We start from the raw sequence: 115343 nt of genomic DNA on the forward strand, positions 1-115343 counted from the left end.
CCTTAATGGTTTTATTATAAATAAATGTTTATTTACTAAGTTACTCTGAATATGTCTTTACTATAACACCGCTATGAAATTTTGTAAAATACAATTTGAACTTATGTTCAAGGATAATTTTTCCTATTAAATTAAAAAAGGGGCTGTCTCATAAGTCAGGTTAACTGACACATAAGACGCCTCTTTTTCAATTGTAAAAATATCTGATTTCGAAGGTTAACGTTACCTCTTTCTTATCCCTGCTCTAGCAATCTTTTTGCAGTAAATTGATCAGTTATTAATACGTTTGCATATTTACCCATTAAAGCACCGTGAATAGCGTTTATTTTTCTTTCTCCACCTGCGACTAAAATAGACTTTTCTTTACTTCTAAGCTCATCTAACTCAATTCCAATCGTTCGTCGATTTAGAAGTTCAGAATAAATATTTCCTTCTTTATCAAAAAAGCGTGAGCAAATGTCTCCTACAGCAAATGTTTGTAAATCCGTCTCTTCCTTCTCATTTAAGTAGCCAACTTTAAATAACAGGGCATCTTTTTTAACAGTTCCCACAGTAAAAATTGCGACATTTGATTGTTTTCCCAAATCGATTAATCGACCAATATGGCGATCTTCCTCGACCATTTGTTTTACTTGTGGATTATCAAATATAACTGGTAGAGGTAAATATCTTGGAACGGTGTTAAATGCTTCAGCAAATAAATTTACCGTTTCTGATGCATAAGTATTCGTTTTAGAATAACTTACTCCACCATTTAGCTGAATTACTTCTACACCCTTTACTTGTTTATTACTTAACTTCGTTGCAATATGATACATTGTTGTTCCCCAAGTTACTCCTACAACATCACCATCATGGACTAAATCTACTAACACATCCGCAGCTTTTTTAGTGATTGTTTGCAAAACTTCATTGTAGTCATCAATTGGTGAATAGCAAACCTCAACAGATTGTAAATTATATTTCTTTTTTAATTCTCGAGCTAAATCATGATTGCCTTCTAGGGGGTCAATAATTTCAATGCGTACATATCCCAATTCCTTTGCTTGTTGAAGTAATCTAGATACAGTTGGACGAGAGATTCCTAATTGTGTCGCGATCTCTTGCTGACTAAAGTCAGAATCATAGTATAGTCTTGCTGCGTCTATTATTAACCTTTGTTTTTCGAGTGACATTCCCTAATCCCCTTTAACTTACCAATCCTTATTTCACGTTCAATTTTTTAATTATTATACCCCTTTTAATTTAAAGAAAACTCGTCGAAGGCAGAGGCGTAGTTGCACTTATACTTAATTCCTAAAATTGGCGACTACGTCGAGTTAGCTACCTAGCTGCCAATTTATACTTTCTTAATGTGAAAAAAAGCCCTCCTATACTAGGAAAGCTTTAAAAATGTAATTACTTTGTACCAAATAAACGATCTCCAGCGTCGCCAAGACCTGGAACAATATAACCGTGATCGTTTAATTTTTCATCAAGGGCAGCTATGTAAATATCCACATCTGGGTGTGCTTTTTGTAAAACTTCAACACCTTCTGGAGCTGCAATTAAGCACATAAACTTAATATTTTTAGCACCTCGTGTTTTTAAAGAGTTGATTGCTTCAACTGCTGATCCACCTGTCGCAAGCATTGGATCAATCACAATGAAGTCACGCTCTTCTACATCCGTAGGAAGTTTAACATAATATTCAACCGGTTTTAAAGTCTCAGGATCGCGGTATAATCCAACATGTCCAACTTTAGCTGCAGGAACTAATTGAAGGAAGCCATCAACCATTCCTAAACCTGCACGTAAAATTGGTACAATCCCTAATTTTTTACCAGCTATAACTTTCGCCTTTGCAGTTGCTACTGGTGTTTGGATTTCCACTTCCTGTAATGGTAGATCGCGTGTGATTTCAAATGCCATTAAGCCCGCAACCTCATCAACTAGTGCACGGAATTCTTTTGTTCCAGTGTCTTTTCTACGAATTAAAGAAACTTTATGCTGAATTAACGGATGATCAAAAACGTATACTTTACTCACTTTTATCGCTCCTTGCAAATACTTAGTAATTTATTATTCTTAAAAAGAATACCGAAAGCGGTTAAATAATTCAAGCCACATCGCACAATCGCTTAGAATTAATTTAGATCTTTTTACAACCAAACTTCAATATTTCCTTTTTTTACTAATCAAATTGCTATTTTGACCCATTTTGATTAAAAAACTCCTCTTCCTCATTATTAAAAGTCAGAGAAGTTTTTATCTTATACACAAAAAGAGAACCAATTGGTTCCCTCTTTGATGTGTATAGTTAAGATGCTTTACTTAAATTATGATCTGGTACTTTTGGAGTGAAAGATGTTTTTCTATTAATAAACTTGCTAATATAATGATCTAATCCGATACGTCCTGCATTTGAACCAGCAATTATAATAAAGATTCCTAATAATACCATTTGTGGATTTGTGCTAGTTGTACCACTAAACATAAATGCGAAGTTCATCATTAAACCAAAGAACATTGCTGTTTTTGTAAAACATCCAAGAATAAGTCCAAGTCCGATTGCGAATTCTCCAATAGGTACTAAAAAGTTAAATAAATCGATGTTTGGTATTGCAAAGTTTGTAAGGAAGTCTGCCCACCAGCCTTGAACTGCTGGATGTTCACCTGAGGCACTTTTAACCGCAAATCCTAAAAATCCTGAAGCATCGAATCCGCCAGCTGATAACTTACCCCAACCTGCATGGATCCACTCATAACCTATATAAAGACGAATAATAGTTAAGAAACCAGATGCAATTTTATTAGTTCTTAAAAAATTAATAAACATAATTTTTTGCCTCCGTTTGGATAATTTTTAATTGCTGTTTACATGAGTTATTGTACTCTATTTCAAATAAATATTGTGAAGTTTTTCACAAGTTTAATTGAACTTTTTGTGAATTTCATCACAAACATTTAAAAAAATAAAGCTATCTTTAGTATTACTGCACCTTCAATGTTGAAAATACAGTTCTAAAGATAGCTTAATTTAAACTTTATTTATTAAAATGTAGGATATAATTCGTATTTGCTAGATAAAGCATTAACTCGATTACGAGATGCTTCTAGTACTTCTTGATTTTCGTGGTTTTTTAATGTTTCAGCAATGATTGATGCAATTTCATCCATATCTTCTAAAGTAAATCCTCTTGAAGTTACAGCAGCAGTACCAATACGGATACCACTTGTTACAAATGGACTTGCTGGATCAAACGGAATTGTATTTTTGTTACATGTAATACCAACCTCATCTAATACGTGCTCAGCAACTTTACCAGTTAACTCTAATGAACGAACGTCAATTAAAATTAAGTGATTATCTGTGCCACCAGATACTAAGTTTAAGCCGTTAGATTTTAAGCCTTCTGCTAAACGCGCAGCGTTATCAATAATCGCTTGTGCATACTTTTTAAAATCTTCTTGTAACGCTTCACCAAATGCTACAGCTTTTGCTGCAATTACGTGCATTAATGGTCCACCTTGAATTCCAGGGAAGATTGATTTATCAATCGCTTTTGCGAACTCTTCTTTACATAAAATCATACCACCACGTGGTCCACGTAATGTTTTATGTGTAGTTGTTGTAACAAAATCAGCAAATGGAACTGGATTTTGATGAAGACCTGTTGCTACTAAACCAGCGATATGTGCCATATCAACCATTAAGTAAGCTCCAACTTCATCTGCAATTTCTCTGAATTTTTTAAAGTCAATTGCTCTTGGATAAGCACTTGCACCAGCTACAATTAATTTAGGCTTATGTGCTTTAGCTTTTTCTAATACATCTTCATAGTTAATTACTTGAGTTTCTGGATCTACTCCATACTCAACGAAGTTATATTGTACTCCACTGAAGTTTACTGGACTTCCGTGAGTTAAATGACCACCATGTGATAAATTCATACCTAATACTGTATCACCATGTTTTAAAATAGTGAAATAAACTGCCATATTCGCTTGAGCACCTGAATGAGGTTGAACATTTACGTGTTCTGCTCCGAAAATTTCTTTTGCACGGTCTCTTGCAATGTTTTCAGTGATATCTACATATTCACAACCGCCATAGTATCGTTTGCTTGGATATCCTTCAGCATATTTATTTGTTAATACTGAACCTTGGGCTTCCATTACTGCTTCGCTTACAAAGTTTTCGGAAGCAATTAACTCGATTTTAGTACGTTGTCTACCTAACTCTAACTGTATTGCCTCATACAATGATGGATCTTGCTTTTTTAAATTTTCCACAGTTATATCCCCCTTTTTATAAAACACGAACATTACTAGTATAAAATTACTATATTATTCGATAAAACGACCGAATTCCTTTCTATTTTACCATGTTTTGCATTAAAAATGAAAGATATATCTTTCAAATAACTAACATTTAACTATTCTATTATAATAAAAAACGCTTTATTTCAAGTCTTCATCTATTGAGTAAACTGCACGTGCTCCACCAATTAGCTTTGGACGAGTTTTTGCCGCCGTTATATGAGCTTGTCCAACTTGTTTAATACTTGTTCTTAAAGGAACTGCCACGTGCTTTAAATGCATACCGATTAAAGTATCGCCAATATCAATCCCTGCATCCGCTTTAATGTGTTCAACAATTACAGCATGATCTAAATGTCTAAATGCGAATGAAGCAAGAGCTCCTCCTGCAGTACCAACTGGTATCACAGTTACCTCGTCAAGTTGTAAACTTTTTGCCGTCTTTCTTTGAACAACTATTGCTCTGTTCAAATGTTCACAGCATTGAAATGCTAATTGTACTCCTGTTTCATCTTGAAAAGCCTTAATCTCATTAAATAAAACTTCCGCTACTTCGATTGTTCCTGAAGTTCCAATTCTTTGTCCACTTACCTCACTAGTGCTACATCCAATGACTAAAACATGGTCACTTGTAAAATTCACATGATCATTTAGCTCGTTTAATAATGATTTTATTTGCTCGGCTACTAATCTTAATTCTTCATTCATTTATTTTGCTCCTTTCGTAAAATTCCTTTAAATTCTATTACTCATTATTAAAAAAGCCGATAATCTTCACATTATGTTTTGGATTAACGGCTTCTCGTTTAGGTTTTATAATTGATGATTTTTTTCGTAGTCTTTAATTTTGTTTACTCGATTTTCATGTCGACCGCCTTCAAACTCAGTCGTTAACCATATTTTTGCAATGTCTCTTGCCAAACCAGGTCCGATTACACGTTCCCCCATTGCTAGAATATTCGTATCATTATGTTCACGAGTTGCTTTTGCACTGAAAGTATCATGTACTAATGCACAGCGAATTCCTTCAACTTTATTTGCGGCAATTGACATACCAATTCCTGTCCCACAAATTAATATTCCACGGTCTACTTCTCCATTTGCAACTTTTTGTGCAACTGGGAATGCATAATCTGGGTAGTCTACAGATGTACCGCACTCACAACCATAATCTTCGTATTCAATACCCATTTCATCCATTAAATTCATGATTTCTTGACGAATATTTAACCCACCATGATCAGATGCTATTGCTACTTTCATTAGATAACCCCCGTATTGATCTCTTTGATTCGATTTTCTTTTGTATTGAATTAACTTCAATTTCTATCTTACACTATTATGTTCAGATTTAGGGCATCTAATTAACATCCAATCACTGATTAAATTAATATTCGTTTGGTTTCTGTACAATCTGTTTTACCAACACTTCTAATTCACTCAATGTATTTTCATAAGTTGTTAATGACCCTCCATAAGGGTCAGAAATATCTTTAGCTTGACCGTTTATATATTCATAAAATGTAAAGATTCGATCCTTATATTGAGGAAACTTAGAAACTAACATTTGTTTATGGCTCAATGTCATTGATAAGACTTTCGAAGACCATTCCAAAAGATCTTCATTTATTTGCTGCGAGGAATGATTTGTTTCGATTCCTTTATTTTTTAGTGCCAATATTGCATTTTGAGAAGCAGGGTCGCCTGACATAGCAAATACTCCAGCAGATTTGACCTGATATAGTTCATTCCCATGATGTCTTAATAGTGCTTCTGCCATTGGGCTTCTACATGTATTTCCGGTACAAACAAATAATATATTTTCCATCTTAATACCTCACCCTCATTTATCTGAACGTTTTATTTAATCTATTTTACTAAAAAATAAAAGGATGGGGCAATTGTCTCCAATTTTCTCCATCCTTAGCTCTTATTCACCATATGTATCTTTTAAGAAAAAAATAATAGTTTTATTCCGAAAATCAATAAGAACGAACCGCCTAATAATTCTCCAAATTTACCGAGTTCCTGTTCTACTCTTCTTCCTAAAAGTAATCCAGCCCAAGTTAAAATTGTACTGATAATACCAAATAGTAAAATGGTTAGCCATGTTTTAGCACCGAATGTCCCTAAGCTAATTCCAACCGAAAAGCTGTCCACGCTTACACTAAATGCAAAAAGAAGTAAACCTACTCCTGTCGGTGAATATTTATTTTCTTCTTTACCAAATAAAGTTGAATAAATCATGTGAAAGCCTATTCCCATTAATAAAAATCCGCCGAGTAATACAGCAAATCGTCCCAGATTCTCGGATAACTCATATCCAATGATCATTCCTAATAATGGCATTATTACATGAAAGAGTCCGATTACAATGCCGATATTAATGATCTGTTTAAATTTTAGTTGTATAACTCCCATTCCTAACCCAACTGAGAATGCATCTAAACCTAGCGCAGATCCCATAATAGTTAATGTAATTAGTTCATTGATTAATGAGCTACTCATGCTTTCCCCCCTAGGACTTGCTATTAAAAGATATGCGCGTCCTATAAATGATATGAGGGAAATTAATAAAATTTTTTGGGCTTGGTTTAACCCAAAAACAATAGAAGCCCGTTCTATTATTTTTCCTGTATCACCGAATGTCCACAAGCTTTCCACAGACGATTCATAATGGCAATTCCAATTCCTTCGTAAGGGAAAGTTTCGCAATATATGATATCAACATGTTCTTCATTAAATTGACGAATACAATCATATAATGCTGCAGCTACGGTTGATAGATCACTACGTTTTCCACATGTAAGAACAACATCTGCATCATATTTCGTTGCATTTTCTTCCGTTGTTAATATCCCTACTCTTTTTCCCTCTGTTTTGGAATTGTGTATAAGTTTGTGCATAAACTCAATACTTCCATTTACAAGATGCATTTGAGCATCTGGTGCATAGTGTTTATATTTCATCCCCGGTGATTTTGGTGCTTCATTTTCCTTCATTGTTGATGGATCTACTTCAACCGTAGGAATTATTTTTTTTATCATTTCTGGCGTAATACTACCAGGTCTTAATATTGTAAAAATATCTTGGGAACAATCAATAACTGTTGATTCAACTCCGACTCCTGTACTACCACCATCTACAATTCCTACAATTCGTCCATTTAAATCTTCAAATACATGCTTAGCAGACGTTGGACTAGGCTTGCCTGAAGTATTTGCACTTGGCGCTGCGATTGGCAAATTACAAGCTTCAATTAGTGCTAGAGCAACTGGATGATCAGGCATTCTTATTCCAACAGTGGATAACCCTGCCGTTACATATTTTGAAACATGTTTTTTACTTTTTAAAATTAACGTTAATGGTCCTGGCCAAAAAGCATCCATTAGTTTTTTTGCATCTAATGGAATTTCTTCAACTAGATTATCTAACTGTTCTTTGTTGGCAATATGTACAATAAGGGGATTATCACTTGGTCTACCTTTTGCTTGGAAGATTCGTTGAACCGCTTCATCTGAAAGAGCATTTGCCCCTAATCCATAAACAGTTTCTGTTGGAAAAGCGACAACTTGTCCTAACTGTAAATTTTTTGCTGCATCCACAATCTGTGGGTAAACTTCTTCTTTATTCACAGGATTATCCACATACCATATTTTCGTTTCCATACGTAGCACCTCTCTCTAGAGTGAATAATAGTGTATATTTTACAAATTTAGACATTATCCAAAGAATGAAAAGCAAGTTTTATCCACAAATTGTGGACAAAACTTGCTAATTTGTGGATAACTTTGTGTATAGTTCTTTTTGATAAACTAATACTTCTTCATTCGTAATAGTAGTTTGGTAATGCTTCATTTCTTTAATACTGTTCGAAACATTTTCCTTTTCGACTTGCCCAAATCCTAATAAAAGGAATAAGTCTTGAACTACATGCTGTCTTGTTAATAAATATACTTTACTAATCATTTCTTCTTTTAGTTTTTCAAGAACACTTTGTAAAAAGAGTACCATATGCTGTGAGTAAATGGTAGGTGCAACTACTAGTGATCTTAATAACGCTTCTTCTCCATCTTGTTCATATCCTATTACAGCTTGTGATTTCCCAAACTCATCTTCCAATATGAAAAAAGATTCTTGTTGCTCCTCAAGTCCGTTTGTAGATAATCCTGCTTGTCCAAGAAATGAAAAAATTGTTTCAAAATCTTCCTGAATCGCTGATCGTATTTTCATAAAAAAACCTCCCTAGTATGCTTGTAATACTTTATGCACATAGGGAGATTGCTAGAACTAAAATAATTGCTTTAACATTTGTACAAAGAAGCTCTCTACCTTAATATCTTCTTTTGGTTCATCACCAGGTAGAGCGGAAGCCACAACCGCATCTTCACTACTCTTTACTTCAGTATCATCCTGTAAAGATTCATTGTTTTGTTTTGTTGCACTATTAGAATCATCATCGCTTAAACGTAATGCTTCTTGTTTATTAAACTCTCTTTTTGGTTCATTTTCGATTTTTGTTTCATGATCAACCTTTTGTTGCGATTGAAGTGACTCTTTACTTAAAGTTGCATCACCGTTTGAAAAATCTAAGAAACATAATGGTGGGAACAATACGCACCACCAGTTTGCCCCTTGACCTGCTCCAAGTTTAATTAAAACCGCTTCGTAATCACCAGCAGGATATAAGAAACTACCATATAATTTTGTAGGGAACTTAACTTTTTTAGAGTAAGTAATTGTAAATGATTGATTTGAGCCTTCTTCTTTGATAACACGTGCAACCGTTTTTTGTAAGTCTGGAATATGACTTTTAATAACTTTTTGTCCCTCTTCAAAAGTTGTTAGATCTTTTACCCAAGTATTAATTTGAGCATTAACTTCATCTCTAACTTTACGTTTAAGAGCTTGATCTTCACTAGAATCGCTATTTGCTAGAATTCGTAGTCGTACAGCTTTCTTAGGAATTACGACCATTTCATTACCTTTTGCATTTGTATCTCGAAGTGGCATTAACACTGATGAACTAATCAATAATATGATAAATAAAGAAATAATTTTATATGTTATTTTTGTTTTATTTTTAGTTTTCATTCTCTCCACCATCCCTCTAGGAACAGTGTAGACAATTTGATTATTTCTTAAACACTAGTATTCTATTTTTTTTAATAGATTCTTTATTAGATTAGGTAGTAAACGGTGCTTTCCAGTTCAGGTTTTCCTATAAATCTTTCAAATCTTTTTTCTCTAGCTGTTTATCTGCTTTTTAATATGATCCATATACAACGAAACAATATCTATATTTGATACAGTATATAATGTTCTACTTCCTACTACGTCCTCAATTTCATTTAGGATCAGTTGGTTGTTTGCATCAAACATGAAGTCAATTCCTACGAAGTCAAAGTCAAAGCGATCTACTATTTTTTGAATAAGTTCTTTTTCACTTTTGGAAAGCTCGTAAAGCATTGCGCCTCCACCTAGAGAAAAATTCGCTCGAAAGTCTTTTTCTGAATATCTTAAAACAGCTGCAACAATTTCTTTACCGATAATGAATACTCTCAAGTCCTTACCTAATTGCTCTGCAACGTTTTGAATTAATAGTTCATCGAAATTTGAGTTCTGTACAATCTCCAGCAACTCTTCTTGATTATTTATAAAATATACTTCACTTCCGCCTCTTCCTGTGCAATTCTTAAGCACACAAGGGAAATGGACTGTATCTAAGGATTTTGTAATTGTACTTTTTTTATAATAAAATGTGTCTAGCATTGGAATACCTAGACTAGAAAGCTTCTGGTGTGTTAGAAACTTGTGGTTGGCCATTGTTGATATCGCCTGGTTATTAAATGTTCTGATTCCCATTTCTTCAAAGTGGGAAGATAATATTTGTGATATAGTCCTCATGATTACAAAGGCCGGTTTGCTTATTTCTTTACCTTGATTGTAAAGTATATTAACACCGTTTCGAATACCTATTCCAATATCTTCTGTATAGAGTAACTTTAACTCAAATCCATTTTCCAATGCTGCGCTTACTAACCAGTCGATATACGTTCTGTTTCTTTCTGCATCCGCTTCAGAATAGATTAACCAACCAATCATACGTTTTTCTCCAAGTCCCAGATAATATAATCAATAATATATTTCGTTGTATCCACGTCTGTACATAGATAAATATTTTTAAAATGTGCGTTTGAGTTAACTTCACATATATATGTTTTTCCATCTTCCCCAAATAATAAGTCAATCCCTGCAAAATCTGCTCCTAATATTTCAGAGCATTTAAGTGCTAGATTAATCTGCTCTTCAGTCGGCTCATACTTATACATTTTTCCACCATTTGTAACATTTGCACGAAAATCTGATTCTGATTTTCTTAACACTGCTGTTACTACTTGTTTACCTACTACTTGGATGCGAATATCAGTCCCTCTACTTGATTCTATAAACTCTTGATAAATATGAGGTTTGTGCTTTAGTTCGTCTACCTTCTTAAAAAAATCTTCTCTATTCTCAACTAAATAAACTTGTCTACCGAATGAACCGAATGACTCTTTTATAATTAAAGGAAAACCTAATTCCTGTATAACTTCATCGTAAAAATCATAGTTTGTTAAATCACAATTAGGGAACAAAAGCGGAGCCGTAATTGTTTTTGGCATAGGTATATTAAAGTTAGATAATGCTTGAAAAGTTAAAGCCTTATCATCACAGACTTCGATCGTTCTAGCAGAATTATATAATTTTAGCCCCATATTTTCTAAATGCCTTGCTAAATGAACATCCTTATCCCAAAAAATTACAAAATCAGGTTTCTCATTCGCGAATTTTCCTTTTAAAATTGCTTTACCTTTTTCGATCACTGGGATTAGTTCATAATGTTTAACTAATGAAACATCTATTCCTTTTGCGATTGCTGTATCTTGTAACCATTCGAAAAGTTCAGTAAATTTTGTAGCTGTAATATGACCATTAAATACAATCCAACCTTTAAACTTTTTCATTCTAACTATCTTCTTTCGTAATGTTTTTGTTTTTTCTTGATTGAAATTTTCCTCATCTTTTACAACTTTAACACAAAAAAAAGAATCGCAATACATGGACTTTTTCTAGTCAATATCATTACGATTCATTATTTAAATTAGCCATTTACCATGTAAACCATACGGTCTTTGCCATTAATATCGAAAACAACTTCAACATTTGAATTCGGATAAGCTTTCCTTAAAATGTCTGCAACCTGTTCACCTTGATTGACACCTACTTCAAATGCAACCAGTGATTTTCCTTTTAATACTTTAGGTAAGTCATTTGCAAAACGACGGTAAAAATCTAGACCATCCTCACCACCTACTAAAGCACGGTATGGTTCGTGATCCTTAACTACTTCATCTAAACTCAACCAATCCTCATGCGGAATATACGGTGGATTTGATACAACAATATCAACTTTCTTGTTTTCTTCAATAAAGTAATTCAGTAAATCATTGTGTATAAAGTGGACATTTGCCTGTAACTCTTGTGCATTTCGTTTAGCAACTTGGATAGATTCCGCTGCAATATCAATTGTATGAACTGTTAATTGTTTATTTTCAAGCGCAAGTGAGATTGCAATCGCCCCACTACCTGTACCAACATCTACTAGTTCAAGTTGTTCTGTATCCTTCCAATGCTTTTGAATACGATGCAGTACACCTTCCACTAACTCCTCTGTTTCTGGTCTTGGAATTAGTACTTCATCATTAACAATGAACTTTCGGCCATAAAAGTATTCATATCCTATTAAATATTGGATTGGTTGGCCATCTATGTGCTTATGAACCAATTCTTTAAACTGTATCCAATGATTCTCTTCTAAATCTTCTCTCATATTTAGCAATAATTCTGTTCGATTGTAGTCCAAAATATGTTTTAATACAATTTCACCCACATTTTCATCACGACCGTGTTCTTGTAAAAAAGAAGAAGCCCATTTTAGGGCTTCATATATCTTTGTTGTCATTATTGACTTTGTTCCATGCGTTTTGCTTGATCATCCATAATTAACGCATTAATAATTTCGTCGATTTTACCTTCAACGATTTGATCAAGCTTTTGAATTGTTAATCCAATTCGGTGGTCAGTTACACGGTTTTGTGGGTAGTTATAAGTACGGATACGTTCAGAACGGTCACCTGTACCTACAGCTTGCTTACGATTTTGATCGTATTCTGCTTGTACTTCTCTTTGGAATTTATCATAAACCCTAGCGCGAAGAACCTTCATCGCTTTTTCTTTATTCTTAATTTGTGATTTTTCATCCTGACATGATACAACAGTATTTGTTGGAATATGAGTTAAACGTACTGCAGACATCGTTGTATTTACTGATTGACCACCAGGACCACTTGAAGCAAATGTGTCTACACGAATATCTTTTTCATGAATTTCAATTTCAACTTCTTCAGCTTCTGGTAAAACTGCTACAGTTGCAGTTGAAGTATGAATTCGACCACCTGATTCTGTTTCAGGAACACGTTGAACACGGTGTGCACCATTTTCAAATTTTAGTTTTGAGTATGCACCTTTACCATTTATCATAAAGATAACCTCTTTAAAGCCACCTAGCTCTGTATAGTTACCTTCAATGATTTCTGTTTTCCATCCGTTAACCTCAGCAAAACGGCTGTACATACGATATAAAGTAGCAGCAAATAATGCAGCTTCGTCTCCGCCCGCAGCACCACGAATCTCCACGATAACGTTTTTATCATCGTTAGGATCTTTTGGAATTAAAAGGATTTTTAAACGTTCTTCTAGGTCCTTTGATTCGTTTTCCAAATCATTTAATTCTTCTTTAACCATTTCGCGCATATCAGCATCAAGCTTTTCCTCAAGCATAGCTTTTGCATCTTTAATTTGCTCTTTAACTGATTTGTATTGACGGTATACATCAACTGTTTCTTGTATGTCTGATTGTTCTTTTGAGTATTCACGTAACTTTTTTGAATCGTTTATAATTTCCGGGTCACTAAGTAAATCGTTTAATCTATCATAGCGATCCTCTACAGCTTGTAATCGATCAAACATAATTTTCACCTCGACATTTTCGTCTTAAATATATATCGAAAAAAGCGATTCTAAATCGCTTCTTTAATTCTAAATTCTAAGGTAAATGCGCCTATAACACTTTATCCACAATTATTATTGTCCAGTTCCGAAAGCTAGCTAGGCGAGCTTTCTCCACATTTCTTAGTATATGGTCTTAATAGCTAATTTTCAACCTACTGTAAAATTAATCGTTCTGACTTTGAAGTGCAGGTTGAACTGTTTTCGTTGGTACTTCGTGACAGTGACGACATCTTGGTTCGTACGATTCAGATGCACCTACTAAAATAATAGGGTCTTCAAATAAAGCTGGTTTACCATTTATTAATCTTTGCGTTCTACTTGCAGGTGATCCGCATGAAGCACAAACTGCGTTTAATTTCGTTACATGTTCTGCAATTGATAATATTTCAGGTACTTTACCAAATGGTAATCCTCTAAAATCCTGATCTAAACCTGCACATATCACACGTTTTCCAGTGTTTGCAAGTTGTTGAACTACCATAACTATTTCATCGTCAAAGAATTGAATCTCGTCAATTGCAACTACTTCAACTTCTTCTGTAACGTATTTAAGAATATGTGATGAGTGTGTTACTGCATAAGCAGGTACTTTCATACCTGTGTGAGACACCACTTCTACTTCACTGTATCGATTATCAATTGATGGCTTGAATGTAACACAGCTTTGCCTAGCAAACTGCGTACGACGAACACGGCGAATTAGTTCCTCTGATTTTCCAGAAAACATACTTCCGCAAATCATTTCAATCCAACCATTTTTTTTCATCATAAAGAACATTATGTGTCTCACCTTTCTATATCAGTACAAAGACTATTTTATTTATTTTAAACGACGGTTAATTCATCAGTATTTATAATTCGTGTAAGTATCTTGACTATTTATATTAAAATTCACTAAATTGAATTAAACTTATATGTTATTTGACTATAAATGCGTAAAAAAAGCAGGCAAAGTAGCAATAACTCGCCTGCTTTTCATCAATATTACTTAAGGCCGTATTTTTTGTTGAAACGTTCAACACGTCCTGCAGCGTTAGCAAATTTCTGACGTCCAGTGTAGAATGGGTGAGAATCAGAAGAAACCTCAACTTTGATTAAAGGGTAAGTTTCGCCATCTTCCCATTCGATTGTTTCGTTAGAATATTTTGTTGATCCGCTTAAAAATTTGAAACCAGTGTTGATATCCATAAACACTACTTTCTTGTAATTAGGATGAATATTCGCTTTCATGTTTTTCATCTCCTTCCGCCCTGAAATCCTTGAAATCAGAGTTATAAGAAACCATGTGTATACCACATAATTTACATTTCACATACAAATGAAATTATAGCAACTAACCCGGGAGAATGCAACCCACTATTTCTCTTTCAGATTGCTTATATCTTCCAACTATTTATTAGATACTGGCGTTTTTCTACTTTCTTCAGTCATCGTATTGAAGAAATCTTCATTTGTTTTCGTTTGACGAAGCATTCTGAAATAACGTTCAACAAAGTCTGGAATATCTGACATTGTTTTTCGCATTAACCATAACTTGTCCAGATGATCTTTTGGTATTAATAGATCTTCTTTACGTGTTCCAGAACGACGAATGTCAATTGCTGGGAAGATACGGCGTTCAGCTAATGAACGATCTAAGTGAAGTTCCATATTACCGGTACCTTTGAATTCCTCATAAATAACATCATCCATACGTGAGCCAGTGTCGATTAGAGCTGTTGCTAAAATTGTTAAACTTCCACCTTCTTCGATATTACGTGCAGCACCGAAGAATCGTTTTGGTCTATGGAATGCAGCAGGATCAATACCACCTGATAACGTACGACCACTTGGTGGAATAACTAAATTATACGCACGAGCAAGCCTAGTAATACTATCCATTAAAATAATTACATCTTTCTTGTGCTCTACTAGTCTCATTGCGCGCTCTAATACTAATTCAGCAACCTTTATATGACTATCCGGAGTTTCATCGAAAGTTGAACTTACAACATCTCCTTTTACAGAACGTTCAATGTCGGTTACCTCTTCTGGTCGCTCATCAATTAGCAATACAATTAGTTCAGCTTCTGGGTGATTTGTTGTGATGCTATTTGCAATTTCTTTTAATAACTCTGTCTTACCGGCTTTTGGAGGGGCAACAATTAAACCACGTTGACCAAATCCTACTGGGGAGATCATATCAATAATTCTTGTAGAAAACTTAGCAGGAGAAGTTTCAAGCTTCATTTGTCTATTAGGATATAATGCAGTTAATCCCGGGAAGTGAACTCGTTCTTTAGCATTCTCCGGATCATCTCCATTGACTGCTTCTACTTGAAGTAGACCAAAGTATCTTTCATTTTCCTTCGGTGGACGTACTTTTCCAGAAACCTTATCACCATTTCGCATATCAAAACGACGAATTTGAGATGCAGAAATATAAATATCTTCTGAACTAGGTGAATAATTAATTGGACGTAAGAATCCATATCCTTCTGAAGGGATAATTTCTAGTACACCTTCCATGAACATTAATCCATCTTTTTCTGCTTGTGCTTTAAGGATTGCAAAAATAAGTTCCTTTTTCGTTAATTTGCTGTAATACGAAATTTTCATTACCTTCGCGTGTTCATACAAATCTTTTAATTTCATGTTTTCTAATGCAGAGATTGTTAAACTCATATAACACCACTCTTTACTTTTATTCGTTCAAATTAGGGTTTTCTTAATTCGGAAGGTTATTTAGAAGGTTTTTTGAAGGAAACTTACATAAAGTATTACTCTTTAGTGTAACCTTTTCCCCTAAAAATATTCTAAGTAATTAGAATTAATAGGTTTACTATCTATTGAGATTATAATTCGAAAGAGTTTTTTATGCCAACTATTTTTCGACTAAACTATTTAATGACTCTTCCCCTTGGCAAATAAAGGAAAGAGTCATTATTCTACTAAATTAATATCTAGATTCCGATTTCGTTAACAAAGAATTTTGATTCATTATTAACCCTCATCAAAACCAAGCATTTAAGCTGTTTGATTATTTAATAACTAGGTTTGGTTTTTTGTTTAGGCTGTGACGTCCATCTACAAAACGAACAGTTCCTGATTTAGCACGCATAACTAATGATTGCGTAGAACCTACATTCCCTTTGTATTGTACACCTTTTAGTAATTCTCCATCAGTTACACCAGTAGCAGCAAAAATTGCGTCGTCACCCTTAACTAAATCGTCCATATATAATATACGGTTTGGATCTTCTATACCCATGCGTTTGCAACGTTCGATCTCTTCTTCATTTTGAGGTAATAACTTCCCTTGAAGTTCTCCACCTAAGCATTTTAAAGCAACTGCAGCGATAACTCCTTCTGGCGCTCCACCGCTTCCAAATAAAATATCAACACCTGTGTGATCAAAAGCTGTGTTAATTGCACCCGCAACATCACCATCGTTAATTAGTTTAATTCGAGCACCTGCTGAGCGAATTTCTTCAATTAACTTCGCATGACGTTCTCTATTTAATACTGTTGCAACGACTTCATTAATATTTTTTCCTTTTGCTTTTGCTACAGCTGTTAAGTTCTCAAGAACAGATGCATTGATATCAACTTTACCAACTGCTTCAGGTCCTACTGCAAGTTTCTCCATGTACATATCAGGAGCATGCAATAAATTGCCATGGTCAGCAATTGCAATAACTGCTAAAGCATTCCATCCACCAGATGCCACGATATTTGTACCTTCAAGTGGGTCAACTGCTACGTCCACTCTTGGACCATATCCATTGCCAAGTTTCTCACCGATATAAAGCATTGGAGCCTCGTCCATTTCGCCTTCTCCAATTACAACTGTTCCCTTCATAGGAATCGTATCAAATACATCACGCATTGCTGTTGTAGCAGCATCATCTGCTTCATCCTTTTTACCTAAACCCATCCATTTTGCAGATGCAAGTGCTGCTGCCTCTGTAACACGTACTAACTCCATTGATAAACTTCTTTCCATTCAAAACTCCCCCTTTGATGTAAATGAAAACTATCTAAATTATGTTATGAGTATGTAAACACCCAATTTTACGCATTTTTTAATTGTTCAACTTCTTGCTTGGTTAGCTGAACACGCCAAACATTAGCTCCTAATCCTAAAAGCTTTTCAACTAAATCCTCATATCCTCTATCAACATGCTCTAATCCAGTTAGTTCTGTTTTACCTTCTGCAATCAAGCCAGCTATAACTAAAGCTGCTCCAGCACGTAAATCACTTGCTTTTACACGGCCGCCTTGTAACTGTGAAGGACCAGAAATAATTGCCGTACTACCTTCGACTTTAATTGTTGCACTCATTCTTCCAAGCTCATCAATATGCTTAAATCTTGCACCATAAATTGTATCAGTAATAACGGCTGTCCCATTTGCCTTCGTTAACAGCACAGAAAACGGCTGCTGTAAGTCAGTTGGAAATCCAGGATAAACTAATGTTTTGATATCTACTGATTTTAGTTCTTTATTTGATCCTGAAACGATAATTTGATCGTCATTCGTATCAATATCTATATTCATTTCTCTCATTTTCGCTATAAGTGATTCCAAATGGTGTGGAATAACATTATCAACAATAACCTTGTCCCCTTCTTGCACAGTTGCAGCAGCTAATATTGCATAAGTTCCTGCTTCAATGCGATCAGGGATAATTGTATGTGTACAGCCAGATAGTGATTCTACTCCATCAATTCGAATTACATCAGTACCAGCACCTTTAATTTTAGCACCCATACTTGTTAATAAAGTAGCTACATCGACAATCTCAGGCTCTTTTGCAGCGTTTTCAATAACAGTTCTACCATTTGCTAAAACCGCTGCTAACATGATATTAATCGTTGCACCAACACTCACAACATCTAAGTATATACGTGCACCCTTTAGTTCTTCTGCCCTCAAATAGATTGCACCTTGCTCATTTGTTACTTTTGCACCTAATGCTTCAAAACCTTTTATATGTTGATCAATAGGTCTTGGTCCAAGATAACATCCCCCTGGTAAGCCTATAACCGCTTGCTTAAATCTACCTAACATTGCACCCATTAAATAATAAGACGCACGCAATTTTTTTACTTTCCCACTTGGAAGTGGCATTGCAACCATATTTGATGGATCTATCATTATTTTTTCATCAGATACTGCTACTTGACCACCTATTTCCTCTAAAAGGTCACATAGTGTTTGAACATCTGAAATAGAAGGAACTCCTTCAAGTGTTACAGGTGAGCTTGCTAAAATAGTTGCTGGGATTAAAGCCACTGCACTATTTTTGGCACCGCTAACACGAATTGTCCCTTTTAAAGGTATACCGCCTTCTAATACAAGCTTTTCCATAGTATACTCCCTTCTAAATGAGCAGAAGAAAATAGTAGAGAAGTAAAGTTTTTAAACTTCTCAACTGTCGAATAGTTTTTACCTATTTTCTCCAAAATTCTACTTCTCTAATCTTAGTTTATACGAGAGCTACAGTCTAATGTAAAGACTTTTGCTTCGGTTTTGTTATTTACAATATCTTGAATTTCAATAAAAATTCAGTAAAACCTTTAAATAAATTTTGATTAGTTAACAAAGTAGAAATAGATATTTGGTAATTTCTTAACTAGACCTAAACTAATTCTAATCATTATTATCTTATATCTTCAAGTCTAAATGAAAAAACATATAAATTTATTGCTAAAAACGGCTTTGTTAAACAAGAAAACCGTCTAAACATAATTTAGACGGCTTAATTTATTATAATATAACATATTTCAAGCTAAAAAACTTAAAATATTATGCTTTGTTACTAGTACCGAACTCACGGATCTTGCCAGCTACTGTTGCGATAATTGCTTCGCGACCTGGTCCAAGAACTTTACGTGGGTCGTATTGTTTTTGATCATTTGCAACAAATTCACGAACAGCTTTATTGAATGCAATTTGGTTCTCAGTGTTTACGTTAATTTTTGCAGTTCCACGAGCGATTGCTTTTTGAATTTGTTCAGTTGGGATTCCAGTTCCACCGTGTAAAACTAATGGTACATTAGTCTCGTTACCGATTTGTTCCATTTCGTCGAAACCTAATTTAGGTTCACCTTTGTATGGTCCATGAACAGAACCTAAAGCTGGAGCTAAGCAATCAATGCCAGTACGCTCAACTAGTTCTTTACACTCTGCTGGGTTAGCATAAATAATGTCTCCAACAACGTGATCTTCTTGTCCACCAACAGTTCCTAATTCAGCTTCAACAGATACACCATGAGAATGAGCGTAGTCTACAACTTTTTTAGTTGTTTCAACATTTTGTTCAAATGGATCGTGAGAAGCATCAATCATAACTGAAGTAAATCCAGCGTCAATCGCAGCTTTACATGCTTCATAGCTTGAACCATGATCAAGATGAATTGCTACAGGTACAGTAATTTTTAAATCAATTAATAAACCTTCTACCATCTTTACAACAGTATTAAATCCACCCATGTATTTAGCTGCACCTTCAGAAACACCAAGAATTACAGGTGATTGTTCTTTTTCAGCTGCAGTAAGAATAGCAAAAGTCCACTCTAAGTTATTAATATTGTATTGACCAACAGCGTATTTACCTTCTTTTGCTTTATTAAGCATTTCAGTCATAGATACTAAAGGCATTTTAAGCCCTCCTTATATACTCTTTTATGAAAATTAATCTGCACCCATAATTTTACTAACAAGAATAGAATGCTACAAACTGTTCTTTATTATGTAAATTATTAGGTATTTATATCACAACATAAGAATACAAAAAATGAAATGAAAACACAACAAATATCATCAAATGTTCGTATTATCGTAACATTTTGGATAATTAAACGCTATTTCAACCGGCTTTATTCGGTATTTCCGAAAACGCTTTCAATTTATAGATAAAATTAAAAGCAGATGGTCCGCTACCCATCTGCTATTTTACTGCTGAGATTGTGGTTGTGAAGTATGCTCCCTAACAACCTTTTTAATTTCATCAATATCAAATGGTTTTGGAAAATATTGTAGTGCTCCTAACTTTTTAGCTTCTTCAATAATATCGAGTTCACCATAAGCCGTCATCAATATAACTTTAATATCTTTATTAATTTCTTTGATTCGCTTTAGAATCTCCACTCCGTCCATACCTGGTATTTTCATATCAAGAATAACTAAGTCGGGACAATCCTTCACTACAATATCAATTGCTTGAAAACCATTAGCTGCCTGAAATACCTCATAGCCTTCTTTTTTGAAAATTTCGTGTAAAAGCAAACGAATTCCGTACTGATCGTCTACTATAAGTAATTTACTTCCCAAAAATAGTACCACCTTTCTTGTCCAGATAACGTTCTTAAAAAAACACAAATTCCCCTAAATTTTTACATTCTACTTAAAAACCTTTTTTCCTGCATTTGTTTGGAAATTTTTCAAAAAAATTACTTTTTTAAATTTTTTTGTATCTATCTAAATTACAGTATAATGGTTAGACCATACTTTTATAAGAGGGAGTATTACTTAATGTTAAAAATTTTTTCGACACAATTGAATGGAGTTTTTCAAAAAATAGTTAAACAAGAGGAAGTATTTGAAGAAGCTTCACGCTTCCTAGCACAGGCAGTTATAGGCGAAGGATGCGTTTATGTTCATGGTACAAAAGAATTTGCCGGTATTGTTTCAGAAATAACTGATGGTGCAGAACAAAACGACTCAATTAAACCTTTATTGATTAACGGGGAGATCCAGTCATTATCTCCAGTAGATCGAGTACTTTTATTTACAAGACAGACGGATGATCAAGAAGCTATTCTTCTTGCTAATAAACTATCAGAATCAAACATTGGTTTAGTGATCGTCTCTACCACGATTAACGGAGAAGACCATTTATCAGAGCTAGCTGATGTATTTATTAACTATGAATTAACAAGAAAGCTTGTTCCAACTGACGAGGGAGACCGTATCTGTTTACCTACCCTACTTACAGGATTATTTATTTATCACTGCCTACTACTTACAATGAGTGAAATCCTATCAGATTTCGACTGAAAAATAATTCTAAAATAACAAAAACACCCAACATAATTTTAATAAAATCTGTTGGGTGTTTTTTATTTCATTACCCTCTGTTTTGTAATGATGCTCCTACAAAATCTCTGAATAATGGTTGTGGTCTATTTGGACGAGAAATAAACTCTGGGTGGAATTGAGAAGCTACAAACCATGGGTGATTTGGTAACTCAATAATTTCTACTAAACGACCATCTGGGCTAGTACCTGAGAAGATAAATCCTTCTTGTTCCATTTGTTGACGGTATTCATTATTGAACTCATAACGATGACGGTGACGTTCGTAAACAACTTCTTCTCCGTATGCTTCGTATGCTTTTGAACCTTCAACTAATTTACATGGGTATAAACCTAATCGTAATGTACCACCTAAATCTTCTACATCTTTTTGTTCTGGTAATAAATCGATAATTGGATAGTTAGTAGTAGGATCGATTTCAGCTGAGTGAGCACCTTTTAATCCTAAAACATTTCTAGCAAATTCAATTGACGCAATTTGCATACCTAGACAAATTCCTAAGAATGGTACGTTATTTTCACGAGCAAATTGTGCAGTTAAGATTTTGCCTTCTACACCACGGTCTCCGAATCCACCTGGTACAAGAATTCCATCTACACCGCTTAAAAGTTCATTTACATTAGCTGATGTAACTTCTTCTGCATTAATCCATTTAATTTCAATTTCGCTATCAAAAGCATATCCTGCGTGCTTTAATGCCTCTGCTACTGAAATATATGCATCTTGTAACTCTACATATTTACCAACAAGAGCGATTTTTGTTGATTTAGTTAAGTTTTTAACTTTGTCTACTAAAGAAATCCACTCTGTCATATCTGCTTCATTTGTTTGTAGTTTTAAATGATTACATGCGATACTGTCTAATCCTTGTGCTTGTAATGCTAATGGGATTTCGTAAAGAGTATCTGCATCTACACATTCGATTACATCTTTAGCATCTACATCACAGAATTGAGCAATTTTATCTTTCATTTCTTGTGGTACAGATGTTTCTGAACGTAATACGATGACATTTGGTTGAATACCAATGCTACGAAGTTCTTTTACACTGTGTTGAGTTGGTTTTGTTTTTAACTCACCAGCAGCTTTAATATAAGGTAGAAGTGTACAGTGAACATACATTACGTTGTCACGACCTACATCGCCTTTAATTTGACGAATAGCTTCGATAAAAGGTAATGACTCGATATCACCAACTGTTCCACCGATCTCAGTGATAACAACATCAGCATTCGTTTCGCGACCCGCACGGAAAACTTTATCCTTAATCTCATTTGTAATATGTGGGATAACTTGTACAGTTCCTCCTAGGTAATCTCCACGACGTTCTTTTTGTAATACCGTAGAATAAACTTTACCACATGTTACATTGTTGAATTTAGTAACGTTAATATCAACAAATCTTTCATAATGACCTAAGTCTAAGTCTGTTTCTGCACCGTCATCTGTTACGAAAACTTCACCATGTTGGTATGGACTCATTGTTCCTGGATCTAAGTTAATGTACGGATCGAACTTTTGAATTGTTACATTTAATCCTCTGTTTTTTAGAAGTCGTCCTAAAGATGCTGCAACAATCCCTTTACCAAGAGAAGAAACTACGCCACCTGTTACAAAAATATACTTTGTCATAATTGAGCCCCTTTCATTTTTAGCATTCGTATTTTATTTTTCCTTACAAGAAATTACAAAGCTAAACCTTTATAAAAAATTATTTAATAACATTTTATATGCATGCTTTATTGTCATCCAAAACTGGGTTTTTTCATGCAAATTTTTAACATTTGAATCTAAAGCAAACATTTCATTTATTGTTTTATTACAAAGTATTTGTAAAAAAACAAAGACGCCCCCTATTTAAAATAGGGAGCGTCAAAATATATTTCGTTCTTTTTAAAGAGCCCAATAAGAATTCTACTCATTCAGTACTTAAAAGTCAAGAACTTATCGTTCTTCTTCCTCTTCAAATTCATCTAATTCTTCATCTTCTTCATCTTCTAGCTCTAAATCTTCATCATCTATTTCAAGGTCTTCATCATCTTCATCGATTTCTTCGTCATCAAACTCATCAGTTTCATCATCTTCAACTAGATCTTCATCTAACTCGTCTAATTCAAGTTCTTCCTCTTCAAAATCATCTTCTTCAGATGCGTCATAATCTTCGAACTCATCTTCTTCTTCCACTTGTTTACGTTTCTTCTTAGGTTTTGCAACAGGTAATACTTCTTCTTCAGCTTGATCATATGGATACCAAGCACGTAATCCCCAACGAGTTTCACCTAAACATACGAAACGGCCATCAATATTTAATTCTGTATAAAATTGAGGAAGTTTTTCTAATAGTGCCTCTCTAGTTACACCTAAAACTGTTGCCATTTTGTCAACTAAATCATAAAAAGAAATAGGTTCCTTTGTTTCAGAAAATAGTTCATACGCCATTTCAATAAGCGATAATTCTTTTAATTGCTCTTCCGAGTATTGCTTTAAACTCAAGGTAAGCACTCCTTTAAAAATAATATTTTCACCATAATTTAATAACATTATGTATAAATTTTACTAGTTAGCTATAAAATACATATCTTTCATTATAAACAAAACTAAGTTAAATATGCTAGCACCTTGTCTATATTTTTCAATATTAGATTAATTTTTCGCGAAAATAGTAAAATGAGCGTCTAAAAAGACGCCCATTCTACCTAGATCCAGTCACTTGCCCCTTTTTCTGTCTTAAAGTAGGACAAACGGTTTTTTGCATTCCTTTTTTACATATTTCTACGGTATTGTCCGCCTACTTCATATAATGCTTGAGTGATTTGTCCTAAACTAGCAACGCGAACAGTATTCATTAGCTCTTCGAATAAATTGCCATTTTGACGAGCAACTTGTTTTAATTGTTCTAGAGCGACTTGTGCATCTGATTTATGTTTCACTTGGAATTGCTCCACATGATCAATTTGCGATTGTTTTTCTTCGTAGCTTGATCTAGCGATTTCCATTGAATTGATTGATTCCATTTGTTCGTTAGGATTAATGTAAGAGTTTACACCTATGATTGGAAGTTCACCATTATGTTTAAGTGTTTCATAATAAAGTGACTCTTCTTGAATTTTGCCACGTTGATATTGAAGCTCCATCGCACCTAATACGCCACCACGGTCACTGATTCTTTCAAACTCTTTTAAGACTGCTTCTTCTACTAAGTCTGTTAGCTGCTCAATGATAAATGATCCTTGGATTGGATTTTCATTTTTCGATAGGCCATTTTCTTTTTGAATAATAAGCTGAATCGCCATTGCTCGACGTACAGATTCCTCAGTAGGAGTTGTAACAGCTTCATCATATGCATTTGTATGAAGTGAGTTACAGTTATCATATAAAGCCAGTAATGCTTGTAAAGTTGTACGAATATCATTAAATGCCATCTCTTGAGCATGTAATGAGCGACCTGATGTTTGAACATGGTATTTAAGTTTTTGGCTACGTTCAGATGCACCATATTTTTCTTTCATCGTAACAGCCCAAATTCTTCTCGCTACACGTCCTATTACAGAGTACTCAGCATCAAGTCCATTACTAAAGAAGAACGATAAATTATGTGCAAAATCATCGATTTTCATGCCTCGACTTAAATAATATTCAACGTAAGTGAATCCATTTGATAAAGTGAATGCAAGTTGTGAAATCGGATTTGCTCCAGCTTCAGCAATATGGTATCCAGAAATTGAAACTGAATAATAATTACGAACACTGTTATCAATAAAATACTGTTGTATATCGCCCATCATTTTTAAAGCGAATTCTGTTGAGAAAATACATGTATTTTGCCCTTGATCCTCTTTTAAAATATCAGCTTGAACAGTACCACGAACTTTTTGTAAAGTTACTCTCTTTATTTCTGTAAATTCTTCAACTGTTAAAATACGGCCTAATTCTTTTTCTTTTATTTCAACTTGTTGATGGATAGCAGTATTTAAGAACATAGCTAAAATAATTGGTGCTGGACCATTAATTGTCATAGAAACAGATGTTGAAGGACTACATAAATCAAAACCATTGTAAAGCTCAATCATATTATCTAAAGTACATACATTTACTCCACTCTCACCAATTTTCCCAAAAATATCAGGACGGATTGCTGGGTCTTCTCCGTATAGAGTTACTGAATCAAATGCTGTACTTAAACGTTTAGCTGGGTCATTCTCACATAGATAGTGGAATCGTTTATTTGTTCTGCTTGGAGGTCCCTCACCAGCAAATTGTCTCTTCGGATCTTCATCTTGACGCTTGAATGGGAATACTCCTGCTGTAAATGGGAAATATCCAGGTACGTTTTCTTTCGCTACCCATCTTAATAAATCTCCATAATCTCGATAAGTAGGTACAGATACTTTCGGTATTTTTGTGCCCGATAAAGTTGTAGTTGTTAATTCAACTTTAATTTCTTTATCTCTAATTTTTTGAATTAGTAGATCTTGTGAATATGCTTCTTTAATCAATTTAAAATGATTTAGAGCCTGTTTTGTAGATGGAGCAAGAGATTCTTCAAATTTATTTTTCAAATCTATTAATGTATGTTTTGCATCTTCAATATTTTGTGACTCTATTTCAGATAGCGTTCCTTCAATTTGATAAAGCTTTGAAGCTTTTGCTGCCTCAACTTCAGTGTTTTCGTGATAGTTTCTTACAGTTTCTGCAATTTCTCTTAAATAAAAACGACGATTACTTGGAATAATGACATGTTGTTTCTCAACATTACCCGGCTTAATATATGTCGTACTCCACTCATTTGTAGTGTGTTTTTCAATTGATTTTGTTAAAGCTAAAAATAAATTATTAGTTCCTGCATCGTTGAACTGGCTAGCGATTGTTCCGTATACAGGCATTGTAGCGATATCATCATGGAAAAGATGGCGGCTACGTTGATATTGTTTTTGAACAAGACGTAGTGCATCTTCTGAGCCTTGACGTTCAAATTTATTAATTGCAATCAAATCAGCAAAGTCAATCATATCAATTTTTTCTAATTGAGAAGGTGCTCCAAATTCACTTGTCATAACATATAGATGAATATCACTGTACTCAGTAATTGCAGCATCACCTTGACCAATACCACTTGTCTCAACAAAAATAACGTCAAAATCAGCTGATTTTAAGATTGAAATAGTATCCTCTAATGCATTTGAAATTTCAGATTGACTATCTCGAGTAGCTAAACTTCTCATATACACATTTGGATGGTGAATTGAATTCATACGAATACGATCACCTAATAGTGCCCCACCTGTTTTACGTTTTGTTGGATCAATTGAAACAATACCGATTGTTTTTTCTGGAAACTCTTGAATAAAACGGCGTACTAGCTCATCTGTTAATGAACTCTTACCCGCTCCACCAGTACCAGTCATACCAATTACTACACTTTTACTAGTTTCTGATTTTTCTAATGTTGCGGCCATCTCTAAGCTTGAATCTAGAGAGCCTTTATTTTCAGCTAAAGTAATAAATCTAGCAATTTCTTTATGATTTGTAGCAGATAGTTTTTGAACCTTTTCTATGTCCTTTAAAGGCGGAAGAAAATCTGTGCTTTGTAACATATGATTAATCATTCCTTGAAGTCCCATTATACGGCCATCTTCAGGTGAATAGATTTTAGTGATTCCGTATTCTTCTAGCTCCTCTTGCTCTTTAGGCAGAATTACTCCACCGCCGCCACCAAATAACTTGATGTGAGAAGCGCCTCTTTCTTGAAGCAAGTCGTACATATATTTAAAGTACTCCATATGTCCACCTTGGTAGGATGAAATTGAAATACCTTGTACATCCTCTTGAATTGCTGCGTTAATAATTTCTTCAACTGAACGGTTATGGCCTAAATGAACAACTTCAACGCCATTTTCTTGCAATAATCTTCTAATCATATTGATTGACACGTCATGGCCATCAAATAAGCTTGATGCAGTAACGAAACGAATCTTGTGCTTAGCTTGATACTTTTCTACCATACTAATCATCCCCCAGAATTATAATTGCCTTTTTTGTAAAAGAAAACTTGGTAAAGGGCTATCCATATTCCTTGTACCAAGCGATCCTAATCATTCGTAATGCGAAAAGAAGAATAAATATTATTTTTTATAGCATTCTTGAGATTACTAGTCTTTGAATTTCTTGTGTTCCTTCATAGATTTGAGTGATTTTAGCATCTCTCATAAAGCGTTCCACCGGATAATCCTTCGTATATCCATAGCCACCGAAAACTTGTACTGCCTCTGTTGTAACCTTCATCGCAGTATCTCCTGCAAGTAATTTAGACATAGCAGATTCCTTACCATATGGAAGTCCATTAGATTCTAACCATGCTGCTTGATAAGTTAATAGACGAGAAGCTTCGATACTTGTAGCCATATCAGCAAGTTTAAATGAGACACCTTGTTGAGCAATAATTGGTTTACCAAATTGAACACGCTCTTTAGCATAATCAACTGACGCATCTAAAGCACCTTGTGCAATTCCAACAGCTTGAGCAGCGATTCCATTTCTACCACCATCAAGAGTTTGCATCGCAACTTTAAATCCTTTACCCTCTTCACCTAATAGATTTTCAGCTGGGATACGGCATTCTTCAAAGATAATTTCAGTTGTTGGCGATGAACGAATACCTAATTTACTTTCTTTCTTACCAACTGAAAAACCTGGTGTATCACTTTCAACGATAAATGCAGAAACTCCGTGTTTATTTGTAGGATCAGTCACAGCAAATACTACGTAAATTTCCGCTTCTCCACCGTTAGTAATAAATATTTTTGAACCATTTAATATATATTCGTTTCCTTCTTTTCTAGCAGTCGTTCTCATACCACCAGCATCTGACCCAGATCCAGGTTCGGTTAATCCATAAGCACCGATTTTTGTTCCTTGTGCTAACGGTTTTAAGAATTTTTGTTTTTGTTCTTCAGTACCAAATTTATATATCGGCCAACTAGCTAATGAAGTGTGAGCTGATAAAGTTACACCTGTTGAAGCACAAACTCTAGAAAGCTCTTCAACCGCGATAACGTAAGCTAAATAATCACTACCGATTCCACCATATTCCTCTGGGAATGGAATACCTGTTAATCCCAACTCAGCCATTTGATCAAAAATTGAGCGATCAAATTTTTCATGCTCATCACGCTCAGCAGCTGACGGAGCAACCTCATTTCTAGCAAAATCTCTTACCATTTTACGAATCATTTCATGTTCTTCACTTAAACGAAATTGCATAGATCATTTCCCCCAATTTTTGCTAGGACAAGAATCACAATTAAATGAGAGGTTTTTATTGAAGATAATTATTTTATATCCTATTCCCCTTAACTTAATTGCTCCCTTATCACTGCCTTGTTGTTTTTGTCGATTTTTGTAAGCGTTAACAAAATATTTTATACTTTAACTAAAAAGATAGTCTACTTCGTATAATATTAGACAAAAATCTGAAAATTCCTGTTATTTTTTGTAGAAAAATTTTTAAGTCTAGAAGGAAGGAAAAACAGGATCAAGTTAATAGGCAAAAATAGAAATGCAAAAAAAATAACAGCTTAAGGGAGGTAGTACTTAGGTAGAGGGAAATAATTCCCTCCATACCTTTCCTGCTCTTCCCATACCCTGCTATTCTTGCTTTTCCCTCTTATCGTACCTCTACTAAGACTGCGTCTCCTTGACCACCACCGCTGCAGATTGCAGCAATTCCTAGGCCTCCGCCTCTTGCTTTAAGAGCATTAATTAATGTTACGATGATTCTTGCACCACTTGCTCCAATTGGATGCCCTAGAGCAATAGCTCCACCATTTACATTTATTTTTTCTAAAGGTATATCCGCAATTTTCGCACTTGCTAAAACGACTGCTGCGAATGCTTCGTTAATTTCAATTAAGTCTATATCTGACATCTTTTTATTTGTTTTTTGTAATAATTTTTGAATGACATATCCTGGAGTTCTAGGGAAGTCCTTTGCTTCTACAGCCATTGATTCTGTTGCAACGATTGTAGCTAGAGGTAAGTAGCCATTTAGTTTTGCTTCTTCCTCACTCATTAATAAAAGTGCTGCACCTGCGTCATTTAATCCAGGTGCATTTCCAGCTGTTATTGTACCGTCGCGATCAAATGCTGGTGATAGCTTAGCTAGTTTTTCAATAGTAGTATCTTCCCTTGGACACTCGTCTACTTCTATTTTGGTTACGACTCCTTTTTTGCCAACTGACTCAATCGTTACAATCTCTTCTTCAAATTTACCTGTTTTAATCGATTCAACCGCAAGTTGTTGACTTCGAAGTGCCCACTCATCTTGTTGCTCACGAGATATATCTTCAATTTTGGCAACTTCACTTCCGTATGTGCCCATATGAACACCAGTAAATGAACAAGTTAAGCCATCCACTAGAAGGCCGTCCTTTAATTCTGTGTTCCCCATTTTATTCCCCCATCTTATAGAGGTTTGATAAAAGGGTGTATTACTCATGGATTCCATTCCACCTGCAACAATACGTTTACTTTCACCAGATCGTATCAATAAATCAGAAAGCATAACACTACGCATACCAGAAGCACATACTTTATTTATTGTTTCTGATCTCGTTTCCCAAGGTAATCCTGCATTACGAAGTGCTTGTCTTGAAGGTAATTGTCCTTGTCCACCTTGTAAAACTGTTCCCATTATTACATCATCAATTAATTCTAATGGATGGTTAACACGGTTCAATGTCTCTTTAATTGCGATACCACCTAACTGGGCGGCACTAAAGCCCTTTAATGCGCCTCCAAAACGTCCGATTGGTGTACGAACTGCACTTACTATAACTGTTTTACTCATCCCAATTTCCCCCTTAAAGTTTTATCTATTTCTCCTCTATAATAAAATCCTATAATCTATCAATTCACTAAATAAAAAGGCGGTTTAAAACGCTGCCTGGCAGTCTGAAAGGTGTACAAGTTGCACACCTTCCACTGCTATTTTATGAAGATTGAAAAGTTATAGAACTTTTATGAAGCCTGGTTTTGTTTGTCACCAAAAATCGATAACTCTAAAAGCTCTGCTATATCTAGTGTTTTTACATTTTCTTCGACTTCTTTTGCTTTTGTTCCATCAGATAGCATTGTTAAGCAATAAGGACAACCTGTTCCAATTACATTTGGACTAACTGCAAGTGCTTGTTCAGTACGTGTTACATTAATACGATTACCAACATGCTCTTCCATCCACATTAATCCTCCACCCGCTCCACAGCACATACCTGTTTCACGATTACGCTCCATTTCGACTAGTTTGACGCCAGGAATTGCACGAAGAATATCCCTAGGAGCTTCATAAACTTCATTGTATCGACCTAAATAGCATGAATCATGGTAAGTAATCACTTCATTTACTTGATGAACTGGCTTCAACTTACCTTCTTTAACCAATTGAGATAATAATTCTGTATGATGATAAACTTCTATTGATAAACCAAAATCAGGATATTCATTTTTAAATGTGTTATAAGCATGCGGGTCAATTGTTACTAATTTGCTTACTCCCGCTTTTTCAATTTCTGCGATATTATTACTTGCTAACTCTTGGAATAAGAATTCTTGACCTAATCGTCTAGGTGTATCACCAGAATTTTTCTCTTTATTACCTAAAATTGCAAACTTAATTCCAGCTTCATTCATTAGTTTCGCAAATGCTAATGCGATTTTTTGGCTACGGTTATCATATGAACCCATTGCACCAACCCAGAATAAGTACTCAATTTCTTCTCCAGCTTTCTGAGCTTCTTTTACTGTTGGGATATGGATACTTTCATCAAGTTCTCTCCAGTTTTCACGGTCTTTACGATTTAACCCCCATGGGTTTCCTTGACGTTCGATATTTGTCATTGCACGTTGAGCATCTGGTTGCATCTTACCTTCTGTTAAAACTAAATAACGACGTAAATCAATTACCTTTTCAACATGCTCATTCATTACTGGACATTGATCTTCACAGTTACGGCAAGTTGTACATGCCCAAATCTCTTCCTCAGTAATTACGTCACCAATTAAACTTGGACTATATTCCAATGTTGCTGCTGATTCTTGTTTTCCTTGTGAAGCAAATGCTAATTGATTTCCTTTTGTTTTAGAAAATGCAACTGTTGGAACCCAAGGTGCGCGAGACGTTACAACAGCCCCTGTTTCAGTTAAATGATCACGAAGTTTTAAAATTAAATCCATCGGTGATAGCATTTTTCCAGTTGCAGTAGCTGGACATACATTAGTACAACGACCACATTCAACACAAGCATATAAGTCAATTAACTGTGATTGACGGAAGTCGCTGATTTTTCCAACACCGAATGTCTCTTGTGTTTCATCTTCAAAATCTATTTTTTCTAATTTTCCTGCTTTCGTTAAACGATTAAAATACACGTTCGCTGGACCAGCAAGTAAATGTGCGTGTTTTGATTGAGGTACATATACTAAGAACGTTAAAAGTGAAATTAAGTGAGTCCACCAAGCAACATAAAATAATGAAATTGATAAAGGCTTACTAATACCGTTAAAAATTGTTGCAATTAATGATGCGATTGGTTCGTGAAAGCTCGTTGCTTCACCATGCCAAATGATTCCCATGCCATTACCAAATAGTGTTGATAACATTAATAAACCAATAAAAATAAGAACTAAACCGCTTTTCCAACCTCTTTTTAGTCGAACTAACTTTTCAATATATCGTCTATGGAAGGCCCAAACAACTGCCACCAATATTAGTAACGCAATGATTTCTTCAAAAAATGTAAATGCACCATACAAAGGTCCAAGAGGTAAATGTGCGCTAGGAACAAGACCTCTTATAATAAAGTCTAAAGCCCCTGCTTGAACTAAAATGAATCCATAAAAGAATAACAAATGAATAAATCCACTTTTCTTATCCTTCAAAAGCTTTTTTTGTCCAAAAACATTGACCCAAATTTTTTGAAAACGTTCTTTCAAATTTCTTTCAAATTCTTCTTTTTTACCTAATTTGATGTAGGCAAGTCTTGTTTGAATCAGGTAAATGAATAAATAAATTGCATAAACTGTAATTGCCACAAACCCTAGTGCGTTCAAATACAAAAGTGCATGATTCATGTTGTATTCCTCCCCCAATTTTCCCGGTTATAAAGAAAACGCTTACTGTTTAAAAATTTATAACCATAATAATATTCAGAAAATATATAATTTAATTATATTATGAATGACTATTCAGTCAAATACTTTTTCATTTTAAATTGGCTCTTTTTCATATTCTTCAATGTAAATGGTCATACTATCATCACGTAAAAGGTAAAGGAGTTTAATTATATGATTCTTTGCATTTGCTTAATTGCTCTACTCTTTCTTATACTCCTTGCTAGCTTAGATCTTTATTTTGGTTATAAAGCTTTTCATAAATATGATAAAACTTGTCCATTTAAAAAAAGATATAGTGAAACAATGTTAATAACAGATGGTAATGATTTGTACAAGCATCTTCTAGACGATATAAAAGAAGCAAGTAGTAGCATTTCTATGCTTTTTTATATTGTTCGAAATGATGATACATCCGAAAAATTTTTATCATTACTTGAAAGAAAAGCCCAGGAAGGATTACAAGTACGCTTGCTTGTTGATTGGATCGGAAGTTTTAGACTAAAGCATAAAAGAATAAAAAAACTAAAAGAAAATGGTGTGGAAGTACTTTTTAATCGGAGAACTGGATTTCCTTATACTCTCTATCGGTTTCAACATCGTAACCATCGTAAGATTACAGTAATAGATCAAAAAACCGGCTATTTTGGTGGTTTTAATATTGGCAAAGAATATATTGGTTTTGATGAAGACTTAGGTTATTGGAGAGATTATCATATTCGAATGACAGGAGAAGGTGTAAAAGATTTACACACTCAATTTTTAATTGACTGGGTTAGAAGTGGAGGAGAATCCTTTACGTTAATTAATGATGATGAATTAGCAAAAGGAGAAATCGAGCACCACTTCTATTCGTCGGACTTTGTACGCATTGAGAACCTATATAAAGATTTAATAGATCAGGCAAAAAAACATATTTACATCGGTACACCTTATTTTATTCCAACAAAAAAATTGATGAACGCACTTCTTGCAGCTCTTAATCGAGGCGTCCATATATGCGTAATGGTGCCTGAAAAAGAAGACCATAGACTTGTTAAAGAGGCAAGTTTTCCACATCTCCTTTTAATTTTAGAAGGTGGTGGGGAAGTTTTTCATTATCAGAAAGGGTTCTTTCATGCCAAAGTACTACTCATCGATGACCGTTGCTGTGATGTAGGGTCCGTTAACTTTGATCGTAGAAGTCTTTGCATAAATGATGAATGGAGCTGTATTTTTTCAAGTGAGTCTTTCATAATGAAGATTAAAGAAATATTTACAAAGGACTTAGAACGCTCAAAATCTTATCCTACCCAGCATTATAAAAACACAACATTCTTATGGAAGTGTCGCAAGCTTTTATCTAAGCTTCTTTCTCCATTAATGTAATCCTTTTTACACGCACAAAAACCAAGGTAGAGGTGAACAAATTATGATTATTCGATTTGGATATGTATCACATGCATTATCATTATATAATTGTTCACCTGCAAAAACTCTTACATTTACTCGTTATAAAGCCCTTAATCAGGAAGAACGTTTAGAGAAATTAATTTATGTTACATCACAAAATATCGAAAATACGTCTAGAGCACTTCATTACAATGTGGGACAACAAATTCCTTTATATAGAATGTCCTCTTCAATGGTCCCTTTGGCGACTCATCCAGATGTAGAATTTGATTATATAAATATTTTTCACAAACAATTTAAAGAAATAGGTGATTTTATCAAGAAGCATGAATTAAGAGTTAGTTTTCATCCTAACCAATTCACGCTTTTTACAAGTGATAAACCTCATATTACTGATAATGCTGTGATTGATATGGAATACCATTATAAAGTTCTTGAAGCAATGGGTATTTCAGACCAAAGCGTCATTAATATACATATTGGAGGAGCGTATGGAAATAAAGAGCTTGCGATTCAACGCTTTTATGAAAATATAAAAAAGCTCCCTACTCACATTAAAAAACAAATGACGTTAGAAAATGACGATAAAACGTATAATACAACTGAAACACTAATGGTTTGTAAAGACGAAGGTATTCCGCTCATATTTGACTATCATCATCATATGGCAAACTTATGTGAAGAACCTTTAGAGAAATTATTACCCCTTATATTTTCTACTTGGGAGCATACATATTTGAAGCCTAAAATTCATATTTCATCTCCGAAATCCGATAAAGAGTTTAGATCACATTCAGATTTAATTGATCTTGATTTTATTAAGCCCTTTTTTGACATCGTCAGATCAATTGGAAGTGATATCGATATAATGATTGAATCGAAAAAAAAGGATTTAGCTCTATTACAATTAATGGAAGATATAGCGAAATGGAGAGGTTATAAGCGAATAAGTGGTGGTATGATCGAAGTTACTTAAAGTTGAGTACCAAAGACATAACAGATGGAAATAAAGAGGTCATGATAGCATTTAAAAAGTTCATTTATACTTACGTAGCCCTTTAGGAAGTTTAACTTACCTTGAGGGTTTTTTTTGGCTTTAAAGTCGGTCATGGTAGAGCTACCAATGTATTCATAAAGATTGATCATGGTGTATTGAAGGTTATTCATGAGCATTTGAGCAGTATTTCCTAAGCCTTTATTCTTTCATGGGGTTAGTATTGTTATTTATATAAAAAACACTCAGATTATTAATCTGAGTGTTTTTCATTACCATTTTGCCAACCATTATTGTACTTGTTCTCGTTTTGATTGTTTTTATAACGATTATTGCATCCATGGCAGCTTTCTTTATTTCCATTTCTTCCTTGATCATTATTACTTCTTCTTAATTCGCGGTCATCATTATAGTCATTTTTTTTTTTGTCTTGATGCTTTTCATAGTTGTTGTATTGTTTCTTTTGATTTTGATTCGATGATTCATGGTGTTCATTTTGATTTTTATGATTCCATTGACCCTGTTTATTTCCCCAGTGCTCATCTTGATGTCTATTGTTCTGAACTTCTTTAGAATGACCATTATCATTATTTTTTTCTTGTTCGATTGTAGGTGACTTTAAACTAGATTTATCTTTGTTATTGGTTTCGCCTTTTGTCACTTTCGTTGTTGTATTAGAATTAAAACTTTTTTCTTGTTTATTTTGATTTTGGCTATGATTTTGAGTTTTAACCTTTGGCTGATCTAGTTCCTTAGAATTTGGGACATTAATATGATTATTACTATCTTGAATATCCTTCAATTCATGATTTAGTTCACTTTGTTTATTTTCAAATTCTTTTTTCATCTCACCAGTTAATTTGATTGTCTCATCTGGTTCAATTACTTTAGATTTCTCCATTTCATCAACTAAATCATCCATAACTAAATGTAGGGGCTCATTTTTCCAGTTATCCATTTTGTCGATCAATTGTTTACCTTGTTCATTGTGACCCTTTAATGCAATGACCTTTAACTGTTTGTCCAATATTAAAGATACCTTTGCCTCTGAGTTAATCGTAACCTTCCCTGCTGCCAATGCTTCATTGTTGTTCAAATTTACAAATATAAAAGAAAAAAGAATTAATCCACTCGCAATTACGACAGGTATCAATTTAGGGATGCTCAATTTCATTTTTTTATTTAAAATGATTGCATTATTAGGGAACTGAATTTCTTCACCGATTGAATAGGATGACAATAATTTTTTACATTTTAAGTATTCTCCGTTAGCAGTTAGTACAACTAAGGAAGAATGATTAACTTTTAATACAATACCATTGTTCATCTTCAGTTCCCCCTTTTTAAATAGTTTTTTAAATAAATATATTCATTGACGCTAATGATACTCATGGCAATTATATATTTTCTATGTTTTTCTAGCGATTTTCGACTTATATTAACTTTAGTTTCTAATTTTTTCATCGGTAATTTTTTCTTTTTATATAGAAAAGTTAACATTTCTTCATCAGATGTAACAAGGTCTACAACTGAAAAAATATGCTCCCTTGTATCTTCATGTTTAGGCGAAACCTCTACTAAAGTTTCTAATGAAATTCCAAATTGTTTAAGCATCTCACTGAAATGTATAATTTCTTCTTTACGGTTTATTTCATCAAAGTTTTTTATATAAGAGCTATACACATGGTCATCATATTGTTTATGTATATCATCTGAACCGGTTAGTTCTGAGGTCAACGATTGGTATTTAGATTCCTTCCGAAAGAAATCGATTAATTCTCGTTTTATGATCAATTTAGCAAAAGATAGAAATGAAGCACCTTTTTTATATGAATATAATTTAATAGCTTCATGAAAAGCATTTAAGCCGATACTAAATTCATCTTCTTGATTAGTAATATATCTTCCACAAATAGTGGAAACAGTTTTGTTTATAAAAGGAGTATATTGAACTATAAAATCATCTAGTTCTTTTGATGAAGACTGTTGTATTGTTAATACAATATCTTCAATTTTTTCTTTTCTTTTATAAAGCGTCTGAAAAATTGTAAGTAACAAGACCCCATCTCCTTTCAAAAGAGGATTGCTTAACCATTAAAACTTAAAGGCGCCTCCACTCATAATCAAATGAATGTATGAGGCACCAATAAATTAATCAGTTAAACTTAAGCATATCGCATCTTATGAAATGTTTCATGTGATTTTTTTTGAAAGGTGAATGGAAATAATTACTTATTACTTTTTACCATGTCCATTTCCATGGTTTTCACCTTGGCTATTTGAATTCTCATTTTTTTTCCACTCTTGCTTTTCATTTACCTTATGGTTTCCACGGTTTTCATGTTCACCTTGATTTCTATGGTTTGTACCATTTTCGTGCTTTACTACGTGTTTTTCTTCATGTTTTACTTCATGTTTTTCTTCATGCTTTACTACATGTTTTTCTTCATTTTCAATTTTTACTTTTTTTACTTTAGCTGGTTTTACTTCTTTTGACTTATGTTGATGTTCTTCCTTATGCTCTACTGTTACAGGTTTTGTAGCAACTTCAGCAGCATCATTTTTGTCATCATTTTCACCTTGATCATCTTCATTAACATTTTTCACGTCTGTGTCATTTACGTCTTCAATTTTAGTCACTGTTGTAATAACTTCTGGAGTAGCTGATTGATCTGTAGTTGCATCAGGGTATTGAACTGTAATAACTGGTTTTAAAGCCGTTGAATCCTGTTCTGTATGCTTTAAGACTTTTTCTAATCTTTCGGAAATTTTGTTAAAGCTCTTTTCAATATTTTTAGCAATCGCAGCTTTTGCTTTTGGATTTTTAACTTGATCTAAAACATTTGCTAAAACAAGTAAATTGTTATTTAAATGATGTTGAATTTTTGCAATTTCTTTTTGCTCTTTTGTTAATTTTTGTTTTTCATGTTTGTCTGTTTCAGCTTTTTCTTGATCTTCTTTTTCTGTTTCTTGTTTGTCTGTTTCAGCTTTTTCTTGATCTTCTTTTTCTACTTCTTGTTTATCTGTATCTTGCTTGTCAGTCTCAACTTTTTCTGTGTCTTCTTTTTCTACTTCAGTTGAATCTTCTGCTGGTTTCGTAGTAACAGTACCTTCTGTTGTTGTTTCTGAAGTCGTTGGTTCAGTAACAGTTGGAAGTTTCCCATCAAGTTGACCTTGAGCATTATCCATTTGACTTAAAGCTTCTTTTAATGTTTCTTTTGCTAAATCTTCTTTGCCTTCTTTAATCAATTCTCTTGCTTCATGAATGCGTTCTTGAGCAAATTGTGCTAAAAGTTCTGCTTCTTTAACTTTGTCTGTTGTTAGTAACAGTTGAATTTTTTCTACTGTTGTTTTTACAAAATAGAAGAAATCGCCTTTAACTAATGCAGGTGCTTCTTCCTTTTGGTCAGTTGGTGAAACTGTATCATTTTCAGCAGCAAGTACTGAACTAGAGAATCCTAACTGAGATAATAAAAGTGCTGTAGCAGTCGTATGTACTAATAATTTTTTCATTAATTTTTTCCCCTTTGTAAAAGTTTCTTTATTTATTCTCACTATAACTATTCGTAAAGAATTTCATTTTTTAGGGGGTCATTTTAAAAAAAATGTAAAAAATTAATAAAAAAATGGTGAAACTTGTTATTTTTCCCTATTTACCGACAAAGTTGTATAAAATAACTTACTAAAAAAATACAAAATAATACTTTGGAAATTTGATTACGTTAACAAAAAAGTACCATACCCTAAATTAGGGTATGGTACTTAGTGTGTAGACAAAGTTCAAAAAATTTGATTATCAGACTGATTGCAAGCGTTTGTCAACAGTCTGATTACTTACATTTTTTCTGGTGCAGAAACTCCAACTAAAGCTAATGCATTTTGTAATGTAACTTGAACTGCTTTCATTAAAGCCAATCTAGCCATTGATTTTTCAACATTTTCAGCATCTAACACTTTTTCTGCATTATAGAAGCTGTGGAATGTACCCGCTAATTCAAATACATAGTTTGTAATATGATGAGGAGTACGTTTTGAAGCAGCTAATGAAACCGCTTCTGGGAATTCTCCTAATTTCTTTAATAACTCATATTCTTTTTCAGACGAAACAAGGCTGTAATCAGCTTCTCCATTGTAAACAATACCCATTTCTTCTCCTTGACGAAGAATACTACAAACACGAGCGTGAGCGTATTGTGAATAATACACAGGGTTTTCATTTGATTTAGAAACAGCTAAGTCCATATCAAAGTCTAAATGTGAGTCACAACCGCGCATTGCAAAGAAGTAACGAGTTGCGTCAGTACCTACTTCTTCCATTAAATCACGTAACGTTACAGCTTTACCTGTACGTTTACTCATTTTAACTTTTTCACCATCTTGATATAATTGAACCATTTGGATAATTTCTACTTCTAGCGTATCAGCATTATATCCTAATGCTTGAATTGCTGCTTTCATTCGAGGAATATATCCGTGATGGTCAGCCCCAAGAATATCAATTAATTTATCTGCACCACGACTAAGCTTGTCTCGGTGGTAAGCGATATCCGGAGTTAAATAAGTATAAGAGCCATCGCTTTTAATTAGTACACGGTTTTTGTCATCTCCATATGTTGTAGAACGGAACCAAGTCGCTCCTTCTTCTTCATATGTTTCACCACGTTGTTTTAAATCATCAAGAGCCTCTAAAACTTTGCCATTTTGATATAATGAAGTTTCTGAATACCATACATCAAATTCCACTCTGAAATTACGTAGATCTCGTTGTAGTTTTTCCATTTCTAATTTTAAACCGTACTCACGGAAGAACTTGTAACGAGACTCTTCTGGTTCATTCACATAACGGTCACCGAATTCAGCAGCTAAAGTTTTACCAATTTCAATAATGTCTGAGCCATGATAGCCATCTGCTGGCATTTCTTTATCCATTCCAAGTGCTTGCATATATCGAGCTTCTACTGAAAATGTTAAATTATTAATTTGGTTTCCAGCATCATTAATATAATATTCACGAGTTACTTCATAACCTGCTTTATTTAAAATATTGCATAATGAATCTCCAAATGCAGCTCCACGAGCATGACCTAAATGTAAATCTCCAGTCGGATTTGCTGAAACAAATTCAACTAAAATCTTTTCACCGTTACCAAAGTTTGTTTGGCCATATTCATTTCCCGATTTAATAATCGTTGGAATTAAATCAGTAAGATAACTATTATCCATATAAAAATTAATGAAACCTGGCCCAGCAATTTCTACTTTTTGAATGCTTGCTTTACTTTGGTCAAAAGAATTAATTAACTCCTCTGCAATCATTCTAGGAGCCTTTTTAGCAACACGTGCTAATTGCATTGCCATATTTGTTGAAAAATCTCCGTGCGCTTTATCTTTTGGTGTTTCTAATACGACTTGTGGTAATTGTTCCTCCGTTGCTAATCCTGCTTTTAATACAGCAGCTTCGATTTCATTTTTCAAACGACTTTTCACTTGTTCTAATGTATTCATATCGTTGCCTCCTTAATTGATACTGTAATGTTATACGATCCAGCATTTTCATCTCCTACGAATAACTTATATCCTAATTGAAGTACCCCTTTTAAAGGTCCTTCAGATACTAGAAATTGTAGTTTTTTTGTATATGCCTTAGTTTGAAATACGCCTAATTCATTAGAGAAAGTACCTTCAGTTGTTTCATTTACTCTGTATTGATGACGCATCATAACTCCGCCATTACGAATAATTGTTACTTCCCCTTTACCTATTTTCATAGTAGCCTTTACTTTTCGATCCTCGTGATTTTCATCAAATAATAAATATGAAACATCATCTTTTTTATAATATAGGCCATTTGCTTGAAAACTGATTTTATCACGCCCGTGTGGATCTTTTATCAAAGTCTCAAAGTCAATTGAGACAGGTATGCCTTGTTGTCCTTTCACTTTTACACGTCCTTTTCTCCCCATGAACGTAACGAATCACATCCAAAAATCATCTTTTCCCATTTTAGCATAATCTAATAAAAAAAATAAAATAGGTAACAAAAAAAATTGTGAAAAATATTCATTAAAGTGAACGAAATTAGATGGCTTTCAAAAAAATTGGTGTACTTTCTTGTTTCTAAAATATTTCATAGGGCTTTCTTTACATAATACCCGTAGCTTCGTTCTTTATAATGATGAATTTAATCCATTAAATATGTGTGAACAATTTAATGAAAGATCATCATGAAGAAATAGATCATTAAGAATGGCAATAATCGGCCATATTTATATCGGTTCACCAAATCTAAAAATGCAGGAACTATTACTCAAACGTTATCCAATTTCAATTGCATCAACGTACTGACAAAATAATCTTGCCGTGAAAGTAAGGTGGATTTTTTGTTTTCAATTGAAAACTGTTTGTGAGACAATAAAGAACATATGGAGAATAAAAGGGGATTTTATGAAAACAATCGCACAACTATCATCTAGCAAACTATTTTTCATTGGACTAGGCATTGGAATTATTTCGTTATCGAGTATTTTTCTCATTTATTTGTACGCCTTTTTCGTGCCATTCGTTGTTGGACTAATTTTGTGGTTTATTTTCAAACGAAAAGCGATCATGTTCGGCAGTTTTACAGCAGCACTAATCGGATTACTCGCACTTATCGGCTTCATCGTTTATCTGATGATGTTCGGTCATTTCGGACCATGAAAACCAGCTCGTAAAGGGCTGGCTTTTGTTTGTTTATATTAAAAAAAACAAAAAAACCGCCAGGAATACGTAATTCCTAGCGGGTTTTCACCATTTATCGAGAAAAACCCGATAATATTAGTGTGCAGATTCTGCTTTATCAATATGAATTAAATGCTTTTTATTAATAAATAAGAAAAGTACAGATAGTAATACAAAACATCCACCTACATAGAAAGGTACATGTGGATTATACCATTCAGCAAGTTTACCTGCTAAATATGGTGCAATTGCTCCACCAAGGAAACGTAAAAAGCTATATGCAGCTGATGCTGTTGAACGTTCAACTGGAGCTGCTTGCATTACTGCTGTTGTTATTAATGTGTTGTTATTACCTAAAAATGCACCAGCTATAATTACACAAACGATAACTACACTACTCGTATTTGTACCTACTCCCATAATAAGAAGCGTAATTGCGAAAAGAGTTAACATTGCATACATCGATTTAAGTGTACCGAATTTCTTTTGTAATTTTGGTGCCATAAATACAGATGTAATTGCTAATAAAAGTCCCCACCCTAAGAATACAAATCCTAAACCATGTTCCTTTAATCCCATATAGAATGGTGAGAATGCTAATAAAGTAAAGAATCCAAAGTTATATAAAAATGCTGTAATACCTAATGTTAATAATGATCTATGTTTAAGAGCACGGAATGGATCAAGGAACGATGCTTTTTTCGTATTTTGTGTTATAGGTGTTTTTGGCATCATAATAGATAGAGATAAAAATGCAATTACCATTAAGCAAGCCACACCAAAAAATGGACCTCTCCAAGAGATCGAACCTAGTTCTCCACCTAAAAGTGGACCAACTGAAATCCCAAGACCAATAGCAGTTTCGTATAAAATAATCGATTGTGCAACACCTGATCTAGATAGTGAAACAATGGCAGACAATGCAGTCGCAACGAATAGCGCGTTACCTAGACCCCAACCTCCACGTAACCATACTAATTCCCAAATACTGCTTGAATTTCCTCCAAGACCTGCGAAAACTGCAATAATCAGTATACCTAATAGCAGTGTCCACTTAATCCCAATACGTGAAGAGATAAAACCTGTTATTAACATCGCGAATGCCATTACTAAATTGTAACTTGTAAAAAGAAGCGTTACATCACTTTTAGAAGCATGCATCTTTTCAGCAATTGCTGGTAAAATTGGGTCAACTAATCCAATTCCCATGAATGCGATAATACAAGCAAAACCAACAGCCCAAATTGCTTTTGGCTGATTCAAAAGACCAGATTTTTGATTTACACTCGTCTTTTGCTTTTTACGATCTGCCAAGTTTGACATATTTCATCCATCTCCCATATTTTTTATTGTTCTAATGCTTTTTGAACCCTCTGATACATTGCATTCATTTCATCTCGAATATCGTTCATTTTTTTAAGTTTTTCATCAATCATTTTTAATTGTTGAGCAAGGATTACTTCCGCCCCTAATAACTTTTCTTTTCTTTCATCTTCATTCATTTTTTCCTTGTTTTCTCTATAATGTAATCGGAATTCTTCATATGCCTCACTAATTGCCATATATTCCTGTACCTCTTGCAAAGAAAAACCAAGAACATCACGAACATTCATTATTTTTTTCAGTCGTTCGATATGCATGTCTGAATAAAGTCGAAATCCTCCTTCACTTCTTTCAGGTGGTGAGATTAAACCAATTTCTTCATAATAACGAATCGATCGCTTTGTTAATCCACATTCCTTCGCTACTTCATCTATTTTGTAGAGCAAATCATTTCCTCCTTTCGAAATGAATTTAACTTTTTTATATCACTTATCTATCTTACTCCCAATGTATCGTTAACGTCAACGTTAACTTAGTACATTTTTCTATTTTTATCTTTCTACAAAATTGTTGTTTTACTATAAAAACAGTACAAATAATCATATTTGTTCCCGATTCAAAAAACCCGAAAAGAAAATACGACCTTTAGCGCATTTTCTTTCGGGTTGTAAGCAAATGATTAAATCATACCCATATAAAATTTAGTTCGTCTTATGCTGTTTGCTGTAATTTACTCATTTTTTTAACTTTATTTTTTCGTTTTAACGCCCACATTGTAATCCCAGTTATTCCTAAACCGAGTGGAGCTATTCCAACTAAGGCATAAATTGTTTTTACGAACACACCACCAAAAGTTCCTCTATGCAAACTTTCACGCCAAACAAAAAATTGATCATAGGCTGTTGCAGTATTTTTCGAAAAGGTTCCTAAATGCTTTCCAGAGAATTGATCGAAAAATTCGCTTGTATTTCCTTTACCTTCCGGGTCGTAACTGCCATCACTTAATTTGGCTTCTATAACACCTTCTTTATCCGATGGAAGTCTCAACTTGTATAACTCACCTTTCGGGTGTAATTTATTAATTTTGGCAACTATCGTATCCAGTCCTATTTGTTGTTTACCATTATCAACTGATTTAAGTTCTTCAGGATAATTCGATGTAAATTTCAATTTCAAGGATTCTTCAATCTTTTCTTGGTAAGGAAATAGCATTCCTGTTATTGCTACAACAAGTAAAAATGGTAAAGTAATAACCCCTATGAAATTATGTAATGATAGATTTTTTGCCATTTGACTTTTATTCCATTTAATTTTTAGGCTTTTAAACATTCGTTTAATGCCTGGATACCATAAATAAATACCTGTAATAAGAATTATAATAAATGCTATTGCAACGATCCCGATAATTGTTTCACCAATATCATCTAATAATAAATGTGTGTGTAGCTCTTTAACAAAAGAAACGATTGATTTCTCTCTATCAAAATTACCTAGTACTTTGCCATTGCTAGGGTCAACATATGCATCAATTTCATTATGTCCTTTTGACATACTTGCATGATATACATCTGTTAACTTTGAAGGCACATCCATCCTCGAAATTTGAAAACCTTTGTAATGTTCATGGAAAATCTTTTCTGCTTCTTTAATTCCAATAACTCTTTCACTACTTGCAGGCTTAAAATACTGCGGATTTAATACATGTTCAATCTGATTCCCAAACACTAATACACTACCAGTTGCACAAACAGCAATAATAAAAAGTCCAAAAATTAAGCTGCATACCAAATGTAGAGTTAAAATAAATTTTCTTACCCCTTTTTTCATCTTCATCTTCTCTTCTCCTAAAAAATTGATAATAATAATCGTTCTCAATTATAAAGGTAATGATTATCATTATCAATACTATTTTTCCATTATTAGTAAATTAGTTGAAACGATTACAAGGTTTTTATGTTAAAAGATATAAAAAAAGACGACTTCTCGCTCTATTGAACGAAAAATCGCCTTTTACAAATCTAATTATTTTACCCAACCTAATAAGATTTCACGAATAAATTTACTTGCCGCAACTTGAGTTTGCTCTGCATGATCGTAAACTGGAGCTACTTCTACTAAGTCTGCCCCAACCACGTTAATATCACTATTTGCGATAGCTAAGATGCTATCAAGCATTTCTTTTGATGTAATACCACCTGCTTCAAGAGTTCCTGTTCCAGGAGCATGTGCAGGATCTAATACATCGATATCAATCGTTACATATACTGGACGGCCAGCAAGCGTTGGAAGTACTTTCTTTAATGGCTCAAGTACTTCGAATTTGAATAAATTCATTCCAACTTCTTTAGCCCATTCAAATTCTTCCTTCATACCAGAACGGATTCCAAATGAATAAACATTTTTTGGTCCAATTAAATCACAAACTTTTTTGATTGGTGTTGAGTGAGATAATGGCTCACCTTCATATGAATCACGTAAATCAGTATGAGCATCAAAGTGAATAATGGCTAAATCTGGGTATTTCTTGTACATAGCTTTCATTACTGGCCATGATACAAGATGCTCCCCACCCATTCCTAGAGGAAATTTGCCTTCAGCTAATAAGCCGTCAATATAATCTTCAATCATATCAAGGCTTCTTTGAGCATTACCAAATGGTAATGGAATATCTCCTGCGTCAAAATACTTAACCTCTTCTAGTTCTTTATCTTGATATGGACTATATTCCTCTAATCCAATTGAAACTTCACGAATACGCGTAGGACCAAAACGAGAGCCTGGTCTGAAACTTACAGTCCAATCCATAGGCATACCATAAATAACTGCTTTACTTTCTTCAAAGCTTGGATGACTCTTTATGAATACATTTCCAGAATAAGCTTCATCAAAACGCATAATAAAGCCCCCTTATTTAGTAAGATCAGCTACAAATTTTGGTAATACGAACGCTGCTTTGTGTAGCTCTTTAGTATAATATTTTGTCTCAATATCGAAGAAACGATTCTCTTCTACTTCAAGTGGATCATGTTTTTTCGAACCGATTGTAAATGTCCACATTCCACTTGGATATGTTGGAATGTTTGCAATGTATAAACGAGTGATTGGGAAGATTTCTCTTACATCACGTTGAACTTGTGTGATTAACTCAGGAGTAAACCATGGGTTGTCCGTTTGCGCAACAAAAATACCATCTTCTTTTAATGCTTTAGAGATACCAGCATAGAAGCCTTTTGTAAATAAGTTAACTGCAGGACCAACCGGTTCAGTTGAGTCTACCATAATTACATCGTATACATTTTCACTATTTGCAATATGCATAAATCCATCGTCTACTTTTACTTCTACACGTGGATCTTCTAATTTTCCTGCAATTTCAGGTAAGTATATTTTAGAGTACTCAATTACTTTTCCATCGATTTCAACTAGAGTCGCTTTCTTTACGCTTGGGTGTTTTAATACTTCGCGAATAACACCACCGTCACCACCACCTACAACTAATACGTTTTCAGGATTTGGGTGTGTGAATAAAGGTACATGCGCAACCATTTCGTGGTAAACGAACTCATCTTTTTGAGTTGTCATAACCATACCATCTAAAATAAGCATGTTTCCGAACTCTTCTGTCTCTACCATGTCAAGCTTTTGAAACTCTGTTTGCTCTGTATGTAAAGTTTTATTAATTTTAGCAGTAATTCCAAAGTTTTTTGTTTGTTTTTCAGTAAACCATAATTCCATTTAATGCATCTACCCTTCTTTATCAAGATTTAGTTTGAAACATAAGTATCGTTTTGTAGAGGCTGAACGGTGCACCTCCACTTTTTTGATTATGTTTCGTATTATCCCCACTCTTCCTAATTCCTATCGGATTTGTGTTGTTACGACAATTTTTTGCCGTACAAAAGAAAAGTATAGAGTAATTTTTGTGAAATGCAAGATTTTTAAAGCTAAATTATTTGATATTTTTTACTACGGTAATTTGAATAAAATTTCTCTTAATCTACCATACTAGTATTAAATTAGAGAAACGAATCGAGAGGAGGATACATTTTTGTATAATATCAACTACTCTTTTCATTGGCGTACACTTCAAAAGGTCGGTATTTTACTTACGATTATTTCAATTTCAAGTACACTATTTTTGTCTTGTGTTTATCTGTTTGCAATTACGTCTACAAAACCTTCATTATTTATTGAGTCAAATTCAAGTTATTATGATCACAATCAAAAGCTAATTAGCAAAACTAAGCTACTTCAAAATCGTAAAACACTTAAAATTGGAGATGTGCCTCCGATTGCAATCAACAGTATTTTAGTTTCTGAGGATCGTAATTTTTTTCATCATCATGGCTTCGACTTAAAAAGGTTGGGTTCTGCTATTTTAATTAATATAACGAAGGGACAATACGCTCAAGGTGGAAGTACAATAACTCAGCAACTTGCAAAAAATTTATATCTTTCGCAACAAAAAACGATTAACCGTAAATTAAAAGAGGCTTATTTAACGATGAGACTTGAGTCAGCTTACAGTAAAAATAAAATATTAGAAGCATATTTAAACACCATTTATTTTGGACATGGGATCTATGGTCTAGAAACTGCGGCGAATACTTTCTTAGGAAAAGAGACAAACGAGCTAACAATTGGTGAATCTACATTTTTATTAAGTATTCCGGCCAATCCTTCAACATATGATCCTTACATTCATTTTTCATCTGTAAAGAAAAGGCAACAACGAATTTTATCAGCACTTGAACAAAATAAATTAATCAACTCAAAAAGTGTTAAAAATGCATTTGATGAAACGATTAAGTTAAAACCAATTAAACATACTTCAAATTCTTCATTTACATCCTATTTTCAACAAAGCGTTCAAAAAGAAATTACAGCTTCAATTGGACAATCAATCTATAACAATGGTAGCCAAATTTATACAACATTTAATCCCGCTATTCAAAAGCATATTGATCAAGCTTTTGATAAGTATATTAGACCAAAACCTGATTTACAGGCTAGTGTAGTCGTATTAAATAGTAAAACTGGTGAAGTATTAGGTATGACTGGCGGCCGTGAGAAAGGACAGTTTTTATTTAATCGAGCAATAGCGTCGAAAAGACAGGTAGGAAGTACAATAAAACCTATTCTATATTACAGTGCACTTGAAAATGGCTATACCCCATCAACAAAACTTCAAAGTAAGCCTACTATATTTCACTTTGAAAATGGAGATTCATACAGTCCCAAAAACAGTGGCAATCTATACGCGCATGATTCAATAACTCTAGCTAAAGCTATTGCTGTTTCAGACAATATATACGCTGTAAAAACCCAACAGGCAGTCGGTACTGACGAATTTATTAAAGCACAGAAGTTATTCCATTTAACCACACCAAACAATAAACTACCTTCAATGGCACTCGGCACTCAAGATGCTTCATTGCTCGATATGACAAGAGCATACGCATTAATTGCGAACAATGGTAAAGACGTTATTCCTCATTTCGTAAAAGAGATTAAAACTCAAACAGGAAAGACCATCTATAAAGAAAAGTTTGATAATAAACAAATATTAGATAAAGATCAAACCATTATTCTAAAACAACTAATGAACGGAATGTTCAACACAAGTTTTTCAAGCTATTTGCCAGTAACAGGTACTAGCATTATTCCTGAACTATCAAAAGATTATTATGGTAAAACCGGCACAACAAAAACGGACAGCTGGATGATTGGATTCCATTCAAATCTTATTGTGGGGGTATGGGTTGGGTATGATCATTCAAAAAATCTAACCGCAGAAGATGGTTCACTATCCAAGAAGGTATGGGCATCCGTTATGACAAATTTATTGGATAAAAATATAGACGCTAAACTACCTAATGATCTAGTTAAAGTTGCTGTAGATGAAAAGACCGGCCTCTTGTATAAAGAAGGCTGTTCCGATAAGGTTTCACTTTATTTTCGTAGAGGGACACAACCTACAAAACCTTGTATGAATAAAAAAATGAACCAAAAACAAAGAAAGGAAAATAAAGACAGTAAGCCTTGGTACTCTAAATATTTACTATAAAAACAAAAGACCTCACCAAATTGGTAAGGTCTTTTGTTTGTCCTAGTCCTAGCTTTGTCCAAGCTATTATTAGTTTACTTTATTTAGTCTTAAATGTAAAAAGATTATTCGACGATTTCTTCAAATTTTTTATATAATTTACCTAAAGAAAACTCGTCGATTGGCGAGCCCTAGGGCGAAGACAGAGACGTAGTTGCGCTTAGACTTAATACCTAAAATTGGAAACTACGTCGAATTTCCTTCTTCGCTGCCAATTTATACTTACTTAATGTGCAAAAAAGTATACTACCCTAAAAGTTCTGTTTTTAGCTGATTTGATGAATTATTCCACATCTCTTCATTGTGCGATTTTAAGAAATCAGCTAATAATTTACGAGACTTTTCATCCATCTGTTCAACCATTATTTTTCGTTTCATCGCTTTATCCATTTTATTTACGTGGTCAGGAAGAAGTTTATATCCTCTTCTAGCTTCACGATCAACTGTCATGTAACAGCCTGTTACTCCAGCATAATAAGGTCCACTTTCAGTTCGCTCAGTTGCAACCCATACTAACCAATATGGTTTTCCATTAGGAACTTCATCCTCACTTGTTAAAAACTTGATTCCTTTTTCAACTGAACTTCTTGCATGCATTGCACCGATATCTACAAAAACATCATTCTCTTGTATATCAATAAAGACTGGAGAAATATTTTCTAAACTAATTGCTCCAACACCAAATCCGCCATGCCCACTCGTTGAATCATTTTTTAATATATTAAAACCTAGTGATTTCTTTTTTGGTTGATCAGACATTGTGCCCCTCCTAAAAAATTAATGGTGTAACAATTGAATTAATCCAGTGGAAAACTGACGGTATAGCAACCTGGAAAATTGGTTGAATTGTATAGTTATCTAATGGAGTTAATACTAAAACTAAAAATACAAATGCTCCATACTGCTCATATTGTGACATTTTTGCACGAAGATCATTGGGAGCTAAATCCTCTAAAATTCGATATCCATCTAGTGGTGGAAGAGGAATTAAGTTAAATACAAATAATACGATATTCATTTGAATGAAAATATTAAAAAAAGAATCTAAAGTAAGTGATAGTGCTTGTGGGAAAGAATGAAAAAATCCGTATTTATATAATAGTGAATAAGCGATTAAACCAAGCGTCGCTAAAATTAAATTACTAATCGGACCCGCCGCAGTGGTTAAGATTCCTGCTAATCTCGGATGTTTAAAGTTATGGCGATTTACAGGAACTGGTCTTGCCCAACCAAAGCCTAAAATAATAATCGCAATTGTACCGAAAATATCTAAATGTCTAAATGGAGAAAGCGTTAATCGGCCTTGTCTTTTTGCCGTGTCATCTCCAAATTTATAAGCTACATAAGCATGCGCAAATTCATGAACTGATAACGAAATTGCAACAACTAATAATATTAATGGTATGTCTTTTAATGGATATTGAAAAAATGATCCCATTCTTTGCTCCTTTCGAATAAAAATGCTGTTTTATGTAACTGAACGGTTAATTTATTAATAGTTTAATTTATTCTTTATGATTTCTTCAATGTTAATCGATTTAATCGTTATTATTCTGACTTCCTGAGTTATAATAAAAATGACAAAACGAAGGAGGTCATAATATGCCATACGTTACAGTAAAAATGCTAGAAGGTCGCACTGAAGAACAAAAGAAAGCATTAGTTGAAAAAGTTACTGATGCTGTAAGTGAAACAACAGGAGCTCCAACTGATAAGATTGTTGTTTTCATTGAAGAAATGACAAAAAATCATTATGCAGTTGCAGGCAAGCGCCTTAGTGACGAATAGAATTCCTTACATACATCAATCGTAAACGTCAGACTGTTGACAAACGCTTGCAATCAGTCTGAAGTTTTTAGTACTTTGTCTAAATAATGAGTAAACGGGGGGTAACTTCCGTTTACTATTTTTATCTTCTTTTAGCCCCTGCTATTTCTTCAATCATTTCGATTACTTTCTTTTTCTTTTCATCAGGATTGTTATAAATTAAATCATGAGGAAAATATAACTTAGAATCGAATAACTTTTTACCAGTTATTCCATCTACTAGCTCTGATTTACGCGAGATTTCTTTCAAATCACCATTCGTTTGCAATAGTAAAATTGGCTTCTTTCCACCTTCTTCACCATACCTAAAATAATCATAAGCCTCGTCTGAAATCGTATCAATAACTAAATAGTATTCCGGGTCAATGTCTATTTCTAAAAATAACTCTTTTAATTCAGCAAACTTTTCAGTATGTTTTTGTGTATCAAAGTCTACATATTGAAATAATTTTCGATTTAAGAACCGTTGACATAGATCACTCAAGATTTGGTCAGATTCCTCCTGCCATACTTGGAAATAATACAAAAGGACTGATTCATCTAATTTGATATATTCATCTAAATCAATTTTCCCCTCAAATAAATGACCAAAATGCACTGGTACATAATTAAAATGATAACCTGTTTCATGCAAATATTTAGCCCTTTGTAATATTTTTTGTAATATGGCTTCCGCGCTTCTAGACACTGGATGAAAATAAACTTGCCAGTACATCTGGAATCGACTAATTAAGTAATGCTCAACAGCATGCATACCTGATTGTTTAATAACAACGCCATCTGGTCGAGGACGCATAATTCTCAAAATACGTTCCATATCAAAATTGCCGTAACTTACGCCAGTGTAGTATGCATCTCTAAGAAGATAATCCATTCGATCTGCGTCAATTTGGCTTGAAATCATGCTCGTAACTAACTTATTCATCGATGTTTTCTCAATGACTTCTGATACTTTCTTAGGAAAGTCATCTCCTACTTTTCTTAGGACCTCATTAATTTCTGTTGAACCCTCAATAATTTCTCTCGTTAATTCTTCATGATCTAAATTAAATATCTTCTCAAATGTATGCGAAAAAGGACCATGACCAACATCATGTAATAATCCAGCACAAAGAGCTAATAAGCGATCATCATCATTCCATTCAGGACGACCAGAAAAAACATCATCTACCATACGTCTTATAATTTCATAAACGCCAAGCGAGTGAGTAAATCGACTATGCTCAGCTCCATGAAACGTCAGATAAGTAGTACCAAGCTGTTTAATTCTGCGTAGTCTCTGAAATTCTTTCGTTCCTATTAAATCCCAAATAACTTGATCTCTTACGTGAATATAACGATGCACTGGATCTTTAAATACTTTTTCCTCGTAAAGCTTTTGGAAACGATATGACATATCTTGGCCCCCTTTCAATATGTATACTAATTCTTTATATGCTAATTGATTTACTTTCTGAACAAGACTCTTCTATCTTTCTCTTTGTAGTTCAAGGCGTTAGCCCCTCGAGGTCATAAGCCAAATTCCAATGAAGGTAAAAACCAACCTTCTCTACATTTATTATCAATTTTTATCTCTTAACCCTTAAATATCAAAGTTAAAATAGGTATTTCATGGTGTCTAGTTCCGAAAGCTAGCTCTTCGGTAATATTCCATCCATCTTCGAAGTGGAAAAATCACCACTTCTTCAGCTGAACGGAGATATTCCCTTCAGAGCTGGGCAAGCTTTCTCCACATTTCAATCTATTATATCAAAAAAACGCTCCTAAAGATGAAGGAGCGTTTAATTCTTACCTAATTTTGACTTTATCTTCACAAGTAGATCATCTTCGTTTGGTGCAGATAAAGGACGATTATTTACGAAACAAAATGATTTTTTTCGTCCTGGCCCACAGTAAGATTGACAACCAATTTTAATCTCTGCTTCATCATCTATTCTTTTTAAGCGAGGGACTAATGTTTTAATATTTGTCGCCTGGCAGTCATCACATATTCTAAATTCATTTGACATTTTTTTACAATCCTTTCTGTTCTAAATTGAACATACTCAGCAGTAATTTTACTCGTTCCAAAAAGGACATGCAAGTTTTCCAATTAAATCACTCCGAATAGTATTCTACTATTTTCTATTTTTTGTATAGTTTTCTATTTTTTTGTCCAAACTTCTATTAATCAGCTAGGAAATTAAATCGATTAATTGAATAAAGGAAAGTTGAGGGGAAATTTCTATGATGAAATTAAGACAGGATGCTTGGACTGAAGAAAATGATTTACTTTTAGCAGAAACCGTTCTACGTCATGTACGAGAAGGTAGTACCCAATTAAATGCCTTTGAAGAAGTAGGCGATGTTTTAGAACGGACTTCGGCTGCATGTGGTTTTCGTTGGAATGCTGTAGTTCGCTATAATTATGAAAAAGCACTTCAATTAGCAAAGAAATTCCGTAAAGAAAAGCTTCGTCACGCTAAAGGTGAAGATGCTAAGAAAAAATTATTATATACACCTTCTGAATCTAGTTATATACAAACAGATGTATCTAGTAATTTTGATCGTTATTTAAATGATGAACAAGATTTAGAATATGGTGTTGAACTCGATCAAGAATTTGGGTCTTTTGTGGAAACTGAAATTGAAAATGATGCAAGTTTAGAAGTAACGCATAATGAGGAACCAACGACTGAGATATTTTCAAGTATTCCTTCCGTTCAAACTCAGTATCAATCACAGACTCCACCTGCTTCACCAATGAGTACAAGAAAAAGCTCAATTACAATGTTTGACGTCATCCAGTTCTTACAAGGTCTTTCAAGTAGTCAGATTGGGAGCGATCGTTTAGTCCGTGAAAATGATCAACTAAAAAGAGAGCTTATGCAATTACAGGAACGAAATTCACAGTTACAGAGACAAGTAGAAAAGCTTGAAAAAGACGCTACTACTGTTCAAGAAGACTATGAAACAATGATGAAAATAATGAACCGTGCTAGAAAATTAGTATTATTTGAAGAGGAAGAGAAACCAGCAGCAACATCCTTTAGAATGGATAAAAACGGAAATTTAGAAAAAATTGCAGAATAACATTGTCATAATTATAGAGGGACTAAATCTTAATTTTGATTTAGTTCCTCTATTTTCATGCATACTAAATTTGAAAATCCTGTTACAATCTATTAATTTCCTAAAAATGATTATTTAAAGAATGCTAGCTGTTTTTCATATGAAGTTTTTTTATTTAGTTTAAAATCATGCTAAAATAGGAAAACAACGCAAAACGCAAGGGGCTTATTTAATGAATCAACATTTGAATCGGTTACAAACAGATGAAATACGTTTTATAGACGGCTCAACTTTAGGGCCATCCTTTGAGGCGATCCAATCTTTTGCATTAGATGACACATTATGTACAAAAATTGGGAAAATGGAGTCTCCTACAACAATTCGAACTTGGGTACACCACAACACAATAGTTCTCGGTATTCAAGATACTAGATTACCGAATTTAACAAATGGGGTTAAATTCCTTAATGACCATGGATACAAAGCAATCGTACGAAATTCAGGTGGGCTTGCTGTTGTTTTAGATGAAGGTGTTCTAAATATATCGATCCTCTTTCCAGAAGCCGAACATAAGCTACAAATTAATGATGGCTATGAAACGATGTATGCACTAATTCAAGATATGTTTAAGGATTTAACAAATAAAATAGTTGCAAAAGAAATAGTAGGATCATATTGTCCAGGCGATTTTGATTTAAGTATTGATGACAAGAAGTTTGCGGGTATCTCTCAACGTAGGATACGTAAAGGGGTTGCTGTTCAAATTTATTTATGTATTAACGAAAGTGGTTCAAAGCGTGCTTCAATTATTAAAGATTTTTATGAAATTGCGATTAATCACAAAGAAACTTCATTCAAATATCCTACAATTATTCCTGATACAATGGCATCTCTTTCCGAACTACTATCATTAAATCTTTCAGTGACGGATGTAATGACAAGACTACTTCAATCATTAATTAAATTAACTCCAAAATTAACTCCTAACTCCTTACTTGATGATGAAATAGAATTATATAATTATCATTTGCAACGAATGATTGATCGTAATTCGGATATAAGTTCAATGCAAGAATCATAAGTACAGAAAAAGAGTGCTCAAAAGTTCATTGACTTAAGAGCACTCTTTTTTCTTAACTCTGTCCTTATTAAAGTGACTGAGCAGCTGTGATGATTGATAATTTATAAACGTCTTCACTGTTACAACCACGAGATAGGTCATTAACAGGCATATTTAATCCTTGTAGGATTGGTCCGATTGCTTCAAAGTTACCTAAACGTTGAGCAATTTTGTAACCAATATTACCTGCTTCTAAGCTAGGGAATACGAATGTATTAGCATCACCTTGAATAACTGAACCAGGAGCTTTGCTTTTTGCAACAGATGGAACAAATGCTGCATCAAATTGGAACTCGCCATCTAAAGTTAATTCAGGGGCAAGCTCTTTTGCAATTTTAACTGCTTCAGCAACCTTTTCAGTTTCAGGCGATTTTGCAGATCCTTTAGTTGAAAAGCTTAACATTGCAATTTTAGGGTCAATGTCAAATAGTTTAGCTGTTTTTGCACTTTCAATTGCAATTTCTGCTAAGTCTTGGCTATTTGGGGCAATGTTAATTGCGCAATCTGCGAATACGTATTTCTCTTCCTCACGAACCATGATAAATACACCAGATGTTTTTGTAACGCCTGGTTTTGTTTTAATAATTTGAAGCGCTGGTCGTACTGTATCTGCTGTTGAATGTGTAGCACCACTAACTAACCCATGAGCCTTGTTAGCATATACTAACATCGTTCCAAAGTAGTTTGGATCTAATAATGTTTTACGAGCTTGCTCCTCTGTCGCTTTTCCTTTACGGCGTTCAACAAATGATGCAACTAATTGCTCCATTTCTTCATAAGTAGATGGGTCTAGAATTTCTACTCCTTGAAGTTCTAATCCTAAGCTACTCGCTTTTTCTTTTACGTTTTCTACGTTACCTATTAAAATTGGTTTTAATACATCTTCTTTCGCTAATCTGTCAGCTGCTGTTAAGATTCTCTCATCTGTACCTTCTGGTAAAACAATTGAAATACCTTTACCTGATACTTTTTGTTTAATGCTTTCAAATAAGTTGCTCATAATTGCCTCCAAAATCTTTAAAATTATTTTATTTGTACATAATTAGAATAAAACCTTTTTAGAATAATGAGAAATATAATATATTTAATAAAGCGCTATCATTTAAAGTAAATTAATTCCTAATTTTCTAACTAAATTTGGATATTGTATAATTTTGTATGTTTTTACAAAATACTTTTATTTGTAGTATGCTATATAAATGAAAATCAATACGATAACGTTTGGGGGATTTAAAATGAGTGAAGCTGCAAAAACTTTAGATGGCTGGTATTGTTTACATGATTTTAGAAGTATGGATTGGCATGCTTTTAAACAATTAGGTAGTGATGAGCGTCAACTAGCGATTACAGAGTTCCAACAAGTTTTCTCAAAATGGAATCAAGTTGCTGATTCTGGTGAAGGTAGCCATGCTATTTACAATATTTTAGGTCAAAAAGCAGACATTATGTTTATGGTTTTACGACCTACAATGGATGAGTTATTACATATTGAAACAGAAATTAATAAAACTACATTATCTCAGTATATGATTCCAACTTATTCATACGTTTCTGTAGTTGAATTAAGTAATTACTTAAGCGAAGAAGATGGCGATCCATATCAAAATCCGCATGTTCGCGCTAGACTTTACCCTGCTTTACCAAAATCTCAATACGTATGCTTCTATCCAATGGATAAAAAGCGTGAAGGCGAAGATAATTGGTACATGCTTCCTTCAGGTGCTCGTAAAGAAATGATGTACAGCCATGGAAAAATTGGTCGTGGTTACGCTGGTAAAGTTAAACAAATTATTACTGGTTCTGTAGGTTTTGATGATTATGAATGGGGCGTTACTTTATTCTCTGAAGACGTACTTCAATTCAAAAAATTAATCTATGAAATGCGCTTTGATGAAGTAAGTGCTCGTTATGGGGTCTTTGGTTCATTCTTTGTTGGAACAATTCTAAAAGAAGATGCATTCTCAAAATATCTTTACGTATAATTGAATACTTAAGAGTATCCACTGAATACGAACAATCATAGTATATAAATTAAAAGACTTCTCTTTTTTGAGAAGTTTTTTTATTTTCCTGTTGGAAAAGAAGTCATATGTTTCTTTCAATTTTAATATAGTTACAGTAGTGAACGAACTAATTAGTCCTCGCTTTCCGATCACCAATGGGATTCATGCAGAATATTTAATTCGGATGAGGAGGCTTTTTTATGGCTGTAATTCGTTATACTGACGCTGAGGTTGCTTTGCTTGCTAGATTAATGCGTGCTGAAGCTGAAGGCGAAGGTGTAGAAGGTATGTTAATGGTTGGTAATGTATGTGTTAATAGGGTTTTATGTGATTGCTTAGATTTTAGAGACATTCGAAGTATAAAAGATATGGTTTATCAGAATCCAGGTGGATTCGAAGCTGTTCAAAAATCTTACTTTTATCAACGTGCCAGGGACCAAGATATTGAGCTATCTAGAAAAGTAATAGCAGGACAGCGTTTTTGGCCAGCAACTTATGGCCTATGGTTCTTCAGACCTGCAGGTTCATGCCCAGGAACTTGGTTTAACCAAAAACTAGCAGGAAGATTTAAGTCGCATTGCTTTTATCAACCAACTTCTGAAGATTGTCCTAAAGTTTACAGTGTTTAATTTGATTTAACTAAGGGAGGTTTTTTCTTTGAGTAATCCTTACGAATATTATCCAAATCTTTATCGTGCGGCGCAACCTGCCCAAGGGCAAGGACAACAAACCGGACAGGGGCAAGGATTTGCAGCCCCATCAGGCGGTATGATTACCCAACAAGGTCAAGTTACCACCCCGGCTGGTCTTTTTGAACAATCCTATGTAGAAAATATACTTAGAGCCAATCGCGGGAAAATTGCTACCGTTTATATGACTTTCTCTGGTCACCAACAACAAGTATTTGTAGGGTATATTATGGGAGCTGGACGTGATCATATTGTACTCAGAGATGTAAATACAACCAAAACTTTCATACTGTTGACAATTTACTTAGATTACGTCACATTTGACGAAGAAATAGCATTGCCTTATCAACTTTAAAAAAAAGTGTTCAATATAGTGCAATAATTGCACTTTTATTGAACACTTTTCCTATTTCATTACTGAAATTCCTACTAATATCCAAGCTACTAAAAATGCTAAACCACCTAGTGGAGTAATCGCACCTAATATTTTAATTCCAGATACACTTAATATGTACAAGCTTCCTGAGAATAAGATGATTCCAATTATAGATAACCATCCCGCCCACATTAATTGAGTTGTTGAACCAAATTTATCAATTAAAAATGCAATAATAAATAGTCCACCTGTTTGGAACATTTGATATTGAACAGCTTTTTGCCAAATTTGAAGTGATCTTTCGGAAATTTTCCCCTCAAGTCCATGTGCTCCAAATGCACCTAATGCGATTGCTAAAAATGCAAAAATACTACCAAATAAGAAAAATAGTTTCACTTCTTCTCCCCCTTTATCTTAAAAATCTAATAATGATCCACTTTGTTCCGAGTCATCCAATTTAGGCATAGCAGAAGGTCTGGACATAATAGGCTGACTTGGTATTGATTGAACGATACTACTAGTTACTATATTCTTTGGAACCTCAACATTGCTCTCGTCTTCAAGAAGTAACTCACATAAAGAACGAATACTGGCAATTCTTTCTCGAAGCTGTCCAGGTTTTTGCGTACTTACTTTTGCCTTATGTAACTCATTTTCAATTTGCTGGATTACTTTTTCTACACTGATATTCAGATAAATCACCACCAAACTTTATTAACACAATCCAATAAACCCTATTATACTATGGCTTTTTTCTGAAAGCGAATACCAACCAAATTAAGCACTATTTTAATCGAACGGTGGTATACTAAAAAAGTTAATTTTTAGGAGGTAATGTAATTTGAACTATAAAATGATCGTTTTGGATATCGATGACACACTTTTAACGGATCAACATGTTATTTCGCAAAAAACGAAGGAAGCTTTACTCAAAGCTCAAGATATGGGTGTAAAAGTAGTGTTAGCTTCCGGTAGACCAACCTTTGCTATGCATAAGTTAGCTGAGGAACTATTACTACATGATTATGGTAGCTATGTCCTATCATTTAACGGAGGAATCATTACTGACTATCGAACAAAAAATAATGTTTATGAATGTACGCTAACAAAAGAGCAAGCACATGAACTTTATGAGATTAGTAAGAAACATAATGTCTTCGTTCATACATATGTTGAAAATGATATTATTACAGAAAAAGGGAATCAATATACTGATATCGAAGGCCAGCTCACAGGCATGCCTATTAAAGAAGTAAGTAGCTTTACTGAGCATGTTCAAAATGACGTTGTAAAATTGTTAATGTTGGAGGATCCAGAAAAATTAGCTCAAGTTGAAAAAATACTTCAAAAAGAGCTGGAAGGTAAAATTAGTGTCATGCGCTCAAAGCCATTCTTTTTAGAACTAACGAACAGTGAAGTAGATAAAGGTAAAAGTCTAAATCACTTAATTCAAATTTTAGGAATTCGACAAGACGAAGTAATCGCTGTAGGAGATGGATATAATGACCTACCGATGATTAAATTTGCTGGACTAGGCGTTGCGATGGGAAATGCTCCTGAAGAAATTAAGCAACAGGCAGATTATGTCACTTCTACAAATAATGAAGATGGTGTCGCTAAAGTTGTTGAAAAGTTTATATTGAGTAATAATTAATAAACACAAGAAAGGGCTGTCTATTAAGACAACCCTTCTTTAAATCTCATTTATTGATTACTCTACTGTCCAGTCAATCGGTTCTAGTTGAAGTTCTACTAGTTTTTGGTTAATTTGTGAAAATGGTTTACTTCCAAAGAATCCTCTACTAGCTGACAATGGACTTGGATGATGTGATTTTAATATCACGTGTTGGTTACTCGTAATCAATTCTTCTTTAGCTTGAGCATGTTTACCCCATAAAACAAAAATAACCGGACGATCTTGCTTATTTAACTCGGATAAGATCGTATTCGTAAATAGTTCCCACCCTTTATTTTTGTGGGAATTTGGTTCCCCTTCCCGAACAGTTAAAACAGTATTTAATAATAAAATCCCCTGCTTCGCCCACTTAATTAAATAACCGCTCGTTGGTATTTCTAACCCTAAATCGCTATTTAACTCTTTATAAATATTTCTTAAAGAAGGAGGTATTTTTACTCCCGGTAATACTGAAAAACTTAACCCATGCGCTTGACCTGGCTGATGATAAGGATCTTGTCCAATAATCACAACTTTACAATCTTCATATGAACACTCGTTTAAAGCCTGAAATAAATGCTCTTTGGCAGGGTATATTGTTTGTTCCTTGTATTCTTTTTCAAGAAATTGCAATAAATCTTTAAAATACGGTTTTTCAAACTCTGGTTTTAATTTTTCTCTCCAATTTGATGATAGTTGAAGCAATGAAATACCACCTTTCCTGACGAAATTTCCCGAGAAATAGCTCTGTTTTGTTGTTTCTTGTCGTTGTTCGCGATTTTTAATAGATTACTTGAATTAGCAAAATTGCGATGATGATTTGAAAACCTACGATGCTTAATGCATAAAGTGAAAGTGACTTCCCTTGTTTAATGATCATTTTTAGATTTACATTTAAACCTATTGCGGCAAGTGCAATAATTTCAAATAAGTGACTGGTCTTATTTGAAATATTCGCAGCCCAACCTGGTAGCAATCCTAAACTATAAAAAACACAAAGGATGACAAATCCAATTACATACCAAGGAAATTGAATTTTTACTTTTTCAATAGATTCCTCTGCTATGTGTCTTCTTTTTATAGTCGACAAGCTAAAAACTACAAAAACTAAAAAAACTACTCGAATCAGTTTAAATAAAGTAGCATAATTCTTTACTTCATCATTCACTAAACTACCACTAGCAACTACTTGTCCTACTGATTGTAATGTACTTCCGATAAGTGCAGAGGTCGGCAATATTTCTGAGTGATATAATACAGATGCTATTAAAGGCAGAATAAACATTAAGACTGTTCCCATCATATTTACAAGTGTGACAGCCAGTCCCTTTTCTTCTTGAGTGGCTTGTATAGCTGGGGCTGTTGCGCCAATTGCTGACGAACCGCAAACTGCATTTCCACTTGCCATTAAATAGCTAAAATTCAAACCAAAGCCTAATTTTTCACCTAGCCAAATCGTAAAAATGATGACTAAACACATTTGTGTCACGATTAACAAAATTCCTTTTAATCCTAGTAGGTTAATCATTTGAATGCTGATCGTTGCTCCTAATAAACATATTGAGACCTCTAATAATTTACTTTCTGCAAACTTTCTACCGCCTTCAAAATAAGACTTTAAGTGTACTGTATTACCGACAATCAACCCGATTAAGATTGAAAATGTAGCTGCTCCAACCGGCAATATATAAGAAAGTGTTTCACTAATAAGTGCAATTAAAAGGCAAAGAACTACCCCCGGAATAGCTTTATAAATATTCCCCATTTTATTCTCCAAGCTTTCATAAAAATATTATTCTATCTATGAATATTATGTAACGAAAAAAGAAATTCGACAAGATTCTTGTCGAATTTCCAAATTTATCAAATCGTAAAATTTAATTTTCATCATAGCTTGAAGCCTCAATAATGTATTGGGGTCTTCTTTTGGTTTCGTAATAGATCTTACCTAAATATTCGCCTAAAACTCCAATCATCAAGATTTGAACTCCGCCAAATAACATAATGAAATTGGAAATGGTATATAAACCAGGAATTCTAATCCCAACTAAAAGAACTTTAAAGCTCATCATAATAAAGATTACAATACTTATACCCATTAATAGTAATCCGACTTTCGTTAACAACCTCAATGGTCTTGTATTAAAGCACAGTATATATTCAATGGATCTTTTTATCGAATCTAGTCTTTTTACTTCTGACTCTTTGTTAATGATTCTTGATGTTATTTCATACTCAATCGTTTTTATTTTGTAACCAATCCAGTTAAAAATACCTTTTGAATAGCGGTTTGATTCAGGCATGCTTAAAATTGCATTTACTACTTTTCTGCTTAACAAACGAAAGTCTGATTCGTTTTGCAAAATATCAGGGTCCACAAATTTTTTAATAACCTTCTCAAAAATGCCTTTTTTTGCTTTTTTTAGAACTGAATTCTCTATTTTTTTCGATGCAACTACATGGTTATACCCCTTTTTGTATTCATCCATCATCTCTAAAATAACATTCGGTGGATGTACAAAGTTTCCATCCATTAGGATGACTACATCGCCTTTTGCATGTTCAAGTCCAGCACAAATTGCTCCCTCTCTTCCGAACCGGCGAGTAAACGAGATATATTTCAAATGACTGCTATGATTTGCAACAACTTGAAGTGCTAGTAGTGTATCATCATCACTTCCGTCGTTTATATAAATAATTTCATAATCTTCTTTAAGTAACTTTACTGTATTTGATAAATTAACGTGAAATCTCTCAAAATTTTCTCCATTGTTATAGCAATATACAACAACTGATAATTTCATACAAAACACCTACTTCTCCTAAAGCTATGAAGATATAACTTTTATCTATGTTATAGCACTTGGCAAAACAGTTCAATGATTTTTATATGAATTTATTTTTTCAAACGACTAATGGATGAGTCTACTCTTCTTGGAAAGATCCGCAATTTTACTTGCTCTATTATTAATAGTTGCTTTAAGAACTACCCCCACTATGATTGCAATAATGACAAAAAGAACTAGTATTGGAAGGTCCTTATAAATGGTTTCCCAAACGATCCCACCAGTCGCCTCCCTTAATAAGCTTAATGCATAGGTAAAAGGCAGAAACGGGTTTATTTTTTGGAAAAATGGCGGAGTTACTTGAATCGGATAAACTCCTCCCGCTCCAGATATTTGGAGAACCAAAAAGATAATACCGATGCCTTTCCCGATATTACCGAAAACTGAAACAAGCGTATAAACAATAAACGTAAATACAATGCTAATCAATAGTGCAAATAAGATAAAATAACCTTTACTTGCTGCATAAGTACCTAGTATCAGGAAGTTACCAGTAGTCACTACTAATGTCTGTAATACCCCAATAGTTACAAAGGTCAATAGTCTTCCAAAATAAACTTCTCTACTTTTATATGGCTTTTCTTCATGAACTTCAGTAGTTAATAACGATACCATTAATAAAGCTCCTACCCATAACGACAATGTTGTATAAAAAGGGGTCAAGCCTGTACCATAATTCGGTATCGGAAACATTCGCTCCGTTTTTATTTGGATTGGGCTGGAATAAAAGTTGCTTACCTTTTCGATATCTGTTCGTAGAAAATTAATTAAATCCTCGATGCTTCCTTTTTCTTTAGCCTTTCTAATCTGATTAGCTATTTGTTTTATTTTCGCTTCAATCATTGGTAACTCATTTACTAATTGTTGTATATCACCCTTTTTCGTTTCTAATAAATTTGATGTGTCCTGGAGTACATCTTTTATTGTAGGTATACTCGTTTTTGCATCAGCCAAAACAGTCTGGGTATTTTTTAATGATTCATTCACTAATCTTGAAGCTTCACTTATTTTTGGCGCTAAATCTTGATCAAAATTTCCAGTTAAACTGTTTATTTTGTTATTTATATTTGCCGCGCGCTCATTCATTTTTTGAAGTAAATCATTCGGTAGTCCGTTTCCGCTTTGTATTGCACTTTTTAATTGAGCATTCTCATTTTGAATCATCATTAAATCTGCTTCTAGATTTTTTAATGAACTAACATCTTTACTAAAATCTGCTGTAGTACCTAAGCTATTAAACGATTGAAGAACTTGATTTAAAGAAGTAACCATATTTCTTGAATTCGGTAGTACTTTTCCGATATCATTCGATAGCCTCATGGATTCGTCTTGACTAATCGTTTGATTCTGTAATTGTGATAATGTACTTTGTATAACTACAGACTGGTTCTGGAGTAGGTTAAGTGTCTCTTTAATAAATGGAGTTGAATCTTGAATTGCTTTGTTAATTTGATTAAAAAATCCACTTAAACTAGCCGTTAATTTTTCACCGTTTGCTACGATGTTATTAATCAATTCCATGTCTTTTTTTGTAGTTTGAATAGCGCTTTGTACTTTTTTATAGTCATTTAAGGCTGTATTCACAGTTGTCTTTATTTCGGGTAAATCTTTTTCAAGCTTAAAAACCATTTGCTCAAATTTTTTTATTTCAGGTAAATTTGCTTGTAAATCAATCCCTATTTTATTAAACTCCTGCAATACTTCCTTACTTACGGTCTTTTCAAATTTCTTTGTAATCTCACTCGCAATACCTGTTGCACCTTTTTCAGTATATTTCGGCGCAACAATATTTAGCTTTTCATTAACTTGATAAACTAGTTCAGGTTTTTGAGGATGATCTGTTAAAACTGTGCTAATTTTAGTTGAAAAATCATTTGGAATTAAAATACTAGCGTAATATTTTCCTTGTTTAACCCCTTCATTTGCGACTTTTTTACTTGTAAATCTCCAGCCTAATGAAGGATTTTGTTTTAAAGAATGTATTACTTCGTTTCCGATATTAATTTTATTGTTTAAGACAGTAGCACCACGATCCTCATTTACTATTGCGATCTTTAAGCCCTTTGTATTGCCGTACGGATCCCAAGAGGACTTTATATTAAACCATGCATACATTGAGGGCATGATAATTAAGCCAATGATAATCATCAATGCGGCCCAATTTGTTACAACTCGCTTTACATCACGTAAATAGATTTCAAATATTGAACTCACCTATAACTCACCTAATCTTAATTTTTAGATAGTATGCAATAAATACTGCATAACTATTCTTAAAAGCAAGAATGGGAGTTGGGATAAAGAAAAGGGAAAATAAAAAAGACTTTCACTAAAATTAGCGAAAGTCTTTTCTGATCAAATACTTTAATTTACTTTGTTTCATCTACATTATTCATTATCTAGTTTCTGCCCTTACTCCCATCTAAATGTACGTGCAGCGATTAAGAAACTTACGACCATCCAGACGCATAACCAGCCGAAATCCGGAAGTAAATCTCCAAATGATGCTCCGACATTCATGATGTCACGCATTGCGGTTGATAAATGCGTAATTGGAATTGTCTTTATAATCGGTTGTAAATATTCGGGCATATTATTTATAGGGAAAAATACTCCACCTAAAAACATTAGTGGGAACGAAATGAAGCCTGCAATTGGTCCAGCACTTTCTGGACTTTTCGCTAAACTTGCTATAATAAATCCAATGCTCATAAATGTTAATGTACCTAATACTACAAACAATACTACTAAAAGGAATGATCCTCGAATACTTACGTCGAATCCAAAGTAGCCAATTAGAATGGTTAAGATGGCTTGTAAGCTATTCAATATTAGCCTTGCTGTGATTTGTGCGGCAATAAACGTTGAGGCTCTTAATGTGGTGCCTTGCATTCGTCTTAATACACCTCGTTCTCTCCAAGACGCAATTTGACCAGCGACACCATTCATATTATTATTCATGATTTGCATTGCAATAATTCCAGGTACTAAAAAGTCTAAATATGAAAGAGTAATTCCAGCTACTCCTTTAAAGTCCGTTACGATTTTAGGTGTATACCCTGCCATTTGTTTACTAGCAGCATCAACATATGCTGTAATCGTTGCTATTCCACCTTGAAGCTGGCCTGCATTACTTTCATTATAAAGTACTTTTATTTGAGCAGGAGCGGATTGTTGTTTGGATGTAACTTGATTTTGAAATCCCTTTTTAATGACGATTACAAAATCGGTTTTACCATCAGATAATAATTTCCTAGACTTTAATTCATTTGTTTTTTTATGAATTTTAAGCGACTTTTGTTTCTCTAAAACAGTTGTAATTTGTTTACTTACTTGAGTGTTATCATAATCAATTAGGTTTACTGAATAACTAGTTGTATTCCCATCGTTAAACATTAATCCGAAAATAATCATAAAGAAAAAAGGAAATAATAGTGTCCAAATTAGTGCTTGACGATTACGTACATAAATCCGGAGTTGCGCTAAAGTCAATTGATAATAAGCCTTCATTCTTCACGTAACCCCCTTCCAGTCATATGTAAGAATACGTCCTCAAGAGTCGCAGTTCTAGTCGATAAATCTGAAATCGTCATATCTTGTTCTTTTGTATACTCAAGCAAAGCCATTAATGAAGCTTGTAAGTTACGAGTATACAATGTTACGAAATCATGGTTAATCACGACATTCATTACATTGTCTAAATGTGCGAACTTTTCTTCTTGCTCTGGTACTTTTGTCTTAAATTCAATCGCACTCTCTGCAGAAATTGAACTAACTAAATTGTTTGGTGTATCTAGCGCAATTAATTTACCTTTATCCATGATACCAATGCGATCTGCTAGTACATGAGCCTCATCCATATAGTGGGTTGATAAAACGACTGTTTTACCTCGTTGTTTTAGTTTTAAAATGATATCCCACAACGTTCTACGAGCTTGTGGATCAAGTCCTGTAGTTGGCTCATCTAAAAATATGATTTGAGGATCATGAATTAAGGCTAATGCAATCGCTAATCGCTGCTTTTGTCCTCCTGATAAACCTTTTACAAGACTATTTTGTTTTTCAGATAAAAGCATTTCATCAATTAACGGTTGAATCGGGATATGACTTGGATAAAAGCTTGCATACATTTCAATAATTTCCTTAACCTTTAACAGTTCAAATAATGATGTTGATTGAAGTTGGATTCCAATCTCTTGTTTGATTTTATATGAGTCTTTACCGATCACATGCCCTGCAATAGTAGCCGTACCTTCATCTGGTTTTCTTAATCCTACAAGCATTTCCATTGTCGTTGATTTACCAGCTCCATTTGGACCGAGTAATCCAAATACCTCACCTTTTCCAACTTCAAAACTAATTCCATTAACAGCGTAAAAATCCCCATATCTCTTTTTAAGATTTTCAACTTTAATAATTGAGCCCATGTTTTTCCTTCACCTCGACTAATGAAATGATTATTTAAAAAGTGTACTATCTTTTATAATTCAGCCTGCTAAGTATATAATGCAAAACTTAATATATTTGTCGAAAGAACTGATTATTAATAATTTTTAACGAGAATTTACATTTTCTACCAAAACATTTCCTCCGATGCTACACTTAATATCCATATTTATTTGTAGCATTTATGAAATATTTATTTACATTTTATAACTTGATTGTAACGTCCATGTTGTCGCTTTGTAATACTCATCCGTTACAATATGTTGGACATTATTTAAAAAAATTGGCTATGATTTGAAGTTTTTTGCTTTAAGCGAGCCATAAAAACAAGGTGATAAAATGAAAATAGAACGTGAAAAATGGTTGGATGTTGCCAAAATGATCGGCATCTTTTTGGTTGTTTATGGTCATTCTACAGAAGGTCCGAATTCTATTACATTTATTTACTGGTTCCATATGCCTCTATTTTTTATTATTAGTGGCTATTTATTTAAACCGGTCAATTCAATTAATGAACTCAAATTTTATATCAAAAAACTAACATGTAGATTGCTTGTACCCTACTGTACGTATTTGGTTTTATTTAGTTTATATAACATGACAATCGAGGTAATAGACGGAACCATTAACCAATCAAATTTATCAAAAGAAGTCCTATCATTGTTAATTGGTGGTAGATTTATTACTGGAGTCCATGGCGTATTTTGGTATGTGACATGCTTATTTATTACACAAATATTATTTGCGTTAATCTGTTTATACTTTAAAAAGAATAGTACCCGTCTATTCATCGTAATTGCTTGCTATTTGCTTGCACATTTTGAAACAATTAAATTAATTCCACAGATTGGTAAAAATACCTTTAATCAAATTTCGATTCCGTGGAATATGGATGTTGCTCTACTAGCTATTTTCTTTTTAGGATTAGGATTCTTTGCAAAAAAACTGATAGCGTCAATTTCTAACTTCCTTGGAATGTCATGTATTGTGCTTAGCATCGTTTATATGACCTTATATGAATTGAATAAATTGGACTACCATCTAAGTCTTAAATATTTAAGATATAACCATTTATTTTTAGATGCTTTAATTCCAATAACAATGACGATTGCCGTACTTTATTTATGTCAAAAGCTAGCAAAACTACAATTTATCCAACCTTGCACAATATTTGGTAAAGAATCATTAACAATAATGTACATCCATATCTTTGCGAATGCTGTTTTTTCACAGTTTTTCGATTATGGGCCGTTATTGTACACAATGATTGGCTTAGCTGTGCCCATGGTTGCGAAGAAATTTATTATTGAATCACAACCTACTATAAAACCATTGTTCATTGGTTTAAATGTAAAGCGAAAACAACATTTAAAAGTAAGAACTGCATAAAAAAATAGCCCTAGGGCTATTTTTTTATTTTAATGTAGCAACAGCTGCATCTGAGCCTCTTTGAATTGAGCCAGTTGCTGTAACTTTAATATTTTCTAGCACATCTCCATTTGTAAAAATAACTGGAGTAATTGTGCTTTTTGCATTTTCTTTTATATAGTCAATATTGAATGTTAATAAATGATCTCCTGCATTAACTTTTTGTCCTTCTGTTATATGAGCATCGAAACCTTCACCATTTAGTTTAACTGTTTCTAGTCCAACGTGAATTAAGATTTCAACACCCTCATTTGAACGAATTCCAATAGCGTGTTTCGTATGGAATACTTGTACGATTTCTCCATCAAAAGGAGCTACGACAACACCCTCTGAAGGTGTAATAGCAAATCCATCACCCATCATTTTTTCTGCAAATACAGGATCTGGTACTTCAGATAGTGGATGTATTTCTCCAGTTAATGGTGCTTTAATGACAACTTCCTTAGCTGTTTCTTTAGTTACAGGAGCAGATCCTTGTTGTTGTTCTTCCTCTAAACCGAACATTTTTTTTAATTTGTTAAACATAATACTCACCTTTTCTTTAATTTAGATTCCAGTCTTATCATTATCTTTTCAGAAAAAATAATACTAATTATCCTAACAGAAAAAATACTTTTATGCTAAAGAAAAGATGAACTTTTATTGAATTGTTAACAAAACTGTATCATTTTTACAATAAAAGACATGAAAAACCGCTAATAGTTCATTAATTAGCTATTTCTAAAAATTGGTTATACATATGATAAAATGGTTATGCATAAATATTTGTCCATACAATTAATAGATAGGAGCGATTAGAGTGACTGAAATGATTCCATTAGTTTTCTCACTTCAAAACAAAAAGATTACGATCATCGGTGGAGGAAAAATCGCTTTTCGAAAAGCAAAAGCATTTATAAAAAGTGGTGCTTCAATTACGATTATTAGCCCTCAACTATGTGATGAATTTAAACAGTTACCTACAATAAAATATTTAAATAAGTATTTTGAAAAAGCTGATCTAACTGGAGCTCACATTGTTATTGCAGCTACAGACGATAAAAATATAAATAAATTCGTCAAAGATTGCACATCAGATTTCCAATGGTTTAATGATGTAAGTGATCAAAATAATAGTGATTTCCATACACCAGCAGTGGTTCGTAGAGGAGACCTTATTGTATCAGTCTCAACTTCTGGTAAAAGTCCAGTCCTATCAAAAAAGATAAAAAAGGAACTGGACACTTATTTTGACGATCATTATAGTGAAGTCGTGGATGAATATGCAATTGAACGAAAAAAACCAGTCATAGAGTAAACTCATATGACTGGTTATAGTGCAGGGTCCCTGCCTTTATTGTTTTTTCAGCTTCGCTAAGGCTTCTGCAAATGGGTTATTAAATGGTTCATCATCTTGTTTGTTCTGTTTCTTTAAATATTTTTGAACATCTTGTTTTGAAACTTTACTATTTTTTTCTTTCGAACGTCGATCTTTAAAAGTAGAAAGTTTTTCTCTATGCCCACATGCACATACAAAAATTTGACCTTCTCCTTCGCCTCTTAGTTCTAAACGTTTGAAGCAATTAGGACATCTCGTGTTAGTTGACTGTGAAATGGTTTTTCGATGACCACATTCCCTGTCCTGGCAAACTAACATTTTTCCACGTTTACCGTTTACTTCTAACATAAGCTTTCCGCAGTCAGGACATTTAGTACTAGTCATGTTATCATGCTTAAACTTTTGTTCAGTTTGTTTTATTTCTTTCACAGCATCTGAAGAGAAACTAATCATTTCACTCATAAATTTAGATTTAGCTAATTTACCTTTGGAAATGGCTTGAAGCTTCTGCTCCCACTCGGCCGTTAAAGCTGGTGACTTCAAAGCTTCTGGAACAAGGTTTAATAATTGTTTGCCTTTATTTGTGATGAAAATATCTTTTCCCTTTTTTTCAATTAAAAAGCTACTGTAAAGTTTTTCAATAATATCCGCTCTTGTTGCAACTGTTCCCAATCCGCCTGTTTCGCCAATCGTCTTCTTTAAATCATTACTATTACCAGACATAAAATGAACTGGATTTTCCATTGCACTTAAAAGTGTGGCTTCATTAAAGTATGCTGGTGGTTTCGTATGCCCTTTTGTTTCAATGACTTTAGCTACTTCAAGACGCTCATTCTCATTAATAATTGGTAATCGTTGATCTTCTGTACTATCAAGATCGTCTTCGTCTTTAAAGACTTCTTTCCATCCCAGTGAGATAACCCTTTTACCTTTCGCAACAAATATCTCATTATCAATTTCTGCGATAACTTTTTCTTGCTCATATACATATGGAGGTAGTAGGACTGCTAAAAATCTTCTTACGATTAGATCATATATTTTAAATTCTTTTGAAGAAAGTTCACTTAATATAGGTGCCTGCTCTGTTGGTATAATCGCATGGTGATCTGAAACTTTATTATCATCTACAAAGGACTTATTTACTTTAATCGGTTGATTCGTTAACTTCATAATGATTTTTCCATAAGGTTTTATGTTACATGCTAATAAACGTTCCTTTAATGTATCAACTAAATCCGATGATAAGTATCTTGAATCAGTTCGTGGATACGTAACAACTTTATGGTGCTCATATAGCTTTTGCATGATGGATAAGGTTTCTTTAGGTGAAAAGTTAAATCTTTTATTCGCCTCTCTTTGAAGCTCAGTTAAATCATAAAGCTGCGGAGCAAAAGATTTTTTTTCAGCAGTCGAAACTTCCTTAATCTTTATCTGTTTACCTTTTATCGCTTCAATAATTTTTTGTAATTCATCGGTCGTTTTAATTTTCTGGTCATTCGACTTACGATTTTGCCACGTAAAAGTTACATTATTTGCTAATACTTGTAACCCGTAATAAGTTTGTTGCTTAAATTCTTTTATTTCCTTTTCACGCTCTAAAATCATCGAAAGTGTCGGAGTTTGAACCCTACCGCATGAAAGTTGAGCATTATGCTTACAAGTTAGTGCTCTTGTCGCATTAATCCCCACGATCCAATCTGCCTCAGCTCTTGCTACAGCAGAAAGATATAGATTTTCATATTCCTTACCACTACGTAAATTTTCAAAACCTTTTTTTACTGCCTGATCTGTTGCAGAAGAAATCCACAATCTTTTAATTGGTTTATTAACCTTTGCCAATTGAAGAATCCATCTCGCAACAAGCTCACCTTCTCGCCCTGCATCTGTTGCAATAACGATATCTGAAACATCTTTTCTTAATAATTGAGTTTTTACAGCTTGAAACTGCTTGCCAGTCTTTTTAATAACAACAAGCTTTAATTTATCTGGAATCATTGGTAAATCTTCTAAATTCCATGACTTATATTTATTATCATATCCCTCTGGATCAGCCAAAGTCACAAGATGCCCTAATGCCCAGGTCACAATATACTTTTTACCTTCTAAAAAACCGTTACCTTTTTGATTGCACCCTAGCACTTTAGCTATATCTCTAGCAACTGAAGGCTTTTCCGCTAATACTACTGTTTTGCTCATATCATACTCCTTAGTTTATTTACAATTTTCTTATTAACTAACTTTAACACTAAGAACAGGGGAAAGGGAAGTGAACGGAATATAATCAAGGTAAACCTAAATTGCAGGATTAGAGATTACATGTAAGTTATATAAATATAATATTAAAAAAATACATTAATTTTACAAAAATATCTATTCCTCTTTATTCAACCTAATTTTACTATATTCTCTGTTCTTCCTGTTTTTTCAACAAATGTTCTTTTTTTGCAGAAAATTGACGTTTTATTTTACTAAGAAAACAAAGGAATTCACTCTCCATATGGCAAATTTAGTAATTAATTCCATATATAAGGAGAGAGACGATGATTAATAAGATTATATCTGTAATTTTAGGGGTTTTTTTAGTACTATTACCCACAGCCAACGCGACTTCTTTTTCACAAAGTTTTAGTGATGATGAATTATCAAATTATATAGATAATCTAAATTTAAACACTACTGAAGCCACATTTGGACAATCGATTGAAGTCGGATTAACAACTAAAGAACACTTCAACAATGTAACTCTCACATTTAAAAACGGGACTAATTTGACAGAAGTTTTACTAAAAAATCCATCGTCTTCAGATCTTTACTATGCTGGAAAAATAGGTATTACAGCTTCTTTTATAAAAGGTACTTATCAACTAAGTTCAGTTACATTAGATGATCAAACTCTAGCCGTTTCAGACCAGACGATTAAATTTATGATTAAAGATTTACCAACTCCAAAAATTAACCCAATTACAAATAAATCTACATCCATTACAGGAGCCTTTTTAGCAAACAGTAGCGTCCAAATATTCAACAATAATAAACTTGTAAGCACTTTACAAACGGATACAAAAGGCAATTTTCAATTCAATACTAAACCTCTAAAAGAATTTACTAAAATAAATGCAGTTGGTGTTTCAATTGGATTAAAAAGTAAAACTGCTACATCATATGTTTCAGATGTAATCGCACCTTCTATCACTTCCATACCTTCAATATCAGATCAATCACAAAGCATATCCGGTAAATCGGAACCGAATGCTGATGTTCTCATTTACTTAAACAAGAAAGTATTAGCAAAGGGTAAAGTTAACTCGGCAGGTAAGTTTACTATTAAAATGGCGAAGCAAAAGGCAAACACAGTTCTTCAAGTCGTTGCAGTCGATAAGAGTAAAAATCAAAGTAAACCTGTTTCAATTCGTGTATTAGATCGTACTGCACCTTCAGCACCTACAATCCAAACAGTTAAAGAAAATGCCACTGTCATTAGTGGAAAAACAGAACCAAATGCTTCTGTTAAACTATATCTAAACGGTAAATATACAGCTAAAACGGCTGCAACAAAGAATGGTAGTTATACTTTTAAGGTCAGTAAGTTAAAAGTATTTACTCCTATAAAAGTTCAATCAATTGACGCTGCTGGAAACCAAAGTAAGCCTTCATTTACTGAGGCAAAGAGCTCCCAACCTCTTTCGAATGGGCAGCTAATTATTGTTAATACAAAAACAAATAAACTTTCATATTACAACAAGGGAAAACTAGTAAAAACATTTAGTGTAGCAACAGGAAAAGCCTCCTCTCCTACACCTACTGGAAAGTTTAAAATCTTAAACAAGATTAAAAATAGACCTTGGTATAAGGAAAATATTCCTGGCGGAGCTCCAAATAATCCACTAGGTAAAAGATGGATGGGCTTAAGTATGGGAAGTTCTCCTGGAAGCTCATATGGAATACACGGAAATGCTAATGAGAGCTCAATTGGTAAATCAGTTAGTCACGGCTGTATTCGAATGCATAATAGTGAGATTGAGTGGTTATTCGATCAAATAAATGTTGGAACGACAGTTATTATTGCTAAATCTTCTAGTACAAATGGGCAGATTGCTCACTCATATGGAATAGCGATCGCGTAAAAAGCAAACCTTTCCGGTTTGCTTTTTTTATAGTTTAATAGATTACCCTTTCGTTTTTCTAATAGCATTCTTTTCACTTTTCACTGATAATATTTAGTAAAAAGGAAATAGTTAGAAAGGGGTAATTTTATTTTGAAGAGGTATTTACCTATTCTTATTTTGTTTTTTGGTATTCTCTATATCTTTTTTATTCCTTCAGAGCCTGTCAGCATAAAAATACTATTTAAGATAATTCCAATGGTGTTGATTATTAGTTTTGCCTTTTCACAACTTCCTTATCAATCAACTAAATATCGTACTCTCATACTTTTAGGTCTTATTTTTTGTATGATTGGTGACGGAACGTTAATATGGTTTGTTGTCGGTTTAAGTGCTTTTCTAATTGGGCATTTGTTTTACGCTGCCGGTTTTATATCAGGATGGAAATTTTCAATTTATCGCTTACTATCGATTATTCCAATTGCAATTTATGCGTTTTTTCTATGCTCTAATTTAGTAAGCTCTTTAAACGAAAGTGGCCAGGAAAACTTAGTTATTCCTGTAATAGCCTATTCAGTAGCAATTTCAATGATGGTATTTACAGCCATAATGACTGGAAACAAATGGGCTATTTTGGGGAGCCTATTATTTATCATTTCAGATTCTATATTATCGTGGGATCTATTTGTAGAAAGCGTTAAATATGGTCACGAATTAATCATGATCACCTACTACTCAGCACAGTTTTTAATTGCTAAAAGCTTTTTAAATAGTAAGAGAGTTGCGTAATATTTTACTTTCAAATAAAGAAAGAACTACAATAAAAATGAAAGCGTATTACCAACGGATTATGAAATGTATAAAAGGAGATTTTCATATGAAAAATGAGTTAATTAATCGTTTAATTAGTTATGCAAAAGTTGATACACAATCAAATGCAAGTAGTGAAACATGCCCTTCTACACCTGGCCAGTTAACTTTGGGCCGCATGCTAGTGGAAGAGTTAAACAAAGTTGGATTAGTTGACGTAACAATGGATGACAATGGTTATGTAATGGCTACACTTCCGGCAAATTCCGACAAAGATATTCCGACAATTGGATTTTTAGCACATTTAGACACGGCGACAGACTTTACAGGAAAGAATGTTAACCCTCAGCTAGTTGAAAACTATGATGGGAATGACATCGTTTTAAATGAAAGTTTAAATGTCGTTTTATCTCCAAGCCATTCACCAGAGTTAACTAAATATATAGGCCATACATTAATGACAACTGATGGAACAACATTACTTGGTGCAGATAATAAGGCTGGCATCGCTGAAATTATGACTGCAATGGAGTATTTAGTTCAGCATCCTGAAATCAAACACGGCAAAATAAGAGTATCATTTACACCAGATGAAGAGATCGGTAGAGGCCCACATAAATTTGATGTAAAAGCATTTGATGCTAAATATGCTTACACAATGGACGGTGGTCCACTAGGAGAGCTTCAATACGAGAGCTTTAATGCTGCAGGTGCAATGATTACAGTAAAAGGTAAAAATGTGCACCCAGGTACTGCTAAAGGTAAAATGATAAATTCTATGAAAATTGCCATGGAAATAAATAATTTATTGCCTGCAGAAGAAGCGCCAGAATCAACTGAAGGTTACGAAGGCTTTTATCATCTAGTATCAATTGAAGGTGATGTAGAGCTAACTAAAATGCACTACATTATTAGAGATCATGATAAAACAAAATTTGCTAATCGAAAAGAGACATTGTCGAATATTGTAAATCAATTAAAAGAAACACATGGTGAAAACAGCATTATTTTAGAGTTAAAAGACCAGTACTATAATATGGGTGAGAAAATCTTACCTGTTAAAGAGATTGTTGATATTGCTCACGAAGCAATGACAAACTTGGAAATTACACCAATTGTAGAACCAATTCGTGGTGGCACAGATGGTTCACAGCTTTCATATATGGGACTACCTACTCCAAATATTTTTACAGGTGGAGAAAACTACCACGGCAAATTTGAGTACATTTCAATCGACAATATGGTTAAAGCAACGAATGTTATGATTGAAGTGATCAAATTATATGAACAAAAAGCAACTTCAAAGTAAAAAAGTAGGACTGACATCTATCTGTCAGTCCATTTTTTTACTTAATTTTACGAATAAATACGACTTTTAAATAGTTACCTTCTTTAAAGTGCTTAGTTGTTTTAAAGTCATTAGGTAGGCTGAATTCCTCCATTAATTTATATTGCCCGCCTAGTTCTTTAAACGCTGTGTCAATAAACCCTTTAAATTTATTCATTCCAAAAGTACTACAGTTTGTTGAAGCAACAATTACACCATCATTTTCTGTAATCGTAATCGCTTCTTTCAACAGGTTCTTATAGTCCTTTTCGGCACTAAAGGTATGTTTTTTAGATCTTGCAAAGCTTGGTGGATCTAGAATAACCATATCAAATGTAAGGTTCTTTTTAACTGCATATTTAAAGTAATGAAATACATCCTCAACGACTATGCTCTCGGTAGCAGGGTCAATTCCATTAATTTTAAATTGTTCTTTTGTTTTATCTAAGCTCCGATTTGCTAAGTCAACACTAGTAGTCTTACTTGCCCCTCCAACTGCTGCAAAAACTGAGAATGCCCCTGTATAGGAGAAAGTATTTAAAACTGTTTTATCGTAAGCATATTTATCTCGAATTAGTTTTCTAACTTCACGTTGATCCAAAAATACGCCTACCATTGCGCCATCATTTAAATAAATAGCGAAATTAACTCCATTTTCCTTTACGATAATAGGAAATTGACCTCTTTCCCCCATCACAAAATCATCTTCTTCAATATACTGACCTTTTGTATCAAAGCGCTTTTTCTGATAAATCCCTTTGAATTCGACAATATTCTTTATTGCTTGAATAACCCAATCTTTGAATTGATAGATTCCTTCGCTATACCAACTAATTAAATAAAATCCGTCAAAAAAATCAATTGTTAATCCGCCAATCCCATCGCCTTCTCCATTAAATACTCTAAATGCTGTCGTATCAGAGCTATTAAAAAAATGTTGGCGGTTTTCGATTGCTTGTTTAATTTTATCTTCAAAGAACTTAGGACCAATCTTTTCATGCTCCTTCAGGCTAAGAATCCAACCTAAACCCTTATTTTGCTTTCCATAGTAACCCGTTCCAATAAAACCATTACGTTCATCTACTAGATTTATTATTGTTCCTTCATTAATGAAATCATTACTATTCACGATCGATTCTTTTGAAATTAGTGGATACCCATTTTTATAATCTTTTACAAACTTTTGTTTAATTTTTAGATTCATTTCTTTATCCATAAGACCATCCATTCATTCTCTTTTTTACTCATTATTTCCATAATCAATTATTATAGTGTGACCTGTTAGACAAAACTGCAGATTTTGATCTTTTTCTATGAAATAACTGCTAAATCCATTATGCGCACAACGCGCTATCAAGTCTTTTATTATAACATGACTAACAAGCAAATTACTTAATCTCTCTTTTTCTAAGCAAGAATGATAGTAGTTTTTAAATTTGGTACATAAAATAATCTCTTTCACTTATAGGATTAGTGATTTACTCTGGGAGTTGTTTTAATATTAATATCATGAATACCTTTTGATGTAGTTGTAAAAGTGGCAATACTAAAGTAAGCGCCAAATTATCTAGGTCGGAACAAATTCTTGTTCAAAGTGAAAGGGAATACACTATGGAAATTATTAATGAAACAATACAAATAGAGGAGTTAAAAGAGAATAAGATAATAGGGAAACCTAAACTAACAAATTCAAAAATAATATTTAGAGGAAAAGGAAATCTTCTATATTGTGATAATGAAAATGTTCATTTAGTAGATAGTAATATTGAGTTTAATGGAAATGACACAATTATTTTTCTTTGTAAAAACAGGTTTAATTACATACTCAATGCAATTGTTTACAATAATTCAGTATTATTTTTTGGAAGAGATAATTATTTTAACAACAAATTAAATATAATTATTTCAGAACAAAAGAATGTTATTGTAGGAGAAGGTTGTTTAATTTCATTCGACTGTTGGTTTAGAACAGCGGACCCACATCTAATTTATGATTCTTTCACAAAGAAAAGAGTTAACCCAAGTAAAAGCATTTATATTGGCGATCATGTTTGGATTGGTCAACATGCTTTTATTTTGAAAGGAACTCAAATTGGTTCAGGCAGTATTATCGGAGGCATGTCGGTAGTTAGTGGGAAAAAAATTGAATCTAATTCTTCATATGCGGGCAATCCAGCAAGAAAAATTGGCGAATCGATTTTTTATACTAGTGACAGTGTACATGCGTTTACAGAATCAGAAACACGAAGTCATGATGTTTTTGAGAGTGACGACTATATTTACTCATATGATCAGACTGAGATGTTCCCATTCCCTTCAATAGAAAAATCACTAACAGAATTAAATTTGGTTTCAGAAAAACTTGATTATATAAAAGAGAATTTGCAGATGAATCAAAACAAAAACCGCTTTTTCATTGGAAAACCTATTGTTAAGCAAAGTTTTATAGAAAGAATTAAAAAGAATTTATATAAGTATTTAACGTTAAAGAAGTAAAGTCGCATGCTTTAGTTTGATAAGAGAAAAGTAACAATCACAATGGTTAGGAACCTAAAAAATAGAAATGTAAAAAACTGAGTTATTTTCTTTTGGAAATAACTCTTTATTTCATGTTGACCTATTAACCCGTTTTTCCATATTTCTTATGACACAATTATATGGGACAAACCACGTAAGAACTTTTTACCCATAAAAAACACCCCCTTAAATTCGAAGTTTCCAAAACACAGGGTTTTTTCTTCATCAATTTTAAGGGGTACAGTCTAAATTGAATAAGGCTTTAAGTTCATTCATTAACCTGTTGAATTCTTCTAGCAAAATCAACAAATTTGAACTTATCAGGGCGATGTCTAGATTGACCGTATTGTAATAGGGAACCATCGTCTAAATAGACGAAAGTATTTACAACTACTACCATATCATAGCCATCTAAGTCTAAATATTTTTGGTCATCTTCAGTACAAGCTTGTACTACAATTTCTTTTTTCGCAAAGCCAATATTTAAGTGTAGAGTATTTTCTATATAGTCAAAAATTGACCCTTCGCAAATTGACCTTGAAAGTTTTTCGACATATGCACTATTGTAGTACTCTTTGTCCAAAATTATTTTTTTTCCGTTGATTTTTCGAGCTCTAACTACTTTCCAAATCGCTGTTTGGTCATCTATTTCTAGTTGTTCTCTTATAAATTTACTAGGCCACTTCTTTTCAAGAATTTCTACAATCGTTTCTGCTTCTCTTCCAATTTGGTTTGATAATTCTTTAAAACTAATCAAACCTGTTACCGGGAAATTTAATTTTGCAGTGTCTAAAATAAACGAACCTTTACCTTTGACTTTATTTATATAACCGTTTTGCTCAAGCATTTGTAAGGATTTTCTAATTGTATCTCTAGAAACATCAAATTGCTCCATTAATGACTTTTCTGAAGGTATTTTACTACCAACTGTAAAAGCCCCTTTTTCAATCTGTTCAATTAACTTATGATAGATCGAAATATACTTTGCGTTCATTTTCATCACCTAGAAAAATTTTATTATATTCTCACATTTTTCTCAAGAAGGTAACAAATAGACTCATATGGGCGTAACGTAAATTCGGTTAAATCCTGGCTAGAATCATTATAATTTGAAATTAGTATCTGCTTGTTATACTCCCCAATAGCAATATTTTCTGGTAATTTAAAATGAGTATCTTCGCCATAAAAATTATTAACGACTAACAACATTTGATTACCCAGCTTACGAGTATATGCAAAGATTTGTTCATGATTTAGTAATAAAGAATCATACGTACCTGTCGAAATAATGTCGAATTCTTTTCTTAAATTAATTAGTTTTTTATAATGATGAAACACTGAATCTTCATCAACTAGAGACTTTTCGACATTTATTTGTTCGTAATCTTTTCCTGTTGAAATCCAAGGTGTTCCAGTTGTGAATCCTGCATTTATTGAATCATTCCATTGCATAGGCGTACGAGAATTATCTCTTGATTTGCTCTTTAAAATGGCTAGTATTTCACTTTCTGGAACACCATTTTCTTTTAATATTTTATAATAATTTAAGCTTTCTACATCTCGATATTCTTCAATTATGTCAAATTTAGGATTAGGCATTCCAATTTCTTCACCTTGGTAAATATAAGGAGTCCCCCTTAATAAATGCATTGAAGTAGCAAGCATTTTGGCTGATTCTTTATGATACTTTTGATCGTTTCCAATTCGTGAAACAATACGCGGTTGGTCATGGTTACACCAAAATAAGGCGTTCCATCCATTTCCTGATTGCATACCTTTTTGCCACTGATCCAGAATTGACTTAAGTGACATAAAATCAAAATCCATTAATGACCATTTTTGCCCATCTTTATAGTCAATTTTTAAATGATGGAAGCTAAAAACCATCGATAACTCATTCTCAGACGGATTTGAGTATCGAATACAATGGTCAATTGAAGTTGAAGACATTTCACCGACAGTAATGATTTCTTCGTTCTTGCCAAACGTCTCATTATTTAATTTCTTTAAATACTCATGAATTCGAGGTCCGTCTGTATAGTATTTTCTGCCGTCACCTGTTTCGTCATCAACCATAACTTTTGGTTTAGAAATCAGATTAATTACATCCAAACGAAATCCTTTTACTCCTTTATCAATCCAGAAATTAACAATATCGAATATTTCGTTTTGTACCTCATCATTTTCCCAGTTTAAATCTGGTTGGGTTTTATCAAAGAGATGCAGATAATATTCATTTGAATTCTCAACTTTTTCCCAAGTTGAACCACCAAATTTGGAGAGCCAATTCGTTGGCTCTTTCCCGTCCTTTTCTTCTCTAAAAATATAATAATTTTTATATTTTTTATCTCCATCAAGGGCTTTCTTAAACCACTCATTTTCTGATGAAGTATGATTAAATACCATATCCAGCATTATTTCTATATCACAACGTTTCGCAGCCTTCACTAATTCATCAAAATCTTCCATTGTTCCGTATGCTGGATCAATCTTTCGATAGTCCGCGACATCATAACCATTATCATTTTGAGGAGATACATAAAATGGAGTAAGCCAAATGTAGTCAACACCTAATTCTTTTAAATAATCAAGCTTTTTTGTAACTCCTCTTAAGTCTCCAAAACCATCTCCATTCGAATCATAAAAAGACTTAGGATAAATTTGGTATACAACACTGTTCTTAAAATCCTTCATTTTGATAATCTCCTTGATTTATAAATAAATTCGAAAGGAAGGAAAATAGATTTCCTTCCCCTTAAATAATTATGAGTTTTTCACTAGCAGTTTTTTCTTGTTAAAGATAATCGTTAAAATGAATGGGACAACGACTGCAACTAGCATAGCGATTGAAAACATTCCAATATGTTTAGGCTGAATAGATAAAATTGCTGGAAGGCCTCCAACACCAATCGAATTCGCCATTACACCTGAACCAACTGAAACAATAGCAGCTATACCAGAGCCAATCATAGCAGCTACGAATGGATAAGCATACTTTAAGTTAATACCAAACATTGCTGGCTCTGTTACCCCTAAGAAACAAGAGATAGCAGCAGGTATTGATACTTGCTTTTCTTCCTCATTCTTTCTATTCAAATAAATGATTGCTAAAACAGCTGAACCTTGTGCAATATTTGATAAAGCGATCATCGGCCACAGATTTGTTCCGTTAAGCTGACTCATTAGTTGAAGATCGATTGCATTAGTCATATGATGCAATCCTGTTATAACTAGTGGTGCATAGAAGAATCCAAAAACTAAGGCAAAGAGCCATCCAAATGAAGATGTTAATCCTGAATAGACTAAATGTGAGATAGCTGAACCAATTTTCCAACCAATCGGACCTAATACTACATGTGCAATTAACACTGTTGGTACTAGTGCAAAGAACGGTACCACAATCATTGAAATTGCACTTGGAACGATTTTTCGAATATTTGTCTCTAAAATCGCTAAAGTGAAACCGGCTAAAATAGCTGGAATAACTTGCGCTTGATAACCAATCATATCGATTTTAGCAAAACCAAAGTCCCAAACTGGTGGTACTGCCCCACCTGCTACTGCGTATGCATTTAGTAGTTGTGGTGAAACAAGTGTAATACCTAAAACAATCCCCAGAATTTGAGTCGTACCCATTTTCTTTGTAATTGACCATGTAATACCAACTGGTAAGAAATGAAAAATGGCTTCACCGATCAACCATAAAAAAGAATGTGTTCCCGCCCAAAATTGAGAGGTTTCAACAAGCGTTTTAGTACCATGATCTAGTAGTTTAATATCCCCAATTATGTTACGGAATCCTAAGATTAGACCCCCAACAACAATGGCTGGAATTAGTGGTGAAAAGATTTCCGCTAGGTGAGCAAGTAATCTTTGAATCCATGTCATATTTTGCCTTGCTGCTATTTTAGCTTCATCTTTTGAAGTTTCCTCTACCCCAGCTAATTTTACAAATTCATTATAAAAAATAGATACTTCATTACCGATAATTACTTGAAATTGCCCTGCTTGCGTAAAAGTACCTTTAACTATTTTAATTTCTTGAATCATTTTTTCATCAGCTTTTTTAACGTCTTTCAGCACAAAACGCATTCGTGTTGCACAATGAGTTACGGTAGCGATGTTTTCTTTACCACCAATGTACTGAAGTAATTGTTTTGCTTCATCACTAAATCGGCTCATGATATCCCCTCCTCGAGCAATCTATTATTTATTTTATAACATTTAAGTTCGTCCTGTACGTACAAGATTAGTATATTCTTGTACGTACAGGATTGCAAGCGTTTTTTGTAAACGTTATCACTTCTTATTAATTTCCATGGAAATCGTTAATCAATTTACTAATTAATTCTTTTATCACTATTTACTGAAAAAAAATTTCATAAAAAAACCGTTAACCTCTATCTGTTCCCAGGTAGAGCATTAACGGCTTTTAGTTTTTATTACATAGTTTCCTCTGTAAATTGATCAAATACGATACAACCCGCTCCTTGTGCAACGATATTATACGCTGTCGATGATTTAATGATTTGAACAGGGCTGTTTGGATAATTTTTCAATCTTCCTTGTGCTGTTTCGCATGCTACATCAAAAAATAATGGCTTTGGAACTAATGTACCTCCACAAATGACAATATCAGGGCGTACAATATAAATAAGATTAGTCAGTCCAATTCCAAAGTAATTAGCCGCCTCTTTTATGACCTCTAAACAAAGTGGGTCTTCCTTTTCTAAAGCTTCTAGAATTTGATGATAGCTAATATTTTCGACATCGTTTAATTCACTCATCAAAGAAGTAATCTCACCGCGCTTAACACGTTTGATTACCTCTTCTCGAATTGCAGGTAAACTACTGTACGCTTGTAGACAACCATATGAACCACATGAACAAAGCTTTCCATGAATATCAACAATCATATGTCCAAAAGCATCGTCCATTTCGTTCTTATTACTTATTAATTTCCCTTGTTGAATAATTCCACAACGAATTCCCATATCACTCGAAACAAAAACAATATTTTCGTTTTCTTTACTGAAATTTAGTCTGTACTCTGCTAGGGCAGCTAAATTTGTTCCGTTATTTAGTAATACTGGGCAATGATTAGCTTTTTCTAAATGCTTTACAATATTTAAATCATCCCATCCATCTGCTAAAAATGATCCCGATTTAATTACACCCTTTTCTTGATCAATTGGGTCTAAAACTCCAATGCCAATACCTAATAATTGTCCCCTACTAATCTGATTTTGATCTAATAATTCACTTACACTTTTGGTTACAAAATTTAAAGTATATTCTCCAGTACTTACGTTGCTCATTTTTAATTTTTTTGAATCGATAATTGTTAGATTTAGGTCAAGCAATAGTACTGTTGTATATAAATTCGTGATTTCGACACCGATTAAGTAGAATGTAGTTGGGTTAATCACATACATTGCTGGTCTCCTTCCACCACTAGAAACCCCTAAACCACTGTCATATATAAGCCCTTCCTGTACTAATTCATCTAACAACCGTACACATGTAGTATGTTTATATCCTGTCATTTCAGTTAATGAACTAACTTTAATTGGCCCTAATTTTCGTATTAAACTATATAAAAGCTTTAAACTTTTGATTTTAGGCGACTGATAGCCTTTAAATTGCCTGATCATTGACTCCTCCAAAACTATAATCTTATTTTACATTCATTTAACTTTTTATATTTTATGAATTAAGTATAGCTATTTATACGTTATATTTACAGCATTTTTAGTAAAAAGGAATAAACTTTTTACCGAAATGATTTTTAGTCTGTTTACAAGTAAGGAATTATCCATTAGACTTATGGTGAAAGCATTATTATTTATTAGAATTCTTATTACAATCCCGATCGCTCATTTTAGGAGGAAAAATAAATGCATAAAACTGAACATATTTTAGAAACAAGAGATTTTATATTAAATAAAACAAACTACCGTCCAACGGTTGGATTAATATTGGGTTCTGGCTTAGGGACTCTTGCAGATGAAATCGAAAACTCTGTTGTAATTCCTTACAGTGAAATTCCTCATTTTGCAAAGTCTGAAGCAGTTGGACACGCAAATGAATTAGTAATCGGTGAATTAAAAGGCCAAGCTGTGGTAGCAATGAAAGGCCGTTTCCATTATTATGAAGGCTTTACTTTAGATGAAGTAACGTTCCCTGTGCGTGTAATGAAAGCACTTGGAGTAGAAAAATTAATCGTAACTAATGCTTGTGGGGCTGTTAACACTAGCTTTAACCCAGGCGATTTAATGTTAATTACTGATCATATTAATTTAGTTGGAACAAATCCTTTAATTGGACCAAATAACCCAGAACTAGGAACTCGCTTCCCTGACGTTTCTGAAGTATATAACAAAGAATTACGTAGCCTTGCATTAGATGTTGCTGCGAAACAAGATCTTAAATTACAACAAGGTGTTTATGCTTGGTGGAGTGGCCCTTCATACGAAACACCTGCTGAAATCCGTATGATCCGTACACTTGGTGCAGATTCTGTTGGGATGTCAACGGTTCCTGAAGCAATCGTAGCTGTTCACGGAAGTATGAAAGTTTTAGGTATCTCTTGCCTAACAAACATGGCTTGTGGCATCCTAGACCAACCATTAAACCACGAAGAAGTAATTGAAGTAGCAAGCATGGTTAGAACGAAATTCGTTAACCTAGTTAAGGGCATTTTAGAAGAAATGTAATTCGAAATACGAAATGCGCAAGGCGTTTGATCAGCCCCGACAAGCATAAGACGAAGAACGATAAAGGTTGGTTTTTACCTTTATTGGGCTTTGGCTTATGACCTCGAGGGGCTAACGCCTGGAGCTAGTCAATGCGGAAAGCGTTCGAGTGGCTCTGGAGGAAGTATTACCGGAGAAATATCTCGCTCAACTAGACGGTAACAAAATATGAAATTAGATAGAAGTAAAGAGGTTTTGGTTTTCCCTCTTTACTTCTTTTTATGAAAACGGGGTGTTATTTTGAAAGGTATACTATATATCATTATTGGTTCTGTTTGTTATGGCGTTTTGTCTACCTTTGTAAAATTGGCGTATGGTGATGGTTTTATTGTAAATGATGTCGTCGGTATTCAAATGTTTGTTGGGGCTATATTGTTATGGTCCATCGTACTTTTTAATAAAAGTAGCTCCGCTAAATCTAATAATGAACAATATATAAAGCCTACAAAGAAGGATGTTTTATTGCTTGTTGTATTAGGGTTACTACTGGCTTAACAGGGATGTTTTATTATTTGGCTTTGCAATATATTACTGCATCATTAGCAATTGTACTGTTGTTCCAATTCACTTGGATTGGCGTTTTATTAGAATCAGTAGTCAATCGAAAACTTCCTGAAAAAAGTAAATTGTTCTCATTGATTCCTCTCGTTATTGGCACGTTTTTTGCGACAAATGTTTTAACCGATGGAATTGGTTCATTGAATTGGTTAGGAGTTTTATTTGGGGCGTTGTCTGCGGTTTCGTACAGTACTTTTATATTACTTAGCGGTAGAATCGCTTTAAAAGCAAACCCAATAACAAAAACGGCATTAATGATTACAGGTGGTTTTATAATTTGTGCGATCTTCCTCCCACCTACATTTTTCACTAATTGGCACTTATTTGCAGAACTTTCATTAAAGTACGGGCTGATCCTTGGCTTTCTAGGTCCATTTTTCTCTACTTTAATGTTTTCAAAAGGGGTTCCTTTAACAGGTTCTGGTCTTGCCTCTATTTTAGGGGCAGCAGAGTTACCGACAGCTACGTTAATGTCAGCGATTGTATTAAAGGAAACGGTTGGAGCTCCACAATATTTTGGTATCATTTTAATATTAATCGGTATCGTTTTACCTGAATTCCTTAAAAGAAAGTCACTACAATCAGCATAAAAATATTTTCTTACTTTAAACTCGTAAACATACATTATGCAATATAAATTTGCTAATGCTTCGAATAATTAAATAGATATTCCAAATAATATTTTAGACTGCAAGCAAAGCGCTAGCAATCAGTCTAATAATCAGTTTTTTTTTGGACTTTGTTTAAAAACAAAGATATTCTAATATCTTTGTTATTTTTTGGAGGTGTTTTTTGTGAGAGTAAAAGACGTCATGTCGAGTAACGTTGAATGTTGTTCAAACCAGGATTCTTTACAATCAGTGGCAAGTAAAATGGAATCCTTAAATGTTGGAGCAATTCCAGTTGTTGAAAATGGACAAGTAGTTGGAATGATTACAGACCGAGATTTAGCTTTACGTGGTATTAATCAAGGTGGAAACGCGAGTGCTTCCCAAGTAATGTCTAATAATATTGTGACGATTGATTGTAACGCCAGTCTTCAAGAAGCATCAAATTTAATGGCACAACATCAAATAAGAAGATTACCAGTCGTAGAAAATGGGAACCTTGTAGGAATACTTTCACTGGGTGACTTAGCAGTACAAGAGCAGTCAGATGAAAGTGCTGGCGAAGCACTGTCTCAAATCTCTCAGAATGATATTCAATAACTAGAAAAATGGGACCGAACAATAAAGTTTCCGGTCCCATTTTTATTTTTTATTTATTCATCTGTGCAAGAAAATCTCCGAGTAGACTATCCATATCTTCCTCTTCAATTTCTTCTTTGGCCGCAGAGATTTCGCTTTTGCTTGCAGCTTCCCAATTAAAGTTATCTAAATCATCATCACGGTCGGCCTTTCTTCCAATACTACCTAAATTCGTTACATTCGGTTCGCTTGTACGAATTTTTGATTGAACAGGTTCCAATTCTGGCTCTAGTTCATTCATTTCTTCTTGAAGATATAGAGCCTCTTCAATTGCTAGACTATTACTATTTAGCGAAGTAATAAGAGAAGCAGTTCGAATTGGGTTAGATAATAGTTGGTACACAATACTGCCTAATAGTGCCTCAGAATGTTCATGTTTTAACCAATCTCTTTGAGCTTTATCTAGGCTTTTTGGTAGTGGAATCGTAATTGTTTGCCTTTGCTTTGATAATGAGTCAGTAACTCCGCTTATTACGTACTCAGCGATCTTACTTGAAAAGTTCCGCCTTTCGCTTTGTTTAAGCTGCTGCAAATGTTTTATAATCTGATCAGGCGTATCGGAAGGGATACGAAATGTAATAGGTTGTCCCCTCGTCAATTCTTTTTCCTTCATGGAATCACCTTATTTTGCTTTAGACATTTTTTGTTCTTCTTTTTCAACTTGTTGTGTTTCTCTTCTAGATTCTCTTACTCTTTTTATTTCATAATCAGCGATTAGCTTATAATAAGCATTCGCCATCATCCAGATACTTTCCTTCTCATCCTCAAAGAAATCAATATTATAACCATCTAGGTTATTATTAAGGGTTTTAAGATACTCTTTTAAGATTAGCGATCCTCCACCAATGAAATAGCATATTTCAGTTTGTGAGTTCTTTTGCCAAATATTTCTTAAATGGCGATATTGTTTTTTTGCTAATTCTAACAGAATTCGGTCTACAATATCATGAACGCTTGTCCGACTACCCTTAACCATAATATGGTTTCGATCACTTTTCTTAGTAATGATCTCTACAACGTCTCTTCGGCTATCAAGTTCAACTCCATGTCTTGAACGAATCTCTTCACGAATTGCTTCTAGGGACTCTGCCACACCAAGATTAAAACCTTGGGCTTTATCGTCATCTACCTTTCGATTCCTAATGACGGCAATATCAGTTGATAACCCTCCGATGTCTTGAATAAGGATTTTTTTATCTATAAGGTCTTTATTAATAATGTTTAAATGATTGTCCATAACTAAGTTAATAAAAGCAGCGAATCCTTCAGGATAGACTTTAACTTCTTCAAACTTAATATTAACTTTTAATCCTTGATGTCTTGGTGTTACTAAAAACTCTACTTGGTGCACTGAGCCTAGTAATCGAGAACGATAACCTACGTCCTTTCCTTCCTTTACTTCTCTAAGCGGAAGACCCGTTCCTAATACGTAAGTTGCCTCAATTACATTATTAGAGTTCTTTACAATCTGTTTATTATCTTCTCTAGCTGCATCTAACGCTAAAGCTGCAAATAACATAATAAGTGTTTGATCCTCTTCAGACTTATTACTCCCAGGATCTAGTTCTGTTGCATTACCACTTTTAGTTGCTAAATTTCCTACACGATAAACAGTATTATTCTCTTTTAAAGTAGGCGAGTGAACGCGAATATGTATTCCATCAACTGGATCTTGGTTGTCTAATTCTTCTATCCCAATGATTGGACGATCTTCTGTATCCCTTGCAATAATATTAGGAATATTAATCTCAGATTCCATCTTCCCAAAAATTCCTTTGAGTGAATCGTTTCCTACATCAATAGCAGCTATACGAGCATTTACCACTTAAATCATCCCTTTCGCTAATAGGTTTACATATTAATAGATAATTCTGATATTAGATTATCTAACTTTAGCCATCCGGTCAATGTCCCATACTGAACTATTATAAAAATGTAACTGAATTGTCATCTTGTATACAAAATTGTAAACACATAAACTTGTATACATATCTGTGTACATGTGTACAAAAACGTATACAACTGTTTACAAAAACGTGTACTTGTATACAAAAGTGTATACATTCCCTTTTTCATTCTAGAATTAATATCGGTACAACTGTCTCCTACCTGTGGATAGTAAGTTTACGTTTTGCGTACAAGTATACTTTATCGTATACAACTGTTTACAAAACGTATTCTTGTGTACAAATATGTGTACAACTCCCTTAGATTGGTTTTTCTCTAAAAACTAAAAAACAGGTAGATGGCTTCTACCTGTCAATATGTGTATAAGTCCCTTATTAAAAATATCCACATGTGGATTACTTTTTTTATTATGACTAGCTAACTCTAGAATAGGATTATTTTCAAAGATTATAATTTTTGAATCCTGTAATTTATTGTAATCCTCTTCAGACATAAGCTTTAAATTTAATAGTTCCTCCTTTGTTGTAAATTTTGGATATGACCTTCTTCGTAATGATCCAAATCTTTTTAAATTATAAAATTTCCAACTTAAAAGACCAAAATAAAAAACGATCCACAACAGGATTGTAAATAAAACAAAAAAAAGTATGTCATGATTTGTCATTTTAAAATAGGACTTTACTATATTTATATATCCATTATTGTAATTTATTAGCGAACTAATGAAAAAAGCCATTAAAATTATACAGTAGATCCAAACTACTAATGTTGTAATCGTAATCATCACTTCACTTAGCCAATTTTTCTTTGAATGAACGATTACTTCAGTTTCCTGTTTCCCCTGTCTGGACTTGTCCATGTTGCATAACCGCCTTTTATTCTTGATTTAATTGCTTTTGGTAATGCAAACATTACAATTATTGCATTTAAAACCCAATAAATAACTGGATACCACGCGGCCCATAAGTAATATTTTTTTATGTTATCGTATGTGGAATCAACTCTAAACGACATCCAAAGCTGTATAAGACTCATGAAAACAAGTGAGAAAGAAGAAAAAGTCATCCATATTATTAATTCTTGTACACTGTTAGCAGTTATTAAATAGTAAATTGTCACGAATACCCAAGAAAATGACCAAATTAAACTAACCCATTGTTCAAGATAGATTGGCCAGATCCTTCTATGACGAAAGTCCAATAATAAACGCCAATACCGCAGAATTACCTCTTGACCACCCCGTGCCCAACGAATTCTTTGATTCCAAATTCCCTTTAATGTTTCTGGAACTAACATCCAGCAAAGTGCACGAGGTTCATAGCGAATATCCCAAAATCTTTCTTGTAGCTTCCAGGATACTGCGATGTCTTCTGTAATCATGTCGCGGTCCCATAATCCTACATCTACAAGTGCTTTTTTTCGAAATGCAACGACTACGCCTGATACAGTCATAATTTTATCGAGCATTCTTTGGGTTCTTTTTATGGCCCCAATAATAGAAGAATATTCTACTATTTGTAATCTACTCAGTAGCGTATCACGATTTCGAATTCTTGGATTTCCCGTTACAGCACCTAATCTTTCCCCACTATGTAGAAAATGATATATGAGATACTGTGCAGCCTTAGGCGCTAAAATGGCATCCGAATCAATGCAAACTAAAAACTCCCCTTTTGATGCATGGCAAGCAATATGTAAGGCATTTGCTTTCCCCCTATTTTCTCTACAATCAATTGCCTTAACCTCGCGATGTTTATTTGCAATTTTTTCTAAAACTTTAAAGGTTGAATCCTTACTGCCATGGTTTACAGCAATGATTTCTTTTAATGGATAATCTAATTCCACTAAATATTGAATTGTCTCTTCAATTGTTTCTTCCTCGTTATAACAAGGTATTAAGATGCTAATTAATGGCTAATCAATCCCTTCAAAATTTACATCTTTTCCTTTTTCACGGTATCGGAAAAATAGACTGGATCCGGCCACCCAAAATAAAGACATAACCAATGGATACCAAAATACAAACTCCGACAAAAGGCTTATGAATTTGTTCAATTTTAATCACCTAATTTACTAAATTCAATAATGCAACTCCCATATAAAAACTAGTATCAGCAAATACAAATAAATTAACAGTGTTTTTCAGACCCAAATATGTAATTTTTTACTTTCTTACAAAAGTTTTTGTTCTTTTAACATGAAACGATTATAATGGGAATGATGATTGTACTTCTCTAGTACAATTTAATAGATAGAAAATTTAATAGAAAAATCCATAAGCTTTATTGCTTGTGGTAGAGGTCGCAAACTCCCCTCTACAAAAAAATAAGGCGAAAAACAATATTTGTCGTATTGTTTTTATTTTTGTTATTCGGGATGCCCTCTTCTTTTTAATCATGTAAAGGAGAGAAAAAATATGAAAAATGAAAAAGCAATCGTTGTATTTAGCGGTGGCCAAGACAGTACTACATGTTTATTCTGGGCTATGGAACAATTCGGTGAGGTTGAAGCTGTTACGTTTAATTACAATCAGCGTCATAAACTAGAATTAGATGTAGCTGCAGATATTTGTAAGGAATTAAATATTCCTCACCATATCCTTGATATGTCCTTGTTAAATCAGCTTGCACCAAATGCTTTAACAAGATCAGATATTGATATAACTCACGAAGAAGGCGAACTTCCTTCTACATTCGTCGATGGACGTAATTTGTTATTCCTATCTTTTGCAGCAGTACTTGCTAAACAAAAAGGAGCAAAGCACATTATTACTGGTGTTTGTGAGACTGACTTTAGCGGATACCCTGACTGCCGAGATATCTTTGTTAAATCATTAAATGTAACTCTTAATCTATCAATGGATTATCCATTTGTTATTCATACTCCACTTATGTGGATCGATAAGGCTGACACATGGAAATTAGCTGATGAATTAGGCGCATTTGAATACGTAAAAGATAAAACACTAACTTGCTATAACGGCATTATTTCTGATGGTTGTGGAGAGTGTCCGGCATGTGAGCTTCGTCAGGCTGGTTTAGATCGTTACCTACAATCGAAGGGAGCCACAAAGCATGTTTGATTTTCGCATCGTAGAAAGACTTCATAAAATTGATGAGCATATAAAAAAAGAAGACTTAAAATATCACCGTAAACGAGTTCTTGTTAATAAAGAATTTACTTTTGATGCTGCACATCACTTACATTGCTACGAAGGTAAATGTAAGAATTTACACGGGCACACATATAAAGTTATTTTTGGAATTAGTGGCTTTGTTGATGAAATCGGCTTAGTGATCGATTTTGGTGATATTAAACGGATTTGGAAGGAAAAAATTGAAATCTATTTAGATCACCGTTATTTAAATGAGATGCTACCTCCGATGAATACAACAGCCGAAAATATGGTTGTTTGGATTTATGAGCAAATGGAAAATGCACTAAAAGGTCATACAAATCCTGAACAAGATATTAGAGTAGAGTTTGTTCGTTTATTTGAAACGCCTACTTGCTACGCAGAAGCTCGTAGGGAGTGGATGATCAATGAGTAAAATTCCAGTACTTGAAATATTTGGACCTACTGTACAAGGTGAAGGAATGGCAATCGGTCAAAAAACGATGTTTATTCGTACTGCGGGTTGTGATTACTCTTGTAGTTGGTGCGATTCTTCGTTCACCTGGGATGGTAGTGAAAAAGAAAATATAAAATGGATGACCGCAGAAGAAGTTTGGAAGAATCTAACCGACTTAGGCGGCGATACATTCTCTCATATTACGATTTCTGGTGGAAACCCTGCCTTACTTCCATCTTTAGGCCCTGTAGTTGAGTTTTTAAAGGAAAAGAATATGACTTTAGCTCTTGAAACTCAAGGTAGTAAGTGGCAACCATGGTTACCTTCTATCGATGAAGTTACTTTATCGCCTAAACCGCCTAGCAGTGGCATGAATACTGATTTCGATATGCTAGGAAGCATTATTCAAAATTTAGAAAATCATCCAAAGTTTTGCTTAAAAGTTGTTATTTTTGATGAAAAAGATTTAGCTTATGCGGAAACTGTTCATCAAAAATTCCCACATGTCCCATTCTTTTTACAGGTCGGAAATAGTTGGCTAAATGCGGATGATAGCACTTTATTACAATACATGTTAAATCGTTACGAATGGCTTATAGATGAAGCTATGAAATCGAAGGTATTTAAAAATGTAAAAGTTTTACCTCAATTACATGCATTTGTTTGGGGAAATAAGAGAGGAGTTTAACCAAAATGGTAGGTAGATCAAAAGGTTCACTAGAAGAAGTATCATTACTTGGTAGCAACAACACAAAATATTTATTTGAATATGATCCAGGAATATTAGAAACATTTGATAATACTCACCCAAATCGTGATTATTTCGTAAAATTTAATTTCCCTGAATTTACTTCACTTTGTCCAAAAACTGGTCAACCTGATTTTGCGACAATTTATATAAGCTATATTCCTGAGAAGAAAATGGTTGAAAGTAAATCTTTAAAACTATACTTCTTTAGCTTCCGTAATCATGGTGATTTCCATGAAGATTGCATGAACATCATTATGGATGATCTAATTAAATTAATGGATCCTCGATATATTGAAGTTTGGGGAAAATTCACTCCACGTGGTGGAATTTCAATTGACCCATATTGCAACTATGGTCGCCCAGGTACTAAATACGAAAAAATGGCTGAACATCGTATGATGAACCATGATTTATACCCTGAGAAGATTGATAATCGATAAAAAAATCACTTTAAAGTGCACTGAATAAAAAACAGTGTACTTTTTTTATTCAGGTAAATACTATATTCGTTTATGGCACTTAATTTGTTTTTATTTTACAATTAATGGAAAGTAAATAAAAGTGTGGTGAAACCATTTGTTTAAACTATTACTCATTGAAGATGATTCTTCTCTATTCACTGAGATTAAAGATCGCTTATCTGGATGGTCCTATGAAGTATATGGGATAACAGACTTTAATAAGGCAATTCAAGAATTTACAGAGATAAAACCAGATTTAGTCATCATTGATATACAACTACCAAAATACGATGGTTTTCACTGGTGTCGTATGATTCGTTCCCATTCAAATGTACCAATTATCTTTCTATCTTCAAGAGATCATCCCTCGGATATGGTCATGTCGATGCAGCTTGGAGCAGATGATTTTATACAAAAGCCATTCCATTTTGATGTACTAATTGCGAAAATCCAGGCTACTCTTAGACGCGTATATAATTACAATACCGAAAAAATTGCTCTTAAAACTTGGTGTGGTGCAACCGTCGACTATGAAAAAAATACTGTATCGAATGAAACTGGTGCAATTGATCTTACAAAAAATGAGATCTATATTTTAAAACTGCTAATTGAACAAAAAAATAAAATCGTAAGTCGTGAGGAATTAATCAATGCCCTTTGGGATGACAAGCGATTTATTAGTGATAACACCTTAACAGTAAACGTAAATCGATTGCGTAAAAGACTAGATGAAATAGGATTAGGACAATTTATTGAAACAAAGGTTGGTCAAGGATATATTGCTTTAGAAGAGGTCATTTAATGATTAAAACATTTCTAATTGAGCGATTTAGTTGGATACTTTTTTTTCTACTAACACAAGTACTCGTTGTATTTGTTTCATTTATTGATTCGTCAATTCCTTTAAAATCATTACTTTATATTGTCTTTCTATCGCTATTATTGTTTATCATTTTTTTAGTCATTCAATATCCTAAAGAAATAAAATTTTATAAGAGCCTTGTTGAACGTGAGGATAACCTTGACTTGACGGGAATTGAAGAACCAAATAGTCCATTTGAAGAAATTGTTGAAAACAGCTTAATAAATCAAACAAGCTTATTAAAAAAAATAGCAATTCAAAATCAAACTTATTTAGAGCAAGAAAAAGATGAACTCCTATCATGGATCCATGAAGTAAAAACACCTTTAACAGCAATGCACTTAATGATTGATCGTATGAAGGATGAAAAGTTGAAATCAAATTTAACATATGAATGGCTACGTATTCACCTATTACTAGATCAACAACTTCACCAAAAAAGAATACCTTTTATTGAAAATGATCTTTATATCGAAAAAATTCAACTTGAAGATGTCATTTATCCAGAGATTAAAACTTTGCAATCATGGTGTATACATAAAGGGATTGGATTTGATATTGAATTAGAGGAGCTAGAAGTATTCAGTGATGCTAAATGGCTATCATATATACTACGACAGCTATTAACAAATGCAGTGAAATATAGTCCATCCTCAGACATTCGGATTATAAGTAAGCAAAAAAATGACCAAGTGATTCTTGAGATTGAAGACTTCGGTCGAGGTATTCATTCAAAAGATTTGCCGCGAATTTTCGAAAAAGGATTTACTTCAACGATTCAGCATCAAGATAATGCCTCTACAGGGATGGGGTTATATTTAGCAAAGAAGGCTGCCCAGTCCCTACATATCACGTTCCAAGTAAAGTCTGAGTTAGATAAAGGTTCAATTTTCACACTAACCTTCCCTAAACGAAATGAATTTGTAAAAATAACAGGCATGTGACAAAATTGTCACATGCTTTTGTTTATTGTTCGGTTAATCAAAGGAAACGGTCTTGGTAACCATTTATACTAATTTTATCGAATGAAAATAAAGGAGTGTACGAAATGAATATTTTAGAGGCAAATAAAATTCATAAAAGTTACGGAAATAAATTTAATAAACAAGAAGTATTAAGTGGCATTAATATAAACATCGAAAAAGGTGAATTTGTTAGTATCATGGGTCCGTCTGGATCTGGTAAAACTACATTACTAAACGTTCTTTCCTCGATCGATAAGATTAATAGCGGAACGATTGCAATTGAAGGTAAAGATATTACGGATATGAGAGAAAAACAATTAGCAGAATTTCGAAAATACTATTTGGGCTTTATTTTCCAGGAATACAACTTACTAGACACATTAACAGTAAAGGAAAATATACTTCTACCTTTATCAATAACAAAAACATCACCAAGTGAAGCCAATCAAAAGTTTGATGTTATTGCTAAAGAGCTTGGTATTTATGAATTAAAAGATAAGTATCCTAACGAAATCTCTGGGGGACAAAAACAGCGTACTTCAGCCGCTAGAGCATTTATTCATGAACCTAGTATTATTTTCGCAGATGAACCTACAGGCGCATTGGATTCAAAATCTGCTTCAGATTTATTAAATAAACTAAGTGAATTAAATGAGAAAAGAAACGCGACAATTGTAATGGTTACACATGATCCAGTAGCAGCAAGCTTTTGCAATCGAGTTGTCTTTATTAAAGATGGACAAATCTATTCACAGCTACACAAAGGCGATGAAACGAGACAGAATTTCTTTAAAGATATCATGAAAACCCAAGGTGTATTAGGTGGTGTTCACCATGAGCATTAATCATTTGATATTCCGAAATTTAAAAAAGAATTTAAAAAACTATTATCTATATGTTTTTGCATTAATTTTTAGTGCTGCCTTATACTTTTCATTTGTTACATTACAGTATGACCCATCAATGGAAGCGACAAAGGGTTCGATCAAAGGAGCAGCAGCAATTCGCTCGGCGTCGATTTTACTTGTCGCAATCGTTTCGATTTTCCTTTTATATGCAAATATGATTTTTATAAAAAGAAGAAGTAAAGAAATTGGTTTGTTTCAATTAATTGGAATGACTAAAAACAGGATTTTCGGTATTTTAACAGTTGAAAATTGTATTCTATATTTTAGTTCTTTGGTTCTTGGGATCTTAGTAGGTTTTTCGATTTCAAGGCTAATCATTATGATTTTATATAAAATCGTCGGAGTAAAAGCGATTGCTACTTTACATTTTTCTTCACAAGCATTAGTGCAGACACTAATTGTATTTGTCGTAATTTACGCGTTCATTATGTTAATGAATTATGCTTTTATTAAACGACAAACTATTTTATCTTTATTCCGAGTAGTCTCATCGACTGAAGGAAAGCTTAAAAAAATGTCTATCTTCGAGATTTCTATTGGAATTTTAGGTATTTTATTAATAATCTCAGGTTATTTTCTATCATCAAAATTATTTGATGGCGATTTTACTACTATGACTGAACTATTTTCGGTAATGATCTATATTTTAGCGTCAGTCATTATTGGAACTTATTTAGTGTATAAAAGTTCGGTTCGTTTTATTTTAAATATCGTTCGTAAAAAGAAAAATGGCTATTTAAATATTAATGACGTCCTATCTTTATCTTCAATTATGTTTAGAATGAAGTCTAATGCCTTGCTATTAACAATTATTACAACCGTTTCAGCACTAGCGATTGGATTATTATCTTTAAGCTATATATCTTATTATTCTGCAGAAAAAACTGCAGAGAGCCATGTCCCTGCTAACTTTTTCTTAAATAATAAAAAGGATTTACAAACTTTCACATCCGCTCTAAATGCAAATGGTATTAAATATAACGAAAAACAGATCGAGGTTATTCAAGTAAATACAAATATAAAGAGTATACTAGATACAGAGTTAAAAGGCATGATGAAGGATGCTGACAAATTCCCACTAGCGGTAGTAAGCGAAAAGTCAGTAAAAGTAAACCTTGCTTCAAATGAAGCCTTATTTACTGGATACGATGATATGCTTCAAAAATTTATGACCTTAAAGGATTCAGGGCATATTGAATTAACTAGCAGCAAGAAAAAATTTAATCTAAACTATTTAGGATTAAAACGCGAAAAGATTATACCTTCTTACTTCACAAATGGAGGATTTCCTACTGTTATAGTAGACGATCAAGTATTTAAAACATTAAAACAGAATCTTGATTCATCAATTCAAAAAGATTCAACTGTCTACATTGGAATTAATATAAGTGATGAAAAACAAATTGAAAAAGCAAATAATATTTATATGAACCATCAATTTGATAAGAATTATCCTAATGCTTCTCGACTTGAAATCGTTAAAAGTCAGAAAGCAAATATGGGCCTTATTATGTTCATCGTCGGATTTTTAGGATTAACATTCTTAATGACATCTGGATGTATTTTATACTTTAAACAAATGGACGAAAGTGTTGACGAAAAACCAAACTATACTATTTTACGTAAACTAGGTTTCTCCCGTAGAGACTTATTAAGAGGTATCCGTTCTAAGCAATTGTTTAATTTCGGTATCCCATTAGTAGTCGGACTAGTTCATAGCTATTTTGCCGTTCAATCTGGATGGTTCTTATTCGGTACTGAAGTCTGGACACCAATGATTATCGTCATGGTTTTATATGCTGTTTTATACTCGGTCTTTGGTCTTTTATCCGTTCTTTATTATAAAAAAGTAATTAAAGAAGCTCTTTAGACTAGCAATACTGCCTAATAAATAATAGAAGCTCGAATAAGAGCTTCTATTATTTTTTTACTTATTTTGATTTATAATAGCCTTATACATACTACTTTAAAGGTGGATTGGGATGACTAAAACCATTGTTGAAAAGCTAAACTTAAAAAAATATAAAAAAGCTACCGTTTTAAATCAACCAAGTGATGCAAATTATTTTGCAGATTTACCACATTTTGATAAGGATCTACAAAACCATCCTTACGATCTGATATTTGCTTTTGTACTTGATATGGACTCACTAAAAAAACTAGTCACAAAGATTATCCTGAATCATTATTTAGATAAAAATGGCTATATTTTTATTGCCTATCCTAAAAAAGGAAACAAAGTATATCCGACTTATATTCATCGTGATGATTTATTCAAAGGATTAGGTGCGGATGAGAGCGGCTATATTGGTTCAAGTACAATTAAATTTGCTCGTATGGTTGGACTGGATGACGTCTTTACGGTTGTTGGATTAAAAGACGAATCAAAAACAAAAGCTGCAAACTCATCGAAAGCAAGTCAATGTGTAGATGATTATATCGATATGATTCCGAACGTTGAAAAGGATTTAGAAGATTCCCCTGAATTACTTACACTCTATAATTCTCTAACTCCTGGGTATCGTAAAGATTGGGCACGACATGTCTATAGCGCTAAGCAAGAAGCAACGAAAGCAAAAAGACGTGAAGAAATGAAAATGGTCTTAGGTGCTGGATACAAAACACTGGATTTATATCGTAGAGATAAAAAGTAGAATCAAAAAATCCACAAGAAATAATCTTGTGGATTTTGTTCACTTATTAGATAGATGTGCAGCCTATCTGTTTAGTTTTTTTAACAACAACGAGTAACTTTACCACTTTTAGAATTAAAACGTGACTCTTGCGCCTCGATAAAGAACTCTTTTCTAGATTGAATTGGTTGATCAGGGTGTTGTGTTTTCATATGTTCAACATATTTCTCGTAGCTTGGTACACCTACTAATAAACTAATAAACTGTTTATAATATTTTTTAAACTCCTTCACTTTATAATGCATAATTTTTCGGTTCACTTTCTTCGCGTTTAATGTACGGAGTTTCATGTAATTTTATCGGTTTATTAGACAATATATTTATCCAATTTCGAATCGAAGCAATTAAAACTAAAAGCACAATCACCATAAACAATCCACAAATTGTTGCGTCAATATAGTCATTTAAAATAATTTGATTCATTTGTGCTTTACTAGCTGCTGGTGCAAGGATTTTGCCAGCATCTAAACCATCTTTAAAAACTTTAGCATGCGCTAAAAACCCTATTTTTGGTAATGCATGAAATAGCTTTTGATAGCCGGCAGTCATTGTGACGATTAAGATCCAGATTGTTGGCACTAATGTAATCCATGCATATGCCTTTTTCCCCATTTTCAGCAAGATAGTTGTGCCTAGTAATAAGGCAATCGCTGCAAGCATTTGATTTGCGATACCGAATAATGGCCATAAGGTATTAATGCCCCCTAGTGGATCAATTACACCTTGATAAAGGAAATAGCCCCAACCGAAAACGCAAATGGCTGTCGCAATTAAATTTGCAGGAAGTGAATCCGTCTTTCCAAATGGCTTATACACATTACCTAAAATATCCTGCGTCATATAACGTCCAATCCTAGTTCCAGCATCAATTGTTGTTAAAATAAATAATGCTTCAAATAAAATAGCAAAATGATACCAAAAAGCCATTAATGCTTTACCACCAATTACTTTAGAGAAAAGTGCCGCCATGCCGATTGCTAAAGTTGGTGCCCCACCAGTACGAGAAAGAATTGTTTGTTCCCCTACATCTTTGGCTAGTGTGGTCAAATCATTTGGAGCTATTGTAAAGCCCCAGCTTGAAACTACTTGAGCCACTTGGTTTACGTCAGTTCCAATTATGGCAGGTGGGCTATTTATGGCAAAATATGCTCCTGGAGTTAATAAACAAGCAGCAATCATAGCCATTACTGCTACAAAAGACTCCGTTAACATAGCACCATAACCAATGGCACGTGCATGCGTTTCACGTTCAATCATTTTAGGGGTAGTGCCTGAAGCAACTAATGCATGGAATCCAGAAACAGATCCACAAGCAATTGTTATAAATAAAAATGGAAATAGATTTCCGGCAAATACTGGTCCTGTTCCGTCAATAAATTTTGTAACGGCCGGCATTTGTAAATCTGGTGCTACAATAATTATGCCAATTGCTAAAGCTAAAATCGTACCAACCTTTAAAAATGTGCTTAAATAATCACGTGGAGCTAATAATAACCAAACTGGAAGTACTGATGCTATAAACCCATAACCAATCAACATAAGAGCAATCGTTTCTCCCTTAAACGTAAACATTGCCGCTAATGTTGGACTTTCTGCTACATATTGTCCTGCAAATAATGAAAGTAGTAATAAAATCACACCAATAAAAGACCCTTCTCCTACTCGGCCTGGACGTATGTATCGCATATAAATACCCATGAAAATCGCGATTGGAATAGTTGCCGCAATCGTAAACATTCCCCATGGACTTCCCGCAAGCGCTTTAACTACGACAAGTGCTAATACAGCTAATAAAATAACCATAATTCCTAATATACCTATTAACGCGATGACCCCTGTTATAGGACCAATCTCTTCTTTAATCATTTCGCCAAGCGATTTACCATTTCTACGTGTCGAAGCTGCTAATATGACAAAATCCTGCACAGCCCCAGCAAATACAACTCCTACTATAATCCAAATCGTTCCGGGTAAATAACCCATTTGCGCAGCTAAAATTGGTCCAACCAGTGGACCAGCCCCTGCGATCGCTGCAAAATGATGACCAAATAATACCCACTTATTCGTTGGTACAAAGTCTTTACCATCATTATTAATTTCGGCAGGTGTTTTACGATCTTCATCAAGTTTAAATACTTTTTCTGCAATAAACTTACTGTAAAAACGATAAGCCACTGCATATGTACAAACTGCCGCTGTGAGGAGCCAAATTGCATTTATTGTTTCCCCTCTTTTTAAAGCTAATACAGAAAAACAGAAAGCTCCAAGTATTGAAATTAATCCCCAAACTACTATTGACTTTAAAGATTTCAAACTAAGTTACCTCCTTTTTCATTTATAAAAGAAAGTATATCACCAATTCAGAATTTTTTGTCAATTAATGGTAAAAAAAGTATAATAACGACATTTATACTGATTTTAAGCCAGTTTTTCTTCATAAAAGTAGCCGAAAGATGTATTGAACTTTTCTAATTGAAGAATTTCAAGGGAAAAAACAACTTTAGCTATCGTAACATTTGATCTAATCATTTTAAACAAAAGAAAACCAACCTAAGCTTAATTGCTAAAGGATGGTTTTCTTTCATTAAATAGGTTATTTAACGTGTTGAATAAAATTAATGTCGATCAGTTCATTCAGCCTTTGTAGTTCTTTTTCTCCTAGTAACGTCTTCCCTTCGTTTAAGGATACTAGAGCACTCTCAATTAAATATTTTCGCGGTGTTTTTGATTGCAACAATTCGTTTTGTAAAAAATCTAGTAACTCATTGTACTTTTGTTGTTCATTACTATTTAATGCTGATTTTTTCATTGTACAAATAATACTACAAAGCTTTTGTTGAAGATTTTCTTCGGTCTTTCTTACTGGTAACCATCTATCTAATAGTTCCAAATTGAATAATTGTTCACCAGATTCCTCAACATCCTCAACGATCTTAATCATACGTTTTACACTATATCGGACGACTTGATCCATACTAATATTCATATCTTTGGCGAGGTCATAGTATCTCACATTATGGTGTATGATTCCTAAAAACATAATGGCACTATCTAATAAAAAATCTTTCTTTTCACTGCCAAAAATGTCTAGAAAACGTGTATACACCCAATTTAATGTCTTAAAATTACCTTCTCTAATGAACTGTTTAATATCTAAGTCATTTATATAAATTACTTCTTCAAATAGAGAAATCAATTTATTATCTCTATTTGCCTCCATTAATAAAGTTATTTGCTTAATGAAAATTTCAATATTTGAAGGGCTCTGTCCGATCAACAACTCATTTCTTTCATGTTCAAGTTTTTTGTAAATCATATTAAATAATGCGACTACTAAATCACTTTTAGACGAAAAATAATTATAAAATGTACCTTTAGAAATACCGCTATAGTCTAATATGTCTTGAATTGACGTTGCTTGAAATCCTTTTTCAATAAACAATTCATGAGCTATTTTTACAACATGCTGTTTACGATCATTCATATAATCACCTTGGTTCTAGTTAATTACTGCTTAAAAAACATAGTACATTATTTTAACATTTTTAACTAGTAAATATCTGATTAGACTATTAAAGATTTCTAATGGTTATTATAATTGCATCTAATGAATGAATGGTATATCATATTATCTTATATAGAAGATGGAAACGTAGTTCAAAAAATTGAACTAGATGTACAAAGGAGGGGATATCATGGATCATTCCATGAATAAATCAGTTAATCCGCCATATGGGATTATTACAATCCTAATGATTGGGGCTTTTATTGCGTTCTTAAACAATACTTTACTTAATATTGCTTTACCTTCTATTATGAAGGATTTGGACGTTGAGCCTTCGACTGTTCAATGGCTTTCTACTGGATATATGTTAGTAAATGGAATTTTAATTCCGACTACTGCTTTTTTGATCCAAAAGTATTCTGTTAGACATTTATTTATAACTGCACTACTTTTATTTAATATCGGTACTTTAACCGCAGGATTTGCACATGTATTTCCTTTATTACTAGCGGGCCGTATGATTCAAGCTTCTGGTTCGGCTATTTTAATGCCATTATTAATGAATGTTATGCTAACTAGCTTCCCTGTTGAAAAACGAGGAACTGCAATGGGTTTCTTTGGTTTAGTAATGATGGGTGCACCGGCAATCGGACCAACATTATCTGGTTGGATTATTGAACATTATGACTGGAGAATGCTTTTCCATGTTGTTTCACCGATTGCATTAACGATTTTAATTATTGGCTTTTTCTTACTTAAAGATAAAAAAGAGAAATCAAACAGTACGATCGACCTTTTCTCTGTTCTTTTATCTAGTATAGGTTTTGGTGGATTATTGTACGGTTTTAGTACTGCAGGAACAAAAGGATGGGATAGTCCGGAAGCTTACGTTACTTTAATTGTAGGGGTTATTTCATTAGGACTATTTATCTTACGTCAATTAAAACTTGATACGCCAATGTTAAACTTTAGAATTTATCGCTACCCTATGTTTGCTTTATCATCAGCGATTTCAATTGTTGTTACAATGGCTATGTTCTCAGCAATGATGCTTTTACCGATTTATACTCAAACACTTCGAGGCATTAAACCTTTTGATGCAGGCTTAATGCTATTACCAGGTGCATTATTAATGGCAATTATGTCGCCAATTACGGGTAAACTATTTGATAAAATTGGTGGAAGAATTCTTGCAGTAACTGGTTTAGCGATTATGACTATTACTACTTACTTTTTAAGTAAATTAACAATGGATACAACTTATACGCATATTATAATTTTATACTCATTACGTATGTTCGGTATGTCGATGGTAATGATGCCAGTATCAACAAATGGATTAAATCAATTACCAAAACGATTCTATCCACATGGTACTGCGATGAATAATACTTTACAGCAAGTATCTGGTGCGATTGGTACTGCTTTATTAATAACAGTTATGTCAAATCGTACAGAGTCAAAAGCGAAAGAACTTGCTGCTGAAGCGATGAAGCATGTGACTAGTAAACCTACACCTGAGATGCTTGCTCAAATTAAGCAAGAGATCACAATGAAGGCAATGTTAGAAGGAATTAACTTCTCATTTTATGTGACGGTATTCGTTGCCGCAGTAGCACTAGTTCTTGCATTCTTTATCAAACGTTCAACAGCTGCAGAAGAGCCTGTAGTGAACGAAAATACTAATACTAGTACTAACTTTAGGAAAAAGTTAGCAGAGAATTAATAAAGTAAATCTCAGACTAAAAAAGTTCAACCAAAATTGGTTGAACTTTTTTTGTTACTATCTGTTAAACAAAATGTGATATTAAAGTGTATAGCATCCTTTTTGTTATAAAACATTCTATTTAATCCCTGATTATTAAAGGTTATAATTTAATTAACAAATCATTAAAAAACTCACCACTACTTAATACATACTTATCGGATGGTTTAACATGCTAAGAAAAATTATTATATGTCTATTAATCGCTTTTCTACTATTTTTCACAGGGAGTAAGTCTACGAAGGAGAATTTCGAAATAGATAAAGTTAAGTTAAATTATGGAAAGTACGAAATACCTAAAACGCTTATTAATGTAGTTAACTTACAAAATCAATTAGATCGTGAAGGATTATTAGCTCATGGGTTTTTGGGTGGTTTATATTTTTCTTATGAAAATATCGATACACGTTATTTAAATACTCCCCTTGATGTTATCCAATTTGCACGAACTGGTTCAGATGGAGTTCATTTTGGTTTTTTAACTGATTTTGGCCAAGTTAGTGATTTAGAAGATGCTTACATTGTACGTGTTTCTCCAATGGACTCTGATGATCCGGTACAAATTGTTGCTAAAAATTTAAAGGATTTCCTAAGGTTAATATGCTATGCACCTGGTGCTGTGGAGGTTGTTGATGTCACTACTAATAAGGATACTTTTCAAAAGATCCCTGAAATAAAAGCGACCCGAACTATAGAAGGATATGACGCTGAGGAAAGAAAATTGCTTCAGCAAAAACTTTCCCTTGAACCAATTAATTCATTAGAAGATTACTTAATCGATGTCAAAAATGAGCGAGAAAATCAAATCGTCTTACCGACTGAGGATAGCCTTGGTATACTTAACAAGCTTGTGACGAAAACGGTAGAATCAAAAAATCAAAACTTATTTAAGTTTGAAGAAAATATTCTTACTTTAGACACTGATGAAGTAGTACACTTTTTTGAAACCTCATCATTCGACGCTAAATTAGTATTTTTACGCGAAGCTCAATCAAAGGCATTGATCTATGATGATGAAGAAGTAAGAAATTATCTTTCAAAGCAACTACGTTTAATGCACTTAGATGATGAAGCCGTAAGAATTTATTATTAATTAAAACGATCCATTTATTATCAATAGTGAATCTAAAAAAACAAAAACAAAAAAGACATCACTTGCAGATTATCTTAAGTAATAAACAAAAGAAAATGTCCCTAAGATTAGTTAAAATAACCTTTAGGGACATTTTTGTTATCACTTATAAATAAAATAATCAAAATCTGCATGTAGCCCTTGACCAGTCGTATCTTGACATTGCATTCCAACGAATGCACCTGTAAAGAATCCACCACCCTGAATATAATCATCAGACAGTTTATATGAATAAAGTGTTACAGGTATTTCTGTCCATTCCTCTCCATCAAATGAGTAAGAGTACTTGTAAATATTCGTTTTCACATCTACTCGAAGATACACATATTCAACATGTTCTGGAATGATAATTTCGTTGCCTTGAAGGGGTTGTTCGAACTTAAAATTATCACATGTTACTAATTCCAGAATTCTGCCCTTTTCTTCATTCCAAGTGATTTGGCATGAAGTCCAGTTTTGAGTGTTGTAATAATTTACTAAACCAGCTGATTGATGGAATGTAATTGGATTAAATGCTACTTTTGTTTCTGCAGTAAAGTTAAAATGTTGCCAACGTCTTGCTATAAATGATTGAGTAAATTTAGATGTTAGGGATTCTCTTCCGTAAAGACGTAGATGTCCTGGATTGTCTTTTAATGATACGATATTCTCTCCTAATGGAATTCTCAAGTTTTGAAAGTGAGGATTTAAGATTTCTGAGTTAAAGTCATCCATCTCAGGGTAATCATTTTCCCATTTTACTTCATCTATTTTTGGACCCTCTATTTCAAGTGATGGACTATTCCCTCCTACGACATAAGGCCAATCATTTTTCCACTCAAGCCTTTGAATAGCAGTTTCTCTTCCTAATGGACAGAAACCTCTTGGGTCTAATAACGGTTGACCTTCTCTTGGTAATGGTCTTCCTGTTAAATGCACAAGGAACCATTCATCCGTATGTGTTTGAACAATTGATGCATGTCCTGCTTTTTGAAGGGGAATTCTTGGCGTATGGAATGACGAAATTAACGGGTTTTCTGGATGTACTTCATATTGGCCCATTAACTGTTTTGACCTAGCAATTGTAGCCTGGTGATCATATTTCGTACCGCCTTCTGCCGTTAATAAGTAATAGTAATCATTTATTTTATATAAATGTGGTGCTTCCGTCAGTTTAATATCGGTTCCTTTAAAGATAACTTCTGCTTTTCCGATCAGTTTCTGTTCTTCTACACTGTATTCTTGTAATGAAATGCCATAAAAATGATGGTTTCCTACGCGATGATCCCAAACCATATTCACTAAATATTTTTTTCCATCCTCATCGTGAAATAATGAGGGATCAAATCCAGTACTATTTAAGTAAACTGGGTCCGACCATTCTCCGTCAATCGTTTCACATGTTGCGAGATAGTTGTGACAATCTTTCCATTGACCTTCAACTACCTTTACATCAGTGTAAATTAACCAAAATTGTCCGTCACGATAAGATAATGCGGGAGCCCAAATTCCGCCCGAATCTGGATTGCCTGTCATGTTTAACTGACTTAAACGTTTCAAAGGTCTTGATGCTAAGCGCCAGTTCTTTAAATCCTTTGAATGATAGATTCCTACTCCTGGAAACCATTCAAAAGTTGAAACTGCAATGTAATAATCTTCCCCAACTCGGCAAATACTTGGATCCGGATTAAATCCCGGTAAAATTGGATTACTGATTTTAGCCATTTTATACTCCTCCATATGCATCTATATAGTTCAATACATTACTTTTTTAGTAAGCACCTTTAATAAAGTCAGAAACATTTTTTTGATAGAAAAGCTCTAATTGATCTAATTCCGCTTTCGAAAAAGATTGTATATTCATTGCTTCTAAGTTGCTATCCACTTGGCTTTGGTTTCTAAATCCAGGAATTACACATGTAATTTCCTTTTGATCTAAAATCCATCTAAGTGCTGCACTTGCCATCGATGACCTTCCTTCAGCAATCCAGTTAATTCGATTTGCCAATTCTACTCCTTTTTTAAAGCCCAAGCCTGCAAATGTTTCTCCGATATTAAAGGCCGATCCATTTTCATTAAAGTTTCGGTGATCATCTTCCTCAAAAATATGATCAGCCTTATACTTTCCAGATAAGAGTCCACTGGCTAGCGGTAATCTTACAAGAACACCAACCCCACGATTATAAGCCTCGGGAAGTAATTCTTCTAATGGCTTTTGTCTAAAAATATTAAAGATAACCTGTAAGCTTTTCACATTTGGGTTTTCTAAACAAATCATTCCTTCTTCAACCGTTTCAACACTAACCCCATAATGGCGGATTTTCCCTTCACTCTTTAAACGGTCAAGTACATCAAATACTTGTCCATCCTTTAAAATTTCAGTTGCTGGGCAATGTACTTGATATAAATCAATCACATCTCGATTTAAGCGTTTTAGACTATTCTCGCAATAAGACTTAACCGCTTCATATGAGTAATTTTCCGGTGAAAAGATATCACCTTTTCGGCAAAATTTTGTGCCTATATAAATTTTATCTTCAAGTCCTTTTGTTGCTTTAGCCAATAGTTCTTCGCTATGACCATCACCATAAACATCTGCAGTATCAAAAAAATTTACACCTTGGTCGATTGCGTGTTGTAATGATTTTAAAGCTTCAGTATCATCTGTTTTTCCCCATGCTCCACCAATTGCCCAAGTTCCAAAACTTACCTCACTAATCATTAAACCTGTATTACCAAGTTCTTGATAATTCAAGTAAAACTCCCCCTCTAGTGCTATTTTTAACGTCTTATACTACTTTCTAAATTCAGATAACATTCTATTTAGTTCCTTCGTGCTGGAGTAAACTTGCTTATAAATAGCATAAAGCTTCTCATATTGTTTAACATTTTCATCAACTGGTTTATATGAAGTGATTGGCTTTATGAATTCTTCTGCACATGCTTCTAATGATTCAAACCAATTACATCCATAAGCAGCAAGCATCGCCGCACCCATACCAGGACCTTGCTCGCTTGAAAGCTTAATAATTGTCGCATTAAAAATGTCTGCTTGCATTTGTAGCCAAATAGGATTTTTAGCACCGCCACCAATTGAAATAATCGAATCGATCTTTTTACCGTTATTTCGGAAAATTTCAATTGACTCGTTCAATGAAAAAGTAATGCCTTCCATGACAGCCCTCGCAAAATCACTTCTCTTATGTGCTGCATCCATACCGATAAAACACCCTCTAATAACTGAATCCGCATGTGGCGTTCTTTCACCAACCAAATACGGAGTAAACATTAAACCATTTGATCCAATTGAAACACGATCAACATCATCTAATAGTTGTTCGAAATTCACACCCTCAGCAAAAGTATCTTTAAACCAGCTTAATGAAAATCCTGCGGCAAGCGTTACACCCATTGAATAGAAAGCATCTTCTTTACTATGGTTAAAATAATGAACTTTACCTTTGAAGTCATGTTCTCCATGCTCTTCATAAGAAAGAACAACTCCTGAAGTACCAATACTACATAGCGTATTGCCTTCTTTTAAAATACCTGATCCAATTGCGCCACATGCATTATCGGCTCCGCCTGCAAATACTTTCACTTCACGACTAAGTCCTGTCAAATTAGAAACCTCTTTTGTGATTGTTCCGACGCAATCATGAGACTCGACAATTGGTGGGCAAAGATGTAAAGGAATATCGAATTTAGTACATAATTCTTCACTCCACTGCTTATCTTTTACGTTTAAAAGTAATGTTCCAGCAGCATCCGAGTATTCAGTATGAATTTCTCCCGTCAGGCGATAGCGAAGATAGTCTTTTGGCAATAAAAATACTGCTGCTTGATGATAGATCTCCGGTTCAAATTCCTTTACCCATAAAAGTTTTGGTAAAGTAAATCCTTCAAGTGCTGGATTTTTCGTTATTTCAAGTAAACGTTCTTTGCCTACTATTTCATTGATCTTTTCACACTGCTTAGTCGTTCGTGTGTCATTCCATAAAATTGCATTACGAAGGATTTCACTTTCTTTATTCAATAGAACTAGACCATGCATTTGACCCGAGAAGCTAATTCCTTGTATATCATTCCGATGACCATTAAAGTCTCTAACTAGTTCGGCAAGTCCATCGATTGTTTTTTCAACCCATTCTTCTGGACTTTGTTCACTATATCCGGATTTCTCTTGTATTAATGGATAGGCACGAGATACTTCTTGGCATACCTCTCCGGACTGATTAACTAACAAAATTTTTACGGCACTTGTACCTAAATCAATACCTACTACATATTTCATACCAATCATCCTTTTATTTTTTCTTTAGCGTATCGTATGAGAAAAATGTGCTGGAATAATGAATTTCCCAGCACATTTTATGGTCAAAAGATTTTTAAACTGTTGCGAATTCAGCAATCGCTTCTAATAAATATTGGTTTAGCACTGATTTTAGACGTTCTTCACGACCAGATTTATTTTGGATATCACCTAAACTTAATGCATATGCTTCAAGTGTATGGAAACTTGCTTTATTCTCTACGATTTCTTTACCAATACCATAAGTGAAGCTACTATAACGATCTTCAATAAAGCTTTCAAATACTTTATCTTCAATTAGTTTATTAGCTACTAATGTACCAATTGCAAAGCTATCCATTCCAGCTATATGTGCATGGAATAAATCTTCTACATCAAATGATCCTCTTCTTACTTTTGCATCAAAGTTCAGGCCGCCTTTTCCTAAGCCACCATTTTTTAAGATTTCATACATTGCTAATGTAGTAGAGTAAAGATCTGTAGGGAACTCATCTGTATCCCAACCAATTAACTTATCACCTTGGTTTGCATCAACTGAACCAAGCATTCCATTAATTCGAGCAACGCGTAATTCATGCTCAAATGTATGACCAGCAAGTGTTGCATGATTTGCTTCAATATTGAATTTAAACTGTTTCTCTAAACCATTAGCTTGTAAGAACGCTAGTCCAGTTGCCACATCAAAGTCATATTGATGCTTCGTTGGTTCTTTTGGTTTTGGTTCGATTAAGAACTGACCATCGAATCCGATTTCTTTTGCGTAATCTACAGCCATATGGAAGAAACGCGCAAGATTGTCTTGTTCAAGCTTCATATCTGTATTCATAAGCGTGTCATACCCTTCACGCCCACCCCAGAATACATAGTTAATTGCACCAAGCTCTTTTGCAATTTCTAATCCTTTTTTTACTTTTGCAGCTGAATACGCAAATACGTCCGCGTTATTTGAAGTAGCTGCTCCATTTACATAGCGAGGATGAGTAAACATATTTGCCGTATTCCAAAGTAATTTTGTTTTACTTGTTTTCATATATTCTTTTATCATTTCTACAATGACATCTAAGTTTTTATAAGTTTCACCTAATGTATTTCCTTCAGGGGCAACATCTGAATCATGGAAACAGAAGTAAGGAACATCTAACTTTTCATAAAACTCAAATGATGCTTCTACACGTGCTTTAGCAAGATCCATTCCCGTTAAATGATTCCAAGGACGTTGCATTGTACCTGCTCCAAATGGATCTGAACCATCTGCAGTAAATGTATGCCAGTAAGCAACTGAAAAACGAAGTAAATCCTCCATTTTTTGGCCATTAATTATTCTTTGAGGATCATAATATTTAAATGAAAATGGATTTTTTGATTTAGGACCTTCGAATTTAATTTTGTTAATATTAGTAAAGTAACTCATGTTTAATTCCTCCTAAAATAGTAGTTTTGTATTTTATGACTTATGTGAAATGACCATCCAAGTGCGCAATACTTTCATATCATCTGGCTCAATTCCTTGTAAGCCAGTCAATTCTCTATTTACTTCAAGATTAGGGGAGTTTGTTACCCACGTGTAGGGCTCTGGGCATAAAAAGCCGCTTCTCCCATCTTTGTTATAAACAACCCAATGCTTAAAACTTTGGTCAACAGTATAATTAATCTCAATTCCTGTTGATTTGTTCGTTATTTGTGCAGTCTGTAGACCACTGTTATTGGGGTTAGATAGAAAAACATCATCTAACTCTAACCCGTACAAGCTCATTCCTTCATTCAACTCATATTTGTACTCAATATCTTCTAATTCTCCAGTTGGTAAAAATCGATCATTTAGTTTCCAACGTTTATCGACTGGAAGCTTGAAGATTGAAGTTTCTTCTGGGAATACAAAACTAGTATGATATCCAAAGCCAAACGGGAAAACTTCATTACTTTTATTAATAATTTCTGCTTTTTTAGCGAATAAATTATCATTCAAAATAAAGCTCATCCTGATCACAAAATGATGCGGGAATTGAGTCAGTACATCTTCATGCTTACTTGAATCAAACTCAGTAATAATTTTCACAGTTTGCTCATTAACCTCTACACTCGAGATATTCCACTCCCTTGTGTGAACAAAACCATGGATGTGATTCTGCTTGTCCATTTCATTAATTTCAAATTGATACGTTCTTTTGCCAAATCGAAACTTACCTTGATCAATTCGATTTGGAGGGAACAGGATTGGAGTACCGTAAAGAACTGGGTTACTCAAATACTCCTCGATTGAATTAGGGACCCTTAAAAGCTCAGTATTTGATTTTTTATGAACCATGGAAATCAAGTTTGATCCCCATCTAGGGATAATGATAATCTCCAATTCACTATTACCTACTTTAATCGCTGGTTCATTTAAAAAAGAGATTTCCTCAGCATAAGTATTCATCTAGATTCCCCGTTCTGTCATAATTTCTACACTTAGACTTTACTAGTCTTACCTTGTCTTTGGTCTATTCGATTAAAGCTATACATACCACAAAACATCAAAATCCAAGCAATTGATACGACACTAAAGAATGGAATTAGCCCTGGCTGATACAGCAACAAAAATAATATAGCGATTAGACTTACTAGCATTACTAAAGTAATGTGAAAATGAAAAACGCTTAAAAAGAATGCATTTTTTAAATAGTCTTTAAGTTTAAATTCGTAATGTACATATAGTGGAAAAATATAAAGGAAAACCATTAAATAAACTGCCGCAATGATTAATAAAGGAATGATTAATATAAATTGGAGCACCCCTTCAATGGTTCGAATGTAAAATACATCAAACGTTAGGAAGATTCCACTAAAAATGAATACCAAACCAAGTTTGTTGGAACTTTTAAATTCATTCAGGAAGACAGTTAAAAATGTTCTCCAAATCGGAAGATCCGTTTCTTTTCCTATCCATTTACGAACAATTGTAAAAAGGGCTACTGTAGCAGGGAAAAAACCAAATATGACTAGTCCTGCAATTGTAAAGAGGAACCATAGTAGGTTGACATATGCTAATTTCATAACCCACTCACATAGCGCAAACAATTTACCCATTGTTTTTCCGAGTGTCATTTAATCAGCCTCCTTTACAAATTCATCTAAAGCTTTATCTAATGTGGTTAACCTTTTACTGACCCGGAAGCAATTCCTTCTACAATTCGATTACTTAATATAAGGAAGGCAATTAGGATTGGTAGAATACTAATTACTAACGTAGCTCCTATTGCTCCCCAATCAGTCGTATACTGCCCAATAAAGTTTTGTATACCAACCGTGAGTGTTTTAAATTGATCTGAGCTAATAAATGTATTAACGAAGACAAACTCATTCCAGTTGTAAATCATATTAATAATTGCTGCTGTAGCAATTACTGGTGATGTCATTGGTAAAGTAATCTTAAAAAAGATATGGTTAATTGATGCCCCGTCCATAATCGCTGCTTCTTCTACCTCTCTAGGGAGAGCTTCGTAAAAACCAATTAAAATCATAATCGTAATTGGCAAATTAAAAGCTGTATATGTAAGGATTACCGAGAGGGGATTATCAATTAAATTTATTTTTGTAAAAGTATTAAATAAAGGAATCAGTGTAGAGTGGACTGGAATCATTAAACCTACCATAAATAATCCCAATACCCATTTACTCGCTTTCCAATTCATTCTTGTAATTGCGAAGGTTACCATACTGGCTAATACAACCGTTAAAATAACGGCAGCGATTGTATAAGTTACACTGTTAAAGAAATACTGACTAATATTTCCCTCAGTCCAAACTTTCGTATAATTCTCCCACTTTGGGCTCTCAGGTAAAGAAAAAGGTGACATATTGAAAACTTCTTGGTTATTTTTTAATGAAAAAAGAAATAACCATATGATCGGAAATATTTGAAAAATCGCTACGATTATAAGGAAAAGATACATAAATCCGTAAGCAATTTTACTAAAAATACTTTTTATGCTACGGTCAGTTTTCTTTTCAGTTACAATGGCTTGAGATCCTGTAGCTCTTACCGTATCCACTTAAAATCCCCCTTTCTTTTAGTAAATGTCATTATTTGCTTCAGTAAACTTACGAATAATCCAAGTAACTACTAAACAAATAACTAATAAGAAAAATCCAATTGCACTTGCATATCCAAAGTCAAAACCTTTGAATGCTTTTTGATACATATAGGAAGCCATTACTTCACTTGAACCATTAGGGCCCCCACCTGTCATAACATAAATTAAGTCAAAATATTTCAATGATCCTACGACAGCAAGCACAATCGTTACTTTAACAACATTCATAATTAATGGTAATTTTATCTTTAATGCGATTTGAATTGGTGTTGCCCCGTCAATTCTTGCAGCCTCAATTAGAGAGTCTGGAATATTTTTAAGAGCTGCATAGTAAATCAGAATATAAAAACCGGCGTACTGCCAAATAATTGGAATAATAATCGCATATAATGCTAAGTTTGTTTCTGCTAACCAGGCTGGTGGATTATGAACTCCAAGAGAAACAAGTAAACTATTTAGAATACCGTTAGTAGGATGATAAATTTTAAGCCAAAGCTGAGCAATTGCCACAGAAGCAAGTAGCATCGGAATAAGATATATTTTTCTAAGAAGGTCTGCACCTTTAATTTTTCCGGCAAGTATAAATGAGATGAACAAGTAACCAATCAAACTAACTGCCGAAAATACTGCTAATAAAAAGGAGTGGAAAGCACTTTTCCAAAATAGAGGATCATGTAATAAGTGGGAGTAATTCTTTAAACCTATGAACTCCTTTTCCCCAATTCCATTCCATTTCATTAAGCCAAAGTATCCAGTTTGTACGATTGGAACGTAAATCAAAGCAAGGATCAGAAAAAGAGCTGGTGTAATATACAAGGCAATTATTTTTTTATTTGACATAGCTTTATTCACTTCGATTCAACTCCTTCCCTTATATTTAAAAATCAAGGGCATATTTATTATGACTCCATATGCCCTTTTCTTTAGTACACCAGAATTTATTTATCTTCTGCCTTTAAAGCTTCTTCATGTTGTTTAGCAAAGTCTTTTGGTTTTACTTCATTTCCAAATAGAGATTGGATTAAGTTTAAGTGAGTTTCTGCTACAGAAGCACTCATTTGAACGTCAGCAAATAGTGTTAAGTTGCTAGCTTTATTTAACTCATTTAACACGTCAATATATAACGGTGGTAAATTTACTTTTGAAGTATCAACCTTAGTCGCT

107 protein-coding genes (1 of these 107 only partly in view) are annotated in these 115343 nt (G+C 33.6%); 33 read left to right on the forward strand and 74 right to left on the reverse strand.

Translation table 11 applies throughout. The features are described from left to right. Positions 1-233 precede the first annotated feature (233 nt). The 22 genes from COI44_RS00895 to COI44_RS01000 all read right to left on the reverse strand — a co-directional run bounded on the left by COI44_RS00895 (position 234) and on the right by COI44_RS01000 (position 20733). Positions 234-1175 carry a DNA-binding transcriptional repressor DeoR gene (locus COI44_RS00895; protein ID WP_098426244.1) on the reverse strand — a complete coding sequence of 314 codons (942 nt, stop codon included), beginning with the start codon at positions 1173-1175 and terminating at the stop codon, positions 234-236. Positions 1176-1398: 223 nt separating this feature from the next. Continuing rightward, complete coding sequence (gene upp, locus COI44_RS00900) at positions 1399-2028, reverse strand: uracil phosphoribosyltransferase (protein WP_098233756.1); 630 nt, start codon at positions 2026-2028, stop codon at positions 1399-1401. 271 nt (positions 2029-2299) lie between these two features. Next, entirely contained in the window at positions 2300-2818 is a 519-nt protein-coding gene (locus tag COI44_RS00905) for a DoxX family protein (protein ID WP_098426245.1), read from the reverse strand. Between the two features lie 215 nt (positions 2819-3033). Next, positions 3034-4275, reverse strand: a complete 1242-nt coding sequence (gene glyA / locus COI44_RS00910) for a serine hydroxymethyltransferase (RefSeq protein WP_141546852.1) — start codon at positions 4273-4275, stop codon at positions 3034-3036. Between the two features lie 168 nt (positions 4276-4443). Next, positions 4444-5010 carry a TIGR01440 family protein gene (locus COI44_RS00915; protein WP_098426247.1) on the reverse strand — a complete coding sequence of 189 codons (567 nt, stop codon included), beginning with the start codon at positions 5008-5010 and terminating at the stop codon, positions 4444-4446. Positions 5011-5115: 105 nt separating this feature from the next. After that, positions 5116-5565, reverse strand: coding sequence for a ribose 5-phosphate isomerase B (gene rpiB / locus COI44_RS00920; protein ID WP_025568584.1), 450 nt, complete (start codon positions 5563-5565; stop codon positions 5116-5118). A gap of 124 nt (positions 5566-5689) precedes the next feature. Then, positions 5690-6130: a low molecular weight protein arginine phosphatase gene (locus COI44_RS00925; protein WP_098426248.1), complete on the reverse strand. Its 441-nt coding sequence runs from the start codon at positions 6128-6130 to the stop codon at positions 5690-5692. A 122-nt stretch (positions 6131-6252) separates the two neighbouring features. After that, positions 6253-6810, reverse strand: coding sequence for a manganese efflux pump MntP (locus COI44_RS00930; RefSeq protein WP_098426249.1), 558 nt, complete (start codon positions 6808-6810; stop codon positions 6253-6255). A gap of 116 nt (positions 6811-6926) precedes the next feature. Next, positions 6927-7970 carry an L-threonylcarbamoyladenylate synthase gene (locus COI44_RS00935; protein WP_098426250.1) on the reverse strand — a complete coding sequence of 348 codons (1044 nt, stop codon included), beginning with the start codon at positions 7968-7970 and terminating at the stop codon, positions 6927-6929. A gap of 106 nt (positions 7971-8076) precedes the next feature. Further along, positions 8077-8535 (reverse strand): GNAT family N-acetyltransferase, encoded by a 459-nt coding sequence (locus COI44_RS00940; RefSeq protein WP_098426251.1) that lies wholly within the window; start codon positions 8533-8535, stop codon positions 8077-8079. Positions 8536-8592: 57 nt separating this feature from the next. Beyond that, positions 8593-9315 (reverse strand): stage II sporulation protein R, encoded by a 723-nt coding sequence (spoIIR, locus tag COI44_RS00945; protein WP_483295450.1) that lies wholly within the window; start codon positions 9313-9315, stop codon positions 8593-8595. A 234-nt stretch (positions 9316-9549) separates the two neighbouring features. After that, positions 9550-10407, reverse strand: a complete 858-nt coding sequence (locus COI44_RS00950) for an ATP-grasp domain-containing protein (protein ID WP_098426253.1) — start codon at positions 10405-10407, stop codon at positions 9550-9552. After that, positions 10404-11309, reverse strand: coding sequence for an ATP-grasp domain-containing protein (locus tag COI44_RS00955; protein ID WP_098426322.1), 906 nt, complete (start codon positions 11307-11309; stop codon positions 10404-10406). The genes COI44_RS00950 and COI44_RS00955 overlap by 4 nt, the downstream gene beginning before the upstream one ends. 137 nt (positions 11310-11446) lie before the next feature. Beyond that, positions 11447-12307 carry a peptide chain release factor N(5)-glutamine methyltransferase gene (gene prmC / locus COI44_RS00960; protein WP_098426254.1) on the reverse strand — a complete coding sequence of 287 codons (861 nt, stop codon included), beginning with the start codon at positions 12305-12307 and terminating at the stop codon, positions 11447-11449. After that, positions 12307-13374, reverse strand: a complete 1068-nt coding sequence (gene prfA / locus COI44_RS00965) for a peptide chain release factor 1 (RefSeq protein ID WP_025671037.1) — start codon at positions 13372-13374, stop codon at positions 12307-12309. Before prfA ends, prmC begins: the two co-directional genes overlap by 1 nt. Before the next feature lie 205 nt (positions 13375-13579). Next, positions 13580-14194: a thymidine kinase gene (locus tag COI44_RS00970; protein WP_098426255.1), complete on the reverse strand. Its 615-nt coding sequence runs from the start codon at positions 14192-14194 to the stop codon at positions 13580-13582. A 206-nt stretch (positions 14195-14400) separates the two neighbouring features. Next, positions 14401-14646, reverse strand: coding sequence for a type B 50S ribosomal protein L31 (locus COI44_RS00975; RefSeq protein WP_025671035.1), 246 nt, complete (start codon positions 14644-14646; stop codon positions 14401-14403). A 159-nt stretch (positions 14647-14805) separates the two neighbouring features. Beyond that, the gene (gene rho, locus COI44_RS00980) at positions 14806-16080 is read right to left on the reverse strand and encodes a transcription termination factor Rho (protein WP_069033725.1); all 1275 of its coding nucleotides are present in this window, start codon (positions 16078-16080) and stop codon (positions 14806-14808) included. A gap of 355 nt (positions 16081-16435) precedes the next feature. Then, positions 16436-17401 (reverse strand): class II fructose-bisphosphatase, encoded by a 966-nt coding sequence (glpX, locus tag COI44_RS00985; RefSeq protein ID WP_056469239.1) that lies wholly within the window; start codon positions 17399-17401, stop codon positions 16436-16438. 68 nt (positions 17402-17469) lie between these two features. Next, a complete protein-coding gene (locus COI44_RS00990; RefSeq protein ID WP_098426256.1) occupies positions 17470-18768 on the reverse strand; it encodes a UDP-N-acetylglucosamine 1-carboxyvinyltransferase in 1299 nt (432 codons plus the stop codon). A 438-nt stretch (positions 18769-19206) separates the two neighbouring features. Next, positions 19207-20061 carry a class II fructose-bisphosphate aldolase gene (locus tag COI44_RS00995; RefSeq protein ID WP_098426257.1) on the reverse strand — a complete coding sequence of 285 codons (855 nt, stop codon included), beginning with the start codon at positions 20059-20061 and terminating at the stop codon, positions 19207-19209. Between the two features lie 294 nt (positions 20062-20355). Further along, on the reverse strand, positions 20356-20733 hold the full coding sequence (locus COI44_RS01000; RefSeq protein ID WP_025671030.1) for a response regulator: 378 nt from the start codon (positions 20731-20733) through the stop codon (positions 20356-20358). Positions 20734-20934: 201 nt separating this feature from the next. Here COI44_RS01000 and COI44_RS01005 point away from each other — a divergent pair, with 201 nt between their 5' ends. Beyond that, a complete protein-coding gene (locus tag COI44_RS01005; RefSeq protein ID WP_179886966.1) occupies positions 20935-21459 on the forward strand; it encodes a DUF2529 family protein in 525 nt (174 codons plus the stop codon). Between the two features lie 70 nt (positions 21460-21529). Here the strand turns inward: COI44_RS01005 and COI44_RS01010 are convergent, their stop codons facing one another. The 6 genes from COI44_RS01010 to COI44_RS01035 all read right to left on the reverse strand — a co-directional run bounded on the left by COI44_RS01010 (position 21530) and on the right by COI44_RS01035 (position 32623). Continuing rightward, the gene (locus tag COI44_RS01010) at positions 21530-23131 is read right to left on the reverse strand and encodes a CTP synthase (protein WP_098426259.1); all 1602 of its coding nucleotides are present in this window, start codon (positions 23129-23131) and stop codon (positions 21530-21532) included. 312 nt (positions 23132-23443) lie between these two features. Next, on the reverse strand, positions 23444-23992 hold the full coding sequence (rpoE, locus tag COI44_RS01015; protein WP_098426260.1) for a DNA-directed RNA polymerase subunit delta: 549 nt from the start codon (positions 23990-23992) through the stop codon (positions 23444-23446). Positions 23993-24261: 269 nt separating this feature from the next. Continuing rightward, complete coding sequence (gene icmF / locus COI44_RS01020) at positions 24262-27501, reverse strand: fused isobutyryl-CoA mutase/GTPase IcmF (protein WP_098426261.1); 3240 nt, start codon at positions 27499-27501, stop codon at positions 24262-24264. 127 nt (positions 27502-27628) lie between these two features. Continuing rightward, complete coding sequence (locus COI44_RS01025) at positions 27629-28759, reverse strand: acyl-CoA dehydrogenase (protein WP_069033717.1); 1131 nt, start codon at positions 28757-28759, stop codon at positions 27629-27631. A gap of 403 nt (positions 28760-29162) precedes the next feature. Then, on the reverse strand, positions 29163-30344 hold the full coding sequence (locus COI44_RS01030; RefSeq protein WP_098426262.1) for an acetyl-CoA C-acetyltransferase: 1182 nt from the start codon (positions 30342-30344) through the stop codon (positions 29163-29165). Positions 30345-30514: 170 nt separating this feature from the next. After that, positions 30515-32623: a (Fe-S)-binding protein gene (locus tag COI44_RS01035; RefSeq protein ID WP_098426263.1), complete on the reverse strand. Its 2109-nt coding sequence runs from the start codon at positions 32621-32623 to the stop codon at positions 30515-30517. A gap of 213 nt (positions 32624-32836) precedes the next feature. Here COI44_RS01035 and cls point away from each other — a divergent pair, with 213 nt between their 5' ends. Beyond that, the gene (cls, locus tag COI44_RS01040) at positions 32837-34030 is read left to right on the forward strand and encodes a cardiolipin synthase (RefSeq protein ID WP_098426264.1); all 1194 of its coding nucleotides are present in this window, start codon (positions 32837-32839) and stop codon (positions 34028-34030) included. Between the two features lie 43 nt (positions 34031-34073). After that, positions 34074-35030, forward strand: coding sequence for a UV DNA damage repair endonuclease UvsE (gene uvsE, locus COI44_RS01045; RefSeq protein WP_098426265.1), 957 nt, complete (start codon positions 34074-34076; stop codon positions 35028-35030). A 271-nt stretch (positions 35031-35301) separates the two neighbouring features. On the opposite strand, the gene COI44_RS01050 is transcribed toward uvsE, so the two are convergent. From COI44_RS01050 to COI44_RS01070, 5 genes are all read right to left on the reverse strand, one after another. After that, positions 35302-36375: an anti-sigma factor domain-containing protein gene (locus COI44_RS01050; RefSeq protein WP_098426266.1), complete on the reverse strand. Its 1074-nt coding sequence runs from the start codon at positions 36373-36375 to the stop codon at positions 35302-35304. A gap of 2 nt (positions 36376-36377) precedes the next feature. Further along, positions 36378-37106 (reverse strand): RNA polymerase sigma-I factor, encoded by a 729-nt coding sequence (gene sigI, locus COI44_RS01055; protein ID WP_286163693.1) that lies wholly within the window; start codon positions 37104-37106, stop codon positions 36378-36380. A gap of 177 nt (positions 37107-37283) precedes the next feature. Further along, positions 37284-38561 carry a DUF5667 domain-containing protein gene (locus COI44_RS01060; protein WP_098426267.1) on the reverse strand — a complete coding sequence of 426 codons (1278 nt, stop codon included), beginning with the start codon at positions 38559-38561 and terminating at the stop codon, positions 37284-37286. 321 nt (positions 38562-38882) lie between these two features. Continuing rightward, positions 38883-40553 (reverse strand): arginine--tRNA ligase, encoded by a 1671-nt coding sequence (gene argS, locus COI44_RS01065; protein ID WP_098426268.1) that lies wholly within the window; start codon positions 40551-40553, stop codon positions 38883-38885. Continuing rightward, positions 40550-40987 carry a YwiB family protein gene (locus COI44_RS01070; RefSeq protein ID WP_165346951.1) on the reverse strand — a complete coding sequence of 146 codons (438 nt, stop codon included), beginning with the start codon at positions 40985-40987 and terminating at the stop codon, positions 40550-40552. Before COI44_RS01070 ends, argS begins: the two co-directional genes overlap by 4 nt. Positions 40988-41492: 505 nt before the next feature. On the opposite strand from COI44_RS01070, the gene COI44_RS01075 reads away from it, so the two are divergent. After that, positions 41493-41747 (forward strand): hypothetical protein, encoded by a 255-nt coding sequence (locus COI44_RS01075; RefSeq protein ID WP_097974836.1) that lies wholly within the window; start codon positions 41493-41495, stop codon positions 41745-41747. A gap of 117 nt (positions 41748-41864) precedes the next feature. Here COI44_RS01075 and COI44_RS01080 read toward each other — a convergent pair whose 3' ends face one another. From COI44_RS01080 to speE, 5 genes are all read right to left on the reverse strand, one after another. Then, positions 41865-43091 carry an MFS transporter gene (locus tag COI44_RS01080; protein ID WP_098426269.1) on the reverse strand — a complete coding sequence of 409 codons (1227 nt, stop codon included), beginning with the start codon at positions 43089-43091 and terminating at the stop codon, positions 41865-41867. Between the two features lie 23 nt (positions 43092-43114). Then, entirely contained in the window at positions 43115-43537 is a 423-nt protein-coding gene (locus tag COI44_RS01085) for a MerR family transcriptional regulator (protein ID WP_098426270.1), read from the reverse strand. Positions 43538-43802: 265 nt separating this feature from the next. Continuing rightward, entirely contained in the window at positions 43803-44924 is a 1122-nt protein-coding gene (locus COI44_RS01090; RefSeq protein WP_098426271.1) for a PepSY-associated TM helix domain-containing protein, read from the reverse strand. Positions 44925-45113: 189 nt separating this feature from the next. Continuing rightward, entirely contained in the window at positions 45114-45986 is an 873-nt protein-coding gene (speB, locus tag COI44_RS01095) for an agmatinase (RefSeq protein WP_025671011.1), read from the reverse strand. Positions 45987-45998: 12 nt separating this feature from the next. After that, complete coding sequence (gene speE, locus COI44_RS01100; RefSeq protein WP_025671010.1) at positions 45999-46826, reverse strand: spermidine synthase; 828 nt, start codon at positions 46824-46826, stop codon at positions 45999-46001. A 313-nt stretch (positions 46827-47139) separates the two neighbouring features. Between speE and COI44_RS01105 the strand changes: the two genes are divergently transcribed. Beyond that, entirely contained in the window at positions 47140-49158 is a 2019-nt protein-coding gene (locus COI44_RS01105) for a transglycosylase domain-containing protein (RefSeq protein ID WP_179886967.1), read from the forward strand. Positions 49159-49443: 285 nt separating this feature from the next. Here COI44_RS01105 and COI44_RS01110 read toward each other — a convergent pair whose 3' ends face one another. Both COI44_RS01110 and COI44_RS01115 read right to left on the reverse strand, forming a co-directional pair. Next, positions 49444-49956: a YwhD family protein gene (locus tag COI44_RS01110; protein ID WP_098426273.1), complete on the reverse strand. Its 513-nt coding sequence runs from the start codon at positions 49954-49956 to the stop codon at positions 49444-49446. A gap of 10 nt (positions 49957-49966) precedes the next feature. Beyond that, positions 49967-50635, reverse strand: coding sequence for a site-2 protease family protein (locus tag COI44_RS01115; RefSeq protein WP_069033700.1), 669 nt, complete (start codon positions 50633-50635; stop codon positions 49967-49969). Positions 50636-50799: 164 nt separating this feature from the next. On the opposite strand from COI44_RS01115, the gene COI44_RS01120 reads away from it, so the two are divergent. Further along, positions 50800-50985, forward strand: coding sequence for a 2-hydroxymuconate tautomerase (locus COI44_RS01120; RefSeq protein WP_098232055.1), 186 nt, complete (start codon positions 50800-50802; stop codon positions 50983-50985). A 121-nt stretch (positions 50986-51106) separates the two neighbouring features. On the opposite strand, the gene COI44_RS01125 is transcribed toward COI44_RS01120, so the two are convergent. Both COI44_RS01125 and COI44_RS01130 read right to left on the reverse strand, forming a co-directional pair. Continuing rightward, on the reverse strand, positions 51107-52420 hold the full coding sequence (locus COI44_RS01125) for an HD domain-containing protein (RefSeq protein WP_098426274.1): 1314 nt from the start codon (positions 52418-52420) through the stop codon (positions 51107-51109). 385 nt (positions 52421-52805) lie between these two features. Further along, entirely contained in the window at positions 52806-53033 is a 228-nt protein-coding gene (locus COI44_RS01130; RefSeq protein ID WP_025671004.1) for a YuzB family protein, read from the reverse strand. A 220-nt stretch (positions 53034-53253) separates the two neighbouring features. Between COI44_RS01130 and COI44_RS01135 the strand changes: the two genes are divergently transcribed. Then, on the forward strand, positions 53254-54096 hold the full coding sequence (locus COI44_RS01135; protein WP_098426324.1) for an RsfA family transcriptional regulator: 843 nt from the start codon (positions 53254-53256) through the stop codon (positions 54094-54096). Positions 54097-54307: 211 nt separating this feature from the next. Beyond that, positions 54308-55156: an octanoyl-[GcvH]:protein N-octanoyltransferase gene (gene lipL, locus COI44_RS01140; RefSeq protein ID WP_098426275.1), complete on the forward strand. Its 849-nt coding sequence runs from the start codon at positions 54308-54310 to the stop codon at positions 55154-55156. A 67-nt stretch (positions 55157-55223) separates the two neighbouring features. Here lipL and pta read toward each other — a convergent pair whose 3' ends face one another. Further along, positions 55224-56195 carry a phosphate acetyltransferase gene (gene pta, locus COI44_RS01145; protein WP_098426276.1) on the reverse strand — a complete coding sequence of 324 codons (972 nt, stop codon included), beginning with the start codon at positions 56193-56195 and terminating at the stop codon, positions 55224-55226. 235 nt (positions 56196-56430) lie between these two features. On the opposite strand from pta, the gene hemQ reads away from it, so the two are divergent. The 3 genes from hemQ to gerQ all read left to right on the forward strand — a co-directional run bounded on the left by hemQ (position 56431) and on the right by gerQ (position 58242). Next, positions 56431-57177, forward strand: coding sequence for a hydrogen peroxide-dependent heme synthase (gene hemQ, locus COI44_RS01150; RefSeq protein WP_097974818.1), 747 nt, complete (start codon positions 56431-56433; stop codon positions 57175-57177). 221 nt (positions 57178-57398) lie between these two features. Then, positions 57399-57827, forward strand: coding sequence for a cell wall hydrolase (locus tag COI44_RS01155; RefSeq protein ID WP_097974816.1), 429 nt, complete (start codon positions 57399-57401; stop codon positions 57825-57827). A 28-nt stretch (positions 57828-57855) separates the two neighbouring features. Next, positions 57856-58242, forward strand: a complete 387-nt coding sequence (gene gerQ, locus COI44_RS01160) for a spore coat protein GerQ (protein ID WP_286133486.1) — start codon at positions 57856-57858, stop codon at positions 58240-58242. Between the two features lie 51 nt (positions 58243-58293). On the opposite strand, the gene COI44_RS01165 is transcribed toward gerQ, so the two are convergent. Together COI44_RS01165 and COI44_RS01170 are read right to left on the reverse strand one after the other, a co-directional pair. Beyond that, positions 58294-58659, reverse strand: coding sequence for a DUF423 domain-containing protein (locus COI44_RS01165; RefSeq protein WP_097974814.1), 366 nt, complete (start codon positions 58657-58659; stop codon positions 58294-58296). 18 nt (positions 58660-58677) lie between these two features. After that, complete coding sequence (locus tag COI44_RS01170) at positions 58678-58965, reverse strand: YwdI family protein (protein WP_141437768.1); 288 nt, start codon at positions 58963-58965, stop codon at positions 58678-58680. Positions 58966-59104: 139 nt separating this feature from the next. Between COI44_RS01170 and COI44_RS01175 the strand changes: the two genes are divergently transcribed. Beyond that, positions 59105-59917 carry a Cof-type HAD-IIB family hydrolase gene (locus COI44_RS01175; protein WP_097974810.1) on the forward strand — a complete coding sequence of 271 codons (813 nt, stop codon included), beginning with the start codon at positions 59105-59107 and terminating at the stop codon, positions 59915-59917. A 57-nt stretch (positions 59918-59974) separates the two neighbouring features. On the opposite strand, the gene COI44_RS01180 is transcribed toward COI44_RS01175, so the two are convergent. The 6 genes from COI44_RS01180 to COI44_RS01205 all read right to left on the reverse strand — a co-directional run bounded on the left by COI44_RS01180 (position 59975) and on the right by COI44_RS01205 (position 67211). Continuing rightward, a complete protein-coding gene (locus COI44_RS01180) occupies positions 59975-60643 on the reverse strand; it encodes a uracil-DNA glycosylase (protein WP_097974809.1) in 669 nt (222 codons plus the stop codon). Between the two features lie 76 nt (positions 60644-60719). Continuing rightward, positions 60720-61703 carry a YeiH family protein gene (locus tag COI44_RS01185; protein WP_098426277.1) on the reverse strand — a complete coding sequence of 328 codons (984 nt, stop codon included), beginning with the start codon at positions 61701-61703 and terminating at the stop codon, positions 60720-60722. A 112-nt stretch (positions 61704-61815) separates the two neighbouring features. After that, complete coding sequence (locus COI44_RS01190) at positions 61816-62742, reverse strand: glycosyltransferase family 2 protein (RefSeq protein ID WP_098426278.1); 927 nt, start codon at positions 62740-62742, stop codon at positions 61816-61818. A 108-nt stretch (positions 62743-62850) separates the two neighbouring features. After that, positions 62851-64998 (reverse strand): YhgE/Pip domain-containing protein, encoded by a 2148-nt coding sequence (locus tag COI44_RS01195; RefSeq protein ID WP_098426279.1) that lies wholly within the window; start codon positions 64996-64998, stop codon positions 62851-62853. Positions 64999-65196: 198 nt separating this feature from the next. Then, the gene (locus COI44_RS01200; protein ID WP_098426280.1) at positions 65197-66294 is read right to left on the reverse strand and encodes an ABC transporter permease; all 1098 of its coding nucleotides are present in this window, start codon (positions 66292-66294) and stop codon (positions 65197-65199) included. Further along, complete coding sequence (locus COI44_RS01205; protein WP_098426281.1) at positions 66291-67211, reverse strand: ABC transporter ATP-binding protein; 921 nt, start codon at positions 67209-67211, stop codon at positions 66291-66293. Before COI44_RS01205 ends, COI44_RS01200 begins: the two co-directional genes overlap by 4 nt. Positions 67212-67569: 358 nt before the next feature. Here COI44_RS01205 and COI44_RS01210 point away from each other — a divergent pair, with 358 nt between their 5' ends. Next, positions 67570-68619 (forward strand): acyltransferase family protein, encoded by a 1050-nt coding sequence (locus COI44_RS01210; RefSeq protein ID WP_098426282.1) that lies wholly within the window; start codon positions 67570-67572, stop codon positions 68617-68619. A gap of 24 nt (positions 68620-68643) precedes the next feature. Here COI44_RS01210 and COI44_RS01215 read toward each other — a convergent pair whose 3' ends face one another. Beyond that, positions 68644-69183 carry a PTS sugar transporter subunit IIA gene (locus COI44_RS01215; protein WP_483295449.1) on the reverse strand — a complete coding sequence of 180 codons (540 nt, stop codon included), beginning with the start codon at positions 69181-69183 and terminating at the stop codon, positions 68644-68646. Positions 69184-69466: 283 nt separating this feature from the next. On the opposite strand from COI44_RS01215, the gene COI44_RS01220 reads away from it, so the two are divergent. Further along, positions 69467-69955 (forward strand): precorrin-2 dehydrogenase/sirohydrochlorin ferrochelatase family protein, encoded by a 489-nt coding sequence (locus tag COI44_RS01220; protein WP_286163700.1) that lies wholly within the window; start codon positions 69467-69469, stop codon positions 69953-69955. Between the two features lie 36 nt (positions 69956-69991). Here the strand turns inward: COI44_RS01220 and COI44_RS01225 are convergent, their stop codons facing one another. After that, positions 69992-72172, reverse strand: a complete 2181-nt coding sequence (locus COI44_RS01225; protein WP_098426284.1) for a DNA topoisomerase III — start codon at positions 72170-72172, stop codon at positions 69992-69994. A 344-nt stretch (positions 72173-72516) separates the two neighbouring features. Between COI44_RS01225 and COI44_RS23985 the strand changes: the two genes are divergently transcribed. The 3 genes from COI44_RS23985 to pepT all read left to right on the forward strand — a co-directional run bounded on the left by COI44_RS23985 (position 72517) and on the right by pepT (position 76198). Continuing rightward, the gene (locus tag COI44_RS23985) at positions 72517-74100 is read left to right on the forward strand and encodes a L,D-transpeptidase (protein ID WP_179886968.1); all 1584 of its coding nucleotides are present in this window, start codon (positions 72517-72519) and stop codon (positions 74098-74100) included. A gap of 132 nt (positions 74101-74232) precedes the next feature. Further along, entirely contained in the window at positions 74233-74868 is a 636-nt protein-coding gene (locus tag COI44_RS01235) for a lysoplasmalogenase (protein ID WP_098426285.1), read from the forward strand. An 88-nt stretch (positions 74869-74956) separates the two neighbouring features. Then, a complete protein-coding gene (pepT, locus tag COI44_RS01240; RefSeq protein WP_098426286.1) occupies positions 74957-76198 on the forward strand; it encodes a peptidase T in 1242 nt (413 codons plus the stop codon). A gap of 37 nt (positions 76199-76235) precedes the next feature. On the opposite strand, the gene COI44_RS01245 is transcribed toward pepT, so the two are convergent. Then, positions 76236-77432, reverse strand: coding sequence for a class I SAM-dependent rRNA methyltransferase (locus COI44_RS01245; RefSeq protein WP_098426327.1), 1197 nt, complete (start codon positions 77430-77432; stop codon positions 76236-76238). Between the two features lie 395 nt (positions 77433-77827). On the opposite strand from COI44_RS01245, the gene COI44_RS01250 reads away from it, so the two are divergent. Beyond that, entirely contained in the window at positions 77828-78712 is an 885-nt protein-coding gene (locus COI44_RS01250) for an acyltransferase (RefSeq protein ID WP_098426287.1), read from the forward strand. 289 nt (positions 78713-79001) lie between these two features. On the opposite strand, the gene treR is transcribed toward COI44_RS01250, so the two are convergent. From treR to COI44_RS01270, 4 genes are all read right to left on the reverse strand, one after another. Next, positions 79002-79727 carry a trehalose operon repressor gene (gene treR, locus COI44_RS01255; RefSeq protein WP_098426288.1) on the reverse strand — a complete coding sequence of 242 codons (726 nt, stop codon included), beginning with the start codon at positions 79725-79727 and terminating at the stop codon, positions 79002-79004. Between the two features lie 23 nt (positions 79728-79750). Next, positions 79751-81427 carry an alpha,alpha-phosphotrehalase gene (gene treC / locus COI44_RS01260; protein WP_098426289.1) on the reverse strand — a complete coding sequence of 559 codons (1677 nt, stop codon included), beginning with the start codon at positions 81425-81427 and terminating at the stop codon, positions 79751-79753. A gap of 69 nt (positions 81428-81496) precedes the next feature. Beyond that, positions 81497-82915 (reverse strand): PTS system trehalose-specific EIIBC component, encoded by a 1419-nt coding sequence (gene treP, locus COI44_RS01265; protein WP_098426290.1) that lies wholly within the window; start codon positions 82913-82915, stop codon positions 81497-81499. Positions 82916-83175: 260 nt separating this feature from the next. Next, positions 83176-84387, reverse strand: a complete 1212-nt coding sequence (locus tag COI44_RS01270; RefSeq protein ID WP_098426291.1) for an ROK family transcriptional regulator — start codon at positions 84385-84387, stop codon at positions 83176-83178. Between the two features lie 243 nt (positions 84388-84630). Between COI44_RS01270 and COI44_RS01275 the strand changes: the two genes are divergently transcribed. The 4 genes from COI44_RS01275 (at position 84631) to COI44_RS01285 (ending at position 87254) form a co-directional block, all read left to right on the forward strand. Next, positions 84631-85449 (forward strand): purine-nucleoside phosphorylase, encoded by an 819-nt coding sequence (locus COI44_RS01275; protein WP_098426292.1) that lies wholly within the window; start codon positions 84631-84633, stop codon positions 85447-85449. A gap of 279 nt (positions 85450-85728) precedes the next feature. After that, positions 85729-85983 carry an EamA family transporter gene (locus COI44_RS24410; RefSeq protein WP_286163695.1) on the forward strand — a complete coding sequence of 85 codons (255 nt, stop codon included), beginning with the start codon at positions 85729-85731 and terminating at the stop codon, positions 85981-85983. Between the two features lie 17 nt (positions 85984-86000). Beyond that, entirely contained in the window at positions 86001-86636 is a 636-nt protein-coding gene (locus COI44_RS01280) for an EamA family transporter (RefSeq protein WP_286163696.1), read from the forward strand. A gap of 222 nt (positions 86637-86858) precedes the next feature. After that, positions 86859-87254 (forward strand): CBS domain-containing protein, encoded by a 396-nt coding sequence (locus tag COI44_RS01285; protein ID WP_098426328.1) that lies wholly within the window; start codon positions 86859-86861, stop codon positions 87252-87254. Between the two features lie 49 nt (positions 87255-87303). Here the strand turns inward: COI44_RS01285 and COI44_RS01290 are convergent, their stop codons facing one another. The 4 genes from COI44_RS01290 to pgaC all read right to left on the reverse strand — a co-directional run bounded on the left by COI44_RS01290 (position 87304) and on the right by pgaC (position 91109). Next, positions 87304-87906 (reverse strand): hypothetical protein, encoded by a 603-nt coding sequence (locus COI44_RS01290; protein WP_098426293.1) that lies wholly within the window; start codon positions 87904-87906, stop codon positions 87304-87306. A 9-nt stretch (positions 87907-87915) separates the two neighbouring features. After that, entirely contained in the window at positions 87916-89118 is a 1203-nt protein-coding gene (locus tag COI44_RS01295; protein WP_098426294.1) for a ParM/StbA family protein, read from the reverse strand. A gap of 405 nt (positions 89119-89523) precedes the next feature. Then, positions 89524-90060: a hypothetical protein gene (locus COI44_RS01300; protein WP_098426295.1), complete on the reverse strand. Its 537-nt coding sequence runs from the start codon at positions 90058-90060 to the stop codon at positions 89524-89526. Then, the gene (pgaC, locus tag COI44_RS01305) at positions 90021-91109 is read right to left on the reverse strand and encodes a poly-beta-1,6-N-acetyl-D-glucosamine synthase (RefSeq protein WP_353615998.1); all 1089 of its coding nucleotides are present in this window, start codon (positions 91107-91109) and stop codon (positions 90021-90023) included. The genes COI44_RS01300 and pgaC overlap by 40 nt, the downstream gene beginning before the upstream one ends. A 436-nt stretch (positions 91110-91545) precedes the next feature. On the opposite strand from pgaC, the gene queC reads away from it, so the two are divergent. The 9 genes from queC to COI44_RS01350 all read left to right on the forward strand — a co-directional run bounded on the left by queC (position 91546) and on the right by COI44_RS01350 (position 99374). Then, positions 91546-92283 carry a 7-cyano-7-deazaguanine synthase QueC gene (gene queC / locus COI44_RS01310; protein ID WP_335484454.1) on the forward strand — a complete coding sequence of 246 codons (738 nt, stop codon included), beginning with the start codon at positions 91546-91548 and terminating at the stop codon, positions 92281-92283. Beyond that, complete coding sequence (gene queD, locus COI44_RS01315; protein ID WP_098426297.1) at positions 92276-92752, forward strand: 6-carboxytetrahydropterin synthase QueD; 477 nt, start codon at positions 92276-92278, stop codon at positions 92750-92752. The genes queC and queD overlap by 8 nt, the downstream gene beginning before the upstream one ends. Next, complete coding sequence (gene queE, locus COI44_RS01320; RefSeq protein WP_098426298.1) at positions 92745-93461, forward strand: 7-carboxy-7-deazaguanine synthase QueE; 717 nt, start codon at positions 92745-92747, stop codon at positions 93459-93461. The genes queD and queE overlap by 8 nt, the downstream gene beginning before the upstream one ends. Positions 93462-93466: 5 nt before the next feature. Beyond that, positions 93467-93964, forward strand: a complete 498-nt coding sequence (queF, locus tag COI44_RS01325) for a preQ(1) synthase (protein WP_056469085.1) — start codon at positions 93467-93469, stop codon at positions 93962-93964. Between the two features lie 136 nt (positions 93965-94100). After that, positions 94101-94787, forward strand: coding sequence for a response regulator transcription factor (locus COI44_RS01330; protein ID WP_098426299.1), 687 nt, complete (start codon positions 94101-94103; stop codon positions 94785-94787). Then, entirely contained in the window at positions 94787-95791 is a 1005-nt protein-coding gene (locus COI44_RS01335; protein WP_098426300.1) for a sensor histidine kinase, read from the forward strand. Before COI44_RS01330 ends, COI44_RS01335 begins: the two co-directional genes overlap by 1 nt. A 104-nt stretch (positions 95792-95895) precedes the next feature. After that, positions 95896-96657, forward strand: coding sequence for an ABC transporter ATP-binding protein (locus COI44_RS01340; RefSeq protein WP_098426301.1), 762 nt, complete (start codon positions 95896-95898; stop codon positions 96655-96657). Next, on the forward strand, positions 96647-98590 hold the full coding sequence (locus COI44_RS01345) for an FtsX-like permease family protein (RefSeq protein WP_098426302.1): 1944 nt from the start codon (positions 96647-96649) through the stop codon (positions 98588-98590). The genes COI44_RS01340 and COI44_RS01345 overlap by 11 nt, the downstream gene beginning before the upstream one ends. A 112-nt stretch (positions 98591-98702) precedes the next feature. Further along, positions 98703-99374, forward strand: coding sequence for a YdeI/OmpD-associated family protein (locus COI44_RS01350; RefSeq protein WP_098426303.1), 672 nt, complete (start codon positions 98703-98705; stop codon positions 99372-99374). Positions 99375-99454: 80 nt separating this feature from the next. On the opposite strand, the gene COI44_RS01355 is transcribed toward COI44_RS01350, so the two are convergent. From COI44_RS01355 to COI44_RS01365, 3 genes are all read right to left on the reverse strand, one after another. Beyond that, complete coding sequence (locus COI44_RS01355) at positions 99455-99658, reverse strand: YbdD/YjiX family protein (RefSeq protein ID WP_098426304.1); 204 nt, start codon at positions 99656-99658, stop codon at positions 99455-99457. After that, on the reverse strand, positions 99648-101726 hold the full coding sequence (locus tag COI44_RS01360; protein WP_098426305.1) for a carbon starvation CstA family protein: 2079 nt from the start codon (positions 101724-101726) through the stop codon (positions 99648-99650). The genes COI44_RS01355 and COI44_RS01360 overlap by 11 nt, the downstream gene beginning before the upstream one ends. Positions 101727-102006: 280 nt before the next feature. Continuing rightward, a complete protein-coding gene (locus tag COI44_RS01365) occupies positions 102007-102897 on the reverse strand; it encodes a TetR/AcrR family transcriptional regulator (RefSeq protein ID WP_098426306.1) in 891 nt (296 codons plus the stop codon). A gap of 211 nt (positions 102898-103108) precedes the next feature. On the opposite strand from COI44_RS01365, the gene COI44_RS01370 reads away from it, so the two are divergent. After that, positions 103109-104644 (forward strand): DHA2 family efflux MFS transporter permease subunit, encoded by a 1536-nt coding sequence (locus tag COI44_RS01370; protein WP_098426307.1) that lies wholly within the window; start codon positions 103109-103111, stop codon positions 104642-104644. A 211-nt stretch (positions 104645-104855) separates the two neighbouring features. Next, positions 104856-105776 carry a hypothetical protein gene (locus COI44_RS01375; RefSeq protein WP_098426308.1) on the forward strand — a complete coding sequence of 307 codons (921 nt, stop codon included), beginning with the start codon at positions 104856-104858 and terminating at the stop codon, positions 105774-105776. Positions 105777-105917: 141 nt separating this feature from the next. Here the strand turns inward: COI44_RS01375 and COI44_RS01380 are convergent, their stop codons facing one another. From COI44_RS01380 to COI44_RS01420, 9 genes are all read right to left on the reverse strand, one after another. Next, positions 105918-107519 (reverse strand): glycoside hydrolase family 43 protein, encoded by a 1602-nt coding sequence (locus COI44_RS01380; RefSeq protein WP_098426309.1) that lies wholly within the window; start codon positions 107517-107519, stop codon positions 105918-105920. A gap of 46 nt (positions 107520-107565) precedes the next feature. Beyond that, a complete protein-coding gene (locus tag COI44_RS01385; protein ID WP_098426310.1) occupies positions 107566-108549 on the reverse strand; it encodes an aldo/keto reductase in 984 nt (327 codons plus the stop codon). A 39-nt stretch (positions 108550-108588) separates the two neighbouring features. Further along, entirely contained in the window at positions 108589-110088 is a 1500-nt protein-coding gene (xylB, locus tag COI44_RS01390) for a xylulokinase (protein WP_098426311.1), read from the reverse strand. 94 nt (positions 110089-110182) lie between these two features. Continuing rightward, the gene (xylA, locus tag COI44_RS01395) at positions 110183-111517 is read right to left on the reverse strand and encodes a xylose isomerase (RefSeq protein WP_098426312.1); all 1335 of its coding nucleotides are present in this window, start codon (positions 111515-111517) and stop codon (positions 110183-110185) included. A gap of 33 nt (positions 111518-111550) precedes the next feature. Next, positions 111551-112522 carry an aldose 1-epimerase gene (locus COI44_RS01400; RefSeq protein WP_098426313.1) on the reverse strand — a complete coding sequence of 324 codons (972 nt, stop codon included), beginning with the start codon at positions 112520-112522 and terminating at the stop codon, positions 111551-111553. Positions 112523-112554: 32 nt separating this feature from the next. After that, entirely contained in the window at positions 112555-113190 is a 636-nt protein-coding gene (locus COI44_RS01405) for a YesL family protein (RefSeq protein ID WP_098426314.1), read from the reverse strand. Between the two features lie 47 nt (positions 113191-113237). Further along, positions 113238-114074: a carbohydrate ABC transporter permease gene (locus tag COI44_RS01410; RefSeq protein ID WP_286163702.1), complete on the reverse strand. Its 837-nt coding sequence runs from the start codon at positions 114072-114074 to the stop codon at positions 113238-113240. An 81-nt stretch (positions 114075-114155) separates the two neighbouring features. After that, a complete protein-coding gene (locus COI44_RS01415; protein WP_098231667.1) occupies positions 114156-115031 on the reverse strand; it encodes a carbohydrate ABC transporter permease in 876 nt (291 codons plus the stop codon). Between the two features lie 86 nt (positions 115032-115117). Beyond that, a protein-coding gene (locus COI44_RS01420; protein WP_098426315.1) for an extracellular solute-binding protein crosses the window boundary here: on the reverse strand, positions 115118-115343 show its 3' portion. It continues 1082 nt past the right edge of the window; the window shows 226 of its 1308 coding nt (coding positions 1083-1308); the start codon falls outside the window, past its right edge; the stop codon is at positions 115118-115120.

Source organism: Bacillus sp. AFS088145 (assembly GCF_002564465.1).
GTDB lineage: Bacteria > Bacillota > Bacilli > Bacillales > Bacillaceae_G > Gottfriedia.

Excerpts from the sequence above, each read along its gene's own strand:
- COI44_RS01405 (WP_098426314.1), bottom strand. The coding sequence starts at position 113,190 with ATGACACTCGGAAAAACAATGGGTAAATTGTTTGCGCTATGTGAGTGG.
- speB (WP_025671011.1), bottom strand. The coding sequence starts at position 45,986 with ATGCGTTTTGATGAAGCTTATTCTGGAAATGTATTCATAAAGAGTCAT.
- COI44_RS01200 (WP_098426280.1), bottom strand. The coding sequence starts at position 66,294 with ATGAAGGCTTATTATCAATTGACTTTAGCGCAACTCCGGATTTATGTA.
- COI44_RS01355 (WP_098426304.1), bottom strand. The coding sequence starts at position 99,658 with ATGCATTATAAAGTGAAGGAGTTTAAAAAATATTATAAACAGTTTATT.
- uvsE (WP_098426265.1), top strand. The coding sequence starts at position 34,074 with ATGATTATTCGATTTGGATATGTATCACATGCATTATCATTATATAAT.
- COI44_RS00955 (WP_098426322.1), bottom strand. The coding sequence starts at position 11,309 with ATGAAAAAGTTTAAAGGTTGGATTGTATTTAATGGTCATATTACAGCT.
- COI44_RS01035 (WP_098426263.1), bottom strand. The coding sequence starts at position 32,623 with ATGAATCATGCACTTTTGTATTTGAACGCACTAGGGTTTGTGGCAATT.
- COI44_RS01290 (WP_098426293.1), bottom strand. The coding sequence starts at position 87,906 with ATGAAGGAAAAAGAATTGACGAGGGGACAACCTATTACATTTCGTATC.
- COI44_RS00905 (WP_098426245.1), bottom strand. The coding sequence starts at position 2,818 with ATGTTTATTAATTTTTTAAGAACTAATAAAATTGCATCTGGTTTCTTA.
- pepT (WP_098426286.1), top strand. The coding sequence starts at position 74,957 with ATGAAAAATGAGTTAATTAATCGTTTAATTAGTTATGCAAAAGTTGAT.
- COI44_RS01400 (WP_098426313.1), bottom strand. The coding sequence starts at position 112,522 with ATGAATACTTATGCTGAGGAAATCTCTTTTTTAAATGAACCAGCGATT.
- COI44_RS01270 (WP_098426291.1), bottom strand. The coding sequence starts at position 84,387 with ATGATCAGGCAATTTAAAGGCTATCAGTCGCCTAAAATCAAAAGTTTA.
- COI44_RS00950 (WP_098426253.1), bottom strand. The coding sequence starts at position 10,407 with ATGATTGGTTGGTTAATCTATTCTGAAGCGGATGCAGAAAGAAACAGA.
- COI44_RS01060 (WP_098426267.1), bottom strand. The coding sequence starts at position 38,561 with ATGAAAAAATTATTAGTACATACGACTGCTACAGCACTTTTATTATCT.
- COI44_RS01025 (WP_069033717.1), bottom strand. The coding sequence starts at position 28,759 with ATGCAATTTCGTTTAAGTGAAGAACATGAAATGATTCGTAAAATGGTA.
- cls (WP_098426264.1), top strand. The coding sequence starts at position 32,837 with ATGATTCTTTGCATTTGCTTAATTGCTCTACTCTTTCTTATACTCCTT.
- COI44_RS00895 (WP_098426244.1), bottom strand. The coding sequence starts at position 1,175 with ATGTCACTCGAAAAACAAAGGTTAATAATAGACGCAGCAAGACTATAC.
- treR (WP_098426288.1), bottom strand. The coding sequence starts at position 79,727 with ATGAACGCAAAGTATATTTCGATCTATCATAAGTTAATTGAACAGATT.
- COI44_RS01110 (WP_098426273.1), bottom strand. The coding sequence starts at position 49,956 with ATGTCTGATCAACCAAAAAAGAAATCACTAGGTTTTAATATATTAAAA.
- COI44_RS01350 (WP_098426303.1), top strand. The coding sequence starts at position 98,703 with ATGACTAAAACCATTGTTGAAAAGCTAAACTTAAAAAAATATAAAAAA.
- COI44_RS01300 (WP_098426295.1), bottom strand. The coding sequence starts at position 90,060 with ATGGACAAGTCCAGACAGGGGAAACAGGAAACTGAAGTAATCGTTCAT.
- COI44_RS00940 (WP_098426251.1), bottom strand. The coding sequence starts at position 8,535 with ATGAAAATACGATCAGCGATTCAGGAAGATTTTGAAACAATTTTTTCA.
- COI44_RS01250 (WP_098426287.1), top strand. The coding sequence starts at position 77,828 with ATGGAAATTATTAATGAAACAATACAAATAGAGGAGTTAAAAGAGAAT.
- treP (WP_098426290.1), bottom strand. The coding sequence starts at position 82,915 with ATGAGCCGATTTAGTGATGAAGCAAAACAATTACTTCAGTACATTGGT.
- COI44_RS01370 (WP_098426307.1), top strand. The coding sequence starts at position 103,109 with ATGGATCATTCCATGAATAAATCAGTTAATCCGCCATATGGGATTATT.
- COI44_RS00930 (WP_098426249.1), bottom strand. The coding sequence starts at position 6,810 with ATGAGTAGCTCATTAATCAATGAACTAATTACATTAACTATTATGGGA.
- COI44_RS01205 (WP_098426281.1), bottom strand. The coding sequence starts at position 67,211 with ATGGGCTCAATTATTAAAGTTGAAAATCTTAAAAAGAGATATGGGGAT.
- COI44_RS01090 (WP_098426271.1), bottom strand. The coding sequence starts at position 44,924 with ATGAAGATGAAAAAAGGGGTAAGAAAATTTATTTTAACTCTACATTTG.
- COI44_RS00990 (WP_098426256.1), bottom strand. The coding sequence starts at position 18,768 with ATGGAAAAGCTTGTATTAGAAGGCGGTATACCTTTAAAAGGGACAATT.
- icmF (WP_098426261.1), bottom strand. The coding sequence starts at position 27,501 with ATGGTAGAAAAGTATCAAGCTAAGCACAAGATTCGTTTCGTTACTGCA.
- COI44_RS01375 (WP_098426308.1), top strand. The coding sequence starts at position 104,856 with ATGCTAAGAAAAATTATTATATGTCTATTAATCGCTTTTCTACTATTT.
- rpiB (WP_025568584.1), bottom strand. The coding sequence starts at position 5,565 with ATGAAAGTAGCAATAGCATCTGATCATGGTGGGTTAAATATTCGTCAA.
- COI44_RS01080 (WP_098426269.1), bottom strand. The coding sequence starts at position 43,091 with ATGTCAAACTTGGCAGATCGTAAAAAGCAAAAGACGAGTGTAAATCAA.
- queF (WP_056469085.1), top strand. The coding sequence starts at position 93,467 with ATGGTAGGTAGATCAAAAGGTTCACTAGAAGAAGTATCATTACTTGGT.
- COI44_RS01005 (WP_179886966.1), top strand. The coding sequence starts at position 20,935 with ATGTTAAAAATTTTTTCGACACAATTGAATGGAGTTTTTCAAAAAATA.
- COI44_RS01010 (WP_098426259.1), bottom strand. The coding sequence starts at position 23,131 with ATGACAAAGTATATTTTTGTAACAGGTGGCGTAGTTTCTTCTCTTGGT.
- COI44_RS01210 (WP_098426282.1), top strand. The coding sequence starts at position 67,570 with ATGAAAATAGAACGTGAAAAATGGTTGGATGTTGCCAAAATGATCGGC.
- COI44_RS00975 (WP_025671035.1), bottom strand. The coding sequence starts at position 14,646 with ATGAAAGCGAATATTCATCCTAATTACAAGAAAGTAGTGTTTATGGAT.
- COI44_RS01220 (WP_286163700.1), top strand. The coding sequence starts at position 69,467 with ATGATTCCATTAGTTTTCTCACTTCAAAACAAAAAGATTACGATCATC.
- spoIIR (WP_483295450.1), bottom strand. The coding sequence starts at position 9,315 with ATGCCACTTCGAGATACAAATGCAAAAGGTAATGAAATGGTCGTAATT.
- COI44_RS01275 (WP_098426292.1), top strand. The coding sequence starts at position 84,631 with ATGCATAAAACTGAACATATTTTAGAAACAAGAGATTTTATATTAAAT.
- COI44_RS01115 (WP_069033700.1), bottom strand. The coding sequence starts at position 50,635 with ATGGGATCATTTTTTCAATATCCATTAAAAGACATACCATTAATATTA.
- COI44_RS01285 (WP_098426328.1), top strand. The coding sequence starts at position 86,859 with ATGTCGAGTAACGTTGAATGTTGTTCAAACCAGGATTCTTTACAATCA.
- hemQ (WP_097974818.1), top strand. The coding sequence starts at position 56,431 with ATGAGTGAAGCTGCAAAAACTTTAGATGGCTGGTATTGTTTACATGAT.
- COI44_RS00995 (WP_098426257.1), bottom strand. The coding sequence starts at position 20,061 with ATGCCTTTAGTATCTATGACTGAAATGCTTAATAAAGCAAAAGAAGGT.
- queD (WP_098426297.1), top strand. The coding sequence starts at position 92,276 with ATGTTTGATTTTCGCATCGTAGAAAGACTTCATAAAATTGATGAGCAT.
- xylB (WP_098426311.1), bottom strand. The coding sequence starts at position 110,088 with ATGAAATATGTAGTAGGTATTGATTTAGGTACAAGTGCCGTAAAAATT.
- rho (WP_069033725.1), bottom strand. The coding sequence starts at position 16,080 with ATGAGTTTAACAATCTCTGCATTAGAAAACATGAAATTAAAAGATTTG.
- COI44_RS01155 (WP_097974816.1), top strand. The coding sequence starts at position 57,399 with ATGGCTGTAATTCGTTATACTGACGCTGAGGTTGCTTTGCTTGCTAGA.
- pta (WP_098426276.1), bottom strand. The coding sequence starts at position 56,195 with ATGAGCAACTTATTTGAAAGCATTAAACAAAAAGTATCAGGTAAAGGT.
- COI44_RS01050 (WP_098426266.1), bottom strand. The coding sequence starts at position 36,375 with ATGAACAATGGTATTGTATTAAAAGTTAATCATTCTTCCTTAGTTGTA.
- argS (WP_098426268.1), bottom strand. The coding sequence starts at position 40,553 with ATGAATACATTAGAACAAGTGAAAAGTCGTTTGAAAAATGAAATCGAA.
- COI44_RS00925 (WP_098426248.1), bottom strand. The coding sequence starts at position 6,130 with ATGGAAAATATATTATTTGTTTGTACCGGAAATACATGTAGAAGCCCA.
- COI44_RS01380 (WP_098426309.1), bottom strand. The coding sequence starts at position 107,519 with ATGGCTAAAATCAGTAATCCAATTTTACCGGGATTTAATCCGGATCCA.
- COI44_RS01345 (WP_098426302.1), top strand. The coding sequence starts at position 96,647 with ATGAGCATTAATCATTTGATATTCCGAAATTTAAAAAAGAATTTAAAA.
- COI44_RS00915 (WP_098426247.1), bottom strand. The coding sequence starts at position 5,010 with ATGAATGAAGAATTAAGATTAGTAGCCGAGCAAATAAAATCATTATTA.
- speE (WP_025671010.1), bottom strand. The coding sequence starts at position 46,826 with ATGGAATTATGGTTTACTGAAAAACAAACAAAAAACTTTGGAATTACT.
- COI44_RS01335 (WP_098426300.1), top strand. The coding sequence starts at position 94,787 with ATGATTAAAACATTTCTAATTGAGCGATTTAGTTGGATACTTTTTTTT.
- COI44_RS01030 (WP_098426262.1), bottom strand. The coding sequence starts at position 30,344 with ATGAGTAAAACAGTTATAGTAAGTGCAGTTCGTACACCAATCGGACGT.
- COI44_RS01075 (WP_097974836.1), top strand. The coding sequence starts at position 41,493 with ATGAAAACAATCGCACAACTATCATCTAGCAAACTATTTTTCATTGGA.
- COI44_RS01215 (WP_483295449.1), bottom strand. The coding sequence starts at position 69,183 with ATGTTTAACAAATTAAAAAAAATGTTCGGTTTAGAGGAAGAACAACAA.
- xylA (WP_098426312.1), bottom strand. The coding sequence starts at position 111,517 with ATGAGTTACTTTACTAATATTAACAAAATTAAATTCGAAGGTCCTAAA.
- COI44_RS01130 (WP_025671004.1), bottom strand. The coding sequence starts at position 53,033 with ATGTCAAATGAATTTAGAATATGTGATGACTGCCAGGCGACAAATATT.
- COI44_RS01135 (WP_098426324.1), top strand. The coding sequence starts at position 53,254 with ATGAAATTAAGACAGGATGCTTGGACTGAAGAAAATGATTTACTTTTA.
- lipL (WP_098426275.1), top strand. The coding sequence starts at position 54,308 with ATGAATCAACATTTGAATCGGTTACAAACAGATGAAATACGTTTTATA.
- COI44_RS01340 (WP_098426301.1), top strand. The coding sequence starts at position 95,896 with ATGAATATTTTAGAGGCAAATAAAATTCATAAAAGTTACGGAAATAAA.
- prmC (WP_098426254.1), bottom strand. The coding sequence starts at position 12,307 with ATGACAACAAAGATATATGAAGCCCTAAAATGGGCTTCTTCTTTTTTA.
- COI44_RS01245 (WP_098426327.1), bottom strand. The coding sequence starts at position 77,432 with ATGGATAAAGAAATGAATCTAAAAATTAAACAAAAGTTTGTAAAAGAT.
- COI44_RS01225 (WP_098426284.1), bottom strand. The coding sequence starts at position 72,172 with ATGAGCAAAACAGTAGTATTAGCGGAAAAGCCTTCAGTTGCTAGAGAT.
- treC (WP_098426289.1), bottom strand. The coding sequence starts at position 81,427 with ATGAAGGATTTTAAGAACAGTGTTGTATACCAAATTTATCCTAAGTCT.
- COI44_RS23985 (WP_179886968.1), top strand. The coding sequence starts at position 72,517 with ATGATTAATAAGATTATATCTGTAATTTTAGGGGTTTTTTTAGTACTA.
- prfA (WP_025671037.1), bottom strand. The coding sequence starts at position 13,374 with ATGTTTGATCGATTACAAGCTGTAGAGGATCGCTATGATAGATTAAAC.
- queE (WP_098426298.1), top strand. The coding sequence starts at position 92,745 with ATGAGTAAAATTCCAGTACTTGAAATATTTGGACCTACTGTACAAGGT.
- COI44_RS01120 (WP_098232055.1), top strand. The coding sequence starts at position 50,800 with ATGCCATACGTTACAGTAAAAATGCTAGAAGGTCGCACTGAAGAACAA.
- COI44_RS01125 (WP_098426274.1), bottom strand. The coding sequence starts at position 52,420 with ATGTCATATCGTTTCCAAAAGCTTTACGAGGAAAAAGTATTTAAAGAT.
- COI44_RS01190 (WP_098426278.1), bottom strand. The coding sequence starts at position 62,742 with ATGAAATTATCAGTTGTTGTATATTGCTATAACAATGGAGAAAATTTT.
- COI44_RS00935 (WP_098426250.1), bottom strand. The coding sequence starts at position 7,970 with ATGGAAACGAAAATATGGTATGTGGATAATCCTGTGAATAAAGAAGAA.
- COI44_RS01365 (WP_098426306.1), bottom strand. The coding sequence starts at position 102,897 with ATGAATGATCGTAAACAGCATGTTGTAAAAATAGCTCATGAATTGTTT.
- COI44_RS00970 (WP_098426255.1), bottom strand. The coding sequence starts at position 14,194 with ATGTTCTTTATGATGAAAAAAAATGGTTGGATTGAAATGATTTGCGGA.
- glpX (WP_056469239.1), bottom strand. The coding sequence starts at position 17,401 with ATGGAAAGAAGTTTATCAATGGAGTTAGTACGTGTTACAGAGGCAGCA.
- COI44_RS01185 (WP_098426277.1), bottom strand. The coding sequence starts at position 61,703 with ATGGGGAATATTTATAAAGCTATTCCGGGGGTAGTTCTTTGCCTTTTA.